This window comes from Muriicola marianensis (assembly GCF_014638095.1).
GTDB classification, from domain to species: Bacteria; Bacteroidota; Bacteroidia; order Flavobacteriales; family Flavobacteriaceae; genus Muriicola; species Muriicola marianensis.
Map to the genome: position 1 here is coordinate 1,768,270 of NZ_BMFH01000001.1, position 115,343 is coordinate 1,883,612.

The following is a 115,343-nucleotide window of genomic DNA, read 5'->3' on the forward strand; positions in this document are numbered from 1 at the left end:
GGTAATGTTGAAAGGGGACTTTTGATCTAATGCCTTTAGTCGTTCCTTAAGCAATTCAGTGTCTAACTCGACCGATTCTAGTCCGACCGTATCCTTCATGACCTCCTCCAGAAACTCCACTTCCTCAAAGAACTGGCCGGAGAGTTCTGCATTCTGATAAAGTTCAGAAAGCCAGAGGCTGTCGTACTTTGCTGCAACAGGATGGTCCTGTAACAGAATATTATCATCAGCCTTTATTATCCATAAGGCGCTTTTGCTATCAGCTCCGGTGAACAGGGAATCTCCTTTTTTCCTGATCTCAGCAGCCTTGCCCATTTCAGGTGTCACAGGAGCCTGTGCCAATAGCCCAGAGAAGCCCCCAAGAAGGATGTAGATAAGCAACTGATATTTAACAGAGTACATAATTAATACTTGAGCGGAGGATTGACTAAAATGCAATTTTTTTCTCAAAGAATAAAATAGATTTGGATCTCCCCTGAATTCTCCTCTCCTCCTGATTAAAAAACGGAACCTAGCCTTTCATTATTGCCGCAATTCCGGGTAATACCCTTCCTTCCAGGCTTTCCAGCATGGCCCCGCCACCTGTGGAGACATAGCTGACCTTTTCTTCGAAGCCAAATTGCTTTACGGCAGCTACAGAATCCCCTCCCCCAACGAGGGAAAAAGCGCCTTTATCAGTGGCGTCTTCGATCATATGGCCTACGGCAATGGTCCCTTTGGCGAAATTAGGCATTTCGAATACCCCTACAGGGCCATTCCAGAGTATGGTCTTTGATGCGAGGATGACCTTTTCGAAATCCTGCAGTGTTTTAGGTCCGGCGTCGAGTCCCTGCCAACCGTCCGGGATCTCGTTTACGGGAACAATCTTTGTGTTGGCATCGTCCTGAAAATTATCTGCGGCAAGAACATCTACCGGGAGGTGTACTGCAACTCCTTTCGCTTTGGCCTTTTCGAGGATATCCAATGCGAGTGACATTTTATCGTCCTCGCAGATGGAGGATCCGACCCTGCCTCCCTGTGCCTTGATAAACGTATAGGTCATGCCGCCTCCGATGATAAGGTGATCGACCTTATCGAGGATATTTTCAATGATGGTGATCTTAGAGGACACCTTGGCTCCGCCCAGGATGGCAGTAACGGGCTTCTCTCCGGTCCTCATTACCTTGTCAATTGATTCAATCTCCCTGGCCATGAGATATCCAAAGCACTTTTTGCCCGGAAAATACTGCGCGACGATGGTCGTGGAAGCATGCGCCCTGTGTGCCGTGCCAAAGGCATCATTCACATAAATGTCTCCCAGGTGAGATAGTGACTCTGCGAATTGGGCATCTCCCTGTTCCTCTTCGGCGTGGAACCTCAGGTTCTCGAGCAGTAAAACTTCCCCGTCTTCCAGTTCTTCCACAGCCTTTACGGCCTTTTCTCCTACACAATCCTCAGCGAATTTTACCTGCACCCCGATGATATCACTAACGGCATTACATATGTGTTTTAATGACATGTCTGCCACCACCTTCCCATTCGGTCTGCCCAAATGGCTCATCAGTACGGCGCTGCCGCCGTCTTCCAGAACTTTAAGGATGGTAGGTTTGGCGGCCTCAATCCTGTTCGTGTCCGTAACCTCGAATTCAGGATTCAGAGGAACATTGAAATCGACACGGATCAGCGCTTTTTTTCCGGAAAAATTAAAATCATCTATTGTTTTCATGCGATGTAGGATTAGAGAACGACAAATGTAAAGAATAAAAGGACTAGGGGAAAGCAAGTATTGTGTTTATAGGAGGGGGAAGCCTTCTATTTAGTTATCTTTGATCCCATGCTATTTCGGGATATTTTAGGGTTGCATCACATTAAAAAACACCTGACTCACAGTGCAGATTCGGGACGAATCCCCCATGCGCAGCTTTTTGTGGGTCCGGAAGGCTCGGGGACTCTCCCGGCGGCCCTGGCCTATGCCCAGTACATCCTCTGTAAGAACAACGGAGGTGAGAACCAGGGAGGAGATGAAGCCTGTAATCTCAAATGCAAGGCATTGACGCATCCCGACCTGCATTTTGCGTTCCCGGTGGCTACAACCGAATCGGTAAAAAGTCATGCGGTAAGCGATCATTTTCTGACAGAATGGAGACAGTTTCTTAAGGAGGATCCTTATGGGAGTTTGTTCGACTGGTACCGGTATCTGGGGATTGAAAAGAAGCAGGGCCAGATCGGGGTAGACGAGGCCATGGATATCGTCAAGAAATTATCCCTCAAATCCTATGAAGGGGGCTATAAGGTCATGATCATCTGGATGGCCGAGCGAATGAATACGGCGGCTTCCAATAAGCTGTTAAAACTCATTGAGGAGCCCCCACAGAAAACTATTTTTTTGCTCATCGCCGAGGATGAGGAACAGATCCTGCAGACCATAAGATCGCGCTGCCAGCTTCTGCATTTTCCACCTCTCCCTGAGGAAGCCATCGCCCAGGCTTTGGTCGACAGAGGGGTGGCACGAGATGAAGCCAGCCATCTGGCTCATGAATCGAATGGAAATTTCAATAAGGCCCTGGAACTGATGAACAAGGATTCTGAGGAGTTGATCTTTGAGAGATGGTTCGTACAATGGGTAAGAAGTGCCTTCCAGGCCAAAGGAAAAAAAGGAGCGATACACGAACTCATCCTTTGGAGTGAGGAAGTGGCCAGGACAGGCAGAGAAACCCAGAAGAACTTCCTGAAATACTGTATGGCCGTTTTCAGGCAGGCCATGCTGGTCAATTACAACGCACAATCCCTGGCCTATATGAAGATCCATGTGGATGGTTTTCAATTTGATAAATTTGCCCAATTCGTACACGAGAACAACGTGATGGGAATTATGGAAGAACTGGAGAAGGCAATCTACCACGTAGAGAGAAATGGAAATTCAAAAATTATATTTACCGACCTCTCCATCAAACTGACCAGGCTGCTGCACAAATCTGCAGCATAAAATCAAACCTCTTAAACGATTAAACTATGGATGGATTTCAGAACAATATACCCGAATTGCTCCTCCTGCTTTTCGTGGTCATCACTTTTCTTCAGAGTGGCCTGGATAAGGTTTTCGACTGGAATGGCAATCTTTCGTGGTTAAAACAACATTTTGCGAACAGCATTTTTCGGAATACGGTACCCATGCTGTTATTTGTAATTACCTGTATGGAACTGGCAGCAGGCATTGCCAGTCTGTTGGGAGGCATTCAATTGGTGATATCAGGCGATTACGCAGTAGCTCAGGCAGGTGCCATTCTGGCTGCTTTGTCCCTTCTGATGTTGTTACTCGGGCAAAGGGTGGCCAAGGATTATGAGGGGGCCAAGACCATTGTGATTTATTTTATACCCACAATGATTTTGGTGATGCTGTTGCAATATTAATTTGACTATTCTTCAGCGTTGAGCACCTTGAGCAGCTCATCTGTGATGTCCTTTGCCTCATCCCCGTACAATACGCTTCCACCTTCTCCTCCGCCCAGGATGAAAGTATACCCATTGGCCTTTCCGTAGGCCTCAATTTCCCTTCTCACTTTTTGCACAACACTGTCCATGTCTGCCTGGCCGATCAGGTTTAGTTGTTGTTCCTCCTGCTGAAGCATCTGTCCCATTCGCTGGCCTTTTTGCTGCAGGTTACTAAAGGTTTCCTGAGCCTTGTTCTGGCTCATACTTTTCATCTGGTTCTCGATCTCCTGTGCTTCGCTCTGGAATGCCTGTGAGATGCTGTCCCTTTTTATCTCGAAAGCCCTACGCTGTTCAGCATATCGTTCCTCAACCGCGATCTTTTCTTTATAACCATCCATGAGGCGCACATTATTCACATAAGCAATTTTGTCCTGCTTACATCCCCATGCAGCAATGAGGGCTATGGTGAAAATAATTTTCTTCATATCGATCTTATTGATTCGTCAAAAATAGGAAAGGAAAATGGGTATTCTCTGTTTCAAGGCAATTTTATCAGATACACAAAAAAGCATGCTTCATAGTTTAATAGGTTATTTCTATACCTTTTTGTCTTTTAATCAATTTAGATTATGCTTTTTAAGCTCCATATATGGGGTCTACAGCCTTTTTCTCAATAGTTTGTGCCCCGACTATATTTGCGGTATGAAATATTCCCTATAAGGCTTAAAAGAAGTTTTTAGCCTTTTTGAAGGACGTAAACCAATGAAGAATATTCCCCGGTTCTCATAGCGTACAAATTAGACATAAATCCTCTCCAGCAAGCAGAGGGCCATTTAAATCTGTTGCCTTTATATTCCTCGCTTAAAAGAGAAATATAAAAGGCATCAAACAACATGGGCTTGGTTGCCACAACCTTCCATCCCCTTTCCTGGAAAATCTTTTCAATCGCTGTTCTGGAGAAATGCCAGAGGTGCCTGGGTACGTCATAGGCCGCCCAATACTCTGCATAGTATTCTGCATCATGCGATTTGAAGTTCGGCAGGGCAATGAAGAGAGTGCCTTCCTCTTTTACAAGTCCTAGAAGAGGATCTAATTGCTTATTCAGATCCACAAAGTGCTCCATAACGTGCCACATAGTTATGACATCGTATTTCCTTCGAGACAGAACAGCTGTATTCTCAAACAAACTAACGCCCTTACTTGCGCCAATTTCTCTGGCTTTCTTATTGGGTTCTACCCCATCGGCCTTCCAGTCCTTTGACCTGATATAAGAAACAAAAGACCCAGTGCCAGCTCCCACGTCTAAAATCGCAGATGATGACCCCGCATATTCTTGTATCCAGTCAAGCTTTTTTCGAAGGCTATATTTCTTAACCAGTTGGTATAATTTTTCAAGGAATGTAAACGACCGATCTGTATGAGAGATATAAGATTCATGCTGGTAATAGGGGTCCAGCTTATCCGGGCAGGGAGTGGTTCTTAACAACTGGAATTGCTCATCCAACTCAAGGACAAATGTCTCCCCGGTATTTGCGTAGTCCTTCGTGGTCAGGTAGTGTTTCATTTTTAAAACAGAAGGCCTTCTGAGGTTGAAAGCTATTTTTAATTAAATGTTCCACGTGGAACATTTTCCTTATCGCCCCAAAAATACCAGCAGTACACTAATGTCGCTTGGGGATACGCCGCTGATTCTGGATGCCTGTGAAATCGTGACCGGACGTATGCTATTCAGCTTTTCGCGGGCTTCGTATGAAAGAGATTTTAATTTAGAATAATCAAAATTATCCGGGATCCTGATGTTCTCAAGCCGCTGAAGTTTATCCGCGTTGCTCTTCTCTTTCTCGATATAACCTGAGTACTTTACCTGGATCTCAGCCTGCTCCATGACCTCCCTGTTAATCTCGTTTGACTTAACGTATTCAGAAACTTCCTTTAACTGCAGCATATGATCCATCCTCACTTTAGGCCTCGAGAATACCTTAAACATTTTATCGGCCTGCTTTACCGGGGCTGAATCCACTTCTTCAAGAATCTGGTTCATATCCTCCGGGTTATAGCTAGTTAGTTTAAAGAATTTCACAAAATCCTTTGATTTTCTCTCTTTCTCTTCCATCTTCCTCATTCGCTCTTCTGAGGCCAACCCGATGGCGTAGCCTTTTGGGGTAAGTCGAAGATCTGCATTGTCTTGTCGCAACAAGGTCCTGTATTCCGCCCTTGAAGTAAACATCCTGTAGGGCTCTTCTGTGCCTTTTGTGATCAGATCATCAATGAGTACACCAATATAAGCTTCATCCCTCTTCAGGGTAAAAGGTTCCTGACCGTTAATCTTTAAATGTGCGTTTATACCAGCTATAAGACCCTGTGATGCGGCTTCTTCATAACCTGTAGTCCCATTGATCTGTCCGGCAAAGTATAGGTTCTTTATAATCTTAGTCTCCAGGGTATGCCTGAGTTGTGTCGGTGGAAAATAGTCGTATTCAATGGCGTATCCAGGCCTAAAAAATTTGACGTTCTCAAATCCCTTTACTATTTTTAAAGCTTTGTATTGAACGTCCTCAGGCAGGGAAGTAGAAAACCCGTTCACATATACCTCCACGGTATTCCAACCCTCAGGCTCCACAAAAATCTGGTGGCTATCCTTTTCTGAGAACCGATTTATTTTATCCTCAATTGATGGGCAATATCTCGGTCCGATACTCTTTATCCGTCCGTTAAACATTGGGGATCTATCGAAACCTTCTCTAAGAATATCATGCACCACTTTAGAAGTGTGGGTCATGTGGCAGTCCCTTTGTTGCTTTAATACAGGAGTGTCCAGATAAGAGAATTTTTCAGGATCCGGATCTCCGGGTTGAGGGATCATTTTAGAATAATCCAGCGATCTCCCGTCTACTCTTGGCGGTGTGCCCGTTTTCATCCTTCCACTATCAAAACCAAGGTCGACCAGTTGCTCCGTGATACCCGTTGCAGCTTTTTCTCCTGCTCTTCCCCCTCCGAATTGTTTTTCACCAATATGAATCAATCCGTTCAAAAAGGTCCCATTCGTCAATACAACAGACTTTGCACGAATATCCAAACCAAGTGAGGTCCGCACTCCAACAACTTCATCTCCCTTAACTAAAAGACCGGTAACCATTTCCTGGTAAAAGTCAACATTAGGTGTTCCTTCCAACAACAACCTCCACTCCTCAGCAAAGCGCATTCTGTCATTTTGAGAACGCGGACTCCACATAGCGGGTCCCTTACTCTTATTCAGCATCTTGAACTGAATGGCAGATCTGTCCGAAACAATACCGCTATAGCCCCCAAGGGCATCAATCTCCCTAACGATCTGACCTTTGGCAATTCCTCCCATAGCAGGATTACAGGACATCTGCCCTATAGTTTGCAAGTTCATAGTGATCAATAGGGATTTAGAGCCCATATTGGCAGCAGCAGCCACTGCCTCTGCACCAGCGTGACCTCCACCCACAACAATTACATCATATTCCTTTTCAAACATAACCTATTGTTCCACGTGGAACATTTTCAGTTTACTATCTTCCTTAAATGTCATTTTCTTCTTCTCCTCTTCAGATTTATCATTGAATCCCATCAGGTGAAGAACACCATGAATCATCACCCGTCTGAGTTCCTCGTCAAAAGTCACATTATATTCTCCGGCATTATCCTTAACTCTGTCCGTAGATATAAAAATATCTCCGCTTAATACTTTCGCGCTAGTATAATCGAAAGTGATGATGTCTGTATAATAATCATGGTCCAGATACTCCTTATTAATCTCAAGCAACTCCTCATCACTTGTAAAAACGTAGCTGATTTCACCCAGTTCAAATCCCTCTTCCTTTATTACAGCAATCAACCAATCGGTATATTTGTCAGGGTCTTTAAGTACGAACTCACTATTACTGGTATAATCAATCATCCTCCCGGAAATATCGTTTTAAGGCCTCGTTGTAAAATTCCTGCAAAGGTAAGGCTTGTCTCTGTAATAATTCTATAATCCCTTTATCCTGCATAATTGCCTCTCTTTTCCTGATCACCGGTCTGTCATACCTGTTCAGCGCTTTATCGCTTTCTCTCTCCTCATCTTCTCCCTGTTCCATAGCAGCATTTTCCAGCCTTAAAAGTTGCTGTCTGATTCTATTTACCTTATCCATGGTGCGCTCTGTTATACCATTCTCGATCAGGTCCCTCTCAAAATCCTCCATTTGTCTTGCCAGACGCCTCGCCAACTCCCGATCCTCATTTCTTATCATGTCCTCTAATTGCTCCTCCAGTTTTTCCCTTATCATCTGCTGCTGTTTGTAAATCTCATAGAGTGCCTCTAACTCCTGTTCTTCTATTTGTCCTTCTCCACTACTTCCTTCTTTACCGTTTGTATTTTCTCCCTGTTGCCCATCAGATTGACCTTTCCCTTCTTCACCCTTCACTCCTGTTTTATCCTTTCCTAATTGTTCCATACTTCCCTGAAGTTCCTCCTGGCCCTTGATAATATCCGGCAATTGAAATCCGTCCTGGGGTTTCCCACTACCCTGTCCCTGCGCAAGAGATTGCTGCATATTACTCAGAACATCCGCAAGGAAATCCGCTAGACTGTTTGCCGCCGTCAATACAGCTTGCTGATGTGCACCTGCCCTGTATGCCTGACCCTCCGACAGGTTTTCCAGGGAACTGTCAATATTATAGTAGACCTCCGTGATCTGTTCATTTACAAACTCCGAGATCTCAGCCTGCCTCAAGGAAAGTGCGAACAAGCTGTCATCTACATGTTCGAATAAACCCCTTAATTGTTGTTCTTCTCTGACAACGCTCACCGAATAATTCCGACCGCCTTCTTCCTGTGTAAGCTTGTCGAGTATGTCTTCCTGTTTTAATGAAAAAACTATAAGGTTTTCAAGAATCTGTCTCAACATTTCCGCATCCTCTGCCATGCCCTCGGCGCCGCCACTCATGGCTGATTGCTGTAAAGCTTCAGACATTCTTTTCATCTTTTGAGCTGCCGACCGCTGACTCTTCTTTGATTCTTCCTGAGAATCCTTAATTCCCTCTTGACTATCCTCCGAACCCCTCAGCTGCTCAATAGCATTCTGCATATCCTTCTGAACCTTCTCCTGGAGATCCTCACTTGTGTCGATAGGCAATGGTTTCTTCAACTCCTGATTGGAATTCCGGAGTTCCTCTAACTCCTCAGTTAGTTGATCAAATTGATCCTTTATCCCTTCCTGTTCTTGTGTTGCTTCGGATCCTTTCTTTTCTGAGTCCGCTAACTCTTCCTGCTTCTCAGACATCTTCCTGAGATCCTCTGATAGCTTGCTGGCCTTTTCGGTCACATAATATTGCTTTGTAAGTTCCAGCAACTGACTGAGGTTTCGTTTGTTGTTCTGCTGCCTTTTGCCAATCTCCTCCAGCCTTTTTGCCAATTCTTCCCTGTCTATCTTATCGGCGAGCTTTTGTAGTTCTTCAAGCAACTTTTCATTCTTTCTTGCCTCTGATTCCTGCCGTTGAAGCCTTTCCTTTAATAGCTTATCAACAGTTGTCTCATCCCTGCTGTCATCTAATGTCTCCTGAACTTTCCTGCTGAATTTCTCCATTAAAGCCTCTTGTTTCTGTTGGGCCTTAAGGAAGTCCTTTATCGCCTTCTGATCATTGTAATCGAGTACGTTCTTTTCTTTTTGATTTTGTTCTAGTTCCTTTAGTTCCTCTTCCTGTTTCCCGAATTCCTCAAGGTTTTTATTCCATTGCTCAAGCGTATTCTTTTGTTCTTCCAAACGTTGTTCCTCCAATTGAGCAGGATCAGGGATGACACTGCTGAAGACCTGGCTTTTTGATACCTTGCCACCTCTCCTTTGATCATTGTCCGTTACCTGGAAATAGAAGTTATACGTCTTCCCGCTCTGTAAATCCAACCCTGTGGGAAAATCATACGCAAAAAAGTATTCCCGGTCCCCTGGGTAGTCCAGCTGAACCTTTTTGGCCAGATCTTCCCTGTTCTCTTCATAGTACACCATATCGAGTCTGACCAACCCGTAATCATCCCCGGCCCGGCCCTCATACGTCAGGGCGTTCAGTATGGAGTCCCTTACTTCCGTAACGAGAATAGAAGGTGGTGCGTCGCGGATTACACTGATCTTGTATTCCAACCGTTCATAATCCCTGAGCTCTTCATTTGATGTGGTTATCTCATAGGAGAAATCTGAATCGAGTGTTCGCTCGAGTTTGAAAATATCTCCGGATCGAATGAAACTTTGTACGGAATCTTCGGTAACCTGACTGACATTTCCTGTATTCTCTCCTCTGATGATCCAATTTACTTCCGTGCCTTCGGGAACTACCGCATTACCTGTTCCCAGAATGGTATCCTTCGGTTTACCGGTATAACCCGGATAATTCAGTACTGTTATGAACTCTTCGATCACAGGCGGCACTATTGTTTCAAGGGTGTAATGCCTCGATCTTACCTCGTTGGCTGTCAAATAAAATTCCTGAGAGCCTTCTGGTGCTGTAAAAGTGTACACGAACTGACCATCCTCCTCAAGCATCATTCTTTCTTTGCCGTCAACAACTATACTGGCATATTCCGGTTTTATATCTCCCTCTGTGCCCACACGAAGGGTATAATCTTGTTTTGAGATGGTCTTTAAGGAGCTGTTTAAGACAAGGAAGTGAAAAGGAGCCGGTTTTTCATATGCCATATCGTAATGAACAACCCTGTCCAGGGATTCCTTGTATTCCCCAACCTTCCCTGCAATCCAAATTCCGGCAAGGGCCAATAAAGGAATAAGAGCATAACGCGCATAGGTCAGGCTTTTCCTTATATCGATTGCCTGCTGAAAGGGAATTGGTGATAATGCCTGAGAGCGCTGGTCGATACTTGCCAACAGCAATTCACTTTTCTCAGGGTCAGTTGCCAGATCGAGCAGATTTACAAGCCTGTCTCCAACTTCTGGGAAATGATCTCCGATAATTCGCGCAGCTTCCTTAAGGCTAAGTCCTTTTCTTACCCTCAGGAGATACATCAAAGGGATTCCAAGGTAATTTACGAGAAGAAAAAGGGTTCCCCCTATGGCCATCAGAAACAAAACCATCCTGCCCGTTGTTCCCATCCATAAAAAGTATTCCAGGGAGAGCAGGAGTAGCCAGAATAATAACCCTAGGGCCAGAAAGAGAAAGGCCCCTTTTACCATTCTTGTCCTGTAGTATTTGGTGATGAATCCTGACAGTTTATCCAGGATGCCGTTATAGCTTTCCAAAATCCATTATATTTAATACCAAGATACCTGATATGCCAGAATCGAAGGTCAAAAATTTGTTAAAAAGCTAAAGATGAAGGATTTAAAATACCTGTCGGCCCTCAGCATCCCCCTTTCCGCTGTTATCGGTATATCCCTTGGTGGCTATTGGTGTTTTCTCACCCCTGTCTACGCCTTTGTCATCATTCCCATCCTGGAGATCCTGCTTCCCGTAGATCCCGTTAACGACGACCACCATACCAAGGGCAAGAAGGCAGCAGATAAACTCTTTGACTGGATGCTCTACGCCAACCTGCCTCTCGTTTACGGATTGTTGATCTATTTTCTATGGGCCGTTTCAACCTTTGGATATTCACTTTCAGAATTAACCGGACTTGTCCTTTCGCTGGGTATAGTTCTGGGCACCAATGGAATCAACGTGGGTCACGAACTCGGGCATCGCCAGCAAACCGGAGAGCGGTTTCTCGGGAAGCTACTCTTGCTTCCTTCCCTCTACATGCACTTTTACATAGAGCACAATTTCGGGCACCATGTTCACGCCGCTACAGCCGAAGATCCGGCCACGGCTCGCTACAACCAATCTGTGTATTCGTTCTGGTTCACCTCTGTATGCAGACAGTACATCAATGCATGGAAAATTCAGAGTAAACTTCTCCGACAAAAGGACCTTGGGTTCTTTTCTCTTCAAAATGACATGTTTTGGTATCAACTCATCCAGGCGGGCTACCTCCTGACCGTATATCTCATTTTCGGTTCAACGGGCCTGCTCTTTGCTTTCGCCTCAGCCGTGGTAGGTTTTCTTTTACTTGAAACAGTGAACTACATAGAGCATTACGGTTTGTTGAGGAGCCGGAAAGCATCGGGGCGTTACGAACGGGTAAGGGAAATACATTCCTGGAACAGCAACCATGTCCTGGGGCGCATCATTCTTTATGAGCTCACCAGGCACAGCGATCACCACTATATCTCCTCCAAGAAATACCAGCTGCTCGACTGCCATGAGGACTCCCCTCAAATGCCTTTTGGATATCCCACTTCCATGGTCCTTTCCTTTATTCCTCCTCTGTGGTTCCGGTTGATGAACCCGAGGATCCCCGAGGCCATGAAACCCTCTTATGGAAAGGCATAGAAGGTCGATTTGATTCACTAAGGGAGACCTCAATCCTGTTTTTGGGATTCCCCCTCTTCCCCCTATCTTTGCCTTTTCAAGACTTCCTTCATGAGTGAGAAAATACGTGTGCGGTTTGCCCCCAGCCCAACAGGGCCCTTGCATATAGGAGGGGTGCGTACTGCCCTGTTCAATTATCTGTTCGCTAAAAAGAAAAAAGGGACGTTTATCCTCCGAATTGAGGATACCGATCAAAACCGATATGTTGAAGGTGCAGAGGAATACATCATCGAGGCATTGAACTGGTGTGGAATCCCATTTGATGAAGGGCCCGGAAAAGATGGAGGATTCGGACCGTACCGACAAAGTGAACGCAAGCACCTTTACAAACAATACGCCGAAGATCTGGTGGAAAAAGGAATGGCCTACTACGCGTTCGATACGGCAGAATCTCTGGATCTGCAACGGAAAGAACTGGAAGAAAAGGGGAAGACATTTATCTATAACTGGCACAACCGGGAAAGACTGCAGAACTCACTGACCCTGAGTCCTGAAGAGACCCGGACCAGGCTCGAAGCAGGGGAGGAGCATGTGATCCGCTTCAAGACGCCTCACGACCAGACCGTCCATTTAACAGATGAGATTCGCGGCAGGATCAATATCGATGCGTCTTTACTGGACGACAAAGTGTTGTTCAAGAGCGACGGAATGCCCACTTACCACCTGGCGAATGTGGTGGATGATCATCTCATGGAGATCACCCATGTCATCAGGGGGGAGGAATGGCTTCCTTCCCTGGCACTCCACGTTCAGCTCTACGAGGCCTTTGGGTGGAAGCCCCCGGTATTTGCGCACCTTCCCCTGATCATGAAGCCGACTGGAAAAGGGAAGTTGAGCAAAAGGGATGGTGAAAAAATGGGATTCCCGGTTTTCCCGCTTTCCTGGGGAGATTCAGTGGGGTACAGGGAGGCCGGCTATTTCCCGGAGGCTGTAGTGAATTTTCTGGCCATGCTGGGCTGGAATGCCGGAGATGATAAAGAAATGTACTCCCTGCCGGAATTGATCAGTGCCTTTTCTCTGGAAAGGGTCCACAATTCCGGGGCGAGATTCGATCCGGAAAAGACTAAGTGGTATAACCATCAGTACCTGCAGTTAAAATCGGATTCCGAAATTGCCTCTCTATACAGGCCGGTCATTCAGGATGAAATCGGGAACAAGGAAGATGAAATTAATGAGGAGTATATACGCGAAGTAGTTTCCCTGGTCAAGGAAAGGGCCGATTTTGTAAAAGACCTGTGGGGCCTGAGTTCGTATTTCTTTGTGCCTCCCCAGGAGTACGATGAGAAGGCTGTAAGAAAGCAATGGAAAGAGCATACGCCCGGGATTATGAAATCCCTTATAGAGGTTGTGGAAAATGTTGAGCCTTATGACTCATCAACCCTTGAACAGAAGATCAAGGATTGGATCCAGGAAAAGGAATTGTCCTTTGGGATGGTGATGGCGCCCCTGAGACTCCTTATTGTAGGCGGACTCATGGGTCCGCACCTGTTCGATATCATGGCGCTGATAGGGAAGGATGAGAGCATCGCAAGGATCCAAAGAGGTTTGCAGGAACTTACCTGAAGTATTTTTATTTCTGTCCGCTGCCATAGCAGAATTTAGGAGTATATTGTAACAGATGCGCAGGAAATGCGACATATTCCTTGCGTATAGTTTATCATTCACTAACTAAATTCTAAATTCCCATGGGCAACTTTATCCTGATCCCTATTTTATTTTTTGCATTTGTCGTTTTGCTGATGTCCTTCTTTGTGGTGAAGCAACAGACGGCAGCCATTATCGAGCGTTTCGGCCGTTTTCAAAGCGTTCGTAACTCCGGGCTTCAAATGAAGATCCCGCTGGTTGACCGAATCGCAGGGCGGGTCAGCCTGAAGATCACCCAGCTCGATGTGATCGTGGAGACCAAAACCCTGGATGACGTATTTGTAAAGCTGAAGGTATCTGTCCAGTATGTGGTGATTCGGGATAAGGTTTATGAGGCATTTTACAAATTGGAATATCCGCATGAACAAATTACCTCCTATGTCTTTGACGTGGTCAGGGCCGAGGTACCTAAAATGAAACTGGACGATGTCTTTGTAAAGAAGGACGATATCGCTATTGCGGTGAAAGCCGAATTACAGGATGCCATGCTTGATTATGGATACGATATCATCAAAACCCTGGTTACCGATATCGATCCGGATGCACAGGTGAAAGCGGCCATGAACAGGATCAACGCTTCCGAGAGGGAAAAGATCGCTGCCCAATTTGAGGGAGACGCCGCCCGTATCCTCATCGTAGAAAAAGCCAAAGCTGAGGCCGAAAGCAAGCGATTGCAAGGGCAGGGGATTGCGGATCAAAGAAGGGAGATCGCGCGCGGACTCGAAGAGTCGGTGGAAGTCCTTAACAAGGTAGGGATCAATTCTCAGGAAGCATCGGCACTGATCGTGGTCACCCAGCACTACGATACCCTTCAGGCAATTGGGGAAGAAACCGATACCAACCTGATCTTACTGCCTAATTCGCCCCAGGCAGGCAGTGATATGCTGAACAATATGGTCGCCTCATTTACGGCGAGCAATATGATAGGGGAAGCGATGAAGAAAGATCAGACAAAACCTAAAAATCCAAAATAGGCCTACGGAATATCAGAAAAAACCCGAAACTGTCTTGGTTTCGGGTTTTTTTATGCTCTTATCGTCCCTAAGTACAGGATTAGCCGTTTTTAAGGCCCTAAAGACCGCTTTAACTAAAGGATGGTCTGTTAACCCATCCTTTATAAAAAAGTTCATTAAAAACAGGCTGAAACGGCCTGTTTTAATTTAATATACCTATTGTTATATTAAAATTAATAGGTTTTGTCGATTATTCCTGCTTAGCGATTTTTGCCCAGCTATCCCTCAGGGGGACAGTGCGGTTAAAGACCAGATTCGATTCTGAAGAATCCTTGTCGACATTGAAGTAGCCTATCCTCTGAAACTGGAAATGGTCTTCTACTTGTGCTGACTTCAGGCTGGGCTCTACATAGGCTTTGATCACTTTGAGGGAATCGGGGTTGACAAAGTCGAGGAATTCTTTATCCTTGTGGGTGTCCGGAGATTCATCTGTAAAAAGTCGGTCGTACAAACGTACTTCAGCTTCCAGTGCGTGTTCTGCAGATACCCAGTGCAGGGTGCCTTTCACCTTGCGGAGGCTTTCTTCAGTTCCGCTACCACTTTTGCTTTTGGGATCGTAGGTACACTGAATCTCGGTGATATTCCCATCCGCATCCTTGGTACAACTCTCAGCTTTGATAATATAACCGTTTTTGAGTCGGACCTCACCTCCCAGTTTGAGTCTGAAGAATTTCCGGTTGGCCTCTTCCCTGAAATCTTCTCTTTCGATATAGATCTCCCTGGAAAATGGGACCTCTCTGTACCCGGCTCCCTCATCTTCTGGGTTGTTCTCAGCTTTCAACCATTCAGTATTTTTTTCAGGATAGTTGGTGATGACCACTTTTACCGGATCCAGCACAGCCATGACCCGGGGTGCCTTTTTGTTAAGGTCTTCCCTTACGTGGAATTCCAGCAGGGAGACATCTACCAGGTTCTCCCTTTTTGCGATCCCGATAGTGTCAGCAAAGTTCCGAATGGATTCCGGGGTATAACCTCTTCTCCGCATTCCGGAAATAGTGGGCATCCTCGGATCGTCCCATCCACTGACCACCTTTTGTTCTACCAGTTGCAGGAGTTTGCGCTTGCTCACTACCGTATGGCTCAGGTTCCTGCGGGCGAACTCACGTTGTTTTGGTCGCACTTTTTTCGGGTCGATCACCTGGTCCAGAAACCAATCATATAACTCCCGGTGCGGAGCAAATTCCAGGGTACAGAGGGAGTGGGATACCTGTTCGATATAATCGCTCTCTCCGTGCGTCCAGTCGTACATCGGATAAATACACCAATCGGTATTTGTGCGGTGATGGGCTTTGTGGAGGACCCTGTACATGATGGGGTCTCTCATCAGCATATTGGATGCGGCCATATCTATCTTAGCCCTGAGGACATGGGAGCCTTCAGGGAATTTCCCCTCCTTCATGTCCTTGAACAGAGCAAGGTTTTCTTCCACGCTCCGGTCGCGATAGGGACTGTTGGTGCCCGGTTCCGTAGGTGTTCCCTTTTGAGTCGCCATTTCCTCTGAGGTTTGGCTGTCTACATAGGCCTTTCCTTCACGGATCAGATCCACCGCCCAGTCGTATAGCTGTTGGAAATAGTCCGAAGCGTAACATTCACTATCCCAGGTAAATCCAAGCCAGGACACGTCCCGTTTAATGGCGTCTACATACTCTTTTTCCTCCTTTACGGGGTTGGTGTCATCAAATCTGAGGTTGACAGGGGCCGAATACCGCAGGCCCAGCCCGAAATTCAGGCATATGGAGCTCGCATGGCCGATATGCAGATAGCCGTTGGGTTCAGGGGGAAACCTGAACCTCAGCGCGGATTTTGGGAATCCGCTGGTCAGGTCTTCCTCGACAATATGTTCGATGAAATTCAAGGATTTTTTCTCTTCGCTCATTTTCAACGATTAGAAGCCGCAAAGTTAGTAAAAATGGGAGTATGAGGCCGATAAAAAAGCCTATCCATACAAATAGTACCATTTCACAACATATTTAATCAGGCCCACAACATTAAATTCTCCCCGCGGCATTAATATGACATATTTGTTAATGAATACTATGGGATTCAGAAAACTGGTGGAAATGAAAAGCATAATGCCAGCGTAGTCCCCCAAAACTACACCCGCTTATGGAAACAAAATTATTCTACAGCTTACGGGTTTTGTTGTTGCCAGTCGTCCTACTTGCAATCGGCAGTGTACAGGCCCAGGTGCTCAACGCTCCTGTTGCGGCGCCAAATCAGACCCCTCCTCCGGGATCTACCCCTTGGAACAGGGCTTGTGCCTCGTCTTCCTTCAACGATTACTGGGTTAGATTTACCTGGAACCCCCCAATGGTGAACACCGACAATGAATTTATCCTGGAACTCTCAGATGCCGATGGAAACTTCGGCAGCCCAGTAGAACTGGCAAGGGATGGGAGCAAGAATCTCGTATTTGATTTCTACATGCAATTCCAGGTTCCCGCCGATACCCGGGGTGAAAATTACAGACTCAGGGTAAGAAGTACGAGTCCGGCCGTAACCGGCCCGGCCTCGGATCCCTACCCGATGTACTATATCAGTGTAAATACGGGATTGACGATCAGGCCACAAGGACAGGCAGATTTTGGAGACGGAACGGCTCAGGTGTGTGATGGTAACTCCATCACTCTTGAAGTTTATGGCCTTGCCAATGCCGATTCCTATACCTACAACTGGTATCGTTCAGGCACTCTTTTGGCTGAAAAATCCGAATCAATCACGGTGAGCACTTCAGGAATGTACAATGTAGAGATCGATTACGGCGCTTGTTCCGGATCTGGTAATACCTTGTCTAACCTGATCGACGTGACTGCCGGGTCGAGCCTGGGTATAGCCATCAATCCTCCCGCCAAGACAGACCTGTGTTCGGGAGAAACGGTTGACCTGGAGGCGAATATCAACAACCCCAGCCTCACCTATACCTGGTACAAGGATGGGGCAGTGATTCCCTCATCAAACAACTACATATATACTGTAGATGCTTCCAGCCCCGGTTTTGAAGGGGAATACCAGGTGGAGATCTTCGGACCCGGAGCCTGTGTAGAACGGTCTGCGGGTGTTACGATCACCAATGCAGGTGATTTCACGGTAACCCGTGATAATGCCGCCAGTGTGGTTCTGCTGCCCGGTCAGAATACGACATTAAGTGTCAGCACGGATGCTTCTTCCCCTACCTATCAATGGTACAGGGATGGGAGTCCGGTTGCGGGAGCAACCTCCCCAAGCCTGGTGGTAAGCGACACAGAGACAGGAACCTATTTTGCCAGGGTTACCCTGAGCGGAGGAGCCTGTACTTCTACATCTGTTGATTCCGAAACCACCGAAGTGGTTACACCTGATTCCTTTGAACTCATCGTGGATTACGCCACGTCTTATACCGCTTGTGAAAGTACGAGTGTTGCCCTTGAAGTGGTAACTATCAATGCACTGGACAGTGGTGGAAACCGGACGGATGTAACCTCATCTGTGATCAACGACTTTTCCTATCAGTGGAAAAAGGACGGGGTTGATGTAGGAGGTGCAAACAGCAGTTTGATAAGCCTTACGGATGCTTCTGAAAACGGGGCCTATACCCTGGATGGAACGATCAGCAGCTATGCCAGTACTTCCAATTCCCTTACCGTTCAGTTACTGGTCAATGAAACCCTGACCATCAGCAGTACGGGAACCGTAACCTGCGGTCCTTCAGAGCCCATTACTATCAGTACGACCACGGACCTTACCAGTGAGACCTTCTCCTGGTTTAGGAACAACAGTGATATGGGGGTGTCCACTCCTGAACTTTCTGTGACAGAAGCAGGAACATACCAACTGGTATTAATGCGAAATGGTTGTCCATTATCTTCTAACGAGATCGTGATAACGCCTCTTGACGAGAATCTGATCACCCTGGATCCCGGAGAGAACATAGTGTTCCCCCAAGGAAGTTCCAGGACCGTAACAGCCTCCGGAGGAAGCAGTTATAGGTGGCTAGACAGCAACAACAATGAAATGAGCACCGGCAGCTCCATGACCTTTACATCAGAAGGGCAGTTTGTCCTGATCGCTGAGGTAGGAAATTGTCAGGTGATACGAAATATCAGTGTATCCTATCTGGACACTTTTAGGGTGCCCAATGTGATCACGGTGAATGGAGATGGGGTCAATGATCAGTGGATCATCCCGAATTCCTACTCCAACAAATCCGATGTAAATGTGATCATTTACAATGAAAAGGGCGAAGAGGTCCTTAATGAATTCAGCTATCAAAATAACTGGCCTTCATCTTCCGTGAACTTTCCACGGCAGAACATGGTGTTCTTCTACAAGATCCGCAACGGGGGAGAGGTCCTAAAACAGGGAACTATTACCGTTATACGCTAACCAAACCGATGAAACCAAGAATATCCCTTTTATTGTTAGTATGTGCATTGAGCTTCCTGGGCGCGAGAGCCCAGGAAGAAAATCCGTTTATTACGTATGATGTGCCATCACAGAACCTGTTGAAATTCAACCGGTTCCTTATCAACCCTACCTTTTCCACGGTAAGGGAAGACAAGTCGTACATCAACCTCCTGCACAGAAACCAATCGGTTACTTTCGACGACAATAACCAGACCTATTTCCTGAGTTATAGCGGACGGATGAATGACCGAACCGGGCTTGGGCTTAGCCTTTATACCCAGAGGGAAGGGATCATCAGCAACTACGGGGTGTTGGCAAACTATGCCTACGGGGTAAAACTCAACGACAAGAGCAACTTTACTTTTGGGGCTAACGTATCCTATTACAACAGTGGATTTGACCGCAACAGGGCTAATCCTGTGGAAGACGATCCTATTTTAAACGGATTTCAGGAGGTCTCACTCCTTTCATTCCAGCCGGGATTTAACCTGTCTTATGGTAAATTCGACTTCGGGCTCTTTGCGGAGAACCTCTTTGATTACAACCTGAAAACTCAGGAATCCGTATCCGATTTCGCGGACAAGACCTTTTCTGGTCACCTGCAATATACCCATCAGTTTGAAAACACATCCGGGATCTTTGAGAATGCCCGTTTAATGCCGTTGGCCCGTGCCCGTAAAGTTGGGCAGGACGATTTTGTATTAGGTGGTAATCTGATCCTCGACATGCCTAAACTGGGGTGGGTGCAGGGTGGATACGACTCCTTTTACGGTGCTTCGGCCGGTGTAGGTTTCAACCTCAACAAAAGACTTTCCATAGGTTACACCATGGAAAAGGGGCTGTCTAACAACTTCGACAATTTTGGACTGACCCATGAGATCTCTTTCGCCTATTCTATCACGCCGAATCTGACCGAGGACCGGGTGATGCTCGAAGATTTTGAGGACGAACTGGCGCAGAATGACGAGTCTCAGGAAGACCTTCTCTCGGAGGACCCCAGTGATAAGGATACTGAAATCGCAGAACTCAAAAGGAGGCTGGCAGAGAATGATGCCATCCTGGCTGAGCTGATGTACAGGCAGGATTCCCTGGAAAACAACAGGCAGCGGGACCTCGAAGACCGTTTTGAAAGGGTGATGAGGATGGTAAGGCGTGAAACTTCAGGTAAGAGACCCGACCTGGAAAAACGTGCAGAAGAGGTGTATTTCATCAATAATGACAAATCTGCTTTAGCGCAACAAGAAAGGCAACTTCCCGACCCGTCTGATGACCTCAGGGAGGAAGAAAAAACAACTCCGGTTATCGCCAAGAACCAGGTAAGAGATGTGATCGAGAAGAAGAAGACTGCTCCTGTGATCACCGACCCACAGACCCGTGATGCCGTGGCCCAGGTGCAGGCATCATCTGAAAAGAGAAAATCGACCGGCGCTTCTGCCGGCAACGGTGTGAAGAGCAAAAAGTTCCGAGACCTCGAAGGTGTTGAGGACGGATATTATGTGGTTGCCAATGTCTACCGGGACGAGCACTACCTGAACAAATTCGTGGATGCTATGACAGGGGAAGGATTCCCGGCCAACTATATCGACAACCCCAAGAATGGTCTCAAATATGTATACCTGAAGAGATTCGACAGCTGGAAAGAAGCAGAGCAGGCCTATCGCACCAAGATGGGCGGCGATTACACCGGAGACCTCTGGGTGATGAATGTAGAGAACCGCTACAGAAACGATCGGTATATTGCTAATGCGGACAAGATCAAAGAACGGTCATCAAAGTTCGGCACAGATGTGCTGAGAAAGAATGTCGTAGTGCAGGATAATGTTACCGGCACTGTTCCCGAAGAGCAAAGCCGTGGTATTCAGAACGGACATACGGATTACTATATCATAGCCAATGTATTTGCCAACCCAAACAATGCCGCCAAATTCGTAAGGCTATTGAATTCCAGGGGGTTGAGCGCCAGTTATTTTATCAATCCAGAAAATAAATACCGCTACGTATATTTAAAGAAACACAATTCCTGGAATAACGCCCTCATCTCCTACTACTCAAAACTCAACGACTCCTATAACGACAAGATGTGGATTATGCGAGTCACCCCAAATCTTATTGCCTAATGAGACTGAACTTTACTCGAAAAATACTGCTTGCCGGTATAGCCCTGTTTTCTTTCATGGGTTATGCGCAGGAATTCACTCCTTTTACAGTTCGTTATCAGAACAACATCAAGGGTGATCTCACATTTATTGCGAACAACATCGTGAATAGGGATGGGGGCTCCGGAAGCACCGAACCCGAAGATCCCTATAATGCCACGGGAAACTCTTCCACCTACAACGATTGGTTGAACATGCAATACATCGATGTGGACAGCGACCCGAGCACCTTCAGCTCCAGCTCGGCCACTTTTGCATTTCCCAACGCATCCTGTAACCTGATCCGATATGCGGGTCTTTACTGGTCTGCTACCTACCCCAGCGAACAGGCCGGGCAGGCGCTTGGAACCAACCGGCAGAACGACTTCAACCAGGTAAAATTCATGGTGCCCGGGGGCAGCTATGTCGACATTACGGCCGATGCCGTTATTTACGACGGTTTTACAAGTGGAGACCCCTCAGTACAACAGAACAGTCCGTATGCCTGTTATGCAGATGTGACCGCACTGATTACTCCCCTGGCCGATCCAACAGGGGATTATACAGTAGCTAATGTGCGTTCCGTAGTAGGTTCCCTTTCACCCGGAGGCGGGGCCGCGGCTGGATGGACCCTGGTAATTGTTTATGAAAACCCAACTCTTACGGGAAAACTCATTACCACCTTTGACGGTTTTGCCAGGGTAAGGAGTGCAAATCCCACTGTTGACGTCAACTATTCAGGTTTTAATACCATTCCGGTAGGTCCCGTGAGTGCTACCATAGGTGCAGCAGCCCTGGAAGGTGACAACCGTATTACCGGTGACCAGATGCTTTTCCGCGCTGCCAGTAACCCTACTTTTACCAATATAAGCGACCCGGTGAATCCGGCTAACAACTTTTTTAACAGCAACATCACCCTCGATGGTGCCATTACCAATAATCGCACCCCTAACAGCGTAAATACGCTGGGATACGATACAGACATGTTCCTGCTGAACAACCCGTTGAATTCGGTGCTTCCCAATTCAGAAACAGACGCCACCATCAGGTTCACCTCATCTGGTGACCAGTACTATCCCTTCTTCAACTCCTTTAACGTGGAGATCATTGAGCCCAATATCGTGGTGGAAAAAACGGTGGAGGATATCGCAGGGAACGACATTACCGGTATGGGCGTGAATCTGGGTCAGTTGCTAGATTATGTCCTCGCTTTCCAGAATATTGGCAATGATGACGCTACCAATTACGTTCTCAGAGACGTACTGCCCGTTAACGTCACACTGGATGAGTCAAATCTCGTTCTACCGGCCGGAGTCACCTATGTCTATGATGCTATCAACAATGAGATTTCCTTTAATATTCCTGACAATATTGTAGAGGCCGGAGATCCTGTAAGAGAGATCAGGATGCGCGTGCGCGTAGCTGAAAACTGTTTTGATTTTGTGGACGCCTGTACGGACCAGATCCCTAACCAGGCCTATTCCACTTACCAGGGTGTGATCAATGACAATGTGATCACGGACGATCCCAGTGTGTCGGATTTTGACGCCTGTGGATTTGTAACTCCTGGGGCGACCAACTTCCTCCTGGACGATCTGGAAAATTGCGATTACAGCCGGACCGTACAGCTTTGCGGGGACGACGTATTACTCGATGCCGGCGACAATTTTGACAGTTATGTCTGGTACCGGGATGAAAATATGGATGGTGTCATCGATCCAGGGGATACGATCATCGATGACGGGGATCCCGATGGGGACCCCAGTACCCAACTCGTTACCGAGGTTGGGATGTACATTGTTGACAAGATCGTAGCGGATCCCTGTAAAGGATTCCAGGAGATCATCACAGTAGAGAATTTTGGTGCCACCCAGACCAACCCTATCATCGACCTGATCAACGACCCTACGAATACTGTAGAAGGTGAGATAGTGACCTGTCCCAATGACGGGGAACTCCTTCCCAAGGTATTTTTGTGCGGCCTGAATGATACCGAATTGATACAGGTTAACATCCCCGATGCCGACAGCATCGAGTGGGAGCAGCTGGATACCGCCAGTTGTGCTTCTGCAGGGGCCGACTGTGCCAATAAAAATTCCGGATGTACCTGGAACAATGTAGGAACAGGAAGCAACTGGCTTGCTACAGATCCCGGAGAATACCGGATGATCATCAACTACCAGAATGGGTGTTTTACAAGGTTCTATTTCAACATCTTTAAGAACCCGCTTAATCCTCAGGCCAATGTCACTGACCTGATCTGTACTTCCCCGGGGAACATTACGGTGACCAATATGCCTGCTGATTACGAGTATCAATTGCTCGATGCCACAACGGGAAATATACTGGTGCCTTACAGTGCAGGAAATGGACCTAGTTTCACCATCAACAGTAATGGTGCCTACACTGTAGAAATGAGACAGGCAGGCGTGACCGATGGTTGTATTTTCAGGCTTGAGAACATAGGGGTGCTTGCCAGGGATTTCCAAGTCGACATAACCACCAAGGATACGGATTGTACAGGCCTTGGTGAAATCTCGATTTCCGTCTTGGATGTTGAACCCCAGTATTATTATGAGATATCTCAGGGAGGAACCACTGTCGATACATTCGGCCCTTCTGACGACAACAATTACACTTTTGAGAATCTCAACGATGGCACCTATGATGTTCTGGTGACCACAGACGATGGTTGTTCCTATACCGAGCAGGTTGTGATCAATAATTTGACAGATCTTACACTAACTGCGCAGATCTCTCAGCATATCTCGTGCAGGGAGGGTAATATACAGATGGATTCTGATGGCGGAAGAACGCCTCATGTTTATGCCATCTGGTCTTTTGTAGATGAATCGGGAACCCCGGTCACCTCTTATTCGAATCCCAGTGATATTCCCGCTTCTGAATTCCAAACCAGTGTGATATTCGATGTCCTTGTGCCAGGGGATTACACCTTTGTCGTAGTTGACAAGAACAATTGTTTCGCCATTTCAAATACGGTAACAATTGTCCTGGTTCCTGAGATAGAATATGACCCGGCAACCATCATAGACGAAACATGTTTTGGAGCTGCTGATGGAACTATACAGTTTAACCTGACGGATACAAACGGATATCAGGTAGAGTTCTTCCTTTTAGATGAATTTGGCAATGAACTTGCCAATAACACATCCGGTGTGTTTACGGGATTGGCACAAGGTGATTATACCATCAGACTCGATCAAAGCAAAGGGGGGGCCACCTGTGAATTCTTTGAGGATTATACGGTATCAGGCCCTTCCAATGCCCTGTCCGGAGATGCTGTCCTTGTTCAAGCCTACACTTGTTTACAAGATGGTATCATTGAAGCACAGAACGTCACAGGAGGTACGGCTCCTTACGAATACAGTATAGATGGGGTCAACTTTGTAAGCGGCGCCGGTTCAGAGACCTTTACAGGCCTTACTCCGGGATCCTACACTATCACCATACGGGATGCCAACGGCTGTATTATCACCACGAATACGGTTACCATCGACCCGACCAATGGGCCTACAGACATCAGCTTTGCAGCCACGACACCCACCTGTCCTGCTTTGACAAGCGACCTGACCCTCACGGTAACAGGAGGTACTGCCCCCCTGACCTATGAGATCATCGCCCCGGCTCCTGTCAATAACGGAAATAACAATGTCTTTACGGGACTCAGTCCGGATACCTACACCTTCCAGGTAACTGATGTAAATGGGTGTTCCTACCAGGAAAATTATACGGTTCCTTCTGTCGCGCCTATTCAGGTGTCCGGAGTCCTGGTGAGCAACGTCACCTGCTTTGGCGGCGCTGACGGGGAGGTCTCCTATTCGGTGGCCGGATTCAACAGCACGTATTCGTATTCGGTGAATGGCGGTGCAGCCGTAACAGGTCAGTCTGCTGCAACTATAAGTCTTACCGGACTTACGGCAGGTGACTACACGGTCCTCGTCACCGATGAGGTAACGAATTGTACAGATTCGGAAACCATTACTGTCAGTGAACCTGCAGCGGCGTTGAGTTTTACATTTACCTCAACCCCTCTCACCTGTGCTTCAGATGCCTCGGTAACTATTACGGCCAGCGGGGGCTGGGGTGGTTATTCCTATCAGCTGGAGCAACCTGATACCACTGCGCTGGGGCCCCAGGGAAGCAATGTCTTCTCCGGCCTGACCCAAACAGGAACGTATACTATTTCCGTTACAGATTCAGAAGGATGTGTGGAAACCGACACCTTTGTGATCTCGGCACCTGCCAATCCAGCTCTCACCCTGGATCCGGCAACCGACCTCTGTTATGATCCTTCGACAGGAGTTACCCTGAATGCCAATGTGACCGGAGGTGTAGGCCCTTATTCCTACAGCCTGAACGGAGGTGCCAACCAGAGTTCCAACGTATTCGCCAATCTGACCCCCGGTTCTTATACCGTAGTGGTAACTGATTCATACGGGTGTACGGCTACCTCGAATACCGTAACCATCGAACCTCAATTGACCCTGAACGGTGTCCTGACCAAGGAACTGGATTGTACCGCCTCCCCCGATGCCGTGATCGATGTCACCATCAATGGGGGATATGCGCCTTTCAGCTACCAGGTAAATGGCGGCGGAAGTGTGGCAGTAGTGGGCAATACCTTTACATTTACCACAGCTGTCGATGGTTCCTTTACCTTCCTCGTTACCGACAATGAAGGATGTACTGCGCAGACAACCATCGTAGTAGATCCCATCACCAACCCGGTGGCTACGCATACGGCCACTGATCCCACCTGCGACAGCAATGCAGACGGATCCGTGGAGATCCTGATCGATCCGAACTTCGGAACTGCACCCTACCAGGTAGATTTTGACGGGGCCGGATTCTCCAACCAGACCGTTTATAGCAATTTGCCGGCCGGAACCTATAATTATGTTGTCAGGGACAGCAAATCATGTACCTACAACGGCTCTGTGACGCTTACAGCGCCCAATCCTATCTCAGCGGATGCAGTTATTATCCAGAACTATACGTGCCTGCAAACGGGCTCTATTCAAGCCCAGAACGTAACCGGTGGAACGCCAGGATACACTTATAGTATTGACGGGGTAACCTTTCAGGCGAGCGACACATTTACCGGCCTGACAGACGGAGCCTATACCATTACTGTAATGGACAGCAATGGTTGTACCTTTGTCACTGCCAGTGCGGTGATTCCGCCCCTGGATCCCCCAACCGATATCTCTTTCGCTGCCACGCCTCCAAACTGTCCGGCCCAGACCTCAGATATCACCTTGACAGTAACCGGAGGAGTAGGTGCGATCACCTATGAGATCATCGCTCCTGTTGCCGTAAACAACGGCAACAACAACGTATTTACGGGGCTTGCGCCTGATACGTATACCTTCAGGGTTACAGACAGCAATGGATGTAGCTATGACGAAAATTTCACACTTAACCCTGTTGCGCAAGTACAGGTTGCCGGTGTGCTGGTGAGCGATGTAAGCTGTGTAGGGGCTGCTGACGGGGCTATCGACTTCACCGTTTCTGATTTTGCCACTACGTATTCTTATACCGTAAATGGCGGTGCCGCTGTTACAGGTCAATCCGCAGCCACTATTAACCTGACCGGACTGGTGGCCGGAAACTATACCATCATCGTAACGGATGAAACCACGAATTGTACAGATACGGATACCATCACCGTTAGTGAGCCGGCCAATCCGCTTGCGTTCACTTTTGTGGTAAGCCCTCTTACCTGTACCACCGATGCCAGCGTAACGATCACGGCAACAGACGGATGGGGCGGGTACACCTATGAGCTAGTGCAGCCGGATACCAGTACGCTGGGTCCTCAGGCCCTGAATTCGTTCTACGGCCTCAACCAATTGGGTACCTACACCATTAACGTCACCGATGCCGGTGGGTGTACCGTATCTGACACCTTTGATATTGTTACCCCTGCGAACCCCGTGGCCAGCATCGACGCGGCCTCTACGCTTTGCTATTCCTCTACCAGTCCGGCTACCATTGTAGTGGGGGCTACCGGTGGACTGGCGCCTTACTATTACAGCATCAATGGTGGGCCTACTCAGACCTCCAACACTTTCAGTGACCTTATTCCGGGTAATTACACCTTCACAGTACTTGACTCAAACGGTTGTACAGATGATATCGCCGTGACCATTGAGCCTGAAGTTACCCTTACTGCAACCCTGGTAAAAGATCTGGATTGCTCCGCTTCTTTTGATGCTGTTGTTGACGTGACCACTGCCGGTGGGTATAGCCCTTTCACCTATGAAATCAATGTAGACGGAGCGGGCTACGTAGCTTATGGCGGAGGATTCCCCTATACTACCACCACTCCCGGAACCTACCAATTCCGTGTGACAGACAGCCAGGGATGTACTGCGGAATCCAATGTAATTACCGTAACTCCCGTTGTAAATCCGGTGGCAACCGCCATTGTTACAGACCCTAACTGTTTTGGTGATGCAAACGGCATCGTGGAAATTGATATTGACCCTTCCTTTGGCGTGGCGCCTTTCGAGGTGAGCTTTGACGGTTCTCCATTTAGTGCCCAGACCGTTTATACAGGTCTGTCTGCCGGAACCTACAATTATGCCGTAAGAGATTCAAAAGAATGTACGTATACCGATACGGTAACCCTCACAGATCCCGCTCTTTTTGACGCCAACGTCACGCCCATTGACGTAAGCTGCGGAGGCGCAGGCGTTGGGGATATTCCGGGAAGGATAGACATCAATATCACCAGTGGTGGTGTCCCAAATTTTACCTACACTTTATATGACAACCTGAACAACATCGTCGTAACGACAGGACCCAATCCGATCGTCAATACCCCGGCCACCTCCGTGAGCTTTGATGGCCTGGATTTCGGGGATTACTACGTGCGTATCATCGATGCCAATGGTTGTGAATATTACGAAAACCCGGTTCGGGTAAGGGCTAACCCCTTCCTGACCCTGAACGCTGCTCCTGCCATTGTGGATTGCCCCACGGGAGGTACGGTAGAGCTTTCTGCAGACGGTGGATCCGGTAGTTATACCTTCTCCATCTACGGTTCGGGCGTAGGCCCCACCACCGAGGTGCCAGGTCCTGGCCCCCTTGAGGAAACAGCCACATTTACTGGACTCAATGCCGGACAGACCTATATCTTCCAGGCTATTGACGATGGCACCATGTGTTCCAGTTATGTGGAAGTGACCATTCCAACGCTGTCCTCTATCGATGTGGTGGCAGACCCTGTAGTTACCTATGTAACCTGTTTTGGAGACACCAACGGCAGCATCTCCTTCCAGATAGAAGGTTATGACGGCACTGTGACCGATATCAACTACAGCATTCTTGAGTCCCTGACCAACAACCCTCTGGGAGCTCCTTACACAGGAACTGTTACCGGTCCTGCCGGTCCCGGTCCGACCCCCGTTGTCAATCTCACGAATATTCCCCCGGGAGATTATGTGCTCTATTTCGAAGAAGCGACATCGCCATTCTGTTCTAACACTTACGCCTTCAGGATCCTGGAGCCCAGCCCCATTGTCCTGAATCTGGTCGACAACAACAATGCGAACTGTAATGAAGACGCCCAGGTGACCGTGCTGGCCACCGGTGGGTCCGGAGGCTTTACCTATGCCTTCGTACAGGATGGTGTGGCTCCAGTACCCGGTGATTTCACCGCTAGTAATTACGCAGAACTGGATCCAGCCGTGAATACTGACTGGGATGTCTACGCTCAGGACAGTAATGGGTGTGTATCCCCTGTTCTGGACGTGACCATAGCTACGGATCCCTCCCCTGTGATCTCCGCAGCAGTTCTCAATCAGTGTGCGGCTCCCGAAGGAGCTTTTGAGGTCAGGGTTACCCTTGACAATGCCGGTGTGGGGCCTTATGTTATCAGTGTGAATGGAGGTGCCTATCAGAGCACTTCCCTGGTCAATGCTGGCGATTTTGTAGACTTTACCGGCCTTTCTTCAGGCAGTTACACCTACACAGTCAGAGATTCTAACGGATGTGAAACAACGGACTCAGTAACGATTTATACACCATCCTCTCTGGCAGCAGAAGCCCTCGTACAACCTACTTGTGCAACCAACGATGGCCAGGTGCTGCTCACTCCCTATGGAGGCTCCGGGGTGTATACCTATGAGCTCTTCCTCGGTGCGATCAGTGTTGCCGGACCTCAGGTATCTCCTCTCTTTACAGGTCTTGCACCTGGTGTGTATACGGCTTATGTCTATGACACTCTTGTAGCGGGATGTGGATCTTCCGTTAGTGTAGAACTGACCGTTCCAACCAATGTCTCATTCTCCATAACACAGACTGATGTGACCTGTACCGGGGCCAGTGATGGAACAGTTACCGCTATACTCGATCCCGGAATGGATAATCCTCCATATGAATACGAACTATACGACGGTACAGGACTCATCTTGTTGTCCGGACCGCAGCCGGATCCAACCTTTACAGGCCTCGCAGCCGGCAACTACGAGATCCTCGTAAGGTCTTCCAGATTGTGTGAGGACAGGATCCCCTTTACGATCACCGAACCTGCCCCTGTTGACGTAGTAGCCACTGCAACCGACTTTGCCTGTGACGCAGGCAACGCTCCAACTCAGGCGGTGATCACTGCTGTGGGATCAGACGGTACTGCGCCGTATACCTACAGTATAGACGGGGTAAACTTCTTCAGTTCCAACACTTTCAATGTAAATGATACCGGTGCAGTGCAAAATTTCACCGTAACCATCCGCGACGCCAATGGGTGTACAGATACTGACAATGTCACCATCAACCCATTGCCAACTATCACGGATGTTAGCGTGGCACAACTTGTTGCTATTACCTGTAGCAATGACGAAACTGTTAGGCTGACGGTGACCGGAGGGTCTGGCGACTTCGATTTCGACCTGCTCCCCCTGGGAAGCCAGCCGACACAATCGCCTGGTGCAGGAGTATTTACGGCAGATTTCGACCTGTCGGCGCCCGGGGACTATACCTTCCGGGTAACGGACAATGTAACAGGATGCTGGTTTACTACCGTGCCTTACAACATCCCACCATACGATCTTATTGAGGTAATCGCGACTGCAGTTACCCCGGTAACCTGTTTCGGGGATACCGATGGTGAGCTGTCTATTCAGGTAAATAACTACCTTGGCAACTATACCTATCAGGTCTTTGACGGTGCCGGCACACCGGTAACCGGAGTGGTGCCATCAGACACCTCAGTAAACCCAAGGACCATCTCCGGTCTGCCTGCTGGAAATTTCTATGTGGAGGTAATCGCCACAGACACTCCATTCTGTGACGATATTTCAAATACTATAACCATTGGTTCTCCGGCGGCTCCGGTAGCCCTTGCGGTGACCAGCAATATCAATGCGAACTGTAATATCGGGGCGCAAGTGAGTGTACAGGCTTCCGGAGGAACGCCGGGCTATCAGTACGCCTTCATGCCGACTGGAAACGTCCCTGCTGCCGGCGATTATTCAGCCAGTGCCAGTGCCGTACTCAATCCGGCTACCTATCCCGCAGACTACGACATCTATGTCCAGGATACCAACGGATGTTCTACATTCATCACGGTGACCGTTGATGAGGATCCGCTGCCTACAGTAACAGCCCCTGCTTTTGCCACAGATCAGTGTACTTCCGACGGAACGTCCTACAGCTTTACCGTTGTGGGTACCGGAGTAGCACCTCTCGAATACAGCGTGGGTGCAGGATACCAGTCGAGCCCCACCTTGACTGTATCCGCCCCAGGCACTTATACGGTTACCGTAAGGGATGCCAACGGATGTACGGATACAGATACGATCACCATCCTGCCGCCGCTCAGCCTCACCCCTGAAGTGATTGCTCAGCCTTCCTGTGCCTTGAATGACGGGGAGGTCAGGATCACTGCCAGCGGAGGATCGGGAAGCTATGAATACGACCTGCTCGACGGAGGCGGTGTGAGTGTGATAGGCGGAGTGCCTCAGGCCTCAGATACATTCTCCGGTCTTGCCCCCGGAAATTACACAGCTGTCGTATACGACACTGCCGGTTCAGGGTGTGATGCCCAGGCGCCCATTACCCTGGAAGCCCCCACCCCGGTGACCTTTACCTACAACAAGGAAGACGTATCCTGTGCAGGGGGAAGCGATGGATTTATTCAGGTAGTCCTGGATCCGTCAAATGACAATCCTCCCTACACCTATACTCTTGATGATGGGGTGAACCCTCCCGTGGTACAGACTAGTCCGCTATTCAATAATCTATCGGCCGGTTCATATGACATCACGGTCACCTCAGACCGAAATTGTACCCATACGGAGACCGTTATTATCAATGAGCCTCTGCCTCTGTCGGTAACAGCTTCGGCAACCACTTTTGCCTGTAACCCGGATAATTCCGTGGCCCAGGCTGTGATCACTGCGGTGGCCACAGATGGAACGGCTCCTTATTCATACAGTATTGACGGAGTGAATTTCTTCAGCAATAACACCTTTAACATCAATGATACCGGGGTTGTACAGAATATAACCGTTACCGTAAGGGACGACAACGGCTGTATAGCCACAGATATGGTCACCATTGATCCTCTGAATGTCTTTACCGCAGTTGTTACGCAGGTAACTGCTATTTCCTGCGTGAACCCGGAACAGGTGCTGGTCACCATTTCTGACGACGGCAACCCTGGTAACACCTATACCGTAGAGGCTCTGCCGATCGGGAATCCAAATGCGACTCTGACAGGAACACCGACCAATGTTACGGCAGAATTTGACCTTAGTGCTGTCGGTACTTATGTGTTCAGGATCACCGATAATGCTACGGGATGTTATTTCACAACAGCTCCTTATGAGATACTTCCCTATGACACCATAGATGTTGTGGCGACCGCTACTGCTCCCGTGGTGTGCTACGGAGATTCCAACGGTGCTGCTGAGATCAACATCAGCGGGTTTACCGGAACCTATAACTATGAAGTGTTTACTTCTGCAGGGGTTTCAACCGGAATGGTCGGTTCTGCTGATACGAGCACCAATCCTTTGGCTATCAATAGTTTGCCGGCCGGGAATTACTTTGTAAGGGTAACTGAGACCGCCTATCCTTTCTGTGTGGAAGACAGTAACATCATCACCATTGTTTCCCCGAGCTCGGCCCTGACAGCCATTGTGAGCGAGATTGCGAACGTGACCTGTACCAATGACCAGGGGGAGATCCTCGTGGATCCATCCGGTGGGTATGCGCCATATGATATCGTATTGACCAACACGACCACAGGTCAGGTCTACACCGCCAATGGCGTGAACAGCCAGACCTTTACCGGCCTGTCTGCCGGGAATTTCACCGTGGATGTTACGGATGCGGGTGGATGCGTTCTCAACGATACAATCACCCTTACCCAACCTTCGCCCATAACTGCAGATATCACAGCTACCCCAACCACTCTGGTTTGTTATGGGGATACCAATGCCACAGTAACGGCGATCAATGTCCTGGGAGGACAAGGGGTATACCAGTATCAACTGAACTATTACGATCCTACCGGAACGGTGATCGATTTCACCAGCGGAGGGCAAACAAGTCCAGTGTTCAACAACCTCGGTGCGGGTATCTACAGCATTACGGTGTCTGACGGCTGGAATTGCGATGTGGAAACCGTGCAGGTGACCATCAGCGAGCCTTCAGACGTAGAGAGTTCCCTGATACAGGCCACAGCCATGACCTGTACCAATGACGCAGAGATCATCCTGACCGCCACCGGTGGAACCGGACCTTACGAATACAGTACGGACAACGTAGTGTTCTCACCTATGTCAGCAGGAAATACCCACACGTTTACCGTAACACCAGGAGCCTACCAGTACTACGTGCGTGATTCCTTTGGTTGCGAAGCGAATATCAGCAACCAGGTGACCGTGGATCCTGTGCCGCCTCTGATGATCGACCTCGACCTCAGTGCTGCAGTGATCAATTGTACGGGCGAAGCCACCGCGACCATAATTGCGGATGCTACGGGCGGACTCGGGAATTACAACTACGAGCTGTATTCCGATGCTGCGCTGACGAACCTGCTTGCCGGACCTCAGACAGACGGGGAATTCAATAACCTGCTCGCCGGTAGTTATTACATCCGTGTGACCAGCGGGGATTGTGTGGAAGTGACTTCTGAGATCCTTATCACTGATCCGGTTCCGCTTCAGATAGATACACAGGAATTCACCAATGTGACCTGTGCCGGAGAGGCAGACGGAACCATTACGGTAGAAGTTTCCGGAGGAACCGGCAATATCCTGTACGCCATATCTCCAAACCTGAACCAGTTCGATACGGTAAACTATTTTGACCGACTGGCACCAGGGGTCTATGATGTGATCGCCCAGGATGTGAACGGATGTTTCCTCACCTTCCAGTTCACCATCACAGAACCTTCACCAGTAACAGCTACTTTCGTGGCCGAACCCGAGATCTGTGCGGGCAGTGAAGATGGTACGATCACCGTCAATGTTTCAGGTGGTACAGCCCCCTACAGGACTGCGCTGAATACTACCGTTGATTCGGCCTTTGTTCAGGACCAGTTCTTCTATTCAGACCTGGCAGCAGGAACCTATGTAGTATTTATTCGCGATGCGAACGACTGTGAAACCAACGTGATCGTTGAAATAGAGCCCGGAGTGAACCTTAATGGGGTGGTGACGCCTGTGTATGAATGTACCGGCAACATCCCGGACAACTATATCAATGTCACAATGGAGGATCCTTCTGTCCTTGGTTCTATCATGTATGCACTGGATTCAACCGATCCTGCCGATATGCAGCTGAACCCTGACTTTACCAACATACCACCGGGGTCCCATTACGTGGCTATCTCCCATGCAAATGGGTGTATGATCACCCTCGATTTCGAGATCGATAGTTTTGAGCCTCTGACCCTGACGCTGGAGCAGAACAACATTAATGAGATCACGGCAGTTGCTGCAGGTGGATCACCCCCTTATACCTTCTATTTTAATGGGGATGACAATGGGGAGGACAACACCTATTACATCACGGAAACGGCTACCCATACGGTACGTGTGGTAGACAGCCTTGGATGTGAGATGGAGGCCCAGATCTTTATGGAGTTCATCGATATCGAGATCCCGAATTTCTTCACCCCTGACGGTGACGGAATGAACGACCTGTGGATCCCGAGGAACATGGAAGGCTTCCCTGAAATACTAATCAAAATATTTGACCGTTATGGTAGGGAGATCGGTGTCATGTCGATAGACCATACAGGCTGGGACGGCACCTACAAAGGAAATGAATTGCCTACCGGGGATTACTGGTATATCGTGAAGCTCAATGGAGAGCGTGATCACAGGGAGTTTGTAGGGCACTTTACACTATACCGATAAGCCGATTAACCGAATCAAAACTATGCGTAAGTCCATCGTATTTGTAATCTTATCACTGAGCGTGTTGTTCGCCAGGGGACAGGAGCTTACCCTGCCTCAGCTTTCCCAGTACCTGGCCGACAACCCCTTTGTGATGTCGCCGACCTACGCCGGGATTGGTGATCACATCAAGGTGCGTATCAACGGACTTACCCAGTGGGTAGGGATCAAGGATGCCCCGGACACCCAGTCTCTGGCTGCAGATGCCCGGATAGGGAACAAGTCGGGCCTCGGGATGCTGCTCTACAATGACAGCAACGGGGAGACTAAGCAAAGGGGGGCGCGCCTGTCCTTTGCCCACCACCTTACGCTCGACAGGTATGACGATGAGTTCCTCTCTTTCGGGATCTCATATAACTTCAACCAGTTCCGTATCGACATAGAAAATTTTGACAGTCCGGATCCGACGGTTACTGACGACAGGGCGACGACCAACCACAACTTTGACGTGGGTGTGCTTTACAGGAAGGACAAATTCTATTTTAGTTTGAATGCTTCCAACCTACTCGACAAGGACCTCACCCGTTTTAACCCGGTCTTTGAGCCCAACAGGCTTCGGAATTACTACATATACACCGGTTACCGTTATACAAAGAACAAGAACAGCAGGCTGGAGATTGAACCTTCCATCTTCTTTCAGTTGTTCGAAAGTGACGGAAGATCTGTAACCGACCTCAACGTTAAATTCAGATGGTACGATTTTGAGGACTATTACTACGCAGGCGTCACCTACCGCTTCCTGAATGACCAGATCGGTAATCCCCTCTACATTGCGCCCATCATAGGTCTCAAGAAAAGCAATTTCTACTTCGGGTACTCCTACCAGATCATCCTGAACGAGATCCTGGGATTCAGCACGGGAACCCACGTGGTTACCCTCGGGGTCGATCTTTTCCAGGGGCTGAGCAATTGCCGCTGCACCTACTAAGAAATCTATTCCTTTTGCCCTACCTTTGCCTCTTCAGGAAGCAAAGATGCACACCGTTACCTTAGAAAATATCAGGTTGTACGCCCACCACGGGTGCCTGGAGGAGGAGACCGTGATCGGCAGTGATTACCGGGTGGATGTAGAAGTTCAGGCCCCGTTGGATAAGGCTGCCAACTCGGATGACCTGGAGGATACCGCAGACTACGTCACCATCCATCATATCGTAAAAGAAGAGATGAAGGTGCCTTCTAAATTACTGGAACACGTCGCCAGACGTATTGCGGTGAGGATCCTGGATGAGATTTCCATCGTGCAAAAGGGAAAAGTAGTCGTTGCTAAGGTAAATCCGCCCATTGGGGGTGACGTGGCTTCCGTTTCGGTGAGCTATTTATTTAGTCGATAAGCAGCCGGGGAAATCCTGTTTTTTTGACGGTGTATTCATTATCTTTGCAAGAGAACAAGGCATTGTGGTCGAATTGGTTAGACGGAGCTGCGCAACAGCTTTTATGGTGGTTCGAGTCCACCCGATGCCTCTGCTGAGAATCTTTCCCTCCTGAATACCCTAAATTTAGTTGTGAGCAGGAGGGTTTTTCATCTTATTTCGTAAATTTGCTGCGCTGAAAAGGCATCGTGGCCGAGTGGCTAGGCACAGCTCTGCAAAAGCTTGTACAGCGGTTCGAATCCGCTCGATGCCTCAGAAAAGACCCCAATGAGAGAACTCCTTGGGGTTTTTTAATGTCCTTCGGCTTCCCGGATGAGTTCTATCCCTTTTTCTATGTTGAGCTGGTCTTTTGGTAGAAATCCTTTGATGATTAGCACAATGCCACAGATAGCCAGGACCACTCCCAGGGCCTTTTTTACAGCGCGAATCCGCTTGGGGGTAAGTTTTCGCTTGAGTTGCTTGGCGAGAAGGATCTTAAACAGATCCGTGATCAGGTAAGCGAGAAGCATAGTAGAGAAAAAGACCAGGATCCTGTCGGGATCATTGTCCAGACTGGGGCCCACTACGATGATCACACCCAGCCAGAATACGAGGACACCTATATTGATGAAATTAAGCAGGAATCCCTTGATGAAAAGACCTAAAAAGCCCGTCTTGGAAATATGAACATTGCGCTTTTCCTTAATCGGCGCCCTATTCAACAGAATAGTGAGGGAATAGATCAGGAGGATCACCCCTCCGAAAACATAGAGGCCGGGTTGGTTGCTGAGGTTCTCCAGGAGTTGAAAACTACTGAAATAGGCGATGATCAGGAAAAGGATGTCGGCGATGATCACCCCGGCATCGAATACGAGTCCAGCTCTGAATCCCTTAGTAGCGCTGGTCTCAAGCAAGACAAAAAACACAGGGCCGATCATGAAGCTCAGAAAAAATCCTAGGGGTATGGCTGCCTGAACATCTTCGATCATTCCATGGGTTTTACATGCGTTCTATCTTTCCTCCGAATACGGTCTTTTCCTCCATCTTAGCCGGATCGCCATATACAAACACAGTACCCCCGGCTTTGACGGTCGCCTTTACATAGTTCGTGGCAAAGATCTCTGCCGTGGAGCCCGCATTCACATTCACGGTGCTGAATTCTGTTTTGAGGTCCTTTCCTTTGTAGATACCTCCTGTATTGATCTGTACATCCTGATTCTCGGAGCTTCCGGTGGCGTTGATAACACCTCCGGTAACCGCTTTGATCAACAATTGTTCTGTCTTGGCCTGCACGCGGATCTCCCCGCCTTCCTGGGCCCTGAGGTCCAGTACGCCCTGGGATATGGTCTCCTTGGTGGTGATACGAGCATCCTCATTGACATCGATCACAACCAGGTCATCGGTGTAATAGAGATCGATGAAAGTACGGTATCCGCTGAAGATCTTAAATATCTCCATCCTGATCTTCAGTACCCCGTCTGTATTCACAAGGGCAACTTTTGAGGTATTGGCCCCGGTGATGACGGCCTGATTCCTGTCTGAACGGATCAGATTGACGGAAAGCCCGTCATATACCTTCACTTCCTTGAAGCTGCTAAGATTTTGGGTAACCCTGCCATCCTGGGCTTGAAGCCCCCAAATTCCCAGACCTAAAAAGAAGAGTACAAACAACTTTTTCATCTGTTGTTGATTTAGCATGCCCTGTAAAGAACGTTTAAATTTAAGAAAACTTACTTGGCCTTGCCCAGAAGGGTAAAATCGAGGTGTCTTTTGACCAGGTCGGTGTCCTTGACCATGACGCGTACCTCGTCACCGAGCTGGTAGACTTTTCGGCGCCTTTCGCCTACAAGAGCGTACTGCTTTTCATCAAAGGTATAATAATCGTCCTTGATATCCCGGATGCGGACCATTCCTTCGCATTTATTCTCAATGATCTCTACGTAGATCCCCCATTCGGTCACGCCTGAAATGACCCCAACGAACTCCTGATCCTTGTGGTCCTGCATGAATTTGATCTGCATGTACTTGATGGAATCCCGCTCTGCACTCGAAGCCAGGTACTCCATATCTGAGGAGTGCTTGCATTTTTCCTCGATCATCTCCGGGTTGGGAGCCTTACCTCCATCGAGATAGTGCTGCAACAGTCTGTGAACCATCACATCGGGGTAACGGCGAATAGGGGAGGTGAAATGGGTATAAAAATCAAAGGCGAGTCCGTAATGCCCGATGTTGTCGGTAGTGTATATCGCCTTGCTCATACTTCGTATTGCCAGAGTATCGACCAGGTTTTGTTCTTTCTGCCCTTTAACATCTTCCAGGAGTTTGTTCAGGGAGTCGCTGATGGTCTTTTTGTTGTGGAAATTGAGCTTGTGCCCGAACCTCGAAATGATCCCGTTCAGCGCCATCAGCTTTTCCTGGTCGGGTTCGTCGTGAACCCTGTATACAAAGGTCTTTTGAGGACGTTGTTTTCCAATAAAAGAAGCGACCTTTCTGTTCGCCAGCAGCATGAATTCCTCGATCAGTTTATTAGCCTCTTTAGCTTCCTTAAAGTAAACACTGACGGGCTCGTTCTTCTCGTTCAGATTGAACTTTACTTCCAGTTTATCAAAAGAAATGGCTCCGGCCTTCATGCGCCTTTCCCTCATGATCACCGCCAGGGAATTCAATTTTAAGACGGCATCACGGATGGCATCGGACACGTCATATGCCTTGCCTCTGATCGATACCTCTTCCCCTATCCTGTTTGTCTGTTTTTCTATGATGTACTGGGCTTCCTCGTAGGCAAAGCGTTCATCGGAATGTATGACTGTCCTGCCAAACCATTCATTTTTTACCTGGGCCTTTTCATCGATCTCAAAAATGGCTGAAAATGTATACTTGTCCTCATTCGGTCTGAGGGAACACGCATTATTGGAAAGTACTTCCGGTAACATAGGTACCACCCGGTCTACCAGATAAACCGATGTGGCCCTTTCATAGGCTTCTTCATCGAGAACCGTGTCCGGAATTACGTAATAGGAGACATCGGCAATATGGATACCTACCTCGTAATTTCCATTTGGAAGTTGTTGAAAAGAGAGTGCATCGTCAAAATCTTTTGCGTCTTTCGGGTCTATGGTGAAGGTAAGCACCTGCCTCATATCCCTTCTTTTTTTCACTTCGCTTTCTTTGATAGAGGTATCCAGTTTATCTGCGTACCGCTGCACTTCTGCCGGAAACTGATAAGGGAGACCGTATTCAGCCAGGATGGCGTGGATCTCTGTATCGTGTTCTCCCGGTAAGCCCAGTACCTCTACTACTTTACCTGTTGGGGATTCTTCCTCCTTTGCCCAGGACAGCACCTCTACAATCACTTTTTCTCCATCCTTTGCTTTACCGACAGAACTCAAGGGGACAAAAATATCGGTATACATCTTGTGATCCGTAGGTCTTACAAAAGCAAAGCTCTTGTGCAGATCGAGGATCCCTACAAAAGCATTCTTCTTCCTTTCCAGGATGGAAACCACCTCCCCTTCAAGTTTGTTGGATTTTCTTCTGGGTTTTACCAGAACCTCCACAATATCACCATCAAAAGCCCGGTTGAGCTTATTGTAAGAAACGAATATATCATCATCCAGACCTTCGACTACCACATAGGCATTTCCCCTTGCGGTCACCTCTATTTTACCCTGATGCAGGAGTTTGTTCTCAAGGGACCTGTATTTTCCCCTTTCAAATTCCCTGATCCTTTCCTTGGCTTTTAACTGCCCCAGTCTCTTGATGAGTATATTCCTTCCTTCGGTATCGTCAATCTGTAATTTGGATGCGATCTGTTTGTAGTTAAAAGTCTTATTAGGCTCCTTCTCCAGGACCTCAAAAATCCCTCTCGTAATCTCATTTTTCCTGTGTTGTGTAGCCCTCTTCTTTTTCTTCGACATTCAATTTTAAATTTGGGCCGCAAATTACGAATTATAATTCACTGCCTCTCTCCGTATCACCTGATATACAACCTCTTTATCTATTTGTTAACATATAATATCATTTAATCTATTTTTTATTGTTTTTAAAATTGAAAAGCAATGATGATTATTGTCTGTTAACACGGAGGATAAAATTTTAAGGACATACTTGCCTTGAACAGTTTAGTTGATTTATGAGTTATTTTTCAAAACATCCAAAATCTGAATGTCAACTTATTACATACTTTATTAACCCGTGTTAAGAACATGAATCAACCACTGTTGGTTAATAACTTTTAAATTTTTTACTGTTTATATCAACCCTGTGGAAAGTGTATAAATCCATATCATCTTTTCAAGACTATTTTTTGATTTCTGTATTTTATTTTACAAGGTGTATTGTAAACAGAATATTACGTTTTAACAATCAATACTTTTTCATGGAATTTCAACAATGATGGTTAATTAAAAATCACTGTATTTCAAGGATTTGCCTTGAATGTTAAATTACCATTGTTAATAAGTGTATTCCCGGGATATAATACCGGGTATTCGTATTTTAGTAGAGAATTTTATTTGTGGACTTATGAAAATCTCTGTAGGTAATGACCATGCAGGTACGGATTACAAACTGGCAATAGTGGGATTGCTGAGATCCCAGGATATTGAAGTTATCAACCACGGTACAGACAGCACGGACAGTGTGGATTATCCGGACTTTGTACACCCCGTGGCAGATGACGTGGAAAACGGGCGGGCCGATATTGGGATCATTATCTGTGGCAGTGGAAATGGGGCATCCATGACTGCTAACAAACACCAGAAGGTGAGGGCTGCCCTGTGCTGGAATAAAGAGATCACAGAATTGGCCCGCGCCCACAACGATGCGAATATCCTCAGTTTACCGGCCAGGTTTATCTCACTCCCTCAGGCCCTCGAAATGGTTAAAACTTTTTTAAACACTTCTTTCGAAGGCGGAAGACACGAACGACGGATAGAGAAGATAGCCTGTTCTTAAATTGCCTGAAGATTGATTGAACAATCCTGTTAAGGCATGGGACACACACATCATCATCACCATCACCACGAGAGGAGCGGAAAAAATTTACTGATCTCCATCCTCCTCAATATTGCGATTACCGTTGCACAGGTAATCGGCGGGATCATATCCGGCAGTCTGGCGCTTCTCTCCGATGCTCTCCACAATTTCAGTGACGTACTCTCCCTTATCATCAGCTATCTCGCAAACCGATTTACCACTAAAAGAGCTTCCAGTAAACGAACGTTTGGATATAAGAGAGCAGAGATCATGGCGGCATTTGTGAATTCTGCCACCCTGATCGTCATTGCGATTATCCTGATCAAGGAGGCCGTGGAACGCTTTTTCCAGCCGGAACCCATAACCCCTGCCCTGGTGATCTGGCTATCAGCTCTGGGGATCGCAGCTAACGGATTCAGCGTCCTGCTGATCAAAAAGGATGCAGAGAGCAATATGAATATGAAATCAGCCTATCTGCATTTACTCACGGATATGATGGCTTCTGTGGCCGTCCTCCTGGGAGGAATTCTCATGTACTTTTACCAGCTGTTCTGGATTGATCCTGTGCTGACTATTGCTATCGGACTTTACCTGATCTATATGGGGTATGACCTTTTAAAATCTTCTACCAAGGTGCTGATGCTCTTCACTCCAGACCAGATAGAAGTAGATAACATGGTTCGTGAGATCAGTGAGAATCCGGCTATCAAGAATATGCATCACGTCCACCTATGGCAATTGAACGAACAGGAGATCCACCTGGAGGCTCACATCGATTTCCATGAGAATATCAGCATTCAGGAGTTTGATTGCATCCTGAAGGACATTGAAGAACGTGTATATCACAATTATGGGATCACCCATGTAAGCATTCAACCCGAATTCGGGAAGTGTCATTCCCACCAGGTAATTGTACAGGACTGAGGCTATGGAGATACTCATCAAATCCTTCGAGGAACTTACCAAAGAAGAACTATACCGCATCCTGCAATTGAGGGCGGAGGTTTTTGTGGTGGAACAGGAATGTGCGTACCTGGATGTGGATGGATTGGATCAGAAAGCCCTGCATGTACTGGGATATGGTCCTGAAAAAATAAGCGCCTATACCCGTATTTTCAAAGCGGGAGATTACTTCGATGACCCGAGTATAGGGAGGGTGGTAGTCTCATCGGAGTTCAGGGGAAAAGCCCTGGGAAAAAAGATCATGGAAGCCTCTCTTAAGTATATTGAGAGCAACCTGAATAGCAAGCATACAGTGATCTCAGCCCAGTTGTACCTTACCAAATTTTATGAGGATATGGGATTTCTGCCCGAAGGAGCCGAATACCTGGAAGACGATATTCCGCACATCAGGATGAGAAGAGCACATATAGCCTCCTCTGAGAATGATTGACCAGGCAGGGATGCGGATCAGATCCTGATCGGGGTCTTGTTGCTCAGGTTGATATCCTCGAGCAGGGTATCTGTGAATTTGTAATGCCCCTTAGTAGTAATGATCCTGAAGGCATCAGACCTCATCCTGCTCAGGGCATCGAGAAACACCCACTTGGTCTTTAGCAACTGAGGTTTATCCGTTTTGAGGCTGATCTCAAAAAAATACCTCTTCCCGTCCTTGTTGGCCACAATGTCCGGGGTCACCTTGGTACCGTTTTTCTTCCTCAGGAAGGATTTAGGTTTTTCATAACCGTCCAAATCTACCCGTATCTTTTCGAAACCGCGGGCTTCGAGGTGATGAACGGATTTTTCAATAAATGCTGAATGTTCTTTCTTTTCTGACTTTACCATAGGGGAAAAGATACAAAAAATCACATTTACCTGCAATTTCATTCCATTGATTAACAGGTATTTAATATTTAAAAGCTTAATTCAGGGAGGTAATTTTCCCATTTTAGAGGGCGATGGTCTTTCCCGTATGCACCGACCTGTCTGCGGCAAGGACGATCTTCAGGCTATTGACAGCATCGCGCAGATGGGCTGAGAGATCCTTGTTTGAAAGGATAGCATCCAGGAAAAATTCCTGTTCCAGGCAGCACAATCCGTCATGGTCCGGTTCATCCCGGGTAGAGATAATCTGATCCTTATGGGCAAATTTACCGTCGGCATCTGTATCACTTTTGTGCAACCTCAGATGCCCGGTCTTGGTGTGTCCCTCGACGTCATCCGAAGCTGCAGTGGTTGCATCGCTGATGGAAACACAGCCTTTAGGACCTATTACATCCTTGATAAAGAAGGCAGTCTCACTCATCATAGGCCCCCAACCGGCTTCATACCAGCCAACAGAATCATCCTCAAAGCGGATCTGCAACTGCCCGTAGTTGTACATCCCGGAGTCTACTTCCTCAGTCAGTCGGGCTCCGATAGCCGATACGCTCACAGGTTTGGACCCCGTCATCATACACATGATATCCACATAATGCACCCCACAGTCTACAATAGGAGACATAGACCTCATTAGCTGTTTGTGGGTGTGCCACTGGGCTCCTGAGCTTTGCTGGTTCAGGTTCATTCGCATGACCAGGGGTTTGCCAAGGGTCCTGGCGATTTCCACGAATTTAGCCCATGCAGGATGCACCCTGAGGATATATCCTACGACGAGCTTTCTATCGAGTTCAGCGGCTAATTTTACTAATTCCTCAGCCTGATCCACCGTTGTGGCCAGGGGCTTTTCCACAAAGACATGGGCCCCTACCTCTAGAGCCATCTTTACATATTCAAAATGGGTGTCGGGATATGTATTTATGGAGACGGCATCAGGGTTGGTCTGTTCGAGGGCCGATTTGTAATCCCCAAAGGTAGGCAGCCCACCCAGGGAGGTGGAAAGAGCCTCCCTGCTCTCAGGAGTCCTGCTTACCAGTCCGACGATCTCGAAACCATCGATCTGCTGGTATGCCCTGGCATGGCTGGCCCCCATATGGCCACAACCCACTACCAGGACCCGAATGTGTGAATTTCCCGCCATAATCTGCTGAGGTCTTTAATAATGATTATCAGTTCTTTAAAGGTAGGAAAAACCGGGCCCGGAATGAAATACGTCAAGAGCTCAGAAGAAACGCCTCAAAATACGTTTTACGGAGGCGGCGTACGAAACCCCGAACAAGTTCAGGTGAACAAGGAGATAATACAATTGGTAGAGCTCGATTTCGTCCTGTTCAGGCACGAGATCGCTTGCAGCCGACTCATATCCGCTGTAGAACGCAGGGGAGAACCCCCCGAAAAGACGGCTCATGGCCAGATCCATTCCCGGATGGGAATAACTCACGCTGGGATCTATGAGGTACGCTTCATCTTCAGTTGAGATGAGGTAGTTACCTCCCCAGAGATCGCCGTGGATGAGGCTGGGTCGTGTTTCGCTGCAGAGACCCCGGAGTCTAGCCTCCATGAGGTTCTCACCCGGGACTTCATCCCGACTCAGCAGCCCCTTATCAAAAGCCATTCTAAGCTGGGGACCGAGCCTTTCTGTGGTATAGAATTCCGGCCAGGTCTGTTTGGAGGCATTGGACTGGGGCAGGGAACCGATGAAATTATCGGTATCCCACCCAAAAAGGGGTTGCTTCGTGCCATGCAGCCTTGCCAGCTGTTCCCCGAAATGCGCCATGTTTTTTTCCGACGGATGGCCTCTTTCTACGTATTCCATCAGCAGGCAGGCACTGATTTTCAGTTTTCCAAGGTGCAGCACCCGCGGAGTTTTGATACACCCGGTTGCTGATATGGCTTCCAATCCGGTTTTCTCTGCCTGAAGCATAGTAAAACCCTGAGCTCCTTTATGGTATTTGCAGAACAAGGGCTCACCCTCCAGATCGATCTTAAAAGCCAGGGAAATATCACCCCCTGAAACAGGATTGGCAGAGAGGATCTTTCTGCCCATGACCGCCTCTATATGTTCTCTTAGGGATGTTTCCAAAGCCTACAGATCGAATTCATCCCCAAACGAAGCCACTCGGAAGCCCCGTGAGGTTACAAACCGATAAGCTTCAGACTCTCGAGAGAGCAAGGGGTTGGTATGGTTGAAATGAATAAAGATGATCTTTTGTTTTTCTGTTGGGGGAAGCGTTTCAAAAAGCTCCATGCTTTCCACGACAAAAGGATGTGGGATCTCTGAAATGTCCCTTGTGTTGAGCTCATCTCCGTCAAAAAACGTAGCATCGAGAAAGGCGTAATCCACCTCAGTGATCAGGTCTGTGATCTTTCGGTCCCACCTCTCCCATTTGTCAATGTCCGGGATAAAAAGTGCTTTTTTCTCCGGCCCGCTAATGATAAAGCCCACGGTCTCCGAATATTCATCCCGGTGTGGTACCCTTAGAGGTACTACAGAGACAGAAGGGGCGAGGGTTATTGCAGAATCAGGCAAGAGGGGTTCGATGCGGATATTTTGGTTGCTGACGAGCTGTCCCCAGGGCCCATTGTGCTGAAGGAAATCGGCCATTCGAGGCATGGCGTGGACGGGCACTTCTTTCGCATTTACCGCCTCTTTCCCGAAGAACATGAGTCCGCTGTAATGCCCAATATGGGCATGGGTAAGGAATACACCATCCGGCATGATGCCCTCCTGGACATCTGCAGCCCGGTTTAAGAAATGGAGCTGAGAAGGCAGGTCGGGGGTTGCCTCAAAGAGATATTGCTTTTTGTGTTTTCCATCTATCAACCCCAGAGAAACCACCTTTCTTTTGGGATCCGGGTTTTCAAAAAGGTCTTTGCAACAGGCTTTTTCGCATCCCACCTGAGGAGACCCTGCGTCCTGTGCTGTTCCCAGGATCATCAGTCGGACACCTGCTTTGGCATTCCCGCTGATCTCTGTTTCCGGGGCGTTTTTTTCTGTTGTTGGCCGACAGGCAAACAGGAAGATAAGTACCCCTGATAATATGATGTATTTCAGGGGCTTTGATCTCATTTGTACAGCTCTTTGTAATACTGAATGGCCATTCGTTCACTGGTAAAATCAGCCAGCACATCGTCCATTCCCCTAAAGACGATCTCCGACCATTTTTCAGGGGTATTGTAGTAGAGGGGAAGCACTTTTTCTTCCAGGCAGTCATAGAGATTGCGGCTGTCAAAATCGTCCTGTTCTGAAACCAGGCTTTCCGGGTTGGCCTCCGGAAGAACGAAGGAATTCTTGCCATTTTTAGCGAATTCGGGTACCCATCCATCGTTGATTGACAGGTTTACACTGCCGTTCATGGCGGCGGTCATCCCGCTGGTACCGGAAGCTTCCCGGGTAATGCGAGGGGTATTCAACCAGATGTCTGATCCCATTTTCAGGAGTTTGGACAGGGCCATTTCGTATCCGGTAAGCACGGCCGTATTGTGTCTGTATTTGGTGAAGTGAACCAGCCTGTCAAATACCCCTATAGCCCCTGTATCCTTGGGATATGGCTTTCCTGCCCAGATGATTTGTACTGGGTATTTCTTGTTGGCCAGGATCTTCTCAAAACGCTCCATGTCTCGCAGGAGCAAGTCGGCCCTTTTGTACTCCGCAAATCGCCGGGCCCAGACGATGGTCAGAATCTCAGGGTCGAATAGTTTCCCTGTCTGGTCGAGTACGGTTTTGAACAGGTCCTGTTTCAGTTCTGTCTTTCTTTTTTGGAAGGCCTTTACATTGTTGGCCTTCCTGGCCTTATACAAGGTCTCATCCTGCCAGAAATTCTGGTTTTGTGCATTGGTGATGGGAAAAATCTTGGTACTGCCAGTATTTCCCTTCCACATCCCCCTGGATACCTTTGCGTGCAACTTGGAAACCGCATTGGTTCGGTTGGCCATTCGCAAGGCGGCTACGGTATAACTCAGCCGGTTAGAGCCACCGGTTTCCTTCATCAGCTCCTCTTCGGTAAGTTTCCTACCAAAGAATCCACTGTCGTTCAGGGCATAGGCGTCCCTTTCCACATTACCGGCCCTTTCCGGAGTATGGGTGGTAAATGCCATGTTTTTCTTGCCCACCCCTAAATTGCGGAGGTGATAGAATGCCGGCAGGGCGTGTCCCTCATTTAAGTGGTAGATATCCGCACCCCCTAATGCCTGGACGAGTTTTGCCCCTCCGATCCCCAGCACTATGTTTTGACAGATTCGGGTCAGTTCGTTGGAGTCATAGAGATGGTTCATGATAGAGCGCGACAGCTCATCGTTCCCCTCCACATCAGTAGTCAAAAGGTAAATGGGAACAGAACCGAAAACCTCAGGCTTTAAGACCATCGCCCTTACCTTGACAGAGCTGTTTCCGAAAATACCCACCTCTACTTCATGGCCGGAGTCTTCGAGGAAACTGTAGTGTTTTTCAATGAAATCGGGCCTCAGGGTCTGGTCCTTATTGCGGCTCTGATCGTAATACCCGTATTTCCAAAGCATGCCAATACCTATGACGTTTTGCTTGAGTTCAAAGGCCGAAAGCATATGGGATCCCGCGAGAAATCCGAGTCCGCCCGAATAGATCTTCAAGGCCTGGTGGATACCGAATTCCATACTGAAATAGGCCACCTTTTTCTTATAGGGCTCACTGGGTTTATAGGGGTGATACCAGGAATTATATTTACTCTTCATGTTTTTATTCAGATTTGAAAGGCCAAAAATAGGAAAACCGCCGGTTCGCAACGCAAAATTGAGAAAACCTTTTGGTTCTGAAGGAAATAGCACGGGTTGGGCACACTTAGGATACCCGCATCGTTAGGTTATAAAAGGGAGTCCCTTATTTGAGGATCGACCTGTATTTAGATTCGTCTTTAAGCAATTGGGCACTGGCCTGGATCGCCTCGTCGTGGTTGAGGTAGTAGTCATACAGCCCTTCCCGATAGACGTATCTTTTGACGATCTCGTCCTCCAGGGGTTTAGTGATCTCCTTTCTAAAGGTGTCGAGGGCGGCCAGCTTGCTTTTTTCGATACTCAGCAAAAGGGCTTTGGTATTTTCCTCCACCTCTCTCCCGAAGAGTTCATTGTTCTTTCCTGTGAGGGACTCTTTTAAGGCGAGTTCGGTCTTGGTTTGGAAGTCGAAGCTGCTCGCAGATACATGTCTTTTAAAGGCTTCAAAATCGGCATCGGTAAGGGAAAAATCCCCCACAGCCTGGCCGGGGTGTCCATAATAGTAATCTGTCGCATAGTCAAAGAGGACATGGTTGTTGACCAGGGCATTGACCAGGTCGTTTGTGTTCAGTGAGGCGATGGGAACATCGGGCATGATGCCACCTCCATCCTTTACTTTGCGGCCATTTCGGGTAGTAAATTCGTTGAATTGGGTATTTCTTACCGCATTCCCTTCCTCGTCCCGGTTCCAGTAATCCAGGGACTGAATGCATCGGCCACTGGGAGTGTAGTATCTGGATATAGTTACTTTAAGTTGGGTGCCATAGGTAAGCTTCAGAGGTCTTTGCACCAGGCCCTTGCCAAAACTCCTGGCCCCCACGATCACCGCGCGGTCCAGATCCTGCAGGCTGCCTGAGACGATCTCACTGGCTGAGGCGCTCTTGCCGTCAACGAGGACCACCAATGGTATCTCCTCATCCAGCGGTTTATTGCGGGTCTCATAGCTCTGGTTGAACTTTTTCACCTTGGACTTGGTTGTCACCACAAGAGTACCCTTTGGCACGAATAGGTTGGTGACATTGATGGCCTCTGAGAGAAGACCCCCGGGATTTCCCCTGAGGTCCACGATGAGCTTTTTAGCTCCTTCTGCTTTGAGAGACTCAATAGCCTCCCTGGTTTGGGAGGAGGCCTTCTTGTTGAATCGGGACAGGACCACATAGCCTATTTCTTCATCGATCATGTGGAAGTAAGGCACTGCATCCACCTCTATGGCCTCCCTCTCAATGGTGGCTTCGTAGGTCTTTCCCTGCCGTTTGTATGTGACGTTTACAGAGGTCTTGTTTGCACCCTTGAGGAGTTCGCTCGCATCGTCCTGGAAATCCTTTACGTCTATCCCCGCGATAGTGATCAGCTCATCTCCTGCCTTGAGCCCGGCCTTGTCTGCCGGATAGCCCTTGTAGGGTTCAACAATGACGAGTCGGTCTTCATAGGAACGCACCAGGGCCCCGATCCCGGAATATTCTCCCGTGTTGTTAATGCGGAAGGTCTCTACATCCTGCTCATTGAGGAATTTGGTGTAGGGATCTAGATCGTCCAGCATGTTCTTGATGGCCGTATCCATCAATTCTGCGGGATTGGTCTCATCCACATAGTTCATATTGAGTTCCTTGAACAGGGTAGTAAAGATCTCTATCTGTTTGGCAATCTCGAAGAAATCGGTCTTGAAGCTACTCGCCCCAACCAGGATAAATAAAGCCAAGACCGGGATCAATACTCTTTTACGGATCAACTTTCCCATCATCAATTCTTTTTAAAAATTTGTCGAATACTTTGCACATGGCCGTTTCAACGTCTTGTAAAGAGGTCATTTCTTTCCCAAGGTATAAAAACATAAAGGCATAGCTTCCCTCCGTTCTGTTAAAAATGAGATGCTTGTTAAGACGATAAGATTCCCTTAACAGCCGCTTCATACGATTCCTCTCCACCGCTTTGCGGAAATTCTTTTTTGGGACAGTAAAACCGACCTGAAATTTAGATATCTTATTCTCGGTTCTGAGGTAGATCATTTTAAGCGGGAAAACAGTTACGGAAGTTCCCTTGTCAAAGACCTCCCGAATTTGTTTTTCGCGCTTTAATTTTTCTTCTTTGGGAAACGTAAACCTCATCAGGGGGTAAAAATAGTGAGAAATCGCGTGAGAGACGGGAATGATAATTGTCATATTTTCGCCAGCAGTAAGGCTGTAAATTGTGCCTTTGAAGCACGCACAGGAATAAAAAAACGGATATGGGAGAAAAAATAGTCAAAAGGATCAATACTCCGGAAGATAAGAAGACCTACATAGACCACCTGCTAAAAGACATTGAGACGCTCGAGCAAATGCTCAGTAAGGGACTGTTTGCGACTACACCTGTACACATAGGAGCCGAACAGGAATTCTGCCTGGTCGATGAATCCTGGGACCCTTCAGACCAGAGCGAAGCCATCCTGAAAGATATAGCCGACGACCATTTCACCTCGGAACTCAACAAGTACAATCTTGAACTCAACCTGGATCCAATTAAACTCGGGGGTACGTGCTTCTCGGAGATGCACAAGCAGCTCAACAGCCTGATGGCCGTCGCAAAAGACGCAGCCGCAAAACACAAGTCGAAGGTGATCCTCACAGGGATCCTCCCTACCATCACCCATAAATACCTGCAGTATAATTATATGACCCCGGTGGAGCGGTACAAGATTCTCAACGAGGCCATTCGGGCTATTCGCAAGGACGATATCGAACTCCACATCAAAGGGGTAGACGAGGTGAACCTGCACCACGACACCATTCTCTACGAGGGTTGCAACACCAGTTTCCAGGCCCATTTACAGATAGACCCCGAACAATTTGCCCAGACCTATAACTGGGCCCAGGCCATCGCCGGACCGCTGCTTTCTATCTGCGTGAACTCTCCCCTGCTGATGGGGAAAGAATTATGGGAAGAAACCCGGATCGCCCTTTTCACTCAGAGTGTGGATACGAGGAGGAGCACCTTTATCCTGAACGAAAAGGAATCACGGGTGAGTTTTGGGCAGGACTGGGTCCAGGGAGGTGTAGCTGATTTTTACAAAGATGCCGTCATCAATTTCAGGAGCCTGGTGACCACCGAACTCAACTCGGACAGTCTCACTCAGTTCCACAAGGGGGAGATCCCCAAACTCAGGGCCCTTACCCTCCACAACGGAACGACATACAGGTGGAACCGACTTTGCTACGGGGTGACCGATGGAAAACCCCATGTCAGGATAGAGAACCGCTACATGCCTTCAGGGCCCACCACGGATGATGAGATCGCCAACATGATGTTCTGGGTAGGCCTTATGCACGGCAGGCCCAGGTACCTGGATGACATCCATAATAAAATGGATTTTAAAGATGCCAAGAGCAACTTTTTCAGCGCAGCCCGGTATGGAATGAGCGCCCAGTTCTACTGGGAAGGGAAACTGATCAGCAGCAAGGACCTGTTGCTGGACCACTTCCTGCCGATGGCTTTCCGGGGGCTTTACAGCATGAATATAGAGCCGAGGGATGCTGAACACTACCTCTCGATCATAGAAAGGCGTATCAGGTCGCATACAGGATCAAGGTGGATGATCCAGTCTTTCCGAAAACTCAGGAAAGAGCACAAGACCCCTGAAGCTCTTAAAGTGCTCGTCGCCACCATGTATGACAGGCAGGAAAAGAGATACGCAGTAGACGCCTGGCAGCTGGCCAGGGGGGATGAATACAAGACTCCCAAAAAAGCACTTACGGTAGGGGATCTCATGAATACCAGGATCATCACGGCCCAGGATAATGACAGTGCGGAACTGGTACTGAGGATGATGTTGTGGAAAAACATTCACCACGCTCCTATCCTGGATGACGACCTCAACCTGGCAGGCCTCCTGAGCTGGGTGGATGTGGAACATTACCAGAATCACCCAGAAGAACAGCCGGGCAGTATCCGGGAGATCATGAAAACAGAATTGATCACAGCCACGGAAGACATGCCTTTAGACAAGGCCAGGAAATTGATGAAAGACAACAAGATCCACTGTCTGCCTGTGGTAAGGGACAAGAAATTGGTGGGTATCATCACCAGTAACGACCTCTAATCCATGGCACAAGCCCTGAGCGCCAAAGACACACACCTGAAACGGATCCTCGGCCACATCAAAGGGCGGGAACCGGGACCTGTCCTGGTCTTTTTCGGGGGCATACACGGGAATGAACCTTCCGGGGTACAGGCCCTGCAGGAAGTGTTCGGAGAGCTCCAAAGGAATCCATTGCCTGTAAAAGGACATATCTACGGAATTGCCGGAAACATCCCTGCCCTGCTTCAAAACAAAAGGTACCTGGAAAAGGATCTCAACCGGACCTGGTTCCGGGAAGACATCACTGCCCTGGAAAAAGGAGAAAGGACCGGCATGACCTCAGAAGACAAAGAGATGCTGGAGATCCTCGGGGTGATCCGGGACCTGTTGAAGGCCCATGAAGCGCCTTTTTACTTTATCGACTTTCACACCACCTCGAGCAAGACCCTTCCGTTTATCACGATCAATGACGCCATGATCAACCGGAAATTCGCGCGAAAGTTCCCGGTGCCTATTATCCTTGGGATAGAGGAATACCTGGAAGGCCCTGTCCTGAACTATATCAACGAGTTTGGATACGTGTCCCTCGGTTTTGAATCGGGGCAGCACGCCAGTGAGGAGGCCCGGGTAAACAGCGTCGCTTTCTTATGGCTGAGCCTGGTCTTTTCAGGGGCCCTGGAGGAGGAGCACGTCAAACAGTTCCGCACCTATTATTCGGAATTGAAACAATCAGCAGCCAACAACCGCAATTTTTACGAGATCACCGAGCGTTATGCCATTGAATCCGGTGACACCTATGAGATGGTTCCGGGATTTTACAGTTTTGAATCGGTCAAAAAAGGAACCCTCCTGGCCAACCACAACGAGCAAACGGTGGTGGCAGAGAAAGGAGGTATACTGTTTATGCCTCTCTACCAGAAACAGGGGGCCGAAGGGTATTTTATGATCAGGCGTATCCCAAAATGGGTCCTCGCCCTATCAGCTACCCTAAGAAAAGTCAGGGCAGACCACCTCCTAGCAGCTTTACCGGGAGTGAGTTGGAAAAACAGAGAAAAAGCCCAGCTGGTGGTCAACCTGAAGGTAGCCCGTTTTTACAGCAAGGCGATCTTCCATTTGCTCGGGTACAGGAACCGCACCCTCGACCGGGATCACCTTCTGATCAAGAACCGGGAAAAGGTGGCCAGGAACGAGCTGTACGAAGACGCTCCCTGGTATTAATTTCCCTTACTGCGCACCTGCCAGCCAGATATTGTTGTTGATGTCGATATCAGCCATCAGCTGGGAGGGGTCTATGACCACCGCTTTTACTTCTCCCAGGGATTTTGAGATTTCAAAGGAATACTCCGGACTTGCCCAGGTCCAGTCTGGAAGCACCGTGCGTGTAACCTGCCCGTAAGGATTCTCCTTCTCCCCCCTCATCATTTGTAAAGGAATGTAGAACGTCTCCTGGGTTCCGTCATTGTACACCACAAGAATATCGAGTGGCATCGGCATCAGGCCTTTACGCTCCAGGGAAATTTGGGCGCTGCCCGATGCTTCACTGACCGAGTTGATGGCGTAGTCGATGGTGTTGGTCGTCTGTGTCCAGTCGGTCAGATACCAGTCGAGCTCCATCCCCGAAACCTTTTCGGCTGTGCGTTTGATATCGTTGGGCGTGGGATGTTTGAATTTAAAATCGGCGTAGTACTTCTTTAGGGTAGCCATCAGTTTGTCTTGCCCGATGATATAGCCCAGCTGAGAGAGAAAAACAGCCCCTTTGCTGTAGGCAGAGCGGCCATAAGCGGCATTGACCTCGTATCGGTCTGCGTGAGTCGACTGTGGCTGTTCCTTCCCCGAGAGAACAAGGCTGTAGTATCCGTTATAGGAATCCTCAAAAGGATTGGCCTTGTTCTGGTTCATGATGGAATTCATACAAAGGTCTGAGATAAAGGAGGTGAAGCCTTCGTCCATCCACTCGTGTTTGGCCTCATTGGTGGCCAGGATATGCTGAAACCAGGAATGCGCCATTTCGTGGACCATGACACCGACCAGGCTGCCAAAACTGCGTTCTCCCGTGATCAGTGTGCTCATGGCGTATTCCATACCCCCATCGCCCCCCTGTACCACAGAGTACTGCTCATAGGGGTAGGGCCCGATGTTTTCATTGAAAAACCGCATGGCTTCGGCCGTCTTGGGCTGCAGGTTCTTCCAGTTCTCCAGGATCTCAGGCTTATTCTTGTAGAAGAAGTGCAGATCAGGCCCGTCTTCCATGACCAGGGTATCGTGGATATAATCCGGATCGGCGGCCCACATAAAATCGTGTACCATGGGCGCCTTAAAATGCCAGGTCAGGGTTTTTCCCTTGGGCCGTTTCACCTTGGTGCCCGGAGCTTCGTATCCATGGCCTATCTCCTGCGGATTCTGCAGGTAACCCGTACCTCCCACAGTATAATTTTTATCCAGGGTGATGGACACATCGAAATCACCCCAAACCCCGTGAAATTCCCGGGCGATATAGGGATCTGCATGCCATCCTTCGAAATCGTATTCGGCCAGCTTTGGGTACCACTGACTCATAGACAAGGCTACTCCCTCCTTGTTGTTCCGGCCTGAACGCCTGATCTGTACTGGCACCTGCCCCTCGAATTCCATGTCGAAGGTAGAGGAGGTGTTCGGGAGGATGGGGTGGTCGAGTTCAACGACCAGTACGGTCCCTTCCAAAGCGTAAGTAACTTCTTTTCCATCCTGGGTCAGGGCAGTGGCTCTCAGATACCCGATCTCATCAGGGCTGAGGGCTGCGATCCTGCTGTTGCCATTCTCGTCTACCATCCTCCTGTCCGGGTCTGTGATGCTCTGTAAGCGCATATCCATTTCGCTTCCTGGCTGGAAGGCGTTGAAGTACATATGGTAGTACACCCTGTTGAGTAGGTCCGGAGAGTTGTTGGTATAAACGAGTTTTTGCTTCCCTGTGTACCGGTAGGTTTCCACATCCATGTTTACATCCATGGTGTAGTCCACCGCCTGTTGCCAGTAGGTGTGATTCCCCTGGGCATAGCCGTTGAGAAAAACCAGGCAAGAAAATGATACAACAAAAAGAGCATTGAGTTTCTTCTTCATAATCAAGGTAGTTTCGTTTTAGAATCTGATACTTTTTGTGCCAGGATCAGGGCGTTGTACGCATTGACCATCTTCCCGGTGCGGGAAAGCTGGGCAAAGGGTTTTGCTTTTTCGGGATCCCCACCGACAACCACGGTCTGCTTTGTGCTCAAACCTGAATCCATTAGAATGCGTTTTACCTCAGGAGCGGTGAGGTTAGGGAAATAGGAACGGATAAGGGCAGCGATCCCGCTGACGGCCGGTGCCGCCATGGAAGTCCCTCCCTGGAATTCGTATTCACCCCCCGGCATAGTGGAATAGATCCCGCCTCCAGGGGCAAAAATATCGACATTCTTCGCCCCGTAATTTGAGAAGGAAGCCACCATTTCCGAGCCGTAGGTGTCGTTCAAAGCCCCCACTGTAATGACGTTGTCTGCGTATTCCACATCCCCCAATTTATGATCATTGGGATAACCCCGGTTATTTTTATTATCCATATCCAGCGCATCGTTTCCGGCCGCATGCACGATAAGCACATCGTTATCTGCTGCGTATTTTATGGCCTCGTAGACCCATTCTGCATTGGGGGAGAACGATTTTCCAAAGCTGGCGTTGATGATCTTGGCTCCGTTATCTACCGCGTATCGTATCCCCAGGGCGATATCCTTATCGTATTCATCCCCATTAGGTATAGCCCTGACACTCATGATCTCCACGTTGTTAGCCACTCCGTTTACTCCCAGGCCGTTGTTGCGCTCGGCTGCGATGATCCCTGCCACGTGGGTGCCGTGACTCTCATCCTCTACCCGGTTCATGGGGTTCCCGTTACCGTAATTCCGGTCGTTGAAATTATATGGATCATCTCCCACGATCTCTCTCCCGTTGAAATCCACATTGAAGTGGTAATCGATCCGTTCATTGAAATAATCGATCCCTTCTGTAGCCCGTTCGATATCCTCTTTGATCAGGCCGATCACCTCAGGAATACTGTCCCCGTAGTTGAACATCTGCTGGATGACGCTGATACTGCGCTGCATGCCCGGATCTGTGGTCTCCATAGCCGCGACCTCTTCTTTGGTATAGTCGCCTTTGCCGAGCTCCTGGGAGACGGCATCGTGCGATTGCTGGACGATCCCGAGGATCTGTTCGGTCTGCTGTTTGTTCGACAGGAGCATTTGCCGGGTCTCTTTGGCCTGTTTAAGTTCTTCATCCAGTTTTTTTCTGGCCTCGGCCCTCAGAGCCTCATCGCCCAGATTCAGCCTCAGGATACGGGTGTATTCCAACTGTTCGTTATAGGCATCCCCCAGGAAGTTATACCCGTGCACGTCATCCACATAACCATTGCCGTCATCATCAATCCCGTTCCCGGGCTTTTCATCCTTGTTGGTCCAGATCACCTCATCCAGATCCTCGTGGTTGAGGTCTATCCCGGAATCGAGGACGGCCACGATCACCTTATCACCTTTTTTCTTCCCGATAAGCTCTTCATAGGCCCTGTCGATACTCATGCCGGGGATGGTATCTGTGAGCAGGTCTGCATGTCCCCAGGTCTTCCGTTCGTCTTCTGTGAGTTCAGCAATTTTCAGCGGAACGGTATCGATGTTCTCGATGGGGGTAGACACGATGTTGATGCTCCCGCATCCCATCATGGCAAATCCTGCACTCCAGAGCAGGGTCTTCAGTTTCAGATTTCTGATCATTCTCTATCTATTAATGAATTTTACTGTAATAACTTCCTTTATGGGGCAGGCGGATCTTCTCCACACACCCCCTGTCGGCCAGGGTAACATAAACTGTCTTCCCGTCCCTGCCTCCGAAGGCAAGATTGGAAGGCTTTTTTCCTTTTAGCCGGATCTCCCTCTTAACCTTCCCCTTGGGAGAGACCAGGACCACGGTACCTTTTCCGTAACGCGTGATCAGCAGGTTGCCCTTCGCATCGCAACGCATCCCGTCCAATCCGTGATCTTCAAACGAAATAAGCAGTTTTTTGTTATTCACACGGCCATCGTGCTGGATATCGTACTTCCATACCTTCCGTTGTTCTGATTCGTTCACGTAGAGGGATTTGCCATCCGGGCTCACCTCTATGCCATTAGTTGTACCCATATCGGATTCCAGCAGGACGAGCTCACCGGCCCGGGGCACCATCCAGAGATTGCCCGTACCCTCTGCCCAGTTCGGGTCGCTCAGGTAGATCACTCCAGTATCTGAGATCGCCAGATCATTGGGCTGGTTCATCTCAGGGCCTTCTGCGTATACTTCCGGGGTATTCGATCCGGGGCTGACGCGATAGACCTTATGCCCGGCATAATCGGCTATGTACATATTCCCATCTCTATCAAAGCGTATGCCATTGCCTATGCTGCCTTCGGGCAGTTTTAAAAAGACCTCTGCATTACCATCCTCATCCACCCGGCCTACAGTCCCTTCTTCCTGATAATTCACAGCATAGAGCACGCCTTCCTTGTCCACGGCCGGACCTTCGATCCCCGCCGTAAAACCGAATTCCGGCGTCAGGTCCTCGCTCTGGAAGGCCCATAACGGGTTGCAGAGTACCGGGATCAGCAGGAGGTACAGTACCGGGTTAAGAGAAAATTTCATCGAAGGTATAGGTGTTTTTCAATCGCACTCCTTTTTCCGTGTGCTGCAAGGTGCAGAGTTCCTGGTGGGCGTCGTGTTCCAGGAAGAGGTAGAAATCCTCATCAGCCGCTTTGTTGAGAAAGGCCTCCTTCTCAGGGAGGGTCAGCAAGGGCCGGGTATCGTATCCCATCACATAAGGCAAAGGGATATGTCCCACGGTAGGGAGGAGGTCGGCCATAAAGACCAGGGTCTTCCCCTTGTATTTTATATGGGGGATCATCTGTTTATCGGTGTGCCCGTTCACATAGAGGATATCAAACCCGAGTTCAGGCGCATACCCAAAGGGCCCTTCGGGTACTGAAACGAATTTGAGTTGACCGCTTTCCTCCATCGGCAGCAGGTTCTCTTTCAGGAAGGAGGCCTTTTCCCTGGCATTGGGATGCACGGCCCACTCCCAGTGGGGCTTGTTGGTCCAGAACACCGCGTTTTTAAAAGCGGGTTCATAACCCGTCCTGTCTGCATTCCACTGCACGCTTCCCCCGCAATGGTCGAAGTGCAGGTGGGTCATAAAGACATCGGTGATGTCATCCCGGTGAAATCCGGCCTTTTTCAGGGAATCGTCCAGGCTGTGGTCTCCCCAGAGGTAGTAGTAGCTGAAGAATTTCTCGGACTGTTTATCGCCCATCCCCGTGTCGATGAGGATCAGCCTGTTACCGTCCTCTACGAGCAGGCAGCGCGCAGCTATGTCGATCATATTGTTGGCATCGGCAGGATTGGTCTTATTCCATAGCGATTTAGGCACCACACCAAACATGGCGCCACCGTCTAATTTAAAATTTCCTGCTTCTATGGGGTACAGCTTCATGGGATCGGGCAAACAGGGCGCAAAATAAGAAATGAAAGGCCTTTAACTGCTTTTCCTTCCGTAATTTAACAAATCCTTGAGCATTCCCTGGCCCAGGAAGTACACTCCCGGAATTAAGGTTATTTCCTGAGGAATTCGTCCGGCTTCGGGTGTGTGTTTACAGAATATTGTTTTTATTTGTTAAATATGCATCCGGGCAAAACAGGCGGCCCGGGATAAATCAACGTGGATGCTCGAACTGGCAGGGATAATCATTTTGGGAATTGTGGCGCAATGGGTGGCCTGGCGATTCAAGCTACCGGCTATCCTCCCGCTTATCCTGATCGGACTGCTGGTTGGGCCTATCGCTACCCTGTATACCGAGGACGGTTCCAAACTGATCGAACCCATCTGGAATGGAAAGCAGGGTCTCTTCCCCGGGGAAGGGCTGTATTATTTTGTTTCCCTGGCGATCAGCATCATCCTTTTTGAAGGCGGACTCACCCTGAAACGGTCCGAGATCTACAACGTGGGCCCGGTCATCACAAAGCTCATCACCGTGGGTACCCTGGTCACCTTTTTCGGGGCCGGGATCGCAGCCCATTTTATCTTCGACCTAAGCTGGCAGATGTCCTTCCTGTTCTCGGCCCTGGTGATCGTCACCGGACCTACCGTGATCACCCCCATCCTGAGGAACATCCCCCTGAAAAAAGACGTTTCAGCCATCCTGAAATGGGAAGGTATCCTGATAGATCCTATCGGTGCCCTCGTAGCGGTATTGGTCTTCGAGTTCATCAGCGTAGGGGAGGGACAGGCCTATACGAAGACGGCCCTGATCGAATTCGGGAAGATCCTGCTCTTTGGCTGCACCTTCGGGTTCACCTTCGCGCATGCCCTGGCCTTTGCCATCAAACGAAATTACATCCCCCACTACCTGCTCAACGTGGTCTCCCTTTCCGTGGTCTTGCTGGTCTTTGTGGAGTCTGACATCTTCGCCCACGAATCCGGCCTGCTGGCTGTGGTGGTCATGGGGATGGTCATGGGGAACATGAACCTGCCCAATATAAAGGAACTCCTGTATTTCAAGGAATCCCTGAGCGTACTGCTGATCTCCATTCTCTTTATCCTGCTGGCTGCCAACATCAATGTCAGCGATATGGAGTTGATCTATAACTGGAATACCATTATCCTCTTCCTGGTCATCGTCTTTTTGATCAGGCCCCTGGGCGTCTTCCTGAGTACACAGGGTTCCGGATTAAAGCTCAATGAAAAAGCCTTTATCGGCTGGGTGGGTCCAAGGGGGATCGTGGCGGCCGGTATCGCCTCCCTTTTTGGTTCTAAACTGATGGCAAAAGGTGAACCGGGAGCCGAGTACATCACCCCATTGGTCTTTATGATCGTACTGGGTACCGTATTGCTCAATGCCACTACGGCCCGACTGATAGCTAAATGGATAGGGGTCTTCCTCGATCGCTCCGAGGGAATCCTCATCATAGGGGCCAGCCGAATCTCCAGGATCATTGCCAACTATCTCATGGAAAACAAACGCCATGTGGTGGTGATCGACAACAACGAGACCAATATCGCCAAATGCAAAAAGATGGGACTGGAAGCGTTTGCGGCCAACATCTATTCAGACACGCTTACCGACAACATAGAACTCAATGATGTGGGTTACCTTATGGCCCTGACCGGCAACTCGGACATCAACAAATACGCCATCGACAAATTCAAGGACCAGTTCGGGGAGAACGGGTCATTCCGATTGGTGGATACGGATGAGATGGCTGATCCTGAGAACAATCCCAAAGAAGGGCTGTTCTCGCATACGGATGACTTTATCAAACTGAGCGAAGCGGTGCGAAAGTACCCGGCTATCCATGAGATAGCCCTCAATGACAAGGAGCATTACGACGGACTCATTGAGATCACCAAGGCCGATGATTACATCATCCCTCTCTTTTTGAAAATGCCGGATGGAAACCTGGAGATCATCCCTTCCTTTAGCAAGGGCTTTCAGAGTATCAGCAAAGGATATAAACTGGTCTACCTGGGCAAGCAATTTGAGACACCGGAGGTAAAGGCCACCTCCAAGACCAAGGTTAAGGCTAGTCGTTGAGCTTCAGCACGGCCATAAAGGCCTGCTGAGGGATCTCCACATTGCCCACCTGCCGCATACGCTTTTTACCTTTCTTTTGTTTTTCAAGCAGCTTTCTCTTACGGGAGATATCACCCCCGTAGCACTTGGCCGTCACATCCTTCCTCAGGGCTTTGATGGTCTCCCGGGAGATGATCTTGGCGCCAATGGCTGCCTGGATGGGAATGTCGAATTGTTGCCTGGGGATAAGTTCCTTCAGCTTTTCGCACATCTTCTTCCCGATGTTGGCCGCATTGTCTGCGTGGATCAGGGCAGAAAGGGCATCCACCATCTGTGAGTTCAGCAGAATGTCTACGCGCACCAGCTTGGAAACCCGCATCCCGATGGGGGCGTAGTCAAAGGAGGCGTACCCCCTGGAAACGGTTTTCAACCGGTCGTAGAAATCAAAGACGATCTCGGCCAGGGGCATGTCGAAATTCAGCTCCACCCGTTCCGTGGTCAGGTAGGTCTGGTTGGTGATCTGTCCGCGTTTTTCGATACAGAGAGACATCACGTTCCCGACGTAATCTGCTTTGGTGATGACCGTAGCCTTGATGTAAGGCTCCTCTACCCGGTCGAGGGTTGAAGGGTCCGGCAGGTCTGAGGGGTTGTTTACCGTGATGGGCGTATCGGGGTTTTTCTTGGTGAACGCCTGGTAGCTTACGTTGGGCACGGTGGTGATCACCGTCATATCGAATTCCCGCTCCAGCCGTTCCTGTATGATCTCCATGTGCAGCATCCCCAGGAAACCACAGCGGAATCCAAAGCCCAGGGCTGCACTGCTCTCGGGCGCAAACACCAGGGAAGCGTCATTGAGCTGAAGTTTTTCCATGGAAGAACGAAGCTCCTCAAAGTCTTCTGTGTCTACCGGGTAGATCCCGGCAAAAACCATGGGTTTGACGTCTTCAAAGCCTTCAATTGGGTTTTTGGTGGGGTTGTCAGCATCCGTGATGGTGTCCCCTACCTTCACTTCCCGCGCATCCTTGATCCCGGTGATGAGGTAGCCCACATCCCCGGCCTTGATGGCGGGTTTAGGGACCTGGGTTAGTTTCAGGGTGCCCACCTCATCGGCGTAGTAGTGTTTGCCGGTGGCCACGAATTTTATCTTTTGTCCCTTGCTGATCTGCCCGTTGATCACCCGGAAATAGGTCTCCACTCCCCGGAAGGGATTGTAGACAGAATCGAAGACCAGGGCCTGCAGGGGCTCGTCCACATTCCCGTTTGGGGCTGGTACGCGCTCTATTATGGCCTTCAGGATCTCCTCTATCCCGATGCCGGTCTTGGCACTGGCGGGGATCACCTCTTCGGGTTTGCAGCCGAGGAGATCCACGATGTCATCGGTTACTTCTTCAGGGTTGGCGCTGGGCAGGTCTACCTTGTTCAGGACCGGGATGATCTCCAGGTCGTTCTCCAAAGCGAGGTAGAGGTTGGAAATGGTCTGGGCCTGTATGCTTTGTGCAGCATCCACCACCAGTAATGCTCCTTCGCAGGCGGCGATGGACCGCGATACTTCATAGGAGAAGTCGACGTGCCCGGGGGTGTCGATGAGGTTCAGGATGTATTTTTCCCCCTCATAGATGTACTCCATCTGTATGGCGTGGCTCTTGATGGTGATCCCGCGCTCCCGCTCCAGGTCCATACTGTCAAGCAGCTGTTCCTTCTTTTCCCTTTCGGTGACGGATCCCGTAAAATCGAGCAGCCTGTCGGCCAGGGTACTTTTCCCGTGGTCGATGTGGGCGATGATACAGAAGTTCCGGATGTTTTTCATTTCCTTTTTTCTCAAGCAATTTTAAAGAGCCGCAAAGATAGGGCGAAAATCGCTTATTCCTGCCATTCGGCTATAAACAAATTGGTGTCTCGCGTACCGCCGTTGTTGCGGTTACTGGAGAAGGCCAGGTATTTCCCGTCATTGGAAAACACGGGAAAGGCGTCAAAGGTCTTTCCGTGGGTCACGCGTTCCAGGTTCTTTCCGTCTATGTCGATAAAATACAGGTTAAAGGGAAAGCCCCTTTCGGCCTCGAAATTGCTGGAGAACAGGATCTTTTTTCCTGAAGGATGGAAGTAGGGGCACCAATTGGCATTGCCCAAAAAGGTGATCTGTTTCAGGTTGCTGCCGTCGGCATCGCAGATAAACAGCTCCATATTGGTGGGCTCTACCAGGCCCCTGGAGAGGAGGTCCTTGTATTCGGCGATCTCGGCTTCGGTCTTGGGCCGGCTCGCCCTGAAGACGATCTTGCTCCCATCCGGGGAGAAGAAGGCGCCTCCGTCATATCCCAGCTCATCCGTGATCTGTTTTACGTCACTGCCGTCGAGATTCATGGTGTAGAGTTCCAGGTCCCCGCTTCGCATGGAGGTAAAGACGATCTTGTCTCCCTTGGGCGAAACGGTGGCCTCTGCATCGTACCCGGGTGTATCCGTTAGTTGGGCCGTGATGTTCCCTTCCAGGTCGGCCACGAAAATATCAAAGGTGTCATAGACCGGCCACACGTAATTCCCGTTGGAACGCAGGGGCACTTCCGGGCAGGCTTCTCCACCCTGGTGGGTAGAACCGTAAACGATATGCTTGTTGTCCGGCAGGAAGTAAGAGCAGGTGGTACGCCCCATCCCCGTGCTGACCATGGGAGGGGTGACATCCCCGTACTCCTCATCCGCATTCGCGAGAAAGATCTGGTCGCATTCCACTCCCCATTTTTGGTAATCCGACTGGAAGATGAGCATGCTGTCGTCAAAACTCCAGTAGGCTTCGGCGTTGTTGCCGCCGAAGGTGACTTGCCGCAACGATTTAAAATATTTTTCCTCCGGATAGATCAGGGTATCTGAGCCCGCCATCAGGGAGGTCTCTGTTTCTGTTGCAGTTTCTGTTTTCTTTGGGTCCGATTTGCAGCTGAACACGGCTGATATCGCGATAAAAAGGAGTATTTTTCTCATGCTTTGCCTAATTTCGCTCAAAAATAACTTCAAAAATGATGAAATACAGTTTTTGGCTCATATTTCTTGTTGCATTTATCTCATGCAAACAGGAGCCACCCAAGGTCTTTACCCTCCAGGACGACGTCGCTTTCCTGGCCAGTGATTCCCTCAAGGGACGGGAAACCGGAACAGCCAATGAACTAATGGCAGCAGACTACCTCGTAAAACGCTATGAGGGCATCGGGCTGAGTCCGGCCGGAAACGCAGACACCTTCTTCCAGACCTTTACCTTCAAACCGAAAAATGATCCCCATAAGGAGATAGAATACGTAGAAGCTTCGGACAGTACGATCACCGGGACCAACGTCATCGGCTTTATCGACAACAATGCAGAGAAGACCGTGGTCCTAGGCGCCCATTACGACCACCTGGGGATGGGAGGTCAGGGATCCCTTCACCGGGGTGATGCTGAGATCCACAACGGGGCGGATGACAACGCCAGCGGGGTAGCTGTTTTATTGCAACTGGCAAGTCGACTCAAAGAAGGGGAGCTGAAAGGGAACAATTACCTTATCATGGCCTTTTCCGGGGAGGAGATCGGCTTGCTTGGGTCCAACTATTTTTCCAAAAATCCGACTATCGACCTCGATAAGGTTACCTACATGATCAATATGGACATGGTGGGCCGACTCAGGGACTCCAAGGTGCTCTCCGTGAGCGGAACCGGCACGGCACCCATCTGGCCACAGGTTCTGAACGCCAACAACCCGGGCTTTGAACTGGTCCTGAAAGAGTCGGGCGTTGGTCCGTCTGACCATACCTCCTTCTACCTCCAGGATATCCCCGTCCTGCATTTCTTTACCGGGCAGCACGAGGATTACCACAAGCCCACGGATGATGCAGACCGGCTCAACTACGAGGGTATGGAAGAGATCACAAACTATATAATGGCTGTCATAGGCGAACTGGATGACAACCCCAAACTGGCCTTTAGAAAAACAAAGAACGAAAGCGAAGAAGTACCGCGGTTCAAAGTAGGGCTAGGCGTAATCCCGGACTACCTCTTCGGGGGGGAAGGCATGCGGATCGATGGGGTGAGTGAGGACAAACCCGCTCAGAAAGCAGGCCTGCAGAAGGGCGATATCGTAGTAAAGATGGGAGACAGCACGGTGACCGATATGATGAGCTATATGAGGGCCCTGTCTGTCTTTGAAGAGGGAGACGCCACCACCATTACCATCCTACGGGAAGGAAAAACCATGGACGTAAGGGTAAGCTTTTAGGGACTGACAAGCATTTCTTACAGGAGAATTGAAGAAAGGACAGCGGCAGGGCTGTCCTTTTTTGTGAGCCATCGGGATTTATTTCATAGATTTACAGTCAACCTACGACACTGTGAGATACCCCATCTTAATCATTTTGGGTCTGCTACCCTTGGTCTTTTTTGGGCAGACCTACTCCGTATCGGGTACCGTAAAGGACGCAGAGGGCAAGCCGCTCCCCTTTGCCAATGTCATCCTCCTGCAAGTCACAGACAGCACCCAGGTAAAAGGAATCTCCGCAGATGATACCGGCCGTTTTTCGCTGAAAGGGATCGCCCCGGACACCTACTACCTCCAGGCCGCTTATTTCGGGTACCGGTCCGTCCTGGTAGGGCTGGACGTCCGAAGGGATATAGAGATCGGGGCCATCGTCCTGGAACCCGATGTGGAATGGTTGGATGAGGTCCTCCTACTGGGGGACCAACCGGTAATAGAACGCAAGGCCGACCGCATTGTATTCAACGTGGAAAACACAGTGGCTGGAGAAGGCAATGCCTTTGACGTGTTGCGCAGATCCCCCGGAGTCATCGTTTCAGGGGAGAACCTTGAGATACGCGGGCAACAGGCCACGGTCTATCTCAACAACCGCAAGGTGCAGCTCTCCCAGGATGAGATCAAGGACTTTCTCCGGGGCCTCTCGGGCAATACTATCGCCGCCGTGGAGGTGATCCCCAACCCCCCTGCAAGTTACGAGGCAGAAGACGGGCCGGTTTTAAATATCAGGACTTCTACAGCAGTTGCTCCAGGGTACAAGGGCAGCGTGAGGGCGCAGGCAGAACAATCCATCTTCCCCAAATACAGCTTCGGGACGGGGCACTATTTTAAAGGGGAGAAACTGAGTTTTTTCGCGAATTACACCATCAACCCGAGAAAGGAATTTATCCGCTCTGATATCGGGATACGATACAAAGACCCGTCTAATACCACCTTTGCCGACTGGCAGACGAACAATGACATCACCACCCGCTCCTGGGCACAGCAGGCTACTGCCATCCTTGATTTTACCCCTTCGGAAAAGGACCTGTTCAACCTCACGGCCAACGCGAGTTATTCCCCTAACAAACAAATCCGCAACGAGGTATTTACTGAGATGCGGGACGGGGCCGGGCAACTCGATTCCACCCTGCTGAACGAAAGCGAGCTGGATGACGACCTGCTCAACCTTTCCACAGACCTGAGTTACGAGCGCCGATTAAAAAAAGAAGGGGCGTTTATTCGCGGGAATGCCCACTACACCTATTACGATTTCTCCCGCCAGCAGACAGGTGCCAGTGATTATTTTGATGCGGGAGGGAATTTCCTGCGTACCTTCGGTTTCTCGACAGATGCACGCCAGCAGATCGATATTTACACGGGTCAGATCGACTACTACACCCCCATTAAAAATGGGAATTTCGAGGCCGGGATCCGGGGTTCGTCCATCCGCTCTGAAAGCGCGATCGACTATTTTGATGTCAACAATTCCGACCCCCCTTTTAACATTGCCCTCTCAGACGAGTTCACATACAATGAGGATGTGGGAGCCATCTATGCCAGCGTGTACCAGAACTGGGGAAAGTGGTCCCTGAAAATGGGATTGAGAGGTGAACAGACGGATGTGGAAGCCCGTTCGGTAGCCCTGAACCAGATCAACAACCAGAATTATTTTGAGCTCTTCCCATCCCTCTTTATAAGCCGGCAGGTGGGGGAGGAGAACAGCCTGACCCTCGACTACAGCCGCAGGATCACCCGGCCCAAGTACTCAGACCTCAACCCTTTCCGCTACTTCCTGAACGAGAACGATTTTGATGAGGGGAATCCCAACCTGGTGCCTGCCTTCAGCCATAATTTCAACCTCAACTTTACGATCAAAAACACCTATTTCATCGACTTCTACTACAGGGACAACGGGGCCTATATCAGCAGGCTTACCTTTCAGGACAACCGCAACCAGACCCTGAGGGAGATCAAGCAAAATGTACTGGAAAGCACGTCTTACGGGCTCGACCTTACCCTGGCCACCTCCCTTACCCCCAGATGGTACCTGTATTTCTACAATTCCATCTTTTACGAGGATGAGACCTTTCTGGCCGTGGAAAGCCCCATTATTCAGTACACCAATGAAGTATCCGGGTATTATGGCAACCTGAGCAATATCTTCACCCTTTCCAAGGACGGGAGCTGGAAGGCCGATGCTTCTCTCACTTACCTGACTGGCTTCCTGTACGGTTCTTTCCAGGTCTCGGAGATGATTACCCTCAATGCCGGGATCCGCAAAACGCTCTGGAACAACCGTGCCGTGGTTTCCCTTACGGCAGAAGATCTATTGCGAAGGGCCAACGGAACTTTTGTTTCCCGTTACTCTAACCAGGACAACACCCATTTTTCCCGCCCGGAGACTCAGTTCGTACGCCTGAGTTTTACCTATAATTTCGGGAATTTCAGGCTGACCAGTTCTGATGGGGACATCCAGAAAACGGAACTTCAACGCCTTGATAACGAGTAAATTCCTGTTAATTCGCCCTTTCTTTTTAATTTTGCCCCTCAGATCGCAATTACATGCCTAAGATAGGAGACATACAACTGCCGGATTTTCCGCTGCTGCTCGCGCCCATGGAGGACGTGAGCGACCCGCCTTTTCGCGCCCTGTGCAAGGAGCAGGGAGCCGATGTGGTGTATACGGAATTCATCTCCTCTGAGGGGCTGATCCGGGATGCGGCCAAGAGCGTGATGAAGCTCGACATATATGAAAAGGAACGCCCGGTGGGCATCCAGATCTTTGGGGCTAACCTGGATTCCATGCTCCAATCCGTGGAGATCGTGGAGCAATCCAACCCCGACATCATCGACATCAACTTTGGCTGCCCGGTAAAGAAGGTGGTCTGCAAAGGTGCCGGGGCCGGTATCTTAAAGGATATAGACAAGATGGTCTCCCTGACCGAGGCCATGGTGAAGCACACTAAATTGCCAGTTACCGTAAAAACGAGGTTGGGGTGGGACGAATCCTCTATCCGCATTGTGGAGGTGGCAGAACGACTGCAGGATGTGGGCTGCCAGGCCATTTCCATCCACGGACGTACGCGCGTGCAGATGTACAAGGGAGAGGCCAACTGGCATCCCATCGCCGAGGTAAAGAACAATCCCCGTATGCATATCCCGGTCTTTGGGAACGGGGACGTAGACAGTCCGGAATCTGCCATGCGGATGAGGGACGAATTTGGCCTGGACGGGGCCATGATCGGGCGGGCCAGCATCGGCTATCCCTGGTTTTTCAAGGAGGTAAAACACTATTTTAAGACGGGTACCCACCTCGCGCCTCCTACCATGGAAGAGCGGGTAGATGCGGCCAGAAGGCACCTGCAGATGGCGATCGACTGGAAAGGGGAGAAACTGGGCGTTTTTGAGACCCGCCGTCACTACACCAATTATTTTAAAGGGATCCCCAACTTTAAGGAACTGCGTATGAAGATGGTGACAAGCGATGATGCAGCCGATGTCTTTGCTGCCTTTGACGAGGCCCTGGAGACTTTCGGGCACCACCAGTTCGCCTAGGCGGCCAGCAACTTTTTATTGACCCTGCTGCTCGCGATCCGCGCAGCGATCACTCCCAGGACGAGGATGGTTCCCAGGACGATCAGCACATCCATCCATCTGTATTCTACCGGATAAGCCAGGGAAGGCGTGATCTTCAGCCAGCCGAAGAGGAGCTGTGACCAGATCAGGAGGGAGGCGATAAAGATCCCCAGGATTCCCCCTAACCCCGTCACGATCACCCCCTGCAGGAAATAGATATGCCGGATTTGTTTGACGGTGGTCCCCAGGCTGTAGAGGGTACGGGAATTCTGTTGCTTGTCCAGGATCATCATGATGATGGCCCCCACTACGTTAAAAAGGGCGATGATGAGCACCAGGGTAAAGATGAGGTAGGTGGCCAGGTTTTCCGTGTTCAGCATGCGGTAGAGTGTACTGTTCTGCTCCTGCCGGTCTTTCAGGCCCACTTGCGGACCCAGCACCGCACTGATCTTGTTCCTGATCTCGTCCACATCTGCTTCCGGTTCCAATTCAAAGTCGATCCCCGAGATCTCATCCGGGCTGCGTTCAAGTAAGGCCTGTACCAGGGGCAGGGCGGTAAAGACGTATTTCTTGTCCAGGTTCTCTTCCACGGCGTAGACCCCGGCAGTTACCAGCGCCAGCTGATTGTAGGGTTTTGCCTGGAGGGAAGGGCTCCCTTTCCCCGGTTTGGGCGCCAGCACGATGAGGGGGTTACGATAGTCGTCTATGACCAGCCCCAGCATGTTGGCGATGCCGAGTCCGACCACTCCCTGCTGGTTCTCGATGGCCCACTGACCCCAATAGAGGGCGGAGTCGATTCGTGTGGCCCGGGCATAGGCAGAATCCACCCCTTTGATCCAGGCCACATGGCTCTTTTGCTGGTGGGTGAGGTAGACCCGTTCTTCCAGCTCTGCAGAAAAGGAGGCAATTCCCGGGATCTTATTGAGCGCTGCTTTTTGGTCTGAAGAAAGGCTGAAGTATTTTCCGGTCAGGGGTTCTGCCTTGAGGGCGGGGTCGAAAGTCTCGCTAAAGGAGAGGGAAAAGGTCTTGAGTCCTGCAAAGCCCGAAAGGACGATAAACAGGGCCGCCGAGCCGATGACGATGACCAAAAAAGTGATAAAGTTGATGACGTTGACCGCGTTCTGGCTGCTCTTGGCGCGCACATAGCGCTTGGCGATGTACCAGGGAAAATTCATGGTCAGGATTTCTTTCTGCGGGGCAGGAGGTCCGGGTTTTCTATGGGGTTGTCCCCTTTTTTCAGTGAGCGTTCAATACCGTCTATGTATTCCAGGGAATCGTCGAGGTAGAAATGGAGTTCGGGCATACGCCTAAGCTGGTGGCGGGTGCGCTGAGCCAGTTCGTGCCGGATCGTCGCGTTGCTCTCCTTGATCTCCTCCATGATCTTCCCGGATTTCTCCGTAGGGAAGATGCTCACATACACCTTGGCGATAGACAGGTCGGTGGTCACGCTGACCTTGGAGATAGAGATCAGAGTGCCGGGCGCTCCCTGGCTCGCCGCCCTTTGCAGGATGTCTGCCAGGTCTTGCTGTAACAGACCGCCTATCTTTTTTTGCCTTTGCGTTTCCATGAAGCAAAAGTAAGGAGAATAGTTTAATGAATGGAGATGAGTTCCGCTGTAGTCGTTCCGCAGTTGAACAGCTTTGCTGCAAATGCGTTACGCAGTAGTTGTACTGCTGCGTTGATTTTAGCATAGTGCCAACTTACCGCAGGAGTACAACTCCTGCGGAACTGAAAATCTGTAATTAATCTCTCTCCTGACAGAGTTCTATCAGCACTCCATTCGTCGTTTTGGGATGTAAAAAGGCCACCCATTTGTTGTCGGCTCCCATTTTGGGCTCTTCGTTGAGGACAGTAAAACCCTCGGCTTTGAGTCGGGCGATCTCGGCTTTGATATCCTCCACATCAAAGGCGATATGGTGGATGCCCTCCCCTTTCTTTTCGATGAACTTGGCGATGGGACTGTCCGGGTTGGTGGCTTCCAGGAGTTCGATCTTGTTGGGGCCGGCCTTAAAAAAGGAGGTCTTTACCCCTTCCGAGGCCACTTCTTCCGTCTTGTAATGAGGGGTGCCGAAAAGTTTGGCAAAGAGGGCATTGCTCTCCTCAAGATTTTTGACGGCTATACCGAGGTGTTCTATTTTTTTCATGCTGTGAATTCTCTTTCAAAAATAGCCTTTTAAGGGTATTTTATTTAAAATCCGGCACCTAGTCCAGACTATATCCCAAAAATATGGGAGAATCCGCCAAAAAACCACGGGAAACCTACAATAAATGGGGATATAACTTGTTCTAAAAATGACAATTATGTAAGAATTTTCTATCTTAGATGTAAGCCAACCTATTTTTTTGTAAGACCAATCTCAACCCTATGGTGAATACCTCCATCCCTCTCTACGACGCGCCCTTTGCAGTGGCCATCCTGGATAAAGACCTCAACTTTACCGCCATTTCCCACATGCTGGCCAGAACGTTCAACCTGGACGACTCTGCCAGGGGCACTTCTTTCCTCGACCTGCAGGACCGGTTGCCCCGGGAACTCTATATCGACTTACATCTGGCTAAAGAAGGGATCAGCAGCAAGTCCGAGCCTGTGAAATTCATCCATCCGGATGGGGAGGCCGACTGGTATCAGTGGAAGATCAATCCCCTGCAGAACGGACAGGAAGGAAAGGGGGTCATCATGATGATCCTGGAAAAAGTGACCCGCAGGATGCTGGCCGAAGACCTGCTTCTCCGTGCACAGCGAATGGCCCGCGTGGGTAGCTGGGTGGTCGACCTGAAGAAAAACACCATCTACTGGTCCGAAATGACCAAAGAGATCCACGAGGTGCCCAAGGATTTTGTCCCCAACCTGGAGACCGGAATCAATTTTTACAAAGAAGGATTCAGCCGGGACACCATTACGAGGCTTGTAAATGAGGGGATCGAAAAGGGAACACCCTGGGATACGGAGCTCATCCTGGTCACCCAAAAGGATCGGGAAATCTGGGTACGCGCTATAGGGGAACCTGAAATGGTAAATGGACAGTGCGTGCGCATCACCGGTACCTTCCAGGACATAGACACCCGCAAACGTGCAGAACTAGAAGTGATCAGGATCAAAGAACGACATGAGATCGCCGCCAATGCAGCTAATGTAGGGATCTGGGATTTTGATATCGTAAATAACACCCTCGAATGGGATGACAATATGTACAAGGTCTATGGCCTGCCTAAAGATAAATTCGCAGGCGTATATGAGGCCTGGGCCGCAACCGTGCATCCGGAAGACAAGGAATGGACCTCAGCATACGTTCAAGAGACCATCGCCAAAGGAAATCGCCTGGAGATGAACTTCAGGATCCTTACACAGGATAAGGAAGTCCGCTGGATACGGAGTGAAGGCTCCGTGGTACGGGATACCAAGGGAAACCCGGTAAAAATGATCGGAGCCAACTGGGACATTACTCCCCAGAAAAATGCAGAAGCCGAGATGCAATCCCTCCTCAACACCACCACCTACCAGAATGAAAGCCTGTTGAATTTCGCCCATATCGTCTCCCACAATATGCGATCGCATGGTTCTAACCTGTCCATGCTGACCGATTTCCTCCTGGAAGACCGCATATCGGAAGAAGAAAAGCAAAGCGCTTTACAGATGCTCAAAAAAGCCTCTGACGGCCTGAATGATACGATCGCCCACCTCAATGAGGTGGTGCAGATCAAGACGGAGGCGGAGAAGAAAATGACAATACTCGACCTGGGGGATATTGTCCATAAGGTTGGCCAGAGCCTGGAGGCTTTGTTCACATCCAATGGAGTGACCCTGAAGATCGACGTACCCAAAGGCTCCCTGGTGATGGGGGTCATGGCCTATGTGGAAAGTGCCGTGCTGAACCTGATGACCAATGCCGTAAAATACAAGGATCCGGATAAATCAGCCCAGATACATATAACAACAGAGTCCCGTTCCAAACGCGTCGTCCTTCATATTGAAGACAACGGATTGGGAATCGACCTGAAAAAACACGGCGAAAAGCTTTTTGGTATGTACAAGACCTTCCACCAGCATGCAGAGAGCCGGGGGATCGGACTCTTTATCACCCGAAACCAGATCGAGTCTATGGGCGGTACCATTGTGGTGAGCAGTAAACCCGGGAAGGGAAGTATCTTTAGTATCACTTTAAAAAAACCCGAGCAAGTCGATGAGTAAAGTCCTGAGAACGGCTATCGTGGACGATGACCCCATCGTGGTCTTTGGCATGAAACTCATGCTGAAGCAGCTGGGCCTGAACCTGGAAACCCATGTCTGGAACAACGGACAGGACGCCCTGGAAGGCCTGATGGACCTCGTGCACAAGGAGGAACCCCTCCCTGATGTGCTGTTTCTGGACCTTACCATGCCTGTGATGGACGGGTGGGACTTTCTCGAGGCTTTGAAAAAAGCGCCCATGCCCGGAAAGGAAGACATCAAGATCTACGTCCTCAGTTCCTCCATCAACCCTGTCGACAAGGAACGCGCCCTCAACAAAAAACAGGTTGCCGACTTTATCTCCAAACCCATTAAGGAAGAACGGCTGAAGGAGATTCTTTCCCTGGTATCCTGAAACAAATGGAATTTCTTATCCCCGTTCCGCAGGAGTTGCACTCCTGCGGCAGGTCGGCACATTGCAAAAATCAACGCAGCAGTACAACTACTGCGTAACTATAGGCAATGATTTGAGTGTTCACAGCAGTTCGACTACTGCGCAACAGGTGCTTGGAATTTCTCAAGGTTTCCCCTGAATAACTTTCATGTCTGTGGTAGCATCCTGTATTGCCCAGGTGCCGATGAGGTATATCAGGGCAGCGAAAGGCATCAAAATAACGCCTATCATCTTCAGGAAAGTGCGTTTGACGAGTTCATTCCGGTCCGGGATCTGCCCGTTCTGATCAATGATCAACAGGCCTGTGGCCTTCTTGCCGACAGTGATGCCTTCTTTAAAGATGTCAAAAAAGACGAAATAGATCAGGTAATAAAAGATCTCAAAGCTCAGCTTTATATCGATAGAGGCCTCCCCGGTGACCAATTTGTACAGGGAGACCTGGTTATTTACCAACAGTCCAAAGATTCCGATCACCGCATTGATGATGATCAGATCGATAAAAAAAGCTAGAAAGCGTTGACTCTTCATTCTTTAGTGTATGATCACTTTGTATTTCAGTTTTTTGATATTTCCAAACTCATCCGCTGCATAGTCACCTTCAGCAATACTGATCTCATAGTTCTTGTAGGAGATGCTCGAGGAACCTACTACTTTAATCCCCAGGATCTTGCCCTTTTGAGGATCGGTCCGGATTTCCTTGTCACCAAACCGCATAGGGAAGCAGACGGCACAGGAACAGCAGACAGTGACCTTCGTTTCTATGGTCGATTCCCCAAAAAAGTATTTAATGGTCTGTTTCAGGGTAAATGTGCCGCATCCATTGACGGGAAATCCCTGCACATTGTCCATCCCAAAACCACAATCGCCTTTGGAAGCGGTCATATCATCCTTTTTTTCGAAGAGGACACTAAGATCTTCCAGGATGAGCACTTCAGGCCCTTCTGGCCGGACCTCCTCCTCAGAACAGGACCAAAACCCCAAGGCAATGAATAAAAATAAAGAATTTAATACGAATTTTCTCATGATTCTTTGTTGTTTACGTTCGACTTCATTCAGCTTTCCCGGCCGGTCACGGGGCGGGATTGCCTTTCGTTCTTAACAAACGTAAATGGGGAGTGCGAAAGAACCTTGCAGGATGGGAAATTCAGCCTAATCGGAGGGTCGCTTACGCTTCATAGCTTCGGCGACGAAGCGGTTAGGGGTGGGTATTGTTCCGCAGGAGTTGTACTGTTCCGCAGTAGTTTCACTGCTGCGGCAGGTCGGCACATTGCCAAAATCAACGCAGCAGTACAACTACTGCGTAACCTTGGAATTTGATCTTACTGAGAGTAAGATCTCTACTGTTGCGAAGAAGGCGGTACAAGGCCTTTCATCCGCATATAGACAATGAGGTTGCCATAGTGTTCTATCCCGTGGAAGGCTGAAAAATCAAGGACCGTACCCGCCGCATGGTTGCTCCCGAAAAAACCGACCATCCGGTTCATTTCCTCTTCGGTCAGCGTATTCCTGGCATCGGCAAGTACTTCATAGGACTTTTTCAAGGCTTCGATCACCTCTTTTTTGGTCGCAGGGACCTCCGGCATGGGATTGTCCTCCCCCGTGGCAATACTCCACATTCGGAAATTGGAGTCGGCCAAATGGGCTAAGATTTCCCCAAAAGTGCGCACCTCTTCCGTAGGCCGGAAATCGTAGTATTCCTCAGGCATCTGTTCTGCGGCCCTGATGGCCATGCTCCGGGCGAAATTAAAGCCGAGGTCTGCTGAAGACATGGGCGCCTCGGCAGGAGCCGCCTCCTGGGCGGGGGCACTGATCCATAAAAGGCAGGCCATAGACAGGATGGAAAATGTTTTGAGTGTTTTCATAGTGGTTTGGTGTTTATTAATGGTGTATTACTTGTAGGATTTAGTTGTTAGACAGATGTGGCAACGTTTTGTTACAGATCACTCCTGAACGTTCTTAGTTCCGCAGGAGTAGCACTCCTGCGGCAATTCGGCACGCTGGCAAAATCAACACAGCAGTACAACTACTGCGTAACCATAGGTAAACGATTAAACTGATCGCAGCAGTTCAACTACTGCGAAACACTTATCTAATCCCTGTCAGAGGGCATTAATTCAAGCCCTTGATTGATCCCCTTCTCCATAGGCGGAACTCCTTTTTCCATCCAAACCGGTTTGGGCTCGTCCTTGAGGTAGTAATCAAAGAACTGGGCCATGCGGGTGTTGAAATCCTTGCGGTTGGGCAGTTTGAGGGGCCAGTGGGGTTCCCCGTTGTAGTTCAGGAACCAGGCCGGTTTGCCGAGTCGTCTCAGGGCCACAAAGAATTCGATCCCCTGGTACCAGGGCACGTGGCCATCTTCGTCGTTGTGCATGATCAGTAAAGGGGTGTTGATCTTGTCTATGGTAAAGATGGGGGAGTTCTCGATAAAGCGCTGTGGATACTCCCAGGGGGTGCCCCCTATTCTGCTCTGGGTGTGTTCGTACTGGAACTGCCGGCTCAGGCCCGTCCACCAGCGGATGCCCCCATAGGCGCTGATCATATTGGGGACCGGTGCCCCGGACTCGGCCGCCCGGAAGATGTCCGTGCGCGTCACCAGGTAGGCGATCTGGTACCCGCCCCAGCTGTGTCCCTGCACCCCTATGCGGTCCTTGTCTATAAACCCTTTTTCAATCAGGGCTGTCACCCCTGGGATGACGCAGTTGTAGGCGCTCTCTCCCGGGTAGCCGATGCGGTAGTGCACGTCAGGGTTAAAGATCACATACCCCCGGCTCGTATAAAAACTGTAGTTGATGCTGGAGCGTTCAAAACGAGGGCGACGATGGCGGTGCAGGCCATCTGAGCTGCGCTCGTAGAAGTTTACCAGCAAAGGGTATTTCTTATTGGGATCAAAGTTTTCGGGGGTTGCGAGCATCCCGGTGAGCTCTATCCCGTCCAGGGAGGTCCAGTTAACGAGTTCGATGCTGCCCCAGCTGTATTCGGATTGCTGGGGGTTGGCATTTGAGATCCGCGTCACCCGACTGAAATCTGAGTTGGCCAGGCGGACGTCCGGGAATTCCTCAAACGATTCCCGTGTAAAACGGAAGATCTCGGCTTTTTCGGCCTTGGTGAGGTTGGCGTAGTGGTAGGGTCCGCTGACCAGGGGTTTCAGGGTGCGGGTGCGGATGTCGAGGAGGGCATACCCGCTGCTTTTGTCTACCTCGTTAAAGGTGCGCAGGAGGACGGGTTTTTTGGTGTTGATATGGTCCACCTCGGGATCCATGTGTTCGTAGCGGTAAACCGTCTTGTTCTCCCTCCCGGTGGTGAGACGGGTTTGGGCCCCGCTGCGGGGATTAAAGCTCCAGAGGTCGTAGCGGTCGTACAGGATAAGCGCCTGGTCGTCTTCCGTCACCCCGGCGGCCCCGTAGGGGTAGGGAGGTGTGGGGCTGTCGTTGGTCTCGTCGTAGAACACCTTGCCTTTGGTGAGGGGGAGGTAGCGGTCCTTTTCGATGTCATAGGTAAACCACAGGCTGTCCAGGTTGTCATAACCGTAGACAAAGGTGGCTTTGGGGCTGAGGTCTACGCGGCCTGCTATTTTCTTCAAAATGGGTTTGCGGGCTCCCGTATTGACATTTACCACCGCATAGTCCCGGGCGCGCTGACCTGTCCACTGGGATTCCAGGGCATAGGGTTCCGGATTGCGCAGGAGGGCATAGGGGGCGTTCCGGTGTTCGGTAAGGCCGGATTCCGGGAAGGCGTCATTAGCCAGTTGGAGAAGGCGTTTGTTTTTATCGAGGTGCACAACGGCCAGGTAGGCCTGGGTGGTGTCGTTTTTCAGGTCCATTTCCTGGACCGTGTAGAGGCGGGGCTCGTCATAGGTCCACACCTCCACGCTGGAGACCTCTTCGTCTAAGAGCATGGTGTCTTTGATGACCGGCGGAAGGGCCAGGCCGAAGTATAGTTTGGACTCGTCTTTGGAGAAGCGGATCTCCTCGTAAGGGGAGGGGCGCAGGTCGTTGGAGAGGGTAGAAGGACCGGCCAGTTTCTCAGCCTTGTTCATCCCGGCTTGCCAGTGATAGAGTTCGCGGGGGCGGAGTTGAACTTTGGTGGTATCGGTGTCGGCCACAAAGCCCAAGTGTTTCCCGGATTCGCTTAGTCTGAGGTTGCTGTAATCAGCCTTCTTGGCCTCGTGCAGGAGGGTACGGGTGTTGTTGACGAGGTCCATCACAAAGATGGCTGCATTGGAGGAATCCGTGTCTCCGGTGGTGGCCCAGGCCAGGGTCTTGCCCTTTTTGGCGAAAGCATAATCGGTTACGAATTTTAAAGTGTCTTCTGCCCCGCTTTCCAGAGCGCGGAGGACGAGGTGGTAGCCGTTCTTTTTGGAGACTTTCTTTTCTTTTTTCTTTTTCTTGGATTCGGTCTTTGTGGTGTCTTTTACCGTGTCCTTAGGGACTTCAATTTCCTCCAGCTGGTAGGCGATATACCCACTCCAGTCTTCGGGTACTTTATAGGATTTTACGTGGGCGATTTTCTCCAGCTTTCCGGTTGGTAGGTGGTAGATCCCCAGGCTGTCCTTGGGCATATCTTTTTTCTTCACCTTGCGTCTTTTCATATCCATCACGCTGTCCTTCCAGGCAGTGATATGGAAAACGAGGGCCTTGCTGTCGTCCGTAAACTCTCCACGGGAGGCACGGGTGTAGGTAAAGAGCTCTTTCCCGTTGGCGTCGTGTAGGTAGAGGGTCTGGTCTTTCTCTCCCTTCTCAAGGCTATAGGCCACATAGCCTCCGTTGGGGGCTAAACGGGGGGTTTCTATGGTGTTCCAGAGTTCGATGTCGGAGATGTCGAGGGGTTTTTTTTGGGCGGAGAGGGTGATGGTAATGATTAGAAACAGGGAAGTAAAGTGAGCTTTCATACAGTGATTTTTGTGAAAGTTCTAAAGATAATAGATCTGACTTTTAAATAAAATGGGGATAACAAATAAGAAAATCAATTTGAGGTTGACTTATTTATCGAAGTTTATTTTATGATTTTATTTACCTCCTTCCAATTAACATCACCTCCGTTTTGTTCGTAAAGCTTTAAAAGAGTTTCCAGAGTGAGTTTTTGAATTTTTGTACGCTCATTAATCTTATAATACCAGCAAACAACCTCTCTTAATAAGAGAAATACTGCGATTGATACTGCGACTGTTAAAATTAGGAGGAGAATAACGAAAGTTGGGTCATTTGCCATACAAAGTTATTTAAAGGGTGGATAAAACAGAGATAGAGATCCAAGAGTTGGATTAAATTTAATAATGTAATCTTTATTTTTTTTGACCAAATTCTACCAAATTGTCATAAATCAGTTGGGGAATCTTTGTTTGATGTAGTCATGAAGCTGCCTTCCTATTAGTTTTGCAGATGACCCCCCTGCTCTGATATAGAACTCTTCATCAGATCCGTTTTTTAGGAAAACGGGTACCTGGCTGGGTTTACAATCTATCAGCATAATTCTGCTGCCTTTAAAATCCTCAAAGCGAGGTTTTATGTGCAACATGGTTTCCGGACCCATTCTGCTCATCACAATATTGCCAAGATGTAAATCCATTTTATCTTCATTGGCGAAACCATCAATGTCTAACCCTAAAGCCGCTCCATCATCGGCAACACCAATAACTAAGTATCCGCCATCTGTATTTAAAAATCCATTGATGGTCTTTAAAACAGCGTGTTCCATTTTGGGATCTTTCTCATTGGTATGAAGATTGACACGGAGTGTTGATTTAAACTCGGTATAACTTCCCTCACCAACAGCGATCATCTGTTCTATAGTCTGTGGCTTTTCAATAATAATTTTGCCTTGTGCTAATTTTTTAAAGCCATCCTTGGTAACTTGAGCAATTAACTTTCTACGTGCTCCCAGAAATTCATCGTAGGTCATAGACTCCCAATCATCTGGCAAGGCATGCCAATACTTCATTTTTTCGAGTGCACTAGAATCTATATTGTTGGTGAATACTTCAAAATATTCTGATGGAGCAGAATCTGAAATGGCTAAGTTTTCCTTCCATTCGACGTAGGCATAATTCGCAATTTGATTGGTTTCTCTCACAGAAGTGATACCAAAACCCTTCAAATAATTCCTAGGGAATAAATGATGTCTTTCAACCTTGTTTTTATAGGCCTTAGTTGTAGGATCAAGTGCATCCCAAACTTTTATATCTGAAAACAGTGCCTTTGCATCTAGGATATGGAGCGCAGCATGGTAACAGTGAAGTACGGGCGTATTAGCCGAAGAAGACTCCAGCCGCACAGGCAATGTAGCTCTCCAAAAGTCATCGGTTAGCTCTGAATCGATGGTTTTACGCATCCAACTCAGAAATGCTTCTGGAGTAGTCATTCCCCTTAAATCTGCCAGGTCTCTTTCCATCGCAGTTTCTGCAGAGCTTATATATCTCAAAGTCAAATTCGTTACAAAGAACCATTCGCCGATTGCTTTACTTAATTCCTTATCGGGTACTTTTAAATCTAGCTTTCCTATCAGGTAGAAAACATACGCATACATAAGCGTAGTTTCCGAACTCACCATTTTTGAACTTCGATAGCCGGCGTGTTGAATGGCCAAAAGAAAATCGTGCCAGTTCTGGAGGTTGAGCACTTGTGATTGGGCCGCTTTTAATTTTTCAAATTGTCTATCTCTTTGTTCATCGCTGATATCTCCCGACTCCAAATCTTTACCTCGTAATAAAGAATAAGCGTATTTAAGGCGTGCACGCCTAAAACCATATCCAATAGAGACTCTTAGTAGTTGATCTGGGTCTGGATCTATAAAATGATTAAAGGGACCAGCTTCTCCCTTTTGCGGATTTCGAGCCGCTCTGCAAAATTGTTCTAGCTCTTTCCTTCCATCCTCCCAGAAAACAGACATTAACGTCAGAATAAAGTCGGATTGGTTTAATGTTTTTCCCTTGCTATTTATTCGCACAAATACTTCAGCCACTTGCTCCTCATCTATATCCGCAGAAAGTTCCAGTACTGTAAAGGGAAAGCTTTTTATACCAAATAGGTTCTGTAAGGATTGAGATATCTTGTCCTCTTCTTCAGGAGTTAGAACTTCTTCTACCTTTGATTTTGCTGTTTTCAACTGGGCTATAAATTCTGTGACCGCTTTGTACTGGTTGACCTCGTCCAAAAGCACTTTACTAACATTGGGGATCCATTCCGGATTTCTTCGGATACTGGCGTCAGCCACTTCGAACTTTTCAGACAGGGGATGAAAGGCTATTTCTATGCTTTCGCTATCGTAGTTGTCCCGTATGACTTTAATGTTTTTCATGACAGCGAACAGAGAAGTGAGCCGCTGCTGACCATCGACAATAAGAAGTTGGGGAACCTTTTGATGGGAATTTACTCCAATTTGCTTTACGCCTTTATTCACCTTGTTTTCCCAAAAGAGCAAATACCCGATAGGATAGCCTCGATACATGGAATCAAAAAGGTCTCTTACTTTTCTGTTAGGCCATACAAAGGGGCGTTGGATATCGGGAAGCCCAATATTTCCCATTTCTATGTCATCCATTAACTTGGATAAGGAATAGCTGACTTCTTTAAATAATGGCTTGCTCATTCAGACTAATTGATTTTAAGTTTATAAAGATCGAGAATCAGACTTATTTCCTGAGTAAACTACCTTGAATTAATCGTGCCATCTATCGAGTATTTATGATTCTCTAAAAGAGGTCGAAAATTACTTTTCCTTTTAAGATTGATGGCCGGTCAATTCACTGGCTATCATCTCGGCTTGTTTCAACACGGTTTCAGTGGCCAATTTTTGCATGTCTGGAGGATATCCATATTGCCTTAGCGTACGTTTAATGATCACCTTTAATTTCGCCCGTACACTTTCTTTAATAGTCCAATCAATGGATGCATTATGCTTAACACGTTCAGTTAGTATGACCGCAAGTTCCCGAAGCTTGTCCTGTTGCATCAATTGCATTGCACTCTCATTATTAGACACTGCTGTGTAGAATGCATATTCAAAATCAGTAAGACCCATATTCTTGGCCTCACTATCCATGTTGACGATTTCCTTACTCAGTTTGATAAGCTCTTCCATTACCTCAGCAGCTGTCAGTATCTTGTTGTGATACTTCTTGATGGAATTTTCGAGCATCTCTTTGAGAGATTGACTTTTAACCAAGTTCTTCTTAGAACGAGTTTTGATTTCGTCATTGAGAAGTTTCTTTAGAACTTCAAGGGCAACATTTTTGTGTTCCATCCCTTTCAGTTCCAACAAAAAATCTTCGGAAAGAATGGAAATGTCTGGCTTCTTTATACCGGCCGCATCAAAGACATCGATCACCTGTTCTGAAACCAGTGCTTGATCAATGACTTGTCTTATCGTAGTTTCAATTTCTTCATCGGTTCTGCCTTCTCCTGCGCTATCAAATTTGGCCAATCTGGCCTTAACTGCCTGAAAGAAGGAAACCTCGTCTTTGACGTCCATGGCTTGATCATGGGGAACTGCAATGGCGAAGGCCTTGGATAAGGCTGTAACTTCATTGATGTATCGCTTCTTACCGTCCTCCAAACTGAGTATGTGCTCCTCAGCAGCCAAGATCATGGAAAGCTTCTGACCTGTTTCCGCTTCAAAATAATCCTCATAAGGAAAATGATTAAACATTTGGGAAACCACTTCCAATTTTTCCAACATCAATTCCACTGCCTGGGCTTGTGCCAGCGTAGGGTCCCCTTTTCCTCCGGCATCTGAATAAAATGAAAGGGCCTTTTTCAAGTCAGATGCTATACCCAAATAGTCTACCACCAAACCTCCAGGTTTGTCTTTATAGACGCGGTTTACTCTGGCAATAGCCTGCATTAGATTGTGGCCTTTCATGGGTTTGTCGATGTAGAGGGTGTGCATGCTTGGTGCGTCAAAACCGGTGAGCCACATATCTCTAACTATCACCAATTTCAATTCATCATTCGGATCTTTCATTCGGTCCGCGAGAGTTCTTCGCTGTTGCTTCGAGGTATGATGTTTGGCAATTTTTGGGCCATCAGATGAGGCAGAGGTCATCACGACTTTGATGACACCTTTGTCCAAATCATCTGAATGCCACTCCGGTTTGAGTTTGACGATTTCTTCGTAGAGATCTGCCGCAATGCGCCTAGACATGGCTACAATCATTCCCTTCCCTTCGAAAACTTCCTGGCGCTGACTAAAATGTTGAATGATATCCTTCGCTACGGTCTTAATTCGGTTTTCACTGCCGATTAAGGCTTCTAACTGTGTCCATTTGGCTTTGGCTTTTTGAGTTTCGGTGAGTTCTTCAACGTCTAACTCATCATCCAATTCCTCCACCAGTTTTTTGCCTTCTTCGCTTAGGTTGACTTTGGCCAATCGGCTTTCGTAATAAATGCGTACGGTAGCACCATCTTCAACCGCCTGGGCGATGTCGTACACATCAATGTAGTTGCCGAAAACGGCAGGGGTATTTACATCCGTACTTTCTATTGGGGTACCTGTAAAACCGATGTAGGTGGCATTAGGTAGCGCATCGCGCATGTACTTGGCAAAGCCGTACACGGTTTTCTTACCGATCACATTGCCATGCTCGTCTTTGTCATCTATGGTTTTGGCTTTGAAACCGTATTGGGTGCGGTGGGCTTCATCGGCTATCACTACAATATTTTCTCGTTCTGAGAGGGTTTCATATACATTCCCTTCTTCGGGCGAGAACTTTTGAATAGTGGTAAAAATCACACCCCCTGAAGCCACTTTTAATTTTTCCTTCAAATCGTTTCGATTTTCTATCTGCTTGGGTTCTTGTCGCAAAAGCTGAGTGGAAGAAGCAAAGGTGTCAAAGAGTTGATCATCCAAGTCATTTCGGTCGGTGATAACCACCACGGTAGGATTGTCCAAAGCCAACACAATTTTACCGGTAAAGAATACCATGGAAAGGGATTTTCCACTTCCTTGGGTATGCCAAACAACCCCGCCTTTTCGGTCGCCTTCAGGCTGACTTTGGACTCCAGGCAACCCATAATTTGATGGATCATCTGCTGCCGGGTGCAATCCAAAATCCAATTCATTTTTGTGGTAACCTGTGGCTCGTAATGTAGACTCTATAGCTTTGTTTACTGCATAATATTGGTGATAAGCCGCTAATTTCTTGACGGTGGAAATAGTAGTTACGCCTGTTTGGGCATCTTCCTTTTTCGATTTTTCAAACACAATAAAATGCCTTACTAAATCGAGTAAGGTCTCTTTGTTGAGCATTCCTTTTATAAGCGTTTCCAATTGACCTACAAGGTGGGATGCTTCTTCTATGCCGTCCGCCGATTTCCACGCCATAAACCGGCTCATACCCGAGGATATAGTACCTGCCCTAGCTTCCAAACCGTCTGAAATAACCGTAAAAGCATTGTAGGTAAACAGGCTTGGAATAACAGCTTTATAAGTCTCTATCTGTCGGAAGGCAGATTTGATCGTGGCGTTTTCGTCTGCTGCATTCTTGAGTTCAATCACCACCAAAGGAATGCCGTTAACAAAGAGAATAACATCTGGGCGTTTGTTTACGCCATTTTCTACTACGGTAAACTGGTTAGCGACAATAAACTCGTTGTTTTCGGGTGTGTTGAAATCGACTAACCAAACCAGATCACCCCTTTGCTGTCCGTCTTTTTGATAACTGACTTTGATGCCTTCGGTCAATAAGCGATGAAAGCTTTCATTATTGGTCAATAATTCGGGCGAATGAATACGCTGTATTTCTTTAATGGCTTCTTCCTGAGCAGCGGGTGGCATGGTGGGGTTGATTCTTTGTACGGCCTCTGCCATGCGATGTGTTAGCAGGATTTCTTTGTATGAACTCCGCTCCGGATTTTCCCCATCATGCGAGATATCTGGGCCATAGACATAATTGTAATTGAGTTTTTCTAACTCTTGAATAGCAAATAATTCTATTTCGTTTTCTGTGATTCGATTCATATATCACGATCAATCTTCATTAAAATACACTTGCCATTAAGTGTTATTATCATAAAGGCATTTCTTTGTATTTGCATCTTAAATTAGGGTTGAGTCATTTATCAGGTAAGATACTCAGATCACACTTATTCAAGCCTTTAAGTTAACTAATTGGAGGTCCTAGTAATTGCATTTTGAACCCTAAAATATTTATTTATGTCCTTTAGATGTTTCATTTCCCGATTCGATAATTTCCTGGTTTTAAAATGCATTATATCATTTCGAACTTTTCGGATGACATCCAACTTCTCAATGAATACCTCTTTATGTAATGGAATTTGAAACTCACTCCAAAAAGCTTCTTCGTTTAAAACTCTGAGATATTGACCAAATGTTAAATCATCTGGACTTTTTATACGTTTACTAAGCTTCTTTCTACAAAAATCCAAGAAAAGTTTGTTATCTATATTAGTATGAATATATAGCCTTAACACGCTTTCAATGGATTTTAACTCCAGAAATGGCTCAATTTCCATTTTGAAGAGTTGGGCAAGATCGTAAAGGGTCAAGATTGTATAGACCTGATTCTCTTCATTGCTAATAAACGCAAACTCCTTTTCTAATATGCTCTCAAAATGTTCAATTACCCGATCTGAATCTTTAAGTTTTAGGAGATTTGGGTCCATAAAATCTCGAACTAAATTTTCCTCGGTTTTGAAGTTTCCAGCAACACCTATCGTTTTCCAACTGATAAAACCGATTACCTCACCATTCTCGTTGGTTACTGCCAATTGCGAAAAATCATTTACCAGCATTTTTGAAGTTGCTTCTTGCAAATGACTTGCAGCTTTAACAGAAACTAATTGGTGATAATGTTCAATTACGTTCTTTATTTTCATCTTGCTATTTCTTAACATTTACACGAACCTCTCCACTCATCAACTTAGGCAGCAGTGTATCCCGCATGGAGTTTAGGGTGCGGATTTGGGTACAATTGGTAATTATCTTGTCGTCAATTGGCTTTACTTCATTTTGAAAGCTTTCAACTATTTCTATGGGTGGTATAAACACCTCCATTTCTTGAAAGTCCCTTTTACTAATAGATCCAAACACAGTTCCTGTTTCATTGAACTGCTTTATGTCATCCATCAATGACTTCATTTTGAAAAATGTATAAGTATAATAAGCAGGATTCGCTTTGTATCGAAAAGCAGCAACACCTCTTCCGATACAACATTTTTCGTTTGCCATATTCTGTGCACCAACAGGTGCTCTAACACTAATTAGTGTATCGTGTTTTTCAGCAAATCGTTTTGGTTCAGTTGTAAACACACGATATTCAGGAAATCGAAACCCAAAATCACGATTACCTTGATACATTGGCGTTCCAATCCCATCTTCATTGAAAGAGCTTCCTGGTGGCGATTGACCCATCGTAAAATCAAATTCATTCCCTAAAATTCCTTCCTCCCACCCCTCATCTGTTTCCTCCACAAACCATTGCCGAAACAGTGTCTCCGCTATTTGCTCCAGGGTTTTGTTTTGGCGGTGAAGCAGGTCTATTTTGTCATCTAAGCTGGAAAGGATGGAGGCGATGCCACGTTGTTCAGATAAACTTGGCAGCAAAATTTCAAAACTTCCTAACTGTTTTGCATTTGCGCTTGGCTGTGCAGAACCACCAGCAATTGCATCTACATAATCACTCCAACTTGGAGAACATAATAATTGGCCAATGAAAAAGGGGTCAGCCAAATTTCTATCGATTTGATATCGAATTAAGTAGGATGCATATACTACTTCTTTTGGGTCGTTTTCTTTGATTGTATAATTAGCTCCAGTTGTGGCCCCTGTTCTTGCAATTACTATATCCCCTGGTAACAGTTGGTACTTCTTGAAATTATCTGATGTAATCGGACAATAGGGAACTGTATTCCAATCTAATCTACCATTTGCAATATCAGTAATACGTAGAAATTTAGGCCCAACCTTCTCTTGTTTTGCACTTTCTGTATATCCATAGGAAATGTCAGAGCATATTTCAGACAATGTCGTTTCCTTCCACTCACTCATCAATTTTCACTTTTTCTTACTAAGACTAAAATATTGGCATAGCGCTTTTAATACGTATTACGGACTTGTACCTCACCACTCATCAACTTTGGCAGCAGCGTATCTCGCAGGGCGGTAAGGTTGCGGATTTGGGTTTGGTTCATTTGTTGCTTAAGAAATAAGGGTTTTACTGATTTGGCGTAATCATGTAAGGGTTCATTAGAAATCTTTGGTGTAGGAAATAAGAAAATTTCATTTGGTGAAATTCTTTGATGACTTCCACTTGTTCCACCTACTCCTGACGAAATTTCACGGTAGTTATTAGAATTCGAGAGCCAACCATATATGAAGTACAAATGATTCTCATGATACGGTTTGATTACTTGGAATTCGGTTGAGCAAATCGCGTTTTGAGGCACTTCATCAAGAATCAGCCAAACTCTTTTATCCTTATGTGGATTTAGCTTAGAGAATAAAATAGTGTTTGCAAAAACTTGATATTTATTGCTTTTTATTTCCTGCCCGAGTTCATAGGCTGGTTCCTTACCAGAATCAAATCCAGGGATGCTATAATGAGCATAAACTGCTGAAGGATTTGCACTTGGTTTAATCGAAACCTTTGAATGTTCAGCATAATCGGTTATTGTACCTTCTTCCCAATCACCATCCGATTCCTCAACAAACCACTGACGGAATAAGGTCTCCGCCATTTGCTCCAGGGTATGGTTTTGACGGTGCAGGAGGTCTATTTTATCGTCTAAGCTGGAAAGGATAGAAGCGATGGCTTTTTGTTCATCTAATTCCGGTGCTTCGAAAACATGTGCTCTAAGAACATCAGTCTGTACTCTTTGCCGTCCAGAACTTCCAGTCATAGACTTGATTGCAGTGGAACGGATAGTTGGTGAAATAGCCAAATAGTAAAGGAAGTGTTTGTCTGAAACAACTTCCTTTTCTCTCAGAACAATAAATTCGGTTGATCCAAAACCTATCTCATCTTCATCTAAAATGTCAACAAAAGATGTTTTACCATTTTCAAGACTTGGAGTAATCCTAGCCATTAAGGTATCACCATTTCGAAACTTGACTCCACCTCTGTATTCTTCCAATGAATAAGCAGGTATACGTTTTGTAAATGGATGTATAAATTCCATTGGAATTTTCTTTGCAATTACCCCTTTTCGAATACGTTCAGTAGGGTTAATGTACGCGAAGTCTTCTAACTGAAATTCCTTCCACTCACTCATCAATTTTCACTTTCTGAAGATTATCGGCAATCCGTTTGTTAAGTTCTTCTTCTTCTTTCAATTGGGCTTCAAACTCGGCTTTGAGCTCAGTAAAGCGCTCAGCAAAGTCAAAATCGTCTTCTTCCTCAACTAAGCCTACATAGCGCCCGGGTGTGAGCACGTAATCCAGTTCGGCTACTCGCTCTTTGGTGGCAGCGGCACAAAAACCTTTTATGTCTTCATATTGGCCATCTGTGTTTCGCCAGTTGTGGTATGTATTCGCAATTTTCGCCACATCATCCGGCATCAGAACTTTTGTACGCCTATTTATCAGTTGACCTAAATTACGGGCATCAATAAAGAGAATTTCGCCTTTGCGGTTTCGGAATTTTCCGTTGCTGCGGTTACGGCTCATAAACCAAAGCGAAGCGGGAATCTGCGTATTTAAAAACAACTTGGCAGGCAGGTTAACAATACAGTCAATCAAATCGGCCTCTACCAATTCTTTTCTGATTTCCCCTTCACCACCACTTTTAGATGTCAAAGCCCCCTTTGCCAGTACAAAACCTGCTTGTCCACTGGGTGCCAAATGGTACATGAAATGTTGAATCCATGCATAATTGGCATTTCCACTTGGTGGTACTCCATATTTCCAACGGCCATCGGTACGAAGTAAATCACCGCTCCAATCACTTACATTAAAAGGCGGGTTGGCAATAATATAGTCTGCTTTCAGATCTTTGTGTGCATCATTTAAGAAAGAACCCTCGTTATTCCATTTAACCTGTGAACTATCAATGCCACGAATGGCTAGATTCATCTTGCATAATCTCCAGGTAGTCTGGTTACTTTCTTGCCCATAAATGGATATATCGTTGATCCGCCCTTGATGACTGGTGACAAATTCTTCAGATTGAACGAACATCCCTCCGGACCCACAGCAGGGATCAAAAACTCTCCCTTTGTAGGGTTCCAGCATTTCCACTAAGAGTTCAACAACACTTCTTGGGGTGTAGAATTGTCCACCCTTTTTACCTTCTGCCAGAGCAAACTCTCCAAGGAAATATTCGAATACATGTCCTAGAATATCGGCACTTCTGGATTTTGCATCTCCTAAGGCAATGTTGCCAATTAGGTCAATGAGCTCCCCAAGACTGGTAGGATCTAAATTTTGTCGCGCATACACTTTGGGAAGCACTCCTTTCAGTGAGGTATTTTCCTTCTCAATGGCATCCATGGCATCATCCACAGATTTACCGATAGTAGGTTGCTTGGCCTGAGAAAGCAAGAAAGACCAGCGCGCTTGCTGGGGTACGAAAAACACATTTTCGGCTTTATACTCGTCCTTATCTTCTGGGTCTGCCCCTGCATATTCTGCTTCACCAGCTTTTAACTTTTCGTAAAGCTCTTCGAAAGCATCCGAGATGTATTTGAGAAAAATGAGCCCTAGTACGATATGTTTGTACTCAGCGGCATCTATATTTTTTCGCAATTTATCTGCTGCTTTCCAAAGTTGTTTTTCTAGGGGTTCTTCGGTGGAGGTTGAGGTTTTTATTGCCATTAATATTTTTCCTTTTGTCTAATTCAAAGTTCTTCGTTCTTATTGAAACGCTGCCTTTCAAACAAGATAAATGATTTTTGTGTTAACACTTACAGATTACTCATTACAATCTCCTCAATTGTAACAATGGATTCATTAGCCAATTTTTCGTTAAGAATAAGAGATGATGATTCGGAACAGATATGGGCGTAGATTAATCAACAATAACTGCGGTTATTCATTCTTGGCAGTAGAACTTTTTTCTTTACGTTTTTCTTCTAACTTTTTTGATATAATTTCCACAATTTTTGATGATTCAGAATCTAGATCATTATTCACATTAAATGCTAGTCCTCCATACTGTCTAGATTCATCAAATAAACTTACATCTGTATCTGAATACCAAATAGGAATAATTGTGTTATCTCCAAATCGTTGTTTAAACTGATCTGATTCAAATTTTGTCCAAATTTTTTTGGGATAATCAGAACTTAATAAAACAATAACATAATCTGCCTCGGAATTGTAGATTGGAGCTAAATAGTCTTCTACGTTCGTAGCTAAAATCCGATGTTGTTCATTTTTATCATAAAAAACAGATATTTCCCTTTCTAGTAATTTATTGGCAATTGACTCAGCTAAGTCCCGGTTTTCTCCCGCAAAGGATAACGCAAAATCGTATAGCTTGATAAATTCGATACCAATAAAACCAATTTGTTCTGCGAACTTATTCCATAATATATTTCTTATATAAAATAGGAATTTCGGATCTTCTACTGTTAGTACATTTGATTGATCATCGTAATGTATAACATCTTGAAGCATTGGATTATCTCGTAATAATTTACTTAGAAATCCCTTTTCAACAACTTGATTAATACTCAATTTCATTGCTGGATGCTGATTTAAAAGCTCATCAATTTGAATTGACCATTCAGGACTATTAGCTAACCAATTTAGAAGGTGTAGATACGGAGCCCTCCCTTCTTTTCTTAATTTCGAACCGATTGCAAAAGCTCTTGCTTTTGGATAAAATAGTCTCGCTAATTCTTGAATCACTTTCGCCTTTACTGTTTCCAAACTAGTATCTGTTGCTTCCTTTCCTGATTCATTATCAATAACTTCTGAACAGATACAGGTTTCCTTTGCTAACATTTGTGCTATATGAAAACTTCCTTTGGATTCTGAAATTAGCTCTGATTTAATATTTAGGGTAATATTTAATGCATTTTCTCCTAATGTCAACATTTCCTCAATTTTTTCTTCAGGATTTGCTTCGAATCTTATTGTATCGATTCTATTATTTAAATCAGGAGAAAAAGAAACCAAAGAGTCACCAGCCTTATTAATTCCAATCAGAATAAGTTTTGAAGTAACCGAGTCTTCATCCGCTAGCGTCTTCATGAAATCCGATAGATCCTTTTTGATTTCGTTAGGTAAAACATGAAAATCATCAACAACTACAATTCCCATATCAGAAAATTCTGGTAATAGCTGAATCATCTCAACGTCTTCCTTCTTTCTTGCAGACAGAGAGGTTACCGTAGTATTTAGTCCCACTTCTTCAATAGCCTTATTAATACTAGTGGTTTTGCCTATACCTGATGGGCCCTCAACCACCATTCCTCGTCCCTTAGTTCTCAGAGAAACAATGAGTTTTGTATATTCCACAGGCCTTACAAAAGTGTAAGTAGGTGTCCCCGATGTTTTAAATACGTCTTCTAAATAAATTTTCATTTATTGTCTTTTATTTCCGAAATGTATTATACTAATCAAGATTTGTAGTAACCTTATGAATGAAATATGATCCACCTCTTTCTTAAATGGAGGATATGCTTTGGAAAATTACACCATAAAAAACTAAATGGCCCCCTCATAAACCATAGTATTTTTATGGTTTAATTGAGATAGTAGCAATTAGGTTTATTAAGAGGAAATTACAAGTCCCAAATCTCAAACCTGCCTACTTCCCTAAGGTAGGTAGTCCGGCAGGCAAGTTCCAAAGAGAATTATTGCTATCGTATTGCAGCAATTTTTCTAGCAGCTACTCCATCTGCTTTTTCAACTCCGCGATCTGCTCCTCCAGATCCCGGATCACCGGGTTGGAAGCACTGGAGGTTTGCAGCAACCGCCTTTTGGCAGCGTCTAATTCCAGAAGCTGAGTAAGGAGTTCGGGCCCTTCTAAAAGGGATAAACTGTCCATTTTTCTCAACAGGCTGCTTCTCGTTTTGTCGAGGTAATAGAAAGCCAACCCATCCTGTTCTCCATCTTCGAGCAGGGTCAGCATGTCGCCCTCAATTTCTTTGAGAAGTGCATTCATGGAGGTTTGGATTTCGGGGTTTTCTGAAGGGATCTCCCGGTCAAGATTTTGGGCACAGGATAGAAATAGGAGGGGAAGGATAAGGGCGGTTTTTTTCATGTTTTAAAAGTAAAGGAAAACAATACTACAACACAGGCTTACTCATTTACCATATGAGTAAAATTTTAAGCATCAATTTACAAAGGTTGGTTAATTGAATATGAAGTGTTGGGGATGCTTAAATTATTTTGATGCCAGGATTCGCTGGTATTAAGTTTGGAATAAAATTATAAACTTACCGAGGACATTTGCGATAAGAACAAAAACAATTGCGGGAATTAAATCCCGCAATTAGTTTGTAAACAAAAGTAGTGGCGGCTATTACTTATTCTGTTCAATTAATGCCGCATTAACTGCGTCTTGATCTAATTTATTCCAATTTCCAGTCGCAGCATCAACTATTACTGGGATTAATCCCCCTAAAACATCTAGAATAATCCATCCAGCTCCAACCTTGGTATTTACAACTCTGGTTACACTTTCATATCCCTCTTTACGATATTCAATAGTGTATGATTTATCAGCTTTAAGATTTAATTCGACGGGAGTTACTCCCATCTTAAATCCATTTACGTAAACTTCGGCCCCCCTTGGATCTGAACTTACAGCTAATGCGTGTGTTTTTTTGCCAAACAGTGTTGCACAACTACTTATGCCACATAATGTAATTAAGGCAACTGAAATAAAAAGGATTTTCTTCATAATTAATAAGTGATATTGAAATTAATAAATGCCTACTCCAGAATTTGATTGGCTTTTCGGCTAATTCCCAACATTATCTCAACTAGTTGAAATTTGAGATGAGGAATTAACAATTTATAAGCGCTAAAGGACAAGAAAAATTTGGGAGAATGCATTGCAGCTAATTCTGCAAGGCCCTGTAAAAATTAATGGAAATCCCCCGAAAGTTTTCAGAAATAGCGGCGAGGCCAGCGCATGTGCATTTCACGAGCCAATTAGCAAGAGGGAATGCGCAATAGCACGGAGCGTCAAGCCGGGTCCGCGGTTTTTGTCCCAGACAGAATGAAAACGATTTAACTGAAACATGCGGACAAAAAATTTCCTACAAACTTTCGTGATGATGTTTTTGGTTCGTTTTGCATCATTGTAAAACGAACAGAAAGAAAAAGATGTTTCGGTTGGCCATGAGAACAAATACCTACCCCTAACCGCTTCGTCGCTGAAGCTATGAAGCGTAAGCGACCCTCCCGATAGCTATCGGGATCGGGATTGGCCCTTTTGGGATTGGATGAGTCGCATCTAATCCCAAACATAGGAGTCAGGAGGTAGTGCAGAATAGTTTTTTCCCTCTGTATTTTCTAAATAAAACCATAAACCGGTATCATCGGGTAATCCCATGCCGGGCTCTATGGAATCAAAGGGAATCCATTTTGTTTTTTCAACAATAACTTCCCCATTTACTTTTAAGGTGATCCTTTCCAGGCCATCGTTTACCAGGGTAGAATCATTTAAGCTGACGAATAACCCCAGATTACCCGGATCGTCTGTATTAAAACTGGAGGACCAGGGCAAACGTACCTGATATTCATTGCCATAACCCCCGCCTTGAATTCTTTTGGCTATTCCCTGCCCGTTTACTTCCCAGGTAACATCGTATGCCCCCACAGCATCATCTTTCCCACAACTGAGGAGGATAAGAAAGAAAAACAGAGGTATTTTCTTTATCAATATTCTTTTTGTAAATAACATCTTTAGCTAAAACGCAGATCTTTTTTAAATCTGACAATTCTTGTGGTTTTTTAGATGAACGGGAAGGGAGTTACCATGCAAATGCATGCAGACCGGGTGTTTACTATTGGGGACGTTGCGCAGTAGATGCTCTGCTGGGCAGTGATACCCACCCCCGGCCGCTTCGTCGCTGAAGCTATGAAGCGTAAGCGACCCTCCGTTTAGGAGTGAATTTAAAATTCTCATTTAAAACAAAATAAAGTGGCCGGATAAAAGCAATGTGTTTATCCGCAATCTCGAAGGTTTGCCAGAAATAATGGCAAGGCATTTTCTTTTCGTTCATTTTGGCTTGATCCAAAACGAACCAAAAAATCAAGAAGATTTTAGGAAATTTTGTCCCGATCCCGCTGTCTATTGGAAATATCGGGATCGGTCCAAACCAGGGATGCGGCTTATCGCTCCATGCTCTTTTTTGCCGGCTTACTGCTATTTTTTAAACCTAATGAATAGCGAGCCAGGCAAAACGCACTTCCGCTTGCCGCACCCTATATTTCTTGAAAATCTTCGATATCTCAGGATTTTACACTCAGGCTATTTCATTGATCTTAGTTAAAAAAAAAGACCCGGCCCTTAAAAGAACCGGATCTTTCTCCTGACTAAACGTGGGGCTAGTCAAGCCATTTAGAGCTCATATAGGCCATAGACCTTGTGATCTTGCCTTCTTCGTTAAAGTCGTGGGCGTACATCACCGGCATTACGATCTTCTTTTGATCACTCTTTCGGGTAAGGCGGATGTCCCACCAGCTGTAGACGGTGCGGCCGTCACGGAGGTCGTATTCCACATAGTCCGGGTAGCCCACCTGGTCTATGGAGGTGATGTCATAAGTGTCCATGGTTTGCTTCATGTTGGCCTTGGCCTCGTCCAAAGAGAGGGATTCCCCCCTGGGCGTTTCCAGGTTGCTGAAACGGGCCTTTTCATCAAAGTAGCTGTAGCCCTTTTCCAGATCCCCGTGCTCAAAGGCATGGACCATACGCCTTACGCTGTTGATGTTGTCGTGATGGTTCCAGACAATGCCGTTCTGCCGGTCCTCAAAGCTCTCGCCCACCTCCCGGTAAACGGCGTCATTGTGGTAACTCAGCGCCATGTCGATCAGGCCGTCCTTAAAGCGGTAGAGCCTGTGTACGGGCATTTCGATCTTCACGCCCGTGGAGTTGTGCACCCCTTTCATATTGTCCCAGGTCTGCACCCAGATCTGCCCATCTTTGTACTCCAAAGCGTCGGGATAGGCCCCGGGGGAGGGTTCTAAGGTGAGATAGGCCACGTTCTCCTTCCACCACTTGGCGCCACCCGCGTAGTTGGCCTTGGTGCCGCCCTTGGCATCCTTGTTGGTACCCGAACCGTTAAAGGATTTAAAGTCGTCGTGCAGATAGCTCGCCACCTTGGCGCTATCTCCCGACACCCAGGCAGCCTGCATGGCGTTTACCTTGGCGATGGCTTCGTGCTCTTTGTAAATAGTTCCGTTTTTTTCTTTTTGGCCGTAGGCCATAACAAGGGCCAGGGAAAAGGCCCAGAGGATTCCTCTTTTCATTGTGGTTGGTTTTAGGTTGGTTAATGTAGTAAGGTACAAAATATTTTTATGTGAATGATTATTAGGGACTTAGAATTACGTTGCGCAGTAGTTTCACTGCTGCGCTGATTTTAGCACCGGGCTGAAAGGACGCAGCAGTATAACTACTGCGTAACTGTGCAACTCATGCGGAACGGAATTCTTTTAGAGAATTGAGAAGGAAACCCTAAATTAGAGGTGTAACAACAAAACTAACCCTTAACAAACTAAGCAATGGATTACAAAAAAACACTGATCAACCTGGCCATTTCCCTTCTTTTATCCCCTATCGTGGTGTACGTCGTCCTTCTGATGGCAAAGGCCGCCGGTTCTACCTACGAGATGACCCACGGGGAGACCTTTATCATCTGGCTGCTGATGGCGCTTGTCATTGGACAGTCGGTCGTTAAGAAATAGATGTTCCTTAAATAGCAGGATGTTCCGCAGGAGTTCAACTCCTGCGGACCTCCGTTGCGCAGTAGTTGTACTGCTGCGCTGGTTTTGCCGGGTCTCTTTTTCAACCCTAACAAAACTTTAACGCCCCGGATTTGGAATCCCCCTTCATTTTTTTAGGTTAACCCCTGTAAAAAAGAAGGACTATGAAACTGGTACAGGTAAAAAGAAAGACGCGATCCGAAAAACGCTACGCGCCCAAGATGGGCAAACTCACCACCAAAGTCACCTACATCAAGAAATACGTGGCAGGGATCCCCGTGAAGACCCTTCATAAATACCGGGAAACCTACTATGGGGAGGTGAAGGATTGTGATGTCTGTCAATTATATGTATAAAGAATAGGTTGCGCAGTAGTTGAACTGCTGCGCTGGTTTTAGCACCGGGCAGAATGGACGCAGCAGTAAAACTACTGCGTAACTATGCAACTCCTGCGGATCCCTAATTTTTACTTTGTGACATTTATCACATTTTAGGGACGATGGAGTCCTTACCTTGCAGGGTTATTCTTTTAAAAATCCATAGCCCATGAAAACGGTTACTGGAATTCTGGCCCTCCTTGCCCTGGTTTCCTGCAAAGACACACCACAAGCACAAGACGAAGACCTTACCTTAAACGAAGAAGTACACTGGACCTACACCGGGGAGAACGGCCCGGAGCACTGGGCCGAACTCGAAAAGCGCTCCCACTGCGCAGGCGAACTTCAGTCGCCCGTAAATATCATCGACTACCACACTCAGGAAGATCCCGACCTGTTGCCACTCGACCTCCACTACTACGGGGAAGTGCGCATCCACGAGGTCACCAACAACGGCCACTCCATCCAATACAACTTTGAACCAGGGGATTATATCTCCCTGGGGGATGTGCGGTACGACCTGAAGCAGATCCACTTCCATGAGGCTGCCGAACATACCCTGAACGGGATACGCTACCCCCTGGAGATGCATATGGTACACGTAAACGCGCAAAATGAGATAGCGGTCTTTGCTATCATGGCCATGGAAGGGGAACCCAGTGAACCCTTTACCTTCCTGGAAAATTACCTGCCTGTAGACCCCGGGGAGACCAAGATCATAGACGAATGTTTTGACCTCAACCTCAACCTGCCGCAGAACAGAGACTACTACACTTACCGGGGCTCCCTCACCACTCCTCCCTGTACAGAAGGGGTGAGGTGGATCGTCTTTAAGGAACCCATCACCGTCTCCCTACAGCAGGTCAAGGAGCTGCAACGCCTCATGCCACTGAACAATTACCGGGGGGAACAACCTCTCAACGGCCGAGTAGTGAAGGTGTATGAGTCTCCTTATAACTGAATTCAGATGAAGCAGAATATAGTTGCGCAGTAGTTATACTGCTGCGCTGATTCTGGCAATAGGCAGATTTGCCGCAGGAGTGCAACTCCTGCGGAACTGAGTGCAACTCCTGCGGAACTAACTGCAACTCCTGCGAAACATATCAGCATTCAGAATTCCTTCACTATCTTTAATTGCAGATTACCAGCCCTATGGAAAACCAGCAAAAAATAGATAAGCTCCTGGAAAAATTGGAGGTCCTCAAAGGAGTGCACTCCCATTTTTCTCAGGAGATGGAGGATCTGAGAAAAGAGATCGAGGCCCTGAGGGAAGCCGCATCTGAGGCCCAGCCCTCCAAACCTGTTACAGAATCCCCGGCCCCGGAGTCAGCCTCGATTCAAGAAACCACCACAAAGGAGGCCGAAACAGAAAAGGTATCCCCCACCCCCGCACCGACCCCGGAACCCACCCTTTACCGCGACCCCCAGAACAGGATCCTGGGCGGGGTATGCGCCGGCCTGGCGGAGCGCTACAACATGAATCTCGCCCTGATGAGGACCCTCTTTGTCCTGATGGGGATCTTCTTTCTGGTGGGCGTACCCCTCTACATCGTCCTGTGGATCGCTATTCCCAAAAGGGCCTGGAAACCTGCACCCAAAGTCACTGTGCCTTCAGATACCCCATCGGCTGCCCCTGAATCTGTGCAGGCGCAGACCACCGATATGGAACGCTATATAGGCGAAAACCTCATCTCCAAGATCGGCATCGCTGTCCTGGTCATAGGGGCCGGGATAGGGGTGAAGTATTCCATAGATAACGACCTGATCTCCCCCCTGATCCGTATCCTCCTCGGCTATGCCCTGGGCATGGTCCTGGGCGTGATCGCCTTCCGACTCAGACCGAAATATGAGAATTTCAGTGCCGTACTCCTGAGCGGCTCCATGGCCATCCTCTACTTTATGACCTTTGCGGCCTATTCCTTCTACGACATGCTATCCCCCGTTACCGCCTTTGCCCTGATGGTGATCATCACCATCTCTACGGTGGCGGCCGCCCTGAATTATGATCGGCAATTTATCGCCCACCTGGGGCTGGTGGGTGCTTATGCGGTGCCCTTCCTCCTGAGTGAGGGGCAGGACCGGGTAGGGATCCTTTTTACCTATATGGCCATCATCAATGCCGGCATCCTGGTCGTCGCCCTGAAAAAATACTGGAAACCCCTCTACTGGGTGGCCTTTGTGCTCACCTGGTTGATCGTGCTGACATGGTACGACCTCTCCTATGAGGCCGATACGCATTTTACCCTGGCCTTCACCTTTGGGTTTGTGTTTTTCCTGCTGTTTTACCTCACTTTTTTGGGGTATAAACTCTTGCAAAAGGAGCCCTTTGAAGTGTCGGACATCATCCTGGTATTACTCAATTCCCTTTTCTACTACGGTCTGGGATACGAGCTGCTAAAGGCGCAGCCCGAATGGGAGAACAGCCTTGGGATGTACACCCTCTTTCACGCCCTACTGCACGGGGCTGTGGCATTTTTGGTCTTTAAGCGAAGGGGAGCAGACAAGCCTGTGTTTTACCTGGTCTCCGGTTTGGTGCTCGTCTTCCTTACCCTGGCGATCCCCGTACAGTTAGACGGCAGTTGGGTAACCCTCCTCTGGCTGGGGGAAGCCGTACTGTTGTTCTGGATAGGTCGGACCCAAACCCGGGGGATCTACGAGATGATCTCCTATGCCCTGCTGGGCCTGGCCTTCCTAAGCCTGTTGCAGGACTGGGATGCCTACAATTCCGGCTGGTTCTTTAACGATAACGAGCGATTCCCCTCCCTTTTCAATATTACCTTCCTGGGCTCCGTCCTCTTTACCGGGGCCCTGGCCTACCTGAACTGGCTGCATTACAAGTCGGCCTACACCCCTCCTTTTGAAAGGGGAGGCAATGGGTATACCCTGCTTTCCATCGGCCTGAGTGGCCTTTTCCTCCTGGTGCTCTATTTCACCTTTTCCAATGAGATCTCCTACTATTGGGAAGGGCGCTACCAGGCATCAGAATCCCTGGACGCTGCAGGAGGCTTCAGCTCTGGCAGGAACCCCGGATTCAGGATCCTGGAAAACCTCTGGGGGCTGGCCTATTTCCTGGGCTATACTGCCCTGTTGCTCTGGGTGAATACAGAAAAGATCAAAGCCAAGCTGCTGGGGATTGTGGGACTCATGCTGGGGTCGGTTGGCCTGTTGTACTTCCTCACCATCGGCCTGTACGACATGAGTGAACTCAGGGAAGTGTACCTTTATGAAGAAGGGACGGGAGCAGGCATATCGACGACCTATGCCCTGGGCATGCGCTACCTGCTTTATGCCTTTGTGGCGGCCCTGCTTTGGACAGGCTACCGCCAATTGCTCGACCTTTATGAGAGAAAGGAATTTATCCGGGGGTTTGATGTGGTACTGAGCATTACGGTCGTCTGGGCGGCCAGCAGTGAACTCCTGCACATCCTGGATCTAAACGGGGCCCAGGACCAGTACAAACTCGCCCTGACGATCTTCTGGGGCATCTGCGCCCTCGCCCTGAGTGCCCTCGGCATCTGGAAGGGGAAAAAACACCTGCGGGTAGGGGCCATCACCCTGCTGGCCATCACCCTGATCAAGCTGTTCTTTTACGATCTGGCGGATCTTCCGACTCTTTCTAAGGCGATTGTTTTTCTGGCGCTGGGAATAGTCCTGCTGGGCGTTTCGTTCTTGTATAATAAATTCAGGGAGAGCATAGATGAGTAATGGCCTGTCAGGAGAACAAAAGGAGGCCCATGGGTGAGAAATTCACATACTGGTGTAGAATATTGATTTATTCCGTTACGGTTCAGTTCCTGATCTGGCCCATATACAGCTGGGTGTTTGGACTAATGGAGGCGAGGGGGTCCTGGCACTACTGGGTCGTGGCTCTCGGGATCATGACGCTGGCAACCCTTGGCATGTTTTACTTGCGAAACCAGAATCTCAAGCTGTTCTTTATGATCTTTCTGGGAGGGTTTACAGCAGAGGCATTTCTCCATGCAACGAGCACCTACGCAAATTCCGTATTTAACCTGCCCATATGGATGCGGATAGTCAGCCTCGCAATTACTGCCTTCGTGCTGCTTCTGGTATTTTTTAAAGCACATAAATATTTCGGAATCACTACGTGCCTTGTAATTGGCCTGAATTTCCTTTTTGGTGGGATCAATTCGTTCTGTGATTACAACCTCATCAATTTGATCCGAGGTATCTTGTAAGTAGGTTTTCAAACTTCCTTTGGTAGCTAAACGCAAATTTTAAAAGGTGAAAGATTAGTTTGATTTCCCGAAGGTTTGCCAGAAATAATGGCGAGACAATTTCTTTATGTCCATTTTTTCTTGATAAAAAATGGACGAAAAAATCAAGAAGATTTTAGGAAATTTTGTCCCGATAATTATCGGGACAAACCAGGGATGCGGCTTATCGCTCCATGCTCTTTTTTGTGATGCCTGTCTGTCGCCAGGCACACAAAACGCACTTCCGCTGGCCTTACCCTATATTTCTGGAAAATCTTCGCTTTGTCATAGATTCAGCAGTTCTCCTTAATTAATTATCCTTAGAGGATCTAATTTTAAAGTATTCCCCTCCTGGGAAGGTCACTTACGCTTCAAAGCTTCAGCGACGAAGCGGCCGGGGGTGGGTTAAGTTCGATTCCCCTGGTTTAACTCCTGCGGAACTTGTTATTATCTTTGACCCCAAAATAAAAATCAATGGCCTCCGGTTTTTTTGCAATTTTAGATGATGTAGCCACATTATTGGACGACGTCGCCACCATGTCTAAAGTGGCCACCAAGAAGACGGCGGGTATTTTGGGGGACGACCTGGCCGTAAATGCCGAAAAGGCTTCCGGTTTTGTCAGCAGCCGGGAATTGCCTGTGCTCTGGGCGATCACGAAGGGGTCCTTGCTCAACAAGATCATCATCTTACCCATCGCCTTTTTGCTCAGCGCCTATGCCTCCTGGGCAGTGGTCCTGATCCTGGTCATGGGCGGACTCTACCTGGCCTATGAAGGAGCAGAGAAGATATACGAATTCTTTGTACCCCACGAAAAGATGCACCTTCCATCCGACCTGCAGGTAGGAAGCAAAGCTGAGATCCTGGAAATGGAGAAGAAGAAAATCAAATCGGCTATCATCACTGATTTTATCCTCTCCGTAGAGATCGTCATCATCGCTTTGGGAACGGTCCTGGAAAAACCCCTGGCGACCCAGATCCTGGTGGTCTCCTTTATCGCCCTCCTGGCCACGGTGGGGGTGTATGGCCTGGTGGCCCTGATCGTGCGTATGGATGAGTTTGGAACCCGCCTTATTAACCTCAATGGAGAAGAGAACACGATCTCAGACAAGATCGGTCGGTTCTTTGTGAATGCCCTCCCCTGGGTGATCAAAGCCCTGGGGGTGATCGGTACCCTGGCCTTGTTGCTGGTCTCCGGTGGCATCTTTGCCCACAACCTGGATTTCCTTCACAACCCCTTTCCCTGGCTTCCCGGACTTCTCTATGAGTTTCTTCTGGGCTTGCTGGCAGGCTTGCTGGTGCTGGTGTTGGTCAAGGCAGGGAAAAGGCTGTCAAAGCGCTCCTGAGCGGGATTTCTATCGCATCCTCTGATCTTTGAAAAGAAATACCCTGAGTTGGAACACGATATCTGTCAGTTCGTCCTTTAAACCGAAGAAAACTCCTTCATAATCCTTAGTTTCTTCCTGCTATCTCCCGGTTTCAGCGGTGTTACCGCGACGCATTGGGAGATATTTTTATCTAACCTTCTAAAACCACACATTATGAAAACACGCATCCCACTAAAGTTGAGGTCTCTATTTACATTGGCATCCCTGTTCACATTTCTGTTATTTATGTCCTGTTCCCAGGAAACAGGAACAGATGGCCTAATCGATGGCGGTGAAGACCTGAAAGCCACCACTGCAAAATCCTCCAATGCAAAAAAAGTTGCAAAATCCATTTATGGCCGACTCAGCAATTTTGCGGATCCTAATCAGCCGGAAGAGGACCTACTTATTTGTAACCCGGAAATATATGGATTTCCGCTGACACGAAATATCATCAGTGGACGTATGACCCACCTCGGAAAGCTGCAAATGGGAGTTTCTGATCCAGACACAGGAGAAAGAATCTCCGGATGTTTCGGGGTACCCGTGAGCTGTGAAATCAACACAGAGACTTTTAGACAATTGATAACGGTATATGAGGTAACCTATGTGGCTGCTAATGGGGATGAATTCCGGACCATCGAGCAGGTCACTATCAACTTCCCTAATGACGTTGAGGGTGGGATAGACTACACCACAGGAACTTTTGGTGGTACGGAAGGTTTTGAACACGCTATTGAGATCGTTGGGGGAACAGGAAGGTTTAACGGAGCCAACGGCTATATGGATTTTATGAACGCGCAATTTGGGCCTGATGGATCAACATGGGAATTGGTCGGTGAGATTGTCTATTAATTTAAACCATTAATGAAATTTAGAGAACCCGCTCTCATAAGGGCGGGTTTCTTTTTGGAGCCTCACCATATTATTAGGGCGAAAATCAGATAAATTATTTACTTTAAGAGGATTAAACCAACCCACCCAGACTCGTGCTTCGCTTTTTTCGTCAGCTTCGCCATAAGCTCCTCGTTGAGAACAGGGTAAGCAGGTATTTCTTGTACGCCCTGGGGGAGATCGTATTGATCGTGATCGGGATCATGATCGCCTTACAAGCTGACAACTTAAATGAAAAACGAAAACGTCAGAAGGAATTAAGCCTTCTTTTTCAAAATACGTCCGAATTCCTCGAACCGTCTATTCACAGGGATAAGATGTTGATACCGCATTATCAGCAAATCGATTCGGTATTCCAGCGTATGGCAACCTTGGATAGCCCTCAATTCTATAAAGATAACCCTGAAATTCGCAATTTTCTTTACAGCGATACTCTCGTATTTCCATTGAAAAAGTATTACTGGGTAAGTCCGGGAATAAAAAGCCTTATCCAGGCCAAAACCGATTTTCAGGAATCTCATAAACCTCTTATCTATGATCTCGAAAACTGGGATCTGGTAAATGAAGAGTTGGAAAAGGTAAATCAGGATTTTATTAATGAAATCCGTTCTTTCCAGAACCAACTCTTAAACCACGCACCTTTTCTCTTTGAGACAGGGCAGACGATGAATGACCGGTCTATTGATTATTTAATGAATGATCCCTGGTTCCGGTTTAAAATGAAGTTTTTGGCCAATCAAAGCAGGGATGTTCTCAGGGTTCTTCACTGGAATCGTGCAAGCCTGGCAGAATTATTTGGGCAGATCAGGGTTTCAGAATTTCATGAGGGAGTTAAGGAGCTCGATTCTGTTTTCCGGGTAATGGGGCTAACCCCCCTGGAAAGAATTTCCCAAATCCCTCAGACGGACAGCCAGCAGGATGAGGATCGGGTAAATCCCTATATTATCTTTTATAACCGTAGAAACAGCATAGTGGAGGTCCGCCATCTCCAGGGGAATGAGGAGATCAGCAGGTCGAGGATAGCCCCTAAGAGTACCGCGATACGTCGATACAATTCTGGCACGGTGATCAGTATAGACCAACCAGATCGAAACCCTCTTTATTTCAGAGTTGCATCAGGCAGGTATGGTATTATTGAATAAAACGTATTCAGACGGGGGAGTTATAACCTAAACTAAAATTTAAAAACACATTCTACTATGTTCCGCTTCTTTCGACAGATACGTCAAAAGCTACTCGTGGAAAACCGAGTGAGCCGGTACCTGCTCTACGCTATTGGCGAGATCGTCCTGGTAGTGATTGGGATCCTGATCGCTCTGCAGATCAACAATTACAATGAGGCCCGGAAACAGCGAGCACAGGAGGTGCATTACCTGGAAAATCTCAGGACTGATCTGAAGCTCAACATCGCCGAACTCGATAACTATATCGCCGTGAGAAACGGCCGTATCGAATCGGCCAACAAGGTGCTGGAATATTTTGAGGGTAAACCCCTGACCGACCTGAACGAATTTGCCTATCACACCACCAACATCTATATCTGGCAGAAATTCACCCAGCAAGACAACACCTTCCAGGAACTCGTGAACTCGGGGAACCTGGCCTTGATCTCCAATGATTCTATCAAAGATGGCTTGCTCAACTTGCAGGCCCTGTACAGCAAACTCAAGAATGAGGAAGCCCATTTCCGCTATGACGCTGAGGTATTGTTATACGAACCCTCTTACGGGGTGCTCGACCTGAACCCCATCGTAAAGAACTTCACTTATCAGGTAACCCAGGGACAGGCCGGGGAAGATGTAGAACTCCCCCGGGCGAATTATGAGGCCATGCTCAAGGACCTTAAACAGAAGAATGGCTTTGTGATGGCCGTATATGAGTTCTCTGTGATGAATGCTCAGTTTGAAGCCATGAAAGTACTTTGCAACCAGATAATTGAACTCATTGATAAAGAGTTGAGATCTGATGCACCATAAACGGAATTGGAGTTACCAATTATTGAACGAAAATCCATATCTCCTGTCAGACGGAATACATTGAGATTAACGATAGAAAAAATGGACACAAAAAACACCGATATTTTTTCACTCATGCTCGCCGGGGGGATCATCCCCAAGGAACATCCCGGATGGCCCAAGGCCTGGAAACAGGTCAACAGGGCTATTGAGCTCTCTTCGGCCCTGAACACGTCTACCAGCGTGGATGAGATACGCGACCGGCTGAGCGAGCTGATCGGACAAAAAATAGACGGGACCACCCGGGTCTTTATCCCATTCTATACCAACTTCGGGAAGCATATCCGGATCGGCGAGCACGTCTTTATCAATCATGCCTGTACTTTTCTGGACCTGGGCGGGATTACTGTGGAGGATAATGTGCAGATCGGTCCCAAGGTGAACCTGATCACCGAGAATCATCCCTTAGACCCCGAGGACCGGAAATCCCTGGATCTGGGTGGGATTCTCATCAAACGCAACGCCTGGCTGGGTGCAGCCTGCACCATTTTACCCGGGGTGACGGTGGGGGAAAATTCCGTGGTGGCTGCCGGGGCCGTGGTGACCAAAGACGTGCCGGACAATACCGTGGTGGCCGGGATCCCGGCAAAGGTGGTCAGGAACCTCTAATGTGGTTATTGGTCTTTGGTTCTCAAAGTGCCACGGGATTCGATCGTATAAATTCATTACAGATTTGCAGGAATTTTCTCAAAAGGTGTAAATTAGATCAATGATTACAAGCAGGCTTGGATTCTTCTGGTTACTCCTGTTCCTATGGGGATTTGCTCCCCAGTCTGGCTGTCTCTCCCAGACTTTTCGCATCGGCAATTTCCACAGTTTAAAGGCTACTACTTTTGATAAGGATTCCAAGGATGTGTTCGCGATCTGGGACGACAGTGTACGCGTATTCCATGCCCCTGCCTACACTACGTCCGAGTTGATCCCCATGAATCCTCCACAAAAAAATTTTGCGGGGGCCTACCACCCGATAGTAATAGATTCCGAACTGCACTTCGTAAGTAAATCAGGGGGAATGCTCTACCGGCTGGAGGGAGATAGTCTACGGCGGATCGACCGATCCTTCGACCACAGAATGCAGATCAATTGTACGCTCTTTACCCGAAACGATACTATTATGAAATACGGGGGATACGGGTTCTGGTCTCAGCGCAATTTCTTTACCTATTTCAGCAGGGAAACCAACGAATGGGAAATTGTTTCTCCCAGGGGAAGCGAAGTGCTTCCGGAGGGGACACAGAGCTCGTACCAGGTGCAGAAAGGAAATGACATCTATATTTTTTCCGGTCTCTCCACCGACCCTTTTGATCCGTTGAATATGAATGAGTTCGATGAGATCTGGAAGTTCGACATGGAAGGCAGGAGATGGGAAAAAGAGGGGAAATTAAACGAGGATTTCCACAACCACTCTTTAGTGGTTCACATGGGAGATAAGATCTTGTTTGATGTACCCATGGAATACAAGTTGGTGCTGGCAGACCCGATCCGGAACACCCTGACCTATTACGAGGTCTGGGGAGAAACCCGAAAACTCTTTTTACATTATTCAGACCAACATATCATCCCTAACTTTTACCATGACGGGAAGTTTTACCTCGTAGGTCAAATAGACCCATCTCCTACAGAAAACCTGGATTTAGCATACACGGTTCTGGATGAATCAGAGGTCTTGAAAAAACCTATAGCGGAAGAACCTATGTATTCTACCGACGAATTTCCCCTTGAAATAGCGGGAGGGGTGGTAGCTACTTTAGGGGTTGTTTTATTCTTGTTTTTTGGGGTAAGGCGATTGCAGGAGCGAAATAAAGTAGGTGTGTATCCCGATAAGATCAGGTACGGCGGTAAAGGGGTAGCTATGGATGCTACTTCTGTTCAGGTGCTCAATCTCTTGTTGAGATCCGAGGGCGAAGTGCAATCCCAGGCTGTGATGGACCTGGTAGAAAACCCGGCCCAGAGTCACGCCCATAACATACGGGTGAAGAACCAGGTGGTCGAGAACCTCAATTTTCAGTTGAGGACGCTTTTGGTGCTTGAAAAAGATCTGATAACGCCAGGGAAGTCTGACGAAGACAAGAGGATCAAGACCTACCAGATAGACCGAAGCTACTTTGCAGTCCGGTAACCCTGAAGACCAATGCACTTATAATTGAATAATGCCTGCAATACGATGCAGGCATTTTTGATTGCTGTTTTGACGGGCTAAGGGTAATTTCCAAATTAAATAACCATCAGGAACCTATGAGAGAAAATACCCCCAAACCTCCCGGCCTGGCCTACAGGCTCTGTTGCTTTGTACTCCCATTGATCTCACTGGCGGCCATTTTTTATTTCACCAATGACCTCATCTTTAGTTTTGTGGCCTCTTTGGTTGTGGCTATCATGCTGCCGATGACCCGGTTTATCTACGAGCTTAACTCGGACAAATAGATTTAATTAGCCCCACTCTGCCCCTTTGTTCACTGACACTGGGGCAGAAATTTATTTCCTTTTTTCGTGCGTTACCCAATCGACCTCCATCACCCATTCCCCTTCCATGGGATTGTCCGTGATCTTGGCAAAGTTGAGGATGGCGAACATGGGTTCGGGGTAGTTGTCTCCCTCTCCTTCATTCCGGTAGACCTCTTCCCCGTCTAGGCGGTAGACCAGGTCGCTTCCTTCCCATTCCACAGAATATTCGTGATACTCGTCAAGCGTAGCGGGAAAATCCTTGCGAAAACTCCACCAGTCGCCCTTGTCGCACTCCCCCTGGCTTTTGATGGCCCCTGTGGTAAAGTGGTCTTTCAGCACGTCCCCGTGGTGTTCAAAGATGTCGATCTCCCCGGATCCGGTGAGCGGCCAGCACACGGTCTCGTCTTCTTCCTGTACGGGGGATTCGTTATTGCGGGCTCCCAGGAGCCACCAGGCCGGAAACATGCTGGGTTGTCCATTCCCGTGGAGGCGCAGCCGTGCCGTCCATTTTCCTTTGATGAATTCCTTACGGTTTTTGGAGCAGATCCGCCCGGCCATATAGGGGGTGTCAGGGTGTTGTTCTCCATGCTTGTCGAGGTTGTCACAGGGCATGGCCTCCCCAGTGTTGACCACCTTCAGTTTCAGGGTGCCATCGCTGACCTCCCGGGTGCCGTATTCCCCGTCCGGCACATAACACTGCTGTTCGTTGTTCACCCAGATCCGCTGGTCCTGCCAGTTATCCGGGTTAAAGGAATCGAAGTCGTCCCGAAAATCGGTTTCCCAAATTTCGGTTGCAGCCGATTCTGTAGGTTCTTCTTTTTTCTCCTGGGTCTTACACCCGGTGATGAACAGAATCAGGAAGGCTAGTGTGGTCCGTATCATTGCTTGAAGTTTAATTTTCAGGACAATAAGGTAGTAAACTAAATGGAAAAAACAGGAGATTAAAAGGTCACCAGTTTTTTTCCAAAGGCCTCTACCTTTTTCCAGTCGGTGTATTCCTTTACAGTTTTGGGATCCGTAGGCCCTTTGGTCATCCACATGATGAGTCGGATCATGGTACGGTCGAAGAAGGAGTAGTGGGGATAGTCGAGCATTCCTGCAAAGCACTCCGCCATATCCGGCCTCCATGAGATCTTCTTAAAGAATTTGACTACATAGGGGTTGGTCTCCGGGCTGCTTTTCTCCGGTTTACGGGCTACCAGGTTGACGGAAAAGAAGGCTGTCTTTTTGGCCTCGAGCTCCTTTTGGCGGGTGTTGATAAGGTCGACTATCTTTTTGTCGTGCACCCCGTACCGGATGCTGGCACCCAGGACTACCCGATCATAGGGGGCGAGGTCTCCGTCAAAATCTTCTATGTTGATAATCTCAGCCGGCTGGTCGTGAGCTGAGAGTACATCTTCCAGCTTTTCGCATATCTTGAGTGTATGTCCATCCACGGTGGCGTAGATCAGGGCTGTTTTACTCAGTGGGGCTTTAGGTTTTGTACTATTCATAGCGCACTTTGAAATAAAAGTCCCTAAGCTACTATTTTTTGACCTTTTTCAGAAAGCGGATACTCCTTCATACATAGGATCACCCGTAATTTTGTTGGGCCTCCGGTATTGCAGTATCCTAAAATAAGTAGTAATATTGCAGTCCCCTCCCAGAAGCAGAGCAAAGCTCGCTTCTGGATAGTTACCCGAACAACATAGTTCTTCACATAATGATATTTCAATGGTCCTATAGCTCAGCTGGTTAGAGCACCTGACTCATAATCAGGGGGTCCCTGGTTCGAGCCCAGGTGGGACCACATCAAGCGCAAAACCCACGCCTTCTGGCGTGGGTTTTTTCATTTCGACAGGGAAACCGAGCTCACTCGAGTTTTCCTGGAGGAATGAAAAACACGACTTGCAATAGCAAGGCGAGGTTTTGCATTTGCAGAAGCGGTTCTTCTCTGGTCGGCGGCGCCAGCCGCCAACCCAGGTGGATATCGATTTCTTACTTTATTATTTGACGAGATTGTTTACTACCCCGCCAGGGCTGTTAGGTTTGCTAATTGCAGGAGTGGGCCTTCTCTGGTCCATTCCCTCTGGGAATGAACCCAGGTGGGCAATGTGTTATTTTTTCTATTGAAACTGTTTTGCTATCCCGCTTTCATCGGGACAGGCCTGCCTGCCGGCAGGCAGGTTTGCAGGAGCGGGACTATTCTGGTCCATTCCGAAAGGAATGAATCCAGACGCAATTCTTGAGAACATCAATGTCTTTCCCAACTAATGAGGCCGTTTTTACCTCTTAAGATTTTAAAAGTATGGGCAGGACCAGTAGCGCAATCACATCGGTTACAAAATGGGCGATGGCAACCATACCCAAACTTTTTTTGGAAATATAGACGAGCATAAAAATACTTCCGGCAAAGAAAACGAATAAAAGGTGACCCACTCCCCAGGAGTAGTGCACCAGCGTAAAAATAATTACCGGGATCAGTCCGGCTAACCATTTGGAATTTGTCAGTTCGTACATGCGCTCAAAAGCATATCCACGATACAACACCTCTTCAACCACTGCAGCCCTTAGGGCAATGAGCAATAGAAAAGGAGCGGACTGGCTTGCGATCAGCGCTGCGGTTTCCCGGTTGAGCTCAAGGCCCATGACCTGAATAACCATCGTCAGGATACCAAAAAGAATGAACACCACCAACCCGAGTCCAATTCCTGAAAAAACTGTTTTAGCGGTCAACTTTTTCCACCCGATGGAGCTAATAGTCCGTTTCTCCACAAAATAGATCCATATCACGATCAATAAAAGAAGCAGCCACATGGCTCCTTCGAAGGCTTTTAAATCAAGGCTCAAGAACTGCAAGAAAAAGGGAAATGCCAGAAATGCCAGCAACCCAACGATTGGTTTAATGTTATTTTTCATAAGACAACGTGAATTGTTTCTGGAAGCAAAGAACCAACACTTATGGGATAATTCTCAATGCCCGGATCAATACCTTTCCCAATGGTCATATAAATCGTACTGAATGGTCATTAGGTGTCAGAGGTACGCAACCATTGTTTAAATCTTGTGGACTTATATCTGCTGACGGGTTCCCTGTAGTGGGCATTTGGGGGGCCAATGGTTACGAGAAGCCTGTGATTGGGGAGCTTCTTCGTATGGGAGACACTCTGCCGGGTAACCAGCATCCTTCGGTTCAACCTGAAGAACCTGTCATCAAGGCCCTTTTCAAGTTCAGTCAGACTGTATTGCGTGACCCGTTTTTTGCCGGAGGCATCCACGAGAAACACGACCTTAAATTCACTGATAAAGTAGCGTACATCATTCAAGTCAATTTTAATGCTGCCTCTGGGGTTTTCAATGGTGATTAGGTCTTTCCATTCACTTTTGGGTTGGTTACCGTCTTTTTTACGAAACAAGAATTCCCCGTCATTCCACCAGGCTTGCCAAATATGAATGCCCGCATAAAAGATCACAATTAGCAAACTCAATACGGCGGTCATAAAAAGCCCCTGAAGAAATCTGGCCCACTCGAAATCCCAATCGTTCAGATAGAGCAAAATGGTATAAAAAACAAAATAGATGGTCGAGGTCACAGCCACGGAGGCCAGTATCATTTCTAAAGGCAGGAGTTGGGAAACCTTATTAGAATCAATCCTGGATTGAAGTATATAATCCAGGGTGAATTTGTTCCCAAACCAAATGCACAAACTACCCAGGATCCTTACCCATAATTCAAGGCTTAAAAGGATGGTTAAGTCCACTCTACCGTACTGCAGGGACATTGAAACAACGGCCAGAAGAACTACAAGTACAGTTTCTACGTAAATGGCTCTGCCACTTGGCCAGATGCCCGTTTTTCTATCGGCTGGAACTTCAGACATGTAATAAAGATAAATGTATCTAAAAGATGAGGGCAATAAAAGCACAATAATCAAAGTACAGCCCGAGCAAATAACATCTTATGGGACACATAGCAGGCAGCTTTCCCAGGTCCATTCCCTCCGGAATGAAGATGAGGGTCAAGGGCATATGTTTAGTTTCAAAAACAGTTTTACCAAATACTTAACAGGGAATTCTCCCTAGATTTTCTAATATTGTTTAAAACTATAAGTATAAAAGTTAAACAAAAAGCTATGAAAAAACTTCTTACCCTGCTTACTGTGAGCCTCCTTTTCGGATTACAGAGCTGCAGTAACGATGATGATTCACCTTATAATGACGGGACTCCTGATCCTGTAAACCTGGATTCCAAAACCTACACCCTCGGGTCAGCCGCTGTTGCAGGTATCTCAGGCACAGCCACCTTTACGGATAATACCGATGGTACAGTAACTATCGACCTGGCCTTGCAAAACACCCCTACCGGAGGGCAGCACCCGGCACATATTCACTTTAATACCGCTGCTGAAGGAGGTGGTATCGCCCTAACACTTGGAGTGGTTGATGGGGACACCGGTGAAAGCAGTATTACCGTAGACGCACTTGATGATGGTACCCCGATAACCTATGACGGGCTCCTGGATTTTGATGGATATATCAACGTGCATCTCAGCGCAGAGGATCTGGCAACGATCGTCGCACAGGGAGACATAGGACAAAATGAACTGACCGGTGAAACCAAGACCTATGGTCTTAACGCCGTGGCCGTCCCGGACATCAGTGGAACGGCTACTTTTTCTGAACGTGTAAACGGGGAAGCCCTGGCCGTTATTGAACTTGCCAATACGCCGGAAGGGGGAGAGCACCCAGCACATATCCATAACAATACGGCAGCTGAAGGTGGCGGTATAGAATTCACCTTTAACCCTGTCATTGGAGACACAGGGATCAGTAAGACAAATGTAGCCGCTCTGGACGATGGTTCGGCTTTCGGATACGCCGATGTGCTGTCGTTTAACGGATACATTAATGTGCACCTGAGCGCAGAGGACCTCGGAACCATTGTAGCCCAGGGAGATATTGGGCAAAACGAACTGACAGGAGAATCTGTGGTCTATGATTTAGAAGAAAAAGATGTAGCCGGAATCAGCGGGACCGCACTTTTCGAAGAACGGGTCAACGGTACCACCCTGGTAACCATCACTCTTACCGGAACTCCTGAAGGCGGGTCCCATCCTGCCCACATCCATGAAAATGACGTAGCCACCTCTGGTCCAATCATTGCCGGACTGACTCCAGTTGACGGGGATACCGGGATCAGCAAAACGCAGGTGAGCGAACTCGTAGGGGGGATACCGGTCACCTATACCGACTTTCTGACCATCAACGCCTATATCAATGTTCACCTGAGTAATGAAGATCTGGCGACCATCGTGGCCCAGGGCAATATCGGATCCAATGTGGGAGACGGAACGGAGTCGAAGACCTATGACGTTACCAACAGCGGAGCGACGGCCTATGTGTTCAATGGGGAAGACCTTTCCGATGCCAGCAACCCGGATTTTACTCTGAAGAGAGGTTCGACGTATACTTTTAACATCGACGCACCCGGACACCCATTTCTGATCAAGGAAATACAGGGACCCGGAACGATGGACGTATACAATGATGGAGTGACTGACAACGGAGCTGTAGCAGGAGCTGTGACGTTTACGGTACCTGCTGATGCACCGGATATTTTATATTACAATTGTGAATTTCACGCCGCGATGACAGGTACCTTTACCATTATTGACTAAAGAATTCCTTAATTCAACGTAAGAAATTGTCCCGCTCAACGGCGGGACAATTTTTTTTAACGCTTCTTTCCTGGTCTGTTCCCTCCGGGATTTACCCAGTGATCATTGGCGTGCCTAATCTCACATGTGCCGAAGTTTTATCTCCAATTCTGCGACTTAAGCTGAACGGTCGCCTTTAGAATATCCTTCTGGGAGATCTGACCCACTAACCGGCCGTTTTCCAGGATTGGAAAACGACGCCTGCGGGCAGTGAGAAATTTGTTGGCCGCATCGAAGATATTCATATCCCCATCAATGGTCTCCACATCCCGGATCATCCGATTGGATACCGTATTCTCTCCCACGGGCATGTTAAAATAACGGCTTTCGCTAACGTGCTTGATGCAGTCGCCCTCAGAGATCACGCCAACCAGTTTACCGTCATCGTCTACTACAGGTCCGCCTGAAATGCGGTGCTTGATCAGCAGATCAATCACTTCTTCTACGGATTGATCCGGCCTGAAAGTGATCAAATCCCGGGTCATATAATCCCTTACGCTCAAGGGAGTCTGTTCCGGTTCCTGTTTTTTTCTCGGTCCTGAAAAATTCTTGATTCCCATAATGCTTCATCTTTAAAACCCATATAAAAGGTAAGAAATTTTCTGATACGTGCGATCTTAAGCGGCTATAAAGCAAGAAGTTAAGCTATAAAGGATGTTTCAATTAGTGACATCTCAAAATTTGTGATTCCTGCGTGAAAGAAATGAGCGTATCCATCTATTCTTCAATGAAAACAGTATCTTGAACCCATCAACCTAATTCCATGCCAAAAAGCAACTCCTCCCGGTCCTGGATCGATGTACTGCGTGAACTGGTCGACCTGTATTTTAAAAGTGCAAGGCGAAGTGAACGCGGTCGGACCTGGCATCAGCACGTGGTGCCCTATGAGGACGGCTGGGCCGTAAGGCGTGAAGGCAACAAGCGTATTACTTCCAAACACCGGCTGCAGGAAACCGCTATCCGAAAGGCAAAGCGTATCGCCCGGAAATACAAGTCCGATGTGATTATCCACCGGGCAGACGGAGGTATACGGGATCGAATCAATTACGACTGACCACCAAACCACCGGGATAAAAAGCTCTCTGGCCGAAACTTTTACAGGATTTAAGACAGATTATACAGGATTTACTATGTTTGGGCATGAAGAAACTCGTACTCCTCTTATTCCTGTTCAGTATAGCAGGTCAGGCTCAATCAAACGATAAGATACTTCATTTTGGCGCCGGTATAGCCACCGGAGCTGCCGGGGCTTTTATTGCCCATGAGATCTCCGGAGGCAATAAATGGTGGTCTATTGCCGGAGCGGTGGGTGGCAGCTTGATGGCAGGGTTAGCCAAGGAGGTCATTGACAAAAACAAAGGGGGGCCCTGGGATAACGGGGATGTGGTCCATACGGTGGCCGGGGGGATCACCGTGGGAATCGCGATCGAGATCTTCAGTGGGCGTAAGAAACGGAAATCTTCACGATCGCCTGATACTGTGTATAATCAGACCCTCCTTAGTCCATATCCCATTCAGGAACCCTTTCCAAAATTGAATTCTCTTAGTATATCCCAGAATTGACCATTGTGTTTTAGCAGGAAGATGCTGTGAACCTCGAAGGAGGCTTTGAAGGGGCGATCCTTGAATTCGGCCCAGGCCCGTAGAAATGCCTGTTTTTTAAGGTCCCTTGTGGCGATAGTCATGTGGGGGTGAAATCTATGTTCATCCCCTTTGATTCCGAGGGATGATAGCAGGGCCAATTCCGCCTGTAATTGCATCCAAAGCTCAAGGATGGGTCCATGGTCTTCGATCCTGATAAAGAGCACACTGGGAGGGAAACAATCAAAGCCTTTCAATTCAACAGGTAATGGGGCTTGTGAACCGGCGAATCGGTTTAACACAGAGGTGAGTAGCCCTTCTTCCTGAGAGAGCATACGAAACGGAGGTTGCAGGGTGATGTGGGCAGGTGATTTTAGGGCGTGGGCAGACCCGTATCTGTCTTTCATTTCTTCTTTGATAACCCTTATTTGCTCCCTTAGGAGCTCAGGAGGAAGGAGCGCGATGAGGTACAGGCCTGTGGTCACAGATCATCTAAAGTTTCACCCGGGTGATCTCTACCCCATCGGGGCGTGTGATCCCTACCTGCCTTTCGGCCGTGATAAAGATCTCTGTTCCCACGAAAGAAGTGATTGTTTCGAGTTCGGAATCCTCCCCATTCTCATTGTAGAGGGCCCCAATATTTTTAATGCCGTTTTCCTCGCTGACCAGCCAGACCACATAGGCGGTGGCTCCCCGACTTACCCTTTCGGGGCTTGCCAGATACTTGGCCTTTACCGTGATCTCATTGTTGTCATTACTGTCTGTTTTCTGTTTTACAGTGATCTCTGCGGCGGGAGCCAGATTCGAAACAGGGAAGGTCTTTTTGGTCGTGCCGCAGGATGCGAGTACAAGAAATATGATTAGGAATAATCCTTTTGTTCTCATGGGTGCGATTTATTTGATGATGAATATTCTTTACCCCAGAAAATAAGAAAATTTAATGAATCTCTACTTCCTGACGCCTGTCCAGGGCTGTACGAACTCCCGGCCGGGACAATAGGATACCCCGTAAAGCTTTCCGTCTTCAAGGTACCCCGAGTGATAGTACGCGTGGGAGCTGTCGCGAGTCGTAAATGCAAAATACAGTCGGTCCCAGTTACGGTTGAGGCGTGTCTCTTCAAGCGGACTCCCGTAAAATGTTCCCTCAAAAGAATTCCCCGAGATACTTGTCACCTCAAATTGCTGGGTATAGGGCGGGGCATCAGGGGTGGGCCGGAGATCGATCTCCCACGGCCCTTCCAGGGAGTCCTCACGAAAGGATGCCTGGTCAGTCCCGGGATTAGAGAAGGAGGTGAGCGTACCTACTAATAACAGAAAAATAACGGATCGGAACGAAATTGCCAACATTTGTTTTTGCAGTAAGATAAAAAGAATTTGGCACCTCCCTCCCTGAGATCCGGCGGTCCGACCAATACCTCTGTAAGGTGTTCTGAATAGATTAAGCTGAAGCAACCTTTGCCGGTTTTCCCATCTTTGTAAAAATATCTCCCATGCCCCGACTATTCCTATTTGCCCTGTTACTAGTATTTTCCTGCAGCTCTTCCAATGACCCTCTGCAGGCAGAGATCTGGCAGCTCCACAGCGTCTATGCCTATATGACTCAGACCGGGCAGGAAGCCTCGGAACTGGATTACACAGAAACGGTGGAATTTGTCTCAGACGGAAGCTTCCTGAAATCCCAGACCCGGGATGGGGAAACGACTGTTGTGGAAGGACGGTGGTCAGTGGCGGAACAGGACGGCAGATCAGGATTCAGAGTGAGATACACCCAAGACAACGTACTTATCCGCAATTGCTTTGCAGAACCCGAGGAGTTCTTCTTTCGTTCCCAGGAGTTTCTTATCCAAAGCGACTTTATCCCCTGCGACGGCCCGGAGTACCGCTATGTCAGAGGGAGTCATTAAACTGAAATGCTAACTCAATCTGGGTATCGATCTTAGCTATTTTTAAGCTGAATTATATACTTCTCCCCTCCCGGGAGGGGAGAACAAATAAGGCCCCTGAAGTTGAGGGGCCTTTCCTATTGATGAAAAGTAATTATTTACGCGAACAGGCTGTAGAGTCCGATGAGGAAGCCCAGGGCGATCAGCAGGAGCACTACTTCCAGGCTGAAATTCAGGGCGGATAAAATTCGGTTCAGGATGGGGTGTTTCTCAGTTTTTGTTTCCATAGCTGTGGGGGATTTTAGGGTTCATTTTCTCTCTTTAAGATACCCTATTCTGTGGTGAAATGCCCTAAAATTGTTGTGAAACCCTCCATTTTTGTTGTGAAATGAAACCGAGTGGGTCGTTCGTCGATATTCGGCTTAAAGGGAATGCACCTTCTGTTTCCTTCTTCACCCCAGTTTCCTGCATGGGTCTTGTTAAAATTTAGGATTTCCCGGGGTCCGGGTCAGGCCGATTTACAGAAATAGTATAGCTTTGGAATCACCTAACTAAATTGAAAGTCATGTTAAAAAAGATCGGCCTGTTATTGCTTATCGCCCTGGGG

The 115,343-nt window shown here is 47.9% G+C and carries 89 protein-coding genes and 3 tRNA genes (2 of these 92 only partly in view); 41 read left to right on the forward strand and 51 right to left on the reverse strand.

What is annotated here, in order from left to right; genetic code table 11:
* Positions 1 to 402: the 5' portion of a lytic transglycosylase domain-containing protein gene (locus IEV19_RS08045; protein ID WP_188370139.1), read on the reverse strand. 1,185 nt of this gene lie to the left of the window's left edge; 402 of the gene's 1,587 nt are visible here — the first part of the coding sequence; it begins with the start codon at positions 400 to 402; the stop codon falls past the left edge of the window.
* A gap of 109 nt (positions 403 to 511) precedes the next feature.
* Positions 512 to 1,705 carry a phosphoglycerate kinase gene (locus IEV19_RS08050; RefSeq protein ID WP_188370140.1) on the reverse strand — a complete coding sequence of 398 codons (1,194 nt, stop codon included), beginning with the start codon at positions 1,703 to 1,705 and terminating at the stop codon, positions 512 to 514.
* A gap of 108 nt (positions 1,706 to 1,813) precedes the next feature.
* Between IEV19_RS08050 and IEV19_RS08055 the strand changes: the two genes are divergently transcribed.
* Together IEV19_RS08055 and IEV19_RS08060 are read left to right on the forward strand one after the other, a co-directional pair.
* The gene (locus IEV19_RS08055; RefSeq protein WP_188370141.1) at positions 1,814 to 2,965 is read left to right on the forward strand and encodes a DNA polymerase III subunit; all 1,152 of its coding nucleotides are present in this window, start codon (positions 1,814 to 1,816) and stop codon (positions 2,963 to 2,965) included.
* Positions 2,966 to 2,991: 26 nt separating this feature from the next.
* On the forward strand, positions 2,992 to 3,390 hold the full coding sequence (locus IEV19_RS08060; protein ID WP_188370142.1) for a DoxX family protein: 399 nt from the start codon (positions 2,992 to 2,994) through the stop codon (positions 3,388 to 3,390).
* A 5-nt stretch (positions 3,391 to 3,395) separates the two neighbouring features.
* On the opposite strand, the gene IEV19_RS08065 is transcribed toward IEV19_RS08060, so the two are convergent.
* The 5 genes from IEV19_RS08065 to IEV19_RS08085 form a co-directional block, all read right to left on the reverse strand.
* Positions 3,396 to 3,896, reverse strand: a complete 501-nt coding sequence (locus IEV19_RS08065; RefSeq protein WP_188370143.1) for an OmpH/Skp family outer membrane protein — start codon at positions 3,894 to 3,896, stop codon at positions 3,396 to 3,398.
* Between the two features lie 251 nt (positions 3,897 to 4,147).
* Positions 4,148 to 4,975: a class I SAM-dependent methyltransferase gene (locus IEV19_RS08070; protein ID WP_188370144.1), complete on the reverse strand. Its 828-nt coding sequence runs from the start codon at positions 4,973 to 4,975 to the stop codon at positions 4,148 to 4,150.
* Between the two features lie 69 nt (positions 4,976 to 5,044).
* Positions 5,045 to 6,913, reverse strand: a complete 1,869-nt coding sequence (gene mnmG / locus IEV19_RS08075; RefSeq protein ID WP_188370145.1) for a tRNA uridine-5-carboxymethylaminomethyl(34) synthesis enzyme MnmG — start codon at positions 6,911 to 6,913, stop codon at positions 5,045 to 5,047.
* Positions 6,914 to 6,916: 3 nt separating this feature from the next.
* On the reverse strand, positions 6,917 to 7,336 hold the full coding sequence (ybeY, locus tag IEV19_RS08080) for an rRNA maturation RNase YbeY (protein ID WP_188370146.1): 420 nt from the start codon (positions 7,334 to 7,336) through the stop codon (positions 6,917 to 6,919).
* Positions 7,329 to 10,664, reverse strand: a complete 3,336-nt coding sequence (locus IEV19_RS08085; protein ID WP_188370147.1) for a DUF4175 family protein — start codon at positions 10,662 to 10,664, stop codon at positions 7,329 to 7,331. Before IEV19_RS08085 ends, ybeY begins: the two co-directional genes overlap by 8 nt.
* 73 nt (positions 10,665 to 10,737) lie before the next feature.
* Between IEV19_RS08085 and IEV19_RS08090 the strand changes: the two genes are divergently transcribed.
* The 3 genes from IEV19_RS08090 to IEV19_RS08100 all read left to right on the forward strand — a co-directional run bounded on the left by IEV19_RS08090 (position 10,738) and on the right by IEV19_RS08100 (position 14,450).
* Positions 10,738 to 11,793, forward strand: coding sequence for an alkane 1-monooxygenase (locus IEV19_RS08090; protein ID WP_188370148.1), 1,056 nt, complete (start codon positions 10,738 to 10,740; stop codon positions 11,791 to 11,793).
* Between the two features lie 90 nt (positions 11,794 to 11,883).
* Complete coding sequence (gene gltX / locus IEV19_RS08095; protein ID WP_188370149.1) at positions 11,884 to 13,395, forward strand: glutamate--tRNA ligase; 1,512 nt, start codon at positions 11,884 to 11,886, stop codon at positions 13,393 to 13,395.
* A 122-nt stretch (positions 13,396 to 13,517) separates the two neighbouring features.
* Positions 13,518 to 14,450, forward strand: a complete 933-nt coding sequence (locus tag IEV19_RS08100; protein WP_188370150.1) for an SPFH domain-containing protein — start codon at positions 13,518 to 13,520, stop codon at positions 14,448 to 14,450.
* A 229-nt stretch (positions 14,451 to 14,679) separates the two neighbouring features.
* Here the strand turns inward: IEV19_RS08100 and IEV19_RS08105 are convergent, their stop codons facing one another.
* Positions 14,680 to 16,365 (reverse strand): glutamine--tRNA ligase/YqeY domain fusion protein, encoded by a 1,686-nt coding sequence (locus IEV19_RS08105; RefSeq protein WP_188370151.1) that lies wholly within the window; start codon positions 16,363 to 16,365, stop codon positions 14,680 to 14,682.
* A gap of 230 nt (positions 16,366 to 16,595) precedes the next feature.
* On the opposite strand from IEV19_RS08105, the gene IEV19_RS08110 reads away from it, so the two are divergent.
* The 7 genes from IEV19_RS08110 to IEV19_RS08140 all read left to right on the forward strand — a co-directional run bounded on the left by IEV19_RS08110 (position 16,596) and on the right by IEV19_RS08140 (position 36,066).
* On the forward strand, positions 16,596 to 18,851 hold the full coding sequence (locus IEV19_RS08110) for a T9SS type B sorting domain-containing protein (protein WP_188370152.1): 2,256 nt from the start codon (positions 16,596 to 16,598) through the stop codon (positions 18,849 to 18,851).
* 8 nt (positions 18,852 to 18,859) lie between these two features.
* On the forward strand, positions 18,860 to 20,989 hold the full coding sequence (locus IEV19_RS08115) for a PorP/SprF family type IX secretion system membrane protein (protein ID WP_188370153.1): 2,130 nt from the start codon (positions 18,860 to 18,862) through the stop codon (positions 20,987 to 20,989).
* Positions 20,989 to 34,404 (forward strand): T9SS type B sorting domain-containing protein, encoded by a 13,416-nt coding sequence (locus IEV19_RS08120; RefSeq protein ID WP_188370154.1) that lies wholly within the window; start codon positions 20,989 to 20,991, stop codon positions 34,402 to 34,404. Before IEV19_RS08115 ends, IEV19_RS08120 begins: the two co-directional genes overlap by 1 nt.
* 22 nt (positions 34,405 to 34,426) lie before the next feature.
* The gene (locus tag IEV19_RS08125; protein ID WP_188370155.1) at positions 34,427 to 35,371 is read left to right on the forward strand and encodes a PorP/SprF family type IX secretion system membrane protein; all 945 of its coding nucleotides are present in this window, start codon (positions 34,427 to 34,429) and stop codon (positions 35,369 to 35,371) included.
* A gap of 46 nt (positions 35,372 to 35,417) precedes the next feature.
* Complete coding sequence (gene folB, locus IEV19_RS08130) at positions 35,418 to 35,774, forward strand: dihydroneopterin aldolase (protein ID WP_188370156.1); 357 nt, start codon at positions 35,418 to 35,420, stop codon at positions 35,772 to 35,774.
* A 58-nt stretch (positions 35,775 to 35,832) separates the two neighbouring features.
* Positions 35,833 to 35,904, forward strand: a tRNA-Cys gene (locus IEV19_RS08135).
* 91 nt (positions 35,905 to 35,995) lie between these two features.
* A tRNA-Cys gene (locus IEV19_RS08140) sits at positions 35,996 to 36,066 on the forward strand.
* Between the two features lie 37 nt (positions 36,067 to 36,103).
* Here IEV19_RS08140 and IEV19_RS08145 read toward each other — a convergent pair.
* The 3 genes from IEV19_RS08145 to rnr are packed head-to-tail and all read right to left on the reverse strand — an operon-like array spanning position 36,104 to position 39,709.
* On the reverse strand, positions 36,104 to 36,781 hold the full coding sequence (locus tag IEV19_RS08145) for a LysE family translocator (RefSeq protein ID WP_188370157.1): 678 nt from the start codon (positions 36,779 to 36,781) through the stop codon (positions 36,104 to 36,106).
* Positions 36,782 to 36,791: 10 nt separating this feature from the next.
* Positions 36,792 to 37,472 (reverse strand): head GIN domain-containing protein, encoded by a 681-nt coding sequence (locus tag IEV19_RS08150; protein ID WP_188370158.1) that lies wholly within the window; start codon positions 37,470 to 37,472, stop codon positions 36,792 to 36,794.
* Positions 37,473 to 37,522: 50 nt separating this feature from the next.
* The gene (gene rnr / locus IEV19_RS08155) at positions 37,523 to 39,709 is read right to left on the reverse strand and encodes a ribonuclease R (RefSeq protein WP_188370159.1); all 2,187 of its coding nucleotides are present in this window, start codon (positions 39,707 to 39,709) and stop codon (positions 37,523 to 37,525) included.
* 607 nt (positions 39,710 to 40,316) lie between these two features.
* On the opposite strand from rnr, the gene rpiB reads away from it, so the two are divergent.
* From rpiB to IEV19_RS08170, 3 genes are read left to right on the forward strand one after another with little or no spacing between them, the layout of a single operon-like run.
* Complete coding sequence (gene rpiB, locus IEV19_RS08160) at positions 40,317 to 40,748, forward strand: ribose 5-phosphate isomerase B (RefSeq protein WP_188370160.1); 432 nt, start codon at positions 40,317 to 40,319, stop codon at positions 40,746 to 40,748.
* A 36-nt stretch (positions 40,749 to 40,784) separates the two neighbouring features.
* Complete coding sequence (locus IEV19_RS08165; RefSeq protein ID WP_188370161.1) at positions 40,785 to 41,693, forward strand: cation diffusion facilitator family transporter; 909 nt, start codon at positions 40,785 to 40,787, stop codon at positions 41,691 to 41,693.
* 4 nt (positions 41,694 to 41,697) lie between these two features.
* Positions 41,698 to 42,162: a GNAT family N-acetyltransferase gene (locus tag IEV19_RS08170; RefSeq protein WP_188370162.1), complete on the forward strand. Its 465-nt coding sequence runs from the start codon at positions 41,698 to 41,700 to the stop codon at positions 42,160 to 42,162.
* 17 nt (positions 42,163 to 42,179) lie between these two features.
* Here the strand turns inward: IEV19_RS08170 and IEV19_RS08175 are convergent, their stop codons facing one another.
* The 7 genes from IEV19_RS08175 to rnpA all read right to left on the reverse strand — a co-directional run bounded on the left by IEV19_RS08175 (position 42,180) and on the right by rnpA (position 49,492).
* The gene (locus IEV19_RS08175; protein ID WP_188370163.1) at positions 42,180 to 42,554 is read right to left on the reverse strand and encodes a hypothetical protein; all 375 of its coding nucleotides are present in this window, start codon (positions 42,552 to 42,554) and stop codon (positions 42,180 to 42,182) included.
* 103 nt (positions 42,555 to 42,657) lie between these two features.
* Positions 42,658 to 43,728 carry a Gfo/Idh/MocA family protein gene (locus IEV19_RS08180; RefSeq protein WP_188370164.1) on the reverse strand — a complete coding sequence of 357 codons (1,071 nt, stop codon included), beginning with the start codon at positions 43,726 to 43,728 and terminating at the stop codon, positions 42,658 to 42,660.
* Between the two features lie 81 nt (positions 43,729 to 43,809).
* Positions 43,810 to 44,670 (reverse strand): fructosamine kinase family protein, encoded by an 861-nt coding sequence (locus tag IEV19_RS08185; protein ID WP_262890084.1) that lies wholly within the window; start codon positions 44,668 to 44,670, stop codon positions 43,810 to 43,812.
* Positions 44,671 to 44,673: 3 nt separating this feature from the next.
* Entirely contained in the window at positions 44,674 to 45,657 is a 984-nt protein-coding gene (locus IEV19_RS08190) for an MBL fold metallo-hydrolase (protein WP_188370166.1), read from the reverse strand.
* The gene (gene glgP / locus IEV19_RS08195; RefSeq protein WP_188370167.1) at positions 45,654 to 47,297 is read right to left on the reverse strand and encodes an alpha-glucan family phosphorylase; all 1,644 of its coding nucleotides are present in this window, start codon (positions 47,295 to 47,297) and stop codon (positions 45,654 to 45,656) included. Before glgP ends, IEV19_RS08190 begins: the two co-directional genes overlap by 4 nt.
* Before the next feature lie 145 nt (positions 47,298 to 47,442).
* Complete coding sequence (locus IEV19_RS08200) at positions 47,443 to 49,071, reverse strand: S41 family peptidase (RefSeq protein ID WP_188370760.1); 1,629 nt, start codon at positions 49,069 to 49,071, stop codon at positions 47,443 to 47,445.
* On the reverse strand, positions 49,052 to 49,492 hold the full coding sequence (rnpA, locus tag IEV19_RS08205) for a ribonuclease P protein component (RefSeq protein WP_308418530.1): 441 nt from the start codon (positions 49,490 to 49,492) through the stop codon (positions 49,052 to 49,054). Before rnpA ends, IEV19_RS08200 begins: the two co-directional genes overlap by 20 nt.
* Positions 49,493 to 49,557: 65 nt before the next feature.
* Here rnpA and IEV19_RS08210 point away from each other — a divergent pair, with 65 nt between their 5' ends.
* Positions 49,558 to 51,408 (forward strand): glutamate-cysteine ligase family protein, encoded by a 1,851-nt coding sequence (locus IEV19_RS08210; RefSeq protein ID WP_188370169.1) that lies wholly within the window; start codon positions 49,558 to 49,560, stop codon positions 51,406 to 51,408.
* Positions 51,409 to 51,411: 3 nt separating this feature from the next.
* Positions 51,412 to 52,605 carry a succinylglutamate desuccinylase/aspartoacylase family protein gene (locus IEV19_RS08215; RefSeq protein ID WP_188370170.1) on the forward strand — a complete coding sequence of 398 codons (1,194 nt, stop codon included), beginning with the start codon at positions 51,412 to 51,414 and terminating at the stop codon, positions 52,603 to 52,605.
* Positions 52,606 to 52,611: 6 nt separating this feature from the next.
* Here IEV19_RS08215 and IEV19_RS08220 read toward each other — a convergent pair whose 3' ends face one another.
* Genes IEV19_RS08220 through IEV19_RS08235 form a run of 4 tightly spaced genes read right to left on the reverse strand, consistent with a single transcriptional unit; the run spans position 52,612 to position 57,907 of the window.
* Positions 52,612 to 54,483 carry a M1 family metallopeptidase gene (locus IEV19_RS08220; RefSeq protein ID WP_188370171.1) on the reverse strand — a complete coding sequence of 624 codons (1,872 nt, stop codon included), beginning with the start codon at positions 54,481 to 54,483 and terminating at the stop codon, positions 52,612 to 52,614.
* Between the two features lie 2 nt (positions 54,484 to 54,485).
* Positions 54,486 to 56,162 (reverse strand): S8 family peptidase, encoded by a 1,677-nt coding sequence (locus tag IEV19_RS08225; RefSeq protein ID WP_188370172.1) that lies wholly within the window; start codon positions 56,160 to 56,162, stop codon positions 54,486 to 54,488.
* A gap of 10 nt (positions 56,163 to 56,172) precedes the next feature.
* Positions 56,173 to 57,063, reverse strand: coding sequence for an SMP-30/gluconolactonase/LRE family protein (locus tag IEV19_RS08230; protein WP_188370173.1), 891 nt, complete (start codon positions 57,061 to 57,063; stop codon positions 56,173 to 56,175).
* Complete coding sequence (locus IEV19_RS08235) at positions 57,047 to 57,907, reverse strand: MBL fold metallo-hydrolase (RefSeq protein WP_188370174.1); 861 nt, start codon at positions 57,905 to 57,907, stop codon at positions 57,047 to 57,049. Before IEV19_RS08235 ends, IEV19_RS08230 begins: the two co-directional genes overlap by 17 nt.
* 229 nt (positions 57,908 to 58,136) lie before the next feature.
* Between IEV19_RS08235 and IEV19_RS08240 the strand changes: the two genes are divergently transcribed.
* Entirely contained in the window at positions 58,137 to 60,005 is a 1,869-nt protein-coding gene (locus IEV19_RS08240; protein ID WP_188370175.1) for a cation:proton antiporter, read from the forward strand.
* Here IEV19_RS08240 and lepA read toward each other — a convergent pair.
* Together lepA and IEV19_RS08250 are read right to left on the reverse strand one after the other, a co-directional pair.
* Positions 59,995 to 61,791, reverse strand: a complete 1,797-nt coding sequence (gene lepA, locus IEV19_RS08245) for a translation elongation factor 4 (protein WP_188370176.1) — start codon at positions 61,789 to 61,791, stop codon at positions 59,995 to 59,997. The genes IEV19_RS08240 and lepA overlap by 11 nt on opposite strands.
* Positions 61,792 to 61,844: 53 nt before the next feature.
* Positions 61,845 to 62,951 (reverse strand): TolB family protein, encoded by a 1,107-nt coding sequence (locus IEV19_RS08250; protein WP_188370177.1) that lies wholly within the window; start codon positions 62,949 to 62,951, stop codon positions 61,845 to 61,847.
* 38 nt (positions 62,952 to 62,989) lie between these two features.
* Between IEV19_RS08250 and IEV19_RS08255 the strand changes: the two genes are divergently transcribed.
* The 3 genes from IEV19_RS08255 to dusB all read left to right on the forward strand — a co-directional run bounded on the left by IEV19_RS08255 (position 62,990) and on the right by dusB (position 67,786).
* Positions 62,990 to 64,216 (forward strand): M28 family peptidase, encoded by a 1,227-nt coding sequence (locus IEV19_RS08255; RefSeq protein WP_188370178.1) that lies wholly within the window; start codon positions 62,990 to 62,992, stop codon positions 64,214 to 64,216.
* A 112-nt stretch (positions 64,217 to 64,328) separates the two neighbouring features.
* Positions 64,329 to 66,740 (forward strand): outer membrane beta-barrel family protein, encoded by a 2,412-nt coding sequence (locus IEV19_RS08260; RefSeq protein ID WP_188370179.1) that lies wholly within the window; start codon positions 64,329 to 64,331, stop codon positions 66,738 to 66,740.
* Between the two features lie 53 nt (positions 66,741 to 66,793).
* Positions 66,794 to 67,786, forward strand: coding sequence for a tRNA dihydrouridine synthase DusB (dusB, locus tag IEV19_RS08265; RefSeq protein ID WP_188370180.1), 993 nt, complete (start codon positions 66,794 to 66,796; stop codon positions 67,784 to 67,786).
* On the opposite strand, the gene IEV19_RS08270 is transcribed toward dusB, so the two are convergent.
* The 3 genes from IEV19_RS08270 to mce all read right to left on the reverse strand — a co-directional run bounded on the left by IEV19_RS08270 (position 67,783) and on the right by mce (position 69,951).
* Positions 67,783 to 68,982: an ABC transporter permease gene (locus tag IEV19_RS08270; protein ID WP_188370181.1), complete on the reverse strand. Its 1,200-nt coding sequence runs from the start codon at positions 68,980 to 68,982 to the stop codon at positions 67,783 to 67,785. The two genes, dusB and IEV19_RS08270, sit on opposite strands and share 4 nt — an antisense overlap.
* Positions 68,983 to 68,984: 2 nt before the next feature.
* Positions 68,985 to 69,374, reverse strand: coding sequence for a 30S ribosome-binding factor RbfA (gene rbfA, locus IEV19_RS08275; protein WP_188370182.1), 390 nt, complete (start codon positions 69,372 to 69,374; stop codon positions 68,985 to 68,987).
* Between the two features lie 175 nt (positions 69,375 to 69,549).
* On the reverse strand, positions 69,550 to 69,951 hold the full coding sequence (mce, locus tag IEV19_RS08280) for a methylmalonyl-CoA epimerase (protein WP_188370183.1): 402 nt from the start codon (positions 69,949 to 69,951) through the stop codon (positions 69,550 to 69,552).
* A gap of 221 nt (positions 69,952 to 70,172) precedes the next feature.
* Between mce and IEV19_RS08285 the strand changes: the two genes are divergently transcribed.
* Together IEV19_RS08285 and IEV19_RS08290 are read left to right on the forward strand one after the other, a co-directional pair.
* Positions 70,173 to 71,996, forward strand: coding sequence for a PAS domain-containing sensor histidine kinase (locus tag IEV19_RS08285; RefSeq protein ID WP_188370184.1), 1,824 nt, complete (start codon positions 70,173 to 70,175; stop codon positions 71,994 to 71,996).
* Positions 71,989 to 72,390 (forward strand): response regulator, encoded by a 402-nt coding sequence (locus IEV19_RS08290; RefSeq protein ID WP_188370185.1) that lies wholly within the window; start codon positions 71,989 to 71,991, stop codon positions 72,388 to 72,390. The genes IEV19_RS08285 and IEV19_RS08290 overlap by 8 nt, the downstream gene beginning before the upstream one ends.
* A gap of 162 nt (positions 72,391 to 72,552) precedes the next feature.
* Here the strand turns inward: IEV19_RS08290 and IEV19_RS08295 are convergent, their stop codons facing one another.
* From IEV19_RS08295 to IEV19_RS08365, 15 genes are all read right to left on the reverse strand, one after another.
* The gene (locus IEV19_RS08295; RefSeq protein WP_188370186.1) at positions 72,553 to 72,957 is read right to left on the reverse strand and encodes an RDD family protein; all 405 of its coding nucleotides are present in this window, start codon (positions 72,955 to 72,957) and stop codon (positions 72,553 to 72,555) included.
* A 3-nt stretch (positions 72,958 to 72,960) separates the two neighbouring features.
* Entirely contained in the window at positions 72,961 to 73,452 is a 492-nt protein-coding gene (locus tag IEV19_RS08300; protein ID WP_188370187.1) for a hypothetical protein, read from the reverse strand.
* 314 nt (positions 73,453 to 73,766) lie between these two features.
* The gene (locus IEV19_RS08305; RefSeq protein ID WP_188370188.1) at positions 73,767 to 74,291 is read right to left on the reverse strand and encodes a DinB family protein; all 525 of its coding nucleotides are present in this window, start codon (positions 74,289 to 74,291) and stop codon (positions 73,767 to 73,769) included.
* Between the two features lie 227 nt (positions 74,292 to 74,518).
* On the reverse strand, positions 74,519 to 77,317 hold the full coding sequence (locus IEV19_RS08310) for an alpha/beta hydrolase family protein (protein ID WP_188370189.1): 2,799 nt from the start codon (positions 77,315 to 77,317) through the stop codon (positions 74,519 to 74,521).
* Between the two features lie 431 nt (positions 77,318 to 77,748).
* Positions 77,749 to 80,013 carry a GmrSD restriction endonuclease domain-containing protein gene (locus tag IEV19_RS08315; protein WP_188370190.1) on the reverse strand — a complete coding sequence of 755 codons (2,265 nt, stop codon included), beginning with the start codon at positions 80,011 to 80,013 and terminating at the stop codon, positions 77,749 to 77,751.
* A gap of 132 nt (positions 80,014 to 80,145) precedes the next feature.
* The gene (locus IEV19_RS08320) at positions 80,146 to 83,382 is read right to left on the reverse strand and encodes a type I restriction endonuclease subunit R (RefSeq protein ID WP_188370191.1); all 3,237 of its coding nucleotides are present in this window, start codon (positions 83,380 to 83,382) and stop codon (positions 80,146 to 80,148) included.
* Between the two features lie 146 nt (positions 83,383 to 83,528).
* On the reverse strand, positions 83,529 to 84,260 hold the full coding sequence (locus tag IEV19_RS08325; protein WP_188370192.1) for a CBS domain-containing protein: 732 nt from the start codon (positions 84,258 to 84,260) through the stop codon (positions 83,529 to 83,531).
* 4 nt (positions 84,261 to 84,264) lie between these two features.
* Entirely contained in the window at positions 84,265 to 85,431 is a 1,167-nt protein-coding gene (locus IEV19_RS08330; protein WP_188370193.1) for a restriction endonuclease subunit S, read from the reverse strand.
* 47 nt (positions 85,432 to 85,478) lie between these two features.
* Positions 85,479 to 86,654, reverse strand: coding sequence for a restriction endonuclease subunit S (locus IEV19_RS08335; RefSeq protein WP_188370194.1), 1,176 nt, complete (start codon positions 86,652 to 86,654; stop codon positions 85,479 to 85,481).
* Positions 86,647 to 88,194 (reverse strand): type I restriction-modification system subunit M, encoded by a 1,548-nt coding sequence (locus IEV19_RS08340; RefSeq protein WP_188370195.1) that lies wholly within the window; start codon positions 88,192 to 88,194, stop codon positions 86,647 to 86,649. The genes IEV19_RS08335 and IEV19_RS08340 overlap by 8 nt, the downstream gene beginning before the upstream one ends.
* A gap of 213 nt (positions 88,195 to 88,407) precedes the next feature.
* Positions 88,408 to 89,910, reverse strand: a complete 1,503-nt coding sequence (locus IEV19_RS08345; RefSeq protein ID WP_188370196.1) for a TIR domain-containing protein — start codon at positions 89,908 to 89,910, stop codon at positions 88,408 to 88,410.
* 307 nt (positions 89,911 to 90,217) lie between these two features.
* Positions 90,218 to 90,592, reverse strand: coding sequence for a hypothetical protein (locus IEV19_RS08350; RefSeq protein WP_188370197.1), 375 nt, complete (start codon positions 90,590 to 90,592; stop codon positions 90,218 to 90,220).
* A 261-nt stretch (positions 90,593 to 90,853) separates the two neighbouring features.
* Positions 90,854 to 91,234: a PEGA domain-containing protein gene (locus IEV19_RS08355; protein ID WP_188370198.1), complete on the reverse strand. Its 381-nt coding sequence runs from the start codon at positions 91,232 to 91,234 to the stop codon at positions 90,854 to 90,856.
* A gap of 558 nt (positions 91,235 to 91,792) precedes the next feature.
* On the reverse strand, positions 91,793 to 92,221 hold the full coding sequence (locus IEV19_RS08360) for a hypothetical protein (protein ID WP_188370199.1): 429 nt from the start codon (positions 92,219 to 92,221) through the stop codon (positions 91,793 to 91,795).
* 668 nt (positions 92,222 to 92,889) lie between these two features.
* Positions 92,890 to 93,810: a nuclear transport factor 2 family protein gene (locus IEV19_RS08365; protein WP_188370200.1), complete on the reverse strand. Its 921-nt coding sequence runs from the start codon at positions 93,808 to 93,810 to the stop codon at positions 92,890 to 92,892.
* A gap of 252 nt (positions 93,811 to 94,062) precedes the next feature.
* On the opposite strand from IEV19_RS08365, the gene IEV19_RS08370 reads away from it, so the two are divergent.
* The 12 genes from IEV19_RS08370 (at position 94,063) to IEV19_RS08425 (ending at position 105,555) form a co-directional block, all read left to right on the forward strand.
* Positions 94,063 to 94,245: a hypothetical protein gene (locus IEV19_RS08370; RefSeq protein WP_188370201.1), complete on the forward strand. Its 183-nt coding sequence runs from the start codon at positions 94,063 to 94,065 to the stop codon at positions 94,243 to 94,245.
* A 182-nt stretch (positions 94,246 to 94,427) separates the two neighbouring features.
* Complete coding sequence (locus IEV19_RS08375; protein ID WP_188370202.1) at positions 94,428 to 94,619, forward strand: hypothetical protein; 192 nt, start codon at positions 94,428 to 94,430, stop codon at positions 94,617 to 94,619.
* A 190-nt stretch (positions 94,620 to 94,809) separates the two neighbouring features.
* Positions 94,810 to 95,601, forward strand: a complete 792-nt coding sequence (locus IEV19_RS08380; RefSeq protein WP_188370203.1) for a carbonic anhydrase — start codon at positions 94,810 to 94,812, stop codon at positions 95,599 to 95,601.
* Between the two features lie 191 nt (positions 95,602 to 95,792).
* Positions 95,793 to 98,345 (forward strand): DUF2339 domain-containing protein, encoded by a 2,553-nt coding sequence (locus IEV19_RS08385; protein WP_188370204.1) that lies wholly within the window; start codon positions 95,793 to 95,795, stop codon positions 98,343 to 98,345.
* A gap of 29 nt (positions 98,346 to 98,374) precedes the next feature.
* A complete protein-coding gene (locus IEV19_RS08390) occupies positions 98,375 to 98,839 on the forward strand; it encodes a hypothetical protein (RefSeq protein WP_188370205.1) in 465 nt (154 codons plus the stop codon).
* A gap of 492 nt (positions 98,840 to 99,331) precedes the next feature.
* On the forward strand, positions 99,332 to 100,201 hold the full coding sequence (locus IEV19_RS08395; RefSeq protein WP_188370206.1) for a DUF808 domain-containing protein: 870 nt from the start codon (positions 99,332 to 99,334) through the stop codon (positions 100,199 to 100,201).
* 195 nt (positions 100,202 to 100,396) lie between these two features.
* On the forward strand, positions 100,397 to 101,077 hold the full coding sequence (locus IEV19_RS08400; protein WP_188370207.1) for a hypothetical protein: 681 nt from the start codon (positions 100,397 to 100,399) through the stop codon (positions 101,075 to 101,077).
* Between the two features lie 134 nt (positions 101,078 to 101,211).
* Positions 101,212 to 102,258 carry a hypothetical protein gene (locus tag IEV19_RS08405; RefSeq protein ID WP_188370208.1) on the forward strand — a complete coding sequence of 349 codons (1,047 nt, stop codon included), beginning with the start codon at positions 101,212 to 101,214 and terminating at the stop codon, positions 102,256 to 102,258.
* 57 nt (positions 102,259 to 102,315) lie between these two features.
* Entirely contained in the window at positions 102,316 to 103,092 is a 777-nt protein-coding gene (locus tag IEV19_RS08410; RefSeq protein ID WP_188370209.1) for a DUF6090 family protein, read from the forward strand.
* Positions 103,093 to 103,173: 81 nt separating this feature from the next.
* On the forward strand, positions 103,174 to 103,740 hold the full coding sequence (locus IEV19_RS08415; RefSeq protein WP_188370210.1) for a sugar O-acetyltransferase: 567 nt from the start codon (positions 103,174 to 103,176) through the stop codon (positions 103,738 to 103,740).
* 100 nt (positions 103,741 to 103,840) lie between these two features.
* Entirely contained in the window at positions 103,841 to 105,250 is a 1,410-nt protein-coding gene (locus IEV19_RS08420; protein ID WP_188370211.1) for a kelch repeat-containing protein, read from the forward strand.
* 116 nt (positions 105,251 to 105,366) lie between these two features.
* Entirely contained in the window at positions 105,367 to 105,555 is a 189-nt protein-coding gene (locus IEV19_RS08425; protein ID WP_188370212.1) for a hypothetical protein, read from the forward strand.
* 51 nt (positions 105,556 to 105,606) lie between these two features.
* Here IEV19_RS08425 and IEV19_RS08430 read toward each other — a convergent pair whose 3' ends face one another.
* Entirely contained in the window at positions 105,607 to 106,458 is an 852-nt protein-coding gene (locus tag IEV19_RS08430) for a glycoside hydrolase family 16 protein (protein WP_188370213.1), read from the reverse strand.
* A 59-nt stretch (positions 106,459 to 106,517) separates the two neighbouring features.
* Positions 106,518 to 107,069, reverse strand: a complete 552-nt coding sequence (hemG, locus tag IEV19_RS08435) for a menaquinone-dependent protoporphyrinogen IX dehydrogenase (protein ID WP_229732515.1) — start codon at positions 107,067 to 107,069, stop codon at positions 106,518 to 106,520.
* Between the two features lie 222 nt (positions 107,070 to 107,291).
* On the opposite strand from hemG, the gene IEV19_RS08440 reads away from it, so the two are divergent.
* A tRNA-Ile gene (locus IEV19_RS08440) sits at positions 107,292 to 107,365 on the forward strand.
* A 482-nt stretch (positions 107,366 to 107,847) separates the two neighbouring features.
* Here the strand turns inward: IEV19_RS08440 and IEV19_RS08445 are convergent.
* Positions 107,848 to 108,474: a CPBP family intramembrane glutamic endopeptidase gene (locus tag IEV19_RS08445; protein WP_188370214.1), complete on the reverse strand. Its 627-nt coding sequence runs from the start codon at positions 108,472 to 108,474 to the stop codon at positions 107,848 to 107,850.
* 110 nt (positions 108,475 to 108,584) lie between these two features.
* Positions 108,585 to 109,436, reverse strand: coding sequence for a LytTR family DNA-binding domain-containing protein (locus IEV19_RS08450; RefSeq protein WP_188370215.1), 852 nt, complete (start codon positions 109,434 to 109,436; stop codon positions 108,585 to 108,587).
* A 252-nt stretch (positions 109,437 to 109,688) separates the two neighbouring features.
* Here IEV19_RS08450 and IEV19_RS08455 point away from each other — a divergent pair, with 252 nt between their 5' ends.
* A complete protein-coding gene (locus tag IEV19_RS08455) occupies positions 109,689 to 111,233 on the forward strand; it encodes a CHRD domain-containing protein (protein ID WP_188370216.1) in 1,545 nt (514 codons plus the stop codon).
* Between the two features lie 137 nt (positions 111,234 to 111,370).
* Here the strand turns inward: IEV19_RS08455 and IEV19_RS08460 are convergent, their stop codons facing one another.
* On the reverse strand, positions 111,371 to 111,832 hold the full coding sequence (locus IEV19_RS08460; RefSeq protein ID WP_188370217.1) for a CBS domain-containing protein: 462 nt from the start codon (positions 111,830 to 111,832) through the stop codon (positions 111,371 to 111,373).
* Between the two features lie 203 nt (positions 111,833 to 112,035).
* Between IEV19_RS08460 and IEV19_RS08465 the strand changes: the two genes are divergently transcribed.
* Positions 112,036 to 112,326 (forward strand): DUF2188 domain-containing protein, encoded by a 291-nt coding sequence (locus IEV19_RS08465; RefSeq protein ID WP_188370218.1) that lies wholly within the window; start codon positions 112,036 to 112,038, stop codon positions 112,324 to 112,326.
* An 86-nt stretch (positions 112,327 to 112,412) separates the two neighbouring features.
* Complete coding sequence (locus tag IEV19_RS08470) at positions 112,413 to 112,835, forward strand: hypothetical protein (RefSeq protein ID WP_188370219.1); 423 nt, start codon at positions 112,413 to 112,415, stop codon at positions 112,833 to 112,835.
* Here the strand turns inward: IEV19_RS08470 and IEV19_RS08475 are convergent.
* The 3 genes from IEV19_RS08475 to IEV19_RS08485 form a co-directional block, all read right to left on the reverse strand.
* Complete coding sequence (locus IEV19_RS08475; RefSeq protein ID WP_188370220.1) at positions 112,787 to 113,338, reverse strand: 2'-5' RNA ligase family protein; 552 nt, start codon at positions 113,336 to 113,338, stop codon at positions 112,787 to 112,789. The two genes, IEV19_RS08470 and IEV19_RS08475, sit on opposite strands and share 49 nt — an antisense overlap.
* Before the next feature lie 7 nt (positions 113,339 to 113,345).
* Positions 113,346 to 113,738: a hypothetical protein gene (locus tag IEV19_RS08480; protein WP_188370221.1), complete on the reverse strand. Its 393-nt coding sequence runs from the start codon at positions 113,736 to 113,738 to the stop codon at positions 113,346 to 113,348.
* A gap of 63 nt (positions 113,739 to 113,801) precedes the next feature.
* Positions 113,802 to 114,200 carry a hypothetical protein gene (locus IEV19_RS08485; protein ID WP_188370222.1) on the reverse strand — a complete coding sequence of 133 codons (399 nt, stop codon included), beginning with the start codon at positions 114,198 to 114,200 and terminating at the stop codon, positions 113,802 to 113,804.
* Between the two features lie 143 nt (positions 114,201 to 114,343).
* Between IEV19_RS08485 and IEV19_RS08490 the strand changes: the two genes are divergently transcribed.
* Positions 114,344 to 114,757, forward strand: coding sequence for a hypothetical protein (locus IEV19_RS08490; RefSeq protein WP_188370223.1), 414 nt, complete (start codon positions 114,344 to 114,346; stop codon positions 114,755 to 114,757).
* 137 nt (positions 114,758 to 114,894) lie between these two features.
* Here IEV19_RS08490 and IEV19_RS13895 read toward each other — a convergent pair whose 3' ends face one another.
* On the reverse strand, positions 114,895 to 115,023 hold the full coding sequence (locus tag IEV19_RS13895; protein WP_262890085.1) for a hypothetical protein: 129 nt from the start codon (positions 115,021 to 115,023) through the stop codon (positions 114,895 to 114,897).
* A 278-nt stretch (positions 115,024 to 115,301) separates the two neighbouring features.
* Between IEV19_RS13895 and IEV19_RS08495 the strand changes: the two genes are divergently transcribed.
* Positions 115,302 to 115,343, forward strand: partial view of a heme-binding domain-containing protein gene (locus IEV19_RS08495; protein ID WP_188370224.1) — the 5' portion only. Its footprint extends 453 nt past the window's final position; only the first 42 of its 495 coding nucleotides appear in the window; the start codon lies at positions 115,302 to 115,304; the stop codon falls past the right edge of the window.

What these genes read in the sequence shown, in the direction of transcription:
- IEV19_RS08050 (WP_188370140.1), bottom strand. Translation starts at nt 1,705, where the DNA reads ATGAAAACAATAGATGATTTTAATTTTTCCGGAAAAAAAGCGCTGATC.
- IEV19_RS08055 (WP_188370141.1), top strand. Translation starts at nt 1,814, where the DNA reads ATGCTATTTCGGGATATTTTAGGGTTGCATCACATTAAAAAACACCTG.
- IEV19_RS08060 (WP_188370142.1), top strand. Translation starts at nt 2,992, where the DNA reads ATGGATGGATTTCAGAACAATATACCCGAATTGCTCCTCCTGCTTTTC.
- IEV19_RS08065 (WP_188370143.1), bottom strand. Translation starts at nt 3,896, where the DNA reads ATGAAGAAAATTATTTTCACCATAGCCCTCATTGCTGCATGGGGATGT.
- IEV19_RS08070 (WP_188370144.1), bottom strand. Translation starts at nt 4,975, where the DNA reads ATGAAACACTACCTGACCACGAAGGACTACGCAAATACCGGGGAGACA.
- mnmG (WP_188370145.1), bottom strand. Translation starts at nt 6,913, where the DNA reads ATGTTTGAAAAGGAATATGATGTAATTGTTGTGGGTGGAGGTCACGCT.
- ybeY (WP_188370146.1), bottom strand. Translation starts at nt 7,336, where the DNA reads ATGATTGATTATACCAGTAATAGTGAGTTCGTACTTAAAGACCCTGAC.
- IEV19_RS08090 (WP_188370148.1), top strand. Translation starts at nt 10,738, where the DNA reads ATGAAGGATTTAAAATACCTGTCGGCCCTCAGCATCCCCCTTTCCGCT.
- gltX (WP_188370149.1), top strand. Translation starts at nt 11,884, where the DNA reads ATGAGTGAGAAAATACGTGTGCGGTTTGCCCCCAGCCCAACAGGGCCC.
- IEV19_RS08100 (WP_188370150.1), top strand. Translation starts at nt 13,518, where the DNA reads ATGGGCAACTTTATCCTGATCCCTATTTTATTTTTTGCATTTGTCGTT.
- IEV19_RS08105 (WP_188370151.1), bottom strand. Translation starts at nt 16,365, where the DNA reads ATGAGCGAAGAGAAAAAATCCTTGAATTTCATCGAACATATTGTCGAG.
- IEV19_RS08110 (WP_188370152.1), top strand. Translation starts at nt 16,596, where the DNA reads ATGGAAACAAAATTATTCTACAGCTTACGGGTTTTGTTGTTGCCAGTC.
- IEV19_RS08115 (WP_188370153.1), top strand. Translation starts at nt 18,860, where the DNA reads ATGAAACCAAGAATATCCCTTTTATTGTTAGTATGTGCATTGAGCTTC.
- IEV19_RS08120 (WP_188370154.1), top strand. Translation starts at nt 20,989, where the DNA reads ATGAGACTGAACTTTACTCGAAAAATACTGCTTGCCGGTATAGCCCTG.
- IEV19_RS08125 (WP_188370155.1), top strand. Translation starts at nt 34,427, where the DNA reads ATGCGTAAGTCCATCGTATTTGTAATCTTATCACTGAGCGTGTTGTTC.
- folB (WP_188370156.1), top strand. Translation starts at nt 35,418, where the DNA reads ATGCACACCGTTACCTTAGAAAATATCAGGTTGTACGCCCACCACGGG.
- IEV19_RS08145 (WP_188370157.1), bottom strand. Translation starts at nt 36,781, where the DNA reads ATGATCGAAGATGTTCAGGCAGCCATACCCCTAGGATTTTTTCTGAGC.
- IEV19_RS08150 (WP_188370158.1), bottom strand. Translation starts at nt 37,472, where the DNA reads ATGAAAAAGTTGTTTGTACTCTTCTTTTTAGGTCTGGGAATTTGGGGG.
- rnr (WP_188370159.1), bottom strand. Translation starts at nt 39,709, where the DNA reads ATGTCGAAGAAAAAGAAGAGGGCTACACAACACAGGAAAAATGAGATT.
- rpiB (WP_188370160.1), top strand. Translation starts at nt 40,317, where the DNA reads ATGAAAATCTCTGTAGGTAATGACCATGCAGGTACGGATTACAAACTG.
- IEV19_RS08165 (WP_188370161.1), top strand. Translation starts at nt 40,785, where the DNA reads ATGGGACACACACATCATCATCACCATCACCACGAGAGGAGCGGAAAA.
- IEV19_RS08170 (WP_188370162.1), top strand. Translation starts at nt 41,698, where the DNA reads ATGGAGATACTCATCAAATCCTTCGAGGAACTTACCAAAGAAGAACTA.
- IEV19_RS08175 (WP_188370163.1), bottom strand. Translation starts at nt 42,554, where the DNA reads ATGGTAAAGTCAGAAAAGAAAGAACATTCAGCATTTATTGAAAAATCC.
- IEV19_RS08180 (WP_188370164.1), bottom strand. Translation starts at nt 43,728, where the DNA reads ATGGCGGGAAATTCACACATTCGGGTCCTGGTAGTGGGTTGTGGCCAT.
- IEV19_RS08190 (WP_188370166.1), bottom strand. Translation starts at nt 45,657, where the DNA reads ATGAGATCAAAGCCCCTGAAATACATCATATTATCAGGGGTACTTATC.
- glgP (WP_188370167.1), bottom strand. Translation starts at nt 47,297, where the DNA reads ATGAAGAGTAAATATAATTCCTGGTATCACCCCTATAAACCCAGTGAG.
- IEV19_RS08200 (WP_188370760.1), bottom strand. Translation starts at nt 49,071, where the DNA reads ATGGGAAAGTTGATCCGTAAAAGAGTATTGATCCCGGTCTTGGCTTTA.
- rnpA (WP_308418530.1), bottom strand. Translation starts at nt 49,492, where the DNA reads ATGACAATTATCATTCCCGTCTCTCACGCGATTTCTCACTATTTTTAC.
- IEV19_RS08210 (WP_188370169.1), top strand. Translation starts at nt 49,558, where the DNA reads ATGGGAGAAAAAATAGTCAAAAGGATCAATACTCCGGAAGATAAGAAG.
- IEV19_RS08215 (WP_188370170.1), top strand. Translation starts at nt 51,412, where the DNA reads ATGGCACAAGCCCTGAGCGCCAAAGACACACACCTGAAACGGATCCTC.
- IEV19_RS08220 (WP_188370171.1), bottom strand. Translation starts at nt 54,483, where the DNA reads ATGAAGAAGAAACTCAATGCTCTTTTTGTTGTATCATTTTCTTGCCTG.
- IEV19_RS08225 (WP_188370172.1), bottom strand. Translation starts at nt 56,162, where the DNA reads ATGATCAGAAATCTGAAACTGAAGACCCTGCTCTGGAGTGCAGGATTT.
- IEV19_RS08230 (WP_188370173.1), bottom strand. Translation starts at nt 57,063, where the DNA reads ATGAAATTTTCTCTTAACCCGGTACTGTACCTCCTGCTGATCCCGGTA.
- IEV19_RS08235 (WP_188370174.1), bottom strand. Translation starts at nt 57,907, where the DNA reads ATGAAGCTGTACCCCATAGAAGCAGGAAATTTTAAATTAGACGGTGGC.
- IEV19_RS08240 (WP_188370175.1), top strand. Translation starts at nt 58,137, where the DNA reads ATGCTCGAACTGGCAGGGATAATCATTTTGGGAATTGTGGCGCAATGG.
- lepA (WP_188370176.1), bottom strand. Translation starts at nt 61,791, where the DNA reads ATGAAAAACATCCGGAACTTCTGTATCATCGCCCACATCGACCACGGG.
- IEV19_RS08250 (WP_188370177.1), bottom strand. Translation starts at nt 62,951, where the DNA reads ATGAGAAAAATACTCCTTTTTATCGCGATATCAGCCGTGTTCAGCTGC.
- IEV19_RS08255 (WP_188370178.1), top strand. Translation starts at nt 62,990, where the DNA reads ATGAAATACAGTTTTTGGCTCATATTTCTTGTTGCATTTATCTCATGC.
- dusB (WP_188370180.1), top strand. Translation starts at nt 66,794, where the DNA reads ATGCCTAAGATAGGAGACATACAACTGCCGGATTTTCCGCTGCTGCTC.
- IEV19_RS08270 (WP_188370181.1), bottom strand. Translation starts at nt 68,982, where the DNA reads ATGAATTTTCCCTGGTACATCGCCAAGCGCTATGTGCGCGCCAAGAGC.
- rbfA (WP_188370182.1), bottom strand. Translation starts at nt 69,374, where the DNA reads ATGGAAACGCAAAGGCAAAAAAAGATAGGCGGTCTGTTACAGCAAGAC.
- mce (WP_188370183.1), bottom strand. Translation starts at nt 69,951, where the DNA reads ATGAAAAAAATAGAACACCTCGGTATAGCCGTCAAAAATCTTGAGGAG.
- IEV19_RS08285 (WP_188370184.1), top strand. Translation starts at nt 70,173, where the DNA reads ATGGTGAATACCTCCATCCCTCTCTACGACGCGCCCTTTGCAGTGGCC.
- IEV19_RS08290 (WP_188370185.1), top strand. Translation starts at nt 71,989, where the DNA reads ATGAGTAAAGTCCTGAGAACGGCTATCGTGGACGATGACCCCATCGTG.
- IEV19_RS08295 (WP_188370186.1), bottom strand. Translation starts at nt 72,957, where the DNA reads ATGAAGAGTCAACGCTTTCTAGCTTTTTTTATCGATCTGATCATCATC.
- IEV19_RS08300 (WP_188370187.1), bottom strand. Translation starts at nt 73,452, where the DNA reads ATGAGAAAATTCGTATTAAATTCTTTATTTTTATTCATTGCCTTGGGG.
- IEV19_RS08305 (WP_188370188.1), bottom strand. Translation starts at nt 74,291, where the DNA reads ATGAAAACACTCAAAACATTTTCCATCCTGTCTATGGCCTGCCTTTTA.
- IEV19_RS08310 (WP_188370189.1), bottom strand. Translation starts at nt 77,317, where the DNA reads ATGAAAGCTCACTTTACTTCCCTGTTTCTAATCATTACCATCACCCTC.
- IEV19_RS08315 (WP_188370190.1), bottom strand. Translation starts at nt 80,013, where the DNA reads ATGAGCAAGCCATTATTTAAAGAAGTCAGCTATTCCTTATCCAAGTTA.
- IEV19_RS08320 (WP_188370191.1), bottom strand. Translation starts at nt 83,382, where the DNA reads ATGAATCGAATCACAGAAAACGAAATAGAATTATTTGCTATTCAAGAG.
- IEV19_RS08325 (WP_188370192.1), bottom strand. Translation starts at nt 84,260, where the DNA reads ATGAAAATAAAGAACGTAATTGAACATTATCACCAATTAGTTTCTGTT.
- IEV19_RS08330 (WP_188370193.1), bottom strand. Translation starts at nt 85,431, where the DNA reads ATGAGTGAGTGGAAGGAAACGACATTGTCTGAAATATGCTCTGACATT.
- IEV19_RS08335 (WP_188370194.1), bottom strand. Translation starts at nt 86,654, where the DNA reads ATGAGTGAGTGGAAGGAATTTCAGTTAGAAGACTTCGCGTACATTAAC.
- IEV19_RS08340 (WP_188370195.1), bottom strand. Translation starts at nt 88,194, where the DNA reads ATGGCAATAAAAACCTCAACCTCCACCGAAGAACCCCTAGAAAAACAA.
- IEV19_RS08345 (WP_188370196.1), bottom strand. Translation starts at nt 89,910, where the DNA reads ATGAAAATTTATTTAGAAGACGTATTTAAAACATCGGGGACACCTACT.
- IEV19_RS08350 (WP_188370197.1), bottom strand. Translation starts at nt 90,592, where the DNA reads ATGAAAAAAACCGCCCTTATCCTTCCCCTCCTATTTCTATCCTGTGCC.
- IEV19_RS08355 (WP_188370198.1), bottom strand. Translation starts at nt 91,234, where the DNA reads ATGAAGAAAATCCTTTTTATTTCAGTTGCCTTAATTACATTATGTGGC.
- IEV19_RS08365 (WP_188370200.1), bottom strand. Translation starts at nt 93,810, where the DNA reads ATGAAAAGAGGAATCCTCTGGGCCTTTTCCCTGGCCCTTGTTATGGCC.
- IEV19_RS08370 (WP_188370201.1), top strand. Translation starts at nt 94,063, where the DNA reads ATGGATTACAAAAAAACACTGATCAACCTGGCCATTTCCCTTCTTTTA.
- IEV19_RS08375 (WP_188370202.1), top strand. Translation starts at nt 94,428, where the DNA reads ATGAAACTGGTACAGGTAAAAAGAAAGACGCGATCCGAAAAACGCTAC.
- IEV19_RS08380 (WP_188370203.1), top strand. Translation starts at nt 94,810, where the DNA reads ATGAAAACGGTTACTGGAATTCTGGCCCTCCTTGCCCTGGTTTCCTGC.
- IEV19_RS08385 (WP_188370204.1), top strand. Translation starts at nt 95,793, where the DNA reads ATGGAAAACCAGCAAAAAATAGATAAGCTCCTGGAAAAATTGGAGGTC.
- IEV19_RS08390 (WP_188370205.1), top strand. Translation starts at nt 98,375, where the DNA reads ATGGGTGAGAAATTCACATACTGGTGTAGAATATTGATTTATTCCGTT.
- IEV19_RS08395 (WP_188370206.1), top strand. Translation starts at nt 99,332, where the DNA reads ATGGCCTCCGGTTTTTTTGCAATTTTAGATGATGTAGCCACATTATTG.
- IEV19_RS08400 (WP_188370207.1), top strand. Translation starts at nt 100,397, where the DNA reads ATGAAAACACGCATCCCACTAAAGTTGAGGTCTCTATTTACATTGGCA.
- IEV19_RS08410 (WP_188370209.1), top strand. Translation starts at nt 102,316, where the DNA reads ATGTTCCGCTTCTTTCGACAGATACGTCAAAAGCTACTCGTGGAAAAC.
- IEV19_RS08415 (WP_188370210.1), top strand. Translation starts at nt 103,174, where the DNA reads ATGGACACAAAAAACACCGATATTTTTTCACTCATGCTCGCCGGGGGG.
- IEV19_RS08420 (WP_188370211.1), top strand. Translation starts at nt 103,841, where the DNA reads ATGATTACAAGCAGGCTTGGATTCTTCTGGTTACTCCTGTTCCTATGG.
- IEV19_RS08425 (WP_188370212.1), top strand. Translation starts at nt 105,367, where the DNA reads ATGAGAGAAAATACCCCCAAACCTCCCGGCCTGGCCTACAGGCTCTGT.
- IEV19_RS08430 (WP_188370213.1), bottom strand. Translation starts at nt 106,458, where the DNA reads ATGATACGGACCACACTAGCCTTCCTGATTCTGTTCATCACCGGGTGT.
- hemG (WP_229732515.1), bottom strand. Translation starts at nt 107,069, where the DNA reads ATGAATAGTACAAAACCTAAAGCCCCACTGAGTAAAACAGCCCTGATC.
- IEV19_RS08445 (WP_188370214.1), bottom strand. Translation starts at nt 108,474, where the DNA reads ATGAAAAATAACATTAAACCAATCGTTGGGTTGCTGGCATTTCTGGCA.
- IEV19_RS08450 (WP_188370215.1), bottom strand. Translation starts at nt 109,436, where the DNA reads ATGTCTGAAGTTCCAGCCGATAGAAAAACGGGCATCTGGCCAAGTGGC.
- IEV19_RS08455 (WP_188370216.1), top strand. Translation starts at nt 109,689, where the DNA reads ATGAAAAAACTTCTTACCCTGCTTACTGTGAGCCTCCTTTTCGGATTA.
- IEV19_RS08460 (WP_188370217.1), bottom strand. Translation starts at nt 111,832, where the DNA reads ATGGGAATCAAGAATTTTTCAGGACCGAGAAAAAAACAGGAACCGGAA.
- IEV19_RS08465 (WP_188370218.1), top strand. Translation starts at nt 112,036, where the DNA reads ATGCCAAAAAGCAACTCCTCCCGGTCCTGGATCGATGTACTGCGTGAA.
- IEV19_RS08470 (WP_188370219.1), top strand. Translation starts at nt 112,413, where the DNA reads ATGAAGAAACTCGTACTCCTCTTATTCCTGTTCAGTATAGCAGGTCAG.
- IEV19_RS08480 (WP_188370221.1), bottom strand. Translation starts at nt 113,738, where the DNA reads ATGAGAACAAAAGGATTATTCCTAATCATATTTCTTGTACTCGCATCC.
- IEV19_RS08485 (WP_188370222.1), bottom strand. Translation starts at nt 114,200, where the DNA reads ATGTTGGCAATTTCGTTCCGATCCGTTATTTTTCTGTTATTAGTAGGT.
- IEV19_RS08490 (WP_188370223.1), top strand. Translation starts at nt 114,344, where the DNA reads ATGCCCCGACTATTCCTATTTGCCCTGTTACTAGTATTTTCCTGCAGC.
- IEV19_RS13895 (WP_262890085.1), bottom strand. Translation starts at nt 115,023, where the DNA reads ATGGAAACAAAAACTGAGAAACACCCCATCCTGAACCGAATTTTATCC.